Genomic DNA, 115,343 nt, shown 5'->3' with positions numbered 1-115,343 from the left:
GTGACCTTCACCATGGCCTTGGGTGTGAGCGCTGCGTTCTCGGCCAGAGTCTGCTTGTCGGCGAGGGTGACACCAGGGAAGGTGGTGGTGGCGTAGCCGAACTTGGCGACGCTGATGTCGTACGTGCCCGGGGCGACCGTCATCCGGTAGGTACCGGCATCGGAGGTGGACGAGGTCTCGGCGCCGATGGTGACCTCGGCTCCGGTCAGCGGCTTTCCGGTCGCGGCGTCGGTGACGGTGCCGGAGACGGTGGCCTGCGGCCCCGAGGCGAAGGCCGCTACGCCGTCGGGCGTGCCGAGCCCGGTGGGGCCGTCGTAGCCGTCGCCGGCGTTGCACAGGTAGGTGCCGCAACTGCCGTTGGAGCCGGTGGTGATGTCGTTGAGAGCGGAGGTCTTGGCGTAGGGGAAGGTCATCGGGTCGGACGCGGACGGCGGGGTGCCGGCGAGCGCGTACACCGAGGCGATGATCGGCGAGGAAGCGCTGGTGCCGCCGAAGACGTGCCAGGCGCCCGCGTTGTAGACGGCGACACCGGTGTTGGGGTCGGCGACCGCGGAGACGTCGGCGACGGAACGCCGGGCGCAGCCGGAGTCGGTCTGCACCGACGGCTTGGCCTGCAGGTCGGAGCAGCCGGAACCCGCGCCGTTCCAGGCCGCCTCCGACCAACCGCGGCCTACGGAGGCGTCCTTGACCAGCGACGTACCGCCCACGGCCGTCACGTGGGGCGAGGACGCGGGGTAGCTGACGCCGTAGCCGTCATCTCCGGTGCTCGCGGTGATGACCACGCCGGGGTGGTCGAAGAACTGCGTGTCCGACTGCGTGTCACTGCCGCTCTCGGACCCGCCGTAGCTGTTGGAGACGAACTTGGCGCCCTGGGCGACGGCCTGGTTGACGGCGGCGCCGAGGTTGTCGATCGAGGCGTCGTCCGCCTCCACCAGGAGGATCTTGCAGTTCGGGCAGACGGCGCTCACCATCTGGACGTCCAGGGCGATCTCGCCGGACCATCCGGAGTCGGCCGTCGGGTAGTCCGTGCCGCCGCGCTGGTCGGTCTTCTTGAAGCAGCCGTTCGCCGTGGTGCAAGGGGCCAGCCCGAACTGGGAACGGTAGGTGGCGAGTTCGGACTCCGCGTCGGGGTTGTCATAGGCGTCGACGATGGCGACGGTCTGGCCGCTGCCCTCGTCGCCGGTGGGCAGCCGGTAGGCGGCGGCGAGGTCCGCGGGGCCGAGGCCGGAGGGCGCGGCGTCGGCGCCTGCCACCTGGGCCTTGGTCTGCCGGACGTCGTCGCGCTCCAGGGCCTGGCAAGCGGCCTCCGTCGACTTCGCCACGGTGGCGCAGACGCGGTGGACGGGATGGGAGGCGATCGAGGGCATGGCGGCGGCCCCGGACCCCGCGGGGGCCGCCTGGGCGGGTATCTGCACGGTGAGTGCGGCGATCACGGCAGCGGCGCCGGCGGCAACCGCGCGGACCCACGTATGTACGGGTCTGAAGGATATTCGTGCCAACGTCTTTTCCTCCGGGAGCTCCAGGGGCGGGCGTACCCGCAGCGGGCGCATGGCGCTGCGATCATGGCAGGACCCTCGTGGGAGCAGGCGCCGTCCGCGTGGCAGCGAGCGGACATCTTCCGGAAGCGGACAGTGGCTGCCTGCGGAGGTGGGCGCGGGCGGGCCGGCGGCAGGTGACTGTGGACCCCGGGTATCGGTTGGTGGTCGGAGCGGCCCGGCCGTCCGCCGGCCGTTGGACACCGGGGCTGCACTGCTGGCCGGCCCGGAGGCCGAAGTCGCCCTGCGGTGGGCGGTCGACGGGGGCGGCTGGGAGCAGGCGGCGCTCAGCGCGGGCCTGCCGGAGGCCTACGGCGAGCGGGTGCGGTGCAAGTTGAAGCGGCTCGGCGCCAGGCACCGTGAGCGCGCCGCGGCCGTCAAGGCGGTGCAGGCCTCGCCGGCGGTCCGGGGGACGGGCCGGTGAGCCTGCTCGCCGCGGTGTGGCCGTGGTGGGCGGTACCGCTGCTGTCGCTGCCCGGCGCGGCCGCCGTCATCGTCCGCTCCGTGTCCCCGCAGAAGTCCGCCGACCGGCTGGCCCGGTGGCGCGAGCGGCGGCTGCATCGCGAGCGCCCGGCCGGCTCCCGCGCCGGGCAGCCGGCGCCGGCGCCGCCCGGGGAGGACCCGGCTCGGCAGGCGCCGTGACGCCGGGCAAGGCGGGCCCTGTGCGGCCAAGGTGGCCCGGGCAAGCCCCGGGGCGCCGCTACCGCGGCATCAGGCCCGCAACGCCCGCCCCTGGAGGCCGTGATGAGCGCACAGCCTGGGGCCGACATCGTCGTGACCGGCCCGCGGGAGCAGACCGGCACCCGGTTCACGGTCACGCCTGAGGTGCGCCACCTGTTCGCTCTGTGGAGGGGGAACGTGGCAGCGGTCCAGCGCGAGCGCACCGCGCGGGCTGCCCGGCAGTCTCCGCCCGGGTACGTCCCCTCGTTGCCCACCTTGCACCGGGCGATCCAGCGGGATCTGGTTCCGGGGGAGCGGGCCGGTCTTGCGGCGGGGGAGCGGGCACGCGCGCAAGCACGATGTGTTCCTGGCGAGGCCGCGGCTGGCGCGACCAGGTGTGGGAGACCGACCACGTGCAGGCGCTGGTCGATGTGGAGGGGACCGCGCACAGGCCGAGGATCACGTGGTTCGCCGATTGCGTGACGAGCGCGATCACCGGGCCGGCGATGACGCCGGGGCGTCCGTCGCGGGAGCCGGTGCTGGCCGCCTTTGTGCTCGGCGGTCCTGCGTGAGGACCTGTACGGGCCGTTCGGCGGTCTGCCGGACAAGGTCATCATGGACCGCGGGAAGGATGTCCTGTCGGCCATGGTGATGGCGGTGTTCGACGTCTTGGACGAGACCGTGGAAGACCTGCCCGCTTACACCCCCCCGCCTGAAGGGCACGGTGGAGGGGCTGAACCGGGCGGCGGGGGCGATTGCAGTGGATGGACGTCTGCTTGCCGGCGCACCGTCATGCGTCCCGGCGCCGGACGCTCCACGCTCCCGCGCCCAGTGCCGCCGCCGTCCGGAGTGCGGTCACGGCGAGTCCGCTCCAGCGCCCCGACGTCCCGTCCCAGGTCCCGTGGAGACCACCTGGCCCGCGCGGTCGGGCAGGAAGCCGGCGACGCCGCCCGGCATGTCGCCGATCACGAAGGACACGATCAGCAGGAACGGCACGAGGATGCTCAGGGTGGTGACTGCGCTGCTCAGCACGGCGCTGAGCCCGGCGGCGAACGGCGCCATGAGGGTCAGGTAGATTCCGCAGCCCGCAGCGCCCCGCACCCCCTGGGCCCGGGTGATCTCTTCACCGGCGGTTCCGAGCACCGGATTCCCCGCCGTCAGGCTCGCGAACCCGGTGAACAGCCCGACCGCCAGGACCGGTGCCGCGTTCGCCGTCGCCTTGGCCGCGAACCACTGCCCACGCCGCGGTACCGCCGCTGGTGCGGTGACCGGGATGGTTCACCGTGGTCGGGAGGCGGCTCACGGGACGAGCGCGGTCCGCGAAGCGACTGGTATTACTGGTGCATGCAGGAAGAAACCGCGCGGTCCGCGATCGACACGTTCATCTCCGCGTTCAACGCCTCGGACGACAACTATGTGACTGCGCTGCTCTCTCAGGCCCTGACCTCGGACGTGGTCTTCTGGGGACCGTTGGGCCGCAGTGAGGGGATCGAGGCGGTCGAGCGGTTCGTGCTGGACATCCGGCGCCACCCCGCGGGGACCGGCACGATGGTGCGCTGTTCGGCGGTGGACATGCCGGGCGAGTGGGCCCGGTACCAGTGGGTCTTCACGACGCCGGATGGAGGCCCCCGCCTGGCGGGAACGGACGTCGTCCATCTGCGGCGGAGCCTCATCGACCAGGTCATCGTCTTCGTGGGGGAGATCGAGCCGACCGCCTCCTGAGTCATTCTCCTCTGTGCGGCTGGTCGTCGAAGGCGAGTCACTGGTGTTCCCGGCCTCCGTGCGGCAGTTGGCCGCGCAGTAGACCGACGGGGGCGGGAACCGGGCGGCACGCGCGGTTCTGGAGCGGGCCCGGCTGACCGAGCGGGAGGCCGAGGCGCTGCGGCTGATGGCGCGCGGGCTGTCCAACGCAGAGATCGCCACCCGCCTCGTCGTCGGCAACGAGACCGTGAAGTCGCACGTGAGCGCCGTCCTGGCAAAGCCGGGCGCGCGGGACCGGACACAGGCAGTGATCGCGGCGTACGAATCGGGGTTCGTGGCACCGGGCTGAGCCGCGGTCGTAAAGCAGCAGGTCCACATCGCCGGCGTCGACGAAGCCGACGATGTCGATGACCTTGGAGGCGGGCAGCGGGCAGCGGGCAGCGGGGTGCGGGACGCGGGGTGCGGGACGCGGGGCTCGGCGAAGGCGAGTAGACGCCGGGCAAGGCCGTCGCCCCGCCGATGACCGCGACCGCCGACGCGGCTACCGGAGGCGGCGGCACGTGGGCGGCGGTCGGCCGCCGGAGCTCGGCGCGATCGAGCGCCAGGCCCTGGCTGGAGCATGACGACAAAAGCTACTTACGCGTCGGGGTGCGCCGGCAGGGCGAGCCAGTCCGACCAGGAGATCTCGCGGCCGAGGAAGCGTGGCTGCTCGAACGGCCATTCGGCGGCGATCCACTGCGGTACCAGCGCGTCGAGGGCCTGCTCGACCTTGCTGCCCACCAGCTCGTCCACCACCCACCAGGAGATCTCGCCGTCCGCGCCGGCCCGCTCCGGCGGGTCGATGTAGACGCAGCCGAGCAGAGCTGTCTCCGCGGCGTCGAGCAGCGCGTAGTTGAAGGACTGGTGTGCGGCGATCTCCTTCTCGTGCCGCAACAGGTCGGCCTGGTCGGCCTCGTAGGTCATGGTGGCCGCGGGCCAGCCCCAGGCCGGGCCGAAGATGGTCCACAACCGCTCGCGCGAACCCATCACCGCCGGATAGTCGAGCGGGGTGTCCGCCTCCCGGATCGGCCGCAGGTGATGACCGCCGCCCGGCAGCGGTACCAGGACGGGGTGGACGAAGTCATCAGGGAGCCAGCTCATAGCGCCCGACCGTAGCAGCGAGCGGCCGTCCCCCAGGCCGCGTGACCGAACGCGCTGAGCGCTGCGAGGGGGGAGAGCCGCGGAAGCGTCGCGCGGTGCGACACCGGCGTGCGGCAGCCCCCCGTGTCCGCTCCTGCGCCGCCGAAGCCGAGCAGATGAGGTGGGCCGACCGAGCCGACACCCATCGCGTTGACTGCGTGGTGTCGGCCGTCGGCTCCGACCAGGCTGCTGCTGCGGTGCTCCGTCCACGCGTCACGTGCCCGCGGCGGCGGCTCCCGTCGCGGCCCCCACGCACAGTTCCTCGCGTGCCCGGGAGGCCGCGCCGATCGCGACCGCGTCGCCGCCCAGCCGGGCCGCGACGAGCCGGATCGGGTGGCCGCTGACGGGTGGCTCAGCGGCCAGGGCGGCGAGCACCGGCGGTTCCAGGAGGGTCCAGGCCCGGCTGACGCCTCCACCGATCACGACGGTGGTGACGTCGACCATGCCCGCCGTGATGAGGATCGCGCGCGCGACCGCAGCCCCGGCCGCCTCGAACACCGCGCGCGCGTCCCGGTCGCCGGCGGTGGCAGCCGCGGCGACCTCGCGCGCGTCGAGGTCCCGTCCCGTACGGTCCGCAAACCGCGCCGCCAGCGAGCGGCCGGAGGCGAGGGTCTCCAGATGGCCGCGGCCCCCGCATGAGCACAGGATGTCGCCGAAGCCGGGGATGTGGCCGATCTCGCCGGCCGCGCCGTGCGGTCCGTTCAGCAGCGCGCCGTCCATCCACAAGGCGCCGCCGACACCGGTGCCGAGGGTCATGCCGAGCGCGTGCGACTCGCCCGTGACGGCCCCCCTGGAGACTTCGCCGCGCAGGAAGGCGTTGACGTCGTTGTCGAGGAAGGCGGGCACGTCGAGTGCCGCCTCGATGGTGTCGGTCACGGCGAAGCCGGCCCAGCCGGTGAACGAGTCGCTGGCGACCAGCACGTGTCCGGTGTGCGTGTCGACGACGCCGGCCGCGCCGACGCCGACCCCGACCAGCCGCGACGGTACGCGATCGAGCAGCAGCCGTAGCCCGTCGAGTACCGTCCCGACCATGGCATGACCGCCCTCGGCAGCGGGCGTGGCGAGTTCGACGCGGTCCAGCACCTCCAGTGTGTCGGTGCACAGGACGACCTGGGTGGTGGTGCCGCCGATGTCCACCCCGGCGAGGACGGTGTCCGTCTGCCGCGGTGGTGCGGGTGTTGCCGTCACGCGTTCACGCCCGATCCGCCGGTGTTCGATTCATTTCCGCCAGTCCCTTTCCCGGTGGAACCGCTCCCGGGTTCGCCCTCGGGAGCGGCCTCCCTGTCCCGGCTGCCCGTGCCTCCGGCTCCCGGAAGTCCGCTCGGGACCGCTTCGGTCTGCCGGTCGGCCCGCCTGCGGCGCTGGACCACCGGGTCGGGGACGGGGACGGCCGCCAGCAGGCGGCGGGTGTAGTCCGTCTCGGGGTGCAGGAGGGTCACGCCGGTCGCGCCCTGCTCCTCGATGCGGCCGGACCGCATCACGACGACGCGCTCGGCGAAGTTCTGGACCACCGCGAGGTCGTGGGAGACGAACAGGCAGGCGAACCCCAGGTCGCCCTGGAGTTCGGTGATCACTCGGAGGACAGCCTCCTGCACGCTCACGTCCAGCGCGCTGGTCGGCTCGTCCGCCACCAGCAGCCGTGGGTCCAGCACGAGCGCCCGGGCGAGACTGACCCGCTGGCGCTGGCCACCGGACAGTTCGCGCGGGGTGCGCCGGGCGAAACCACGCGGCAGCCGGACCCGGTCCAGGATGTCCGCGACGTGGGCCTGGCGCTCCTTGGACGACATGCCGCGACGGTGCACGCGCAGCGGTTCCGCGATGCACTCGCCCACCGTCATGCGGGCGTCCAGTGAGGCCACCGGGTCCTGCAAGACGACACCGACGCCGGACCGCAGGGAGCGGCGGGCCCGCGCGGACACCCGCCGCAGGTCGGAGCCGAAGAGGGTGACCGTGCCGGAGGTGGGGCGCACCAGCCCGAGCGCGACCCGCGCCGCGGTGGACTTGCCCGACCCGGACTCGCCGACCAGCCCGACGGTCTCACCTGGCCGCACGCTCAAGGACACGTCGTCCAAGGCGCGCACCGCGCCGCGGCCGCGGCCGAAAACCACCGTCGCCGCCCGCAGGTCGACCACGGGCTCAGCGGACTCGGTGGGCGCCAAAGACGCGGCAGCCGGCACGGAACGGGCAGGCGCACCCGTCCCTTCGGCCGGCACCGCGCCCTGCCGGGGCCCCTCCCCGGGTTCCGCCACGGTCAGCCGTGGCACCGCCGCCAGCAGCCGCTTGGTGTAGTCGTGACTCGGGCGCAGCAGGACGTCCTCGACCGGCCCGGTCTCCACGATCTCGCCCTGGAGCATGACGGCTACGCGGTCGGCGAAGTCGGCCACCACGCCCATGTTGTGGGTGACCAGCAGCACTCCGGTGCCGGTCTCGGCCGCGAGGCGGCGCAGCAGGTCGAGGATCTCGGCCTGCACGGTGACGTCGAGGGCGGTGGTGGGCTCGTCCGCGATGAGCAGTGTCGGGTCGTTGGCGATCGCCATGGCGATGACCACGCGCTGGCGCTGGCCGCCCGACAGCTCGAAGGGAAACGCGGATGCTCGCCGGGCGGGATCGGGGATACCGACCCGGTGCAGCAGTTCGACGGCGGCCTGCCGTGCCTCGCGGGCGGACAGCGGGCGGTGGTTGCGGATCACCTCGGCGATCTGGTCGCCGATCCGGGTGAGCGGGTCCAGGGCGGTGGCCGGCTCCTGGAAGACCATGGAGACGGTCCGGCCGCGCAGCCGGGCCAGGTCGTTCTCGCCGGCGCCGACGACGTCGGTGGCGCCCAGTCGGGCCCGGCCGGTGGCGCGGGCGTTGTCGGGCAGCAGGCCGATCGAGGCGAGCGCGACGGTGGACTTGCCGGACCCCGACTCGCCGACCAGGGCGAGGGTCTCGCCGGGCCGGACGTGCAGCGACACGCCGCGCACGGCGTGCACGTCTCCGGTCTCGGAGGAGAAGACCACGCCGAGGTCGTCCAGGTCGAGGATGGCGTCCGCCGCGGCTGCGGTGGAGTGTTCGGCGGTGGTCATCGGCGTCCCCTCACGTCGAAAGCGTCACGGAGCCCGTCGCCGATGGCGTTGAACGCGCACACGACGAGGATGACGGCCAGGCCCGGCGGAAGGATCAGCCACCAGCGGCCGGAGTACGTGGCGGTCAGGCCCGCGGAGAGCATGCCGCCCCAGTCGGTCTTCGGCGGCTGGAGGCCGAGCCCGAGGTAGGACACGTATGCCACGAGCAGGATCGCGTCGGCGACCTGGAAGGTGGCCGCCACCACGATCGTGGACACGGAGTTCGGCAGGATGTGCCGCCCGACGGCCCGGGTGTGGGTGCCGCCGATGGCGCGCAGGGTGTGCACGTAGTCGCGGTTCTTCAAGGTGAGGGTCTCGGCGCGGACCAGGCGGGAGGGGACCAGCCAGGAGACCAGGCCGAGGATCACGATCAGCCCGAGGACCCCCGGGGTGGAGATGGCCGAGACCACCAGGAGGATGAACAGCGCGGGGATCGCGATGCCGGCGTCGACGACCCGCATCATGGCGGCGTCGACCCAACCGCCGGCGTACCCGGCGGCCGCGCCCCACAGGGTGCCGATCACGGTGGCCAGGACGCCCGCGGCCAGTCCCACGACGAGGGAGACCTTGCCGCCGTACATGAGCCGGCCGAGTTCGTCGTGGCCGACCGCGTCCGTGCCCAGCAGGTGACCGCCGCTCGGTGCGAGGTTCACCTGGGTGAGCGTGGTGTGGATCTGGTCGGTGGAGTACAGCAGCGGGCCGACGAAGCAGAACAGGAAGAACAGCACGACCACGGCGAGACCGACCACGGCCAGCCGGTTGCGGACGAACCGGCGTACGGCCAGGCGCAGTCCGCCGGCGGCGACCGGGGCGATCGGCTCGGCCGAGGGCCCGTCGCCGGGCAGTCGGCCCGGCTGGAGTACGGCGCTCATGCGCGGCCCTCCTTCACTCGGGGATCGATGATCCGCTGGACGATGTCGGCGAGGAGGGTGCCCACGACGGTGGCGACGGCGATCACCAGCACGCAGCCGAGCAGCACCGGGTAGTCCGACGACTGCGCGGCGGTCCAGAACAGCAGCCCCATGCCGGGGTAGTTGAACAGCTGCTCGACGACGAGGGCACCGCCGAAGAGCACCGGCACGTAGTAGCCGAGCATCGCCACGACCGGGGTGAGGGAGTTGCGGAACACGTGGCGCCGCAGGATCGCGCCTCGCCGCGAGCCGCCGGCTCGGGCGGTCCTGACGTAGTCCTCGGAGAGGTTCTCCAGCGTGGCCGCTCGCATGTACCGGCTGAAGACCGCGACGACGGAGGCGGCGCCGGCCACCACCGGCAGGACCAGTCCGGACGGATCGGCGAAGACCTGCGCGAGGGAGTCGCCCTGCGGGGCCTGCGCGGGGAACCAGGGCAGGATGTGGCTGAAGACCAGCACCAGGATCAGGCCGAGGAAGTACACGGGCGTGGAGTAGGCGACGAAGCTCAGCGTCGTGATGACGTAGTCGACCGGCTTGTTGCGCCGGACGGCCTGCCACATGCCCAGCGGCACCGCCAGCAGGAGCCCGACGAGCGCGGACAGCACCGTGAGGACCAGCGTCTTGGGCAGGCGCTGCACGATGAGCTGGGAGACCGGCTCGTTGAGCGTGTAGGAGGTGCCGAGGTCCCCGTGCAGCAGGCGCCCGAGGTAGGCGCCGTACTGCACGGGCAACGGCTGGTCGAGGTGCTGGGCGTGGTCGAACTGCGCGATCTGCTGGGGGGTGGCCTGCGGGCCGAGGATCCCGCGCGCGGGACCCCCGGGCAGGGCGTGCAGCAGGCAGAACGTCGCCACTGTCACGATGAGGATCACCGCGAGGGCCTGGAGGATGCGTCTGGCCAGGTACAGGTAAGTGTTCATCGACTTCCGAACGGTTGGATCAGTGCCGTCGAGGGACCCGGAGGGGGCTCACTTGCCGGTCCACTGCCACTGGGCGGGGTGGAAGTCGGCCAGCGAGTCCTGGGCGAAGCCGCCGAGGCCGTTCTTGATGACCGAGATCTGGTAGTCGGGCTCGGGCAGCCAGATCACCGGCAGATCCTTGGCCAGGGCCGCGCTGTACTGCTGGACGGCGGTGTTGGACGTCGAGGTGGTCGACTCCGCGATCAGCTTGTCCACCTGCGGGTTGGAGTAACTGCCGAAGTTCGACCCGGCCTTGGTCTGGAAGAGCGAGTCACCGGTCGGGAACGCCGGGAAGTACCAGCTGCCGGCGGTGCCGAAGAAGGACAGCTGCCACTTGCAGGACGCCTGGTCGGAGGTGCACTGCGGGGTCTGGGAGAGCACCGAGTTGACCGGCGCGGTCTTGATCGAGAAGCCGATGCCGGTCTTGGCGAGCGACGACTGGATGGCACTCATCATGTTGTCGGTGACGGTGGACCCGGACTGGGAGAGCACCTGCATGCGGAACTTGGTGCCCTTGGCGACACCCGCGCCGCACTGGGCGACGGAAGTGCCGGGCTGCACGCAGGTCATCGTTCCGCCCTGGTCGGCCCAGCCGTGCGCGGTCAGCAGCGCCTTGGCCTTGGCGGTGGAGAACGGGTACGGGTTGTCCTTCTGCGCGGGCGAGACGAAGTCGGAGGACTGTGCCTGCGGGATCGGACCGTAGCCGGGGACGGCGGTGCCGTTGAAGATGACCTTGGCCAGGCTGTCCTGGTCGATGGACTCCTGCACGGCCTGCCGCGCGTACAGCTGCTTGAAGACCGCCCCCATCGCGGGGTTCTCGAAGTTGTAGGGCATGTACGTGATCGCCCAGCCGGTCCACGGCTTGACGTTGTAGCCCTGGCCGGTGAAGGACGCCTTCTGGTCCAGGTCGGTGGCGTTGATGTAGCCGTAGTCGACCTGCCCGGAGCGCAGTGCGTTCTCCTCGGCGTCCGTGGTGGTGAACGGCAGCAGGTTCACCGTCGGGATGTGGGCCTTCTCGCCGCCGTCGTACTTCTTGTTCGCGGCGAGCACGACCTTGCCCGCGGTGGAAAACGAGTGCACCGTGTACGGCCCGCTGACGGTCTTCCACAGCGGGTCCGAGGCGTACTTGGAGATGTTCTTCGCCGCCGAGTTGAGGAACGTCCACACCTGCTTGGCGCCGGCCGGGGTCTTGTCGGCGTCACTGACCGCGGCGGAGGCGGAGGTGCGGTCCCACACGTGCTGCGGCAGCGGCGTGATCTGGCTCAGCTCGTTCGCGAGCATCCACTGGTCGTTGTAGGACCGGTCGAACGTCAGGGTGAACCGGTGGTCGTCCAGGACCTTCAGGGCGGTCCAGTTGTCTGGCGCCTTTCCGGCGCTGTAGCCGGCCCACTGCGTCTTGTTCGCCTTGATGACGTTGAACCAGAACTGGACGTCACGGGAGGTGATCGGCTTGCCGTCGCTCCAGTGCCGGGCGCCGAGTGTCACGGTGACGCTCTTGCCGTCCGGGGCGAAGTCCGCGGCGCTGGCTATCGACGCCTTCTTGTTCCAGTTGATTGCTCCGGTGGAGCCGTCGTAGGCGACCAGTGGCTCCCACAGGGAAGCGGCGATGGAGACGTTGTTGGTGTTGAGGTGAGCCGGAGTGCCGATCGGCAGGACCCAGTTCGGGGTGAAGTTCGCGGGCAGCGCGTAGTTGATGGAACCGGACGACGCGGACGACGAGCCGTTCGCTCCGTTGCAGCCTGCGAGCAGCGAGCCCACTGCGAGCGCGGCGCCCGCAACGAGCGCCCAGCGGCGGCGTTCCGCCGTGCGGACAAGGAACATGATTCTCCTCAGATGGACGGCCGCTGGGACCGGATATACCGGAAACGTCTGGGACCGGTGGGTGCGGAACAGTCAACGGCCTCTCCGGGCGAAAAAACAAACCCCCGCCGATAACAAGTATGTTTCTGCTGTTTCGAAAAAAGGTCGTCCGGCTCGGCCGAAGACGCCCGCTTTCCCGGTACTTACGGGGGATTCCGACCTCCCCCGGAGATTCTCGATGTGGCGGGCGCCACTTCCTCGCACGGCGATCCGGGCGTACTGTCATCGCCGTCCAGCCCCCATTCCGGAAGTAAGTTTCACCATGCCCGAAGTAAGTCCCCCCCACAGGAACGGGGCCCCAGGCACGCCGTCGCTGGCCGAGCGTGTGCTGGAACTCATCGCCTCCGGGCAGGGGACCTCCCGTGCTGAACTCGCGGAACGCCTGGGTGCTTCGCCGTCGACGATCTCGCTGACCGTCGGTCAGCTGGTCAGCCGCGGACTGGTCGCCGAGCAGGGCACCCGCGCGTCCACCGGCGGCCGGCCGCGCAAGATCCTGCGGATCGGAGCCACCGACGAGTTCGCGGTCGCCGCCGACCTCGGTGGTCTGCACGCCCGCATCGGCGTGGTGCTGCCCGGCGGCGAGCTGACGGACGTCTCGACGGTGCCTTTCACCATCGCCGACGGTCCCGAGGTCGCGTTGCCCGAACTGGCCGGGACCCTGGAGGCGCTGGCCGGGCGGCACGGGCGAGAACGGCTGCGCGGCGTCGGGTTCTCACTGCCCGGCCCGGTGGACGTCGAGTCGGGGGCCGTCACGCTGCCCTCACGGATGCCCGGCTGGAACAGGTTCCCGGTCGCGGACTGGCTGCAGGAGCGGTTCGGCGTGCCGGCCGCGGTGGAGAACGACGCCAACTGCATGGCGGTCGGCGAGCACGCCGTCCAGCCCGTGGAGCGGCGGCAGTCGATCATGGTGAAAATCGGCTCCGCGATCGGTACCGGCATCATCGCCGACGGGAAGCTCTACCGGGGCGCCACCGGCGCGGCGGGCGACATCACCCACGTCCGGATCGACGCGGCCGGGGACACCCCCTGCTCGTGCGGGAACACCGGCTGCCTGGAAACCGTCGCCTCCGGTGCGGCGCTGGTCCGCATCCTGCGCGGGCGCGGGGCGCAGGTGGAGTCCCTGGCGGACGTGGTGCGGCTGGCGTCCGACTCCGACCCGCAGGCCACCCGGGCAGTGCGCCAGGCCGGCAGCTACCTGGGCACCGTCCTCGCCGCGAACGTGAACTTCTTCAATCCCGACGCGGTGTACCTCGGCGGCATCCTGTCCACGCTGGAACCCTTCGTCGCCGCGGTCCGCAGCCGCCTGTACGAGGGCTGCCACCCCCTGGTCACCGAGCACCTGACCATCGCCCGGGCCAGCCTCGGCGCGGACGCCGGGCTGTTCGGCGCCGGCCTGTTCGCACTGCAACGCGCCATGGTGCAGGCGCTGCACGACGCGACCGAGACCCACGCGGGGGCCGCCGTCCTGCAGTCCCTGGGACGTCCGCGCGGCCCGGCCCCCGTCCACGACTGAACGATCACCGCGGGCGCCGTGCGGCCCCGTTCCTCGACATCCTTCCCCCCGACCACCGCTGGAGCAGCCCATGCCGCATCCCCGTACCGCCGTAGCCCGCCCGGTCATCGCCATCGCCGGGATCGGCATCGAGTCCTCGACGTTCTCCCCGGCCCGCACCCAGGCTCCGGCCTTCCATCCGTCGCGCGGGGAGGAGGTGCTGGAGCGCTATCCCTTCCTTGCCCGGCACCAACCGCTGCGAGAGGCGGCCGACTGGCACGGCGCGCTGGTCGGGAAGTCCCTGCCGGGCGGCACCGTCACCGCGGCCGCCTTCACCGAACTGTCCGACGAGCTCATCGCCCGGCTCGCGGACCTGCCGCCGCTGGACGGCCTCTGGTACGACATCCACGGTGCGATGACCGTCGAGGGTGTCGACGACGCGGAGGCGGTGCTGCTGGACCGCATCCGCGCGACGGTCGGGCCGGAGGTCATCGTGTCCACCTCGATGGACCTGCACGGCAACGTCTCCCGCGAACTGGCCCACCGCAGCGACCTGATCACGTGCTACCGGATGGCACCGCACGAGGATCACATGGAGACCAAGGAGCGCGCGGTCCGCAACCTGGTGGACCTGCTGGTGACGGGCGCGCCCAAGCCGTTCAAGGCGTGGGTGCCGGTGCCGGTGCTGCTGGCCGGCGAGCAGACCTCGACGCGGATCGAGCCGGCCAGGAGCGTCTACTCGGCGGTCGGCGAGGTGGAGGCGCTCGACGGCGTCACCGACGCGGCGATCTGGGTCGGCTACGCGTGGGCCGACGAGCCGCGCAACCGCGCGGTCGTTGTGGTCACCGGTCCGTCCCGGGACGCCGTCACCGCGGGCGCGGAGCAACTGGCCCGCGGGTTCTGGGACAGGCGGCGGGAGTTCGGGTTCGTCGCGCCGACCGGAACCCTGGACGAGTGCCTGGACGAGGCGCTGGCCTCGCCGGCGCGCCCGTACTTCGTCAGCGACACCGGCGACAACCCCACGGCGGGCGGGGCCGGAGACGTGACGTGGGGGCTGGCCCGGGTGCTGGCCCGCCCGGAGTTCCGTGACGCCGACGGGCCGACGGTCCTGTACGCTTCCGTGCCCGGCCCCGCGGCGGTGGCGCAGGCACGGCGGGCAGGAGTCGGCGCGACCGTGACGGTGACGGCAGGCGCCGAGGTCGACGACCGGCACGAGGGACCGCTGACGATGACGGGCGTCGTGCACGCGGTACGGGACGGCGACCGGGACGCCGAGACCGAGGTGGTGCTGCGGGTCGGCAGCGTGTTCGTGATCCTCACGGCACTGCGCAAGCCGTACCACCACGAGCACGACTTCACCGACCTGGCGCTCGACCCGCGCGGCGCGGACATCGTCATCGTCAAGATCGGCTACCTCGAACCCGAGCTGTTCGCGATGGCCGCGGACTGGAAGATGGCGCTCACCCCTGGCGGCGTCGACCAGGACCTGGTGCGGCTGGGCCATCACCGCATCCGCCGTCCGATGTTCCCCTTCGACCCGGACATGGCCGCGCCCGACCTCACCGCCCGCCTGATCGCGCCCTCCGACGAGCCGCTGACCGGGGACGACGAGTGAGGCCCGCACGCCGGTTGCTGCTGGAGATCGCCGTCGCCGGCGCTGCCGGTGCCCGGATCGCCTGCGAGGCGGGGGCGGACCGGGTGGAGCTGTGCTCGGCCCTGGAACTGGGCGGAGTGACCCCGTCGGGTGCGCTGGTCGAGGCGGCGTGCGCGGTCGGCCCGCCGGTGCACGTCCTGGTCCGCTGCCGCCCGGGGGACTTCGTGTACGACGCGGAGGAGGTGGCGCTCATGGCAGCCGAGGTGCGCGAGGCGGTGGCGGCGGGCGCCGCGGGGGTGGTGATCGGCGCGTTGACGGCGGGCGGCACGCTGGACGCCGAGGCGATGCGAAGGCTGATGGATGCGGCAGCTGAGGCCGGGAGCGCCATGGGGCGCCCGGTCGAGGTGACGGTGCACCGGGCGATCGACCAGGCGGCCGATCCGGTGGCCACCGCGGTGCGAGCGGCAGCGATGGGAGTGACCCGCATCCTGACATCGGGTGGTGCCGCGACCGCGCCGGCCGGTGCCGGGACGATCGCCGAGATCGCCGCGGCTGTTCCCGGCGTCGAGGTGATGGCCGGTGCGGGCATCCGGCCCGGCGACGTGGCGCGGCTGGCTGAAACCGGCGCCGCGGCGGTGCACTTGTCGGCGAAGCGGGCTGCGCCCGCTCGGCGTGGCGGGACGTGGGTGCCGATGGGTTCGGTGAGCGCCTCGGCCGACGTGGACACCCACTTCGTCACCGACCCGGACGTCGTGGCGGCGGCACGGGCGGCGGTCGACACGGTCAACCGCTGAGCCCCGCCGCCATGACGTCCGGGTCGTGCGCCTCCCCAGACACAGCGCGGCACTTCCCCCTCGCGATCGCCGTATCGTGCGCCGCGGACCGGCAGGCCCGGGGAGGATCGACGAATGCCTGGGGCGTTGCCCGGCGCCGGGTGCACGAGGTGCTGGTGCACACCTACGACGCCCAACTCGCCGCAGGCGCCGTGCAGCCGATGCCGGCGGATGTCGCGATCGACGGCGTGGCGGAGTTCCTCGACACCTGCAACTCCACCCCGGCGGCCTGGCCGCACGCGGCCGCCACCATCCACTACCACGCCACCGAGGGCCGCTCCTGGCTCCTCGCCCTGGACGGAACCGGCGCCTGGCCCGCACCCCTCACTGACGACGCCGCGCCCGCGTCCGCTTCGGCCACGGGCACGGCCGAGCAGCTGCTCCTCTTCGTCTGGGGCCGCCTCACGCTGAGCGACCTGAAGATCGAGGGCGACCAGCACGTGTTCGAGCAGCTGATCGGCTGGGAGCCCGAGGAGTAGCCAGTCAATACCGCGAGTCGTGCCGGGCCGTCCACGGCGAGTGCATTGGCCAGGGCCGAGGGGATCTCCCCGCAGGCGATGGGGTTGACACTCCTCGGCCTGGAGCAGCGCGGCCTGGTGGAGCGCCGCCCCGACCCTGACCGCTGGCGCCGGTCGCTGGTCGCCGGTCGGGGCGCGATCTCCAAGCCGCCCAACGGGGCACCCTCCAGGGGATGTTCAGCTCAAGAGCCAACCGGCTTCAGGCGGGCTCGCCCGGCCCCGACACGGAAGCGCGGCGGAGAGGCCGGGCACTCAGGACACCACCAGGAGGAACCAGTGCCGTACCCGGAACCGCTCACCCCCGAGGAGAAGCTCGCCGACGCGAAGAAGCTGTTGAGCATCCCGCGTATCGTCGTGATCTGCGGCTCCACTCGCTTCATGACCGAGATGAACGAGGCCGATCTGCGGGAGACCAAAGCCGGAAAGATCGTCGTCAAACCGGGCTGTGACTTGAAGTCACCGCACGAACTCTGGTCCGATCCTGTCGACGCCGAGGCGCTGAAGGTTCGACTCGACGCTCTGCACCGGGCGAAGATCCGGCTCGCTGACGAGGTGCTGGTTGTCGGCGACTACATCGGAGACAGCACCCGAGCCGAAATCGCCTACGCCCGCTCGCTGGGCAAGCCCGTGCGGTTCACGCGCCCCGAAGTCGACCCTGACGCCTGACCGCCCGCTGCCACCTCGACAACCAGGGCCGGCAGCCCGCCGCCTGACCGTCTCGCGGTGGCTTCGGCCGCCGCCCACCCCACACCCTCCGCAGGCGTCCCCTTGGACTTGATCACTAGGGCGTGTGTGGAGTTGTGATCTCGTGGGGTCCCGGCCTGGGAGGGCCGGGCTCCTTGGGGTAGAACGGTAGGGTGTCTCGACCTCAACTTTCGGATGCCGAGTGGGAGTTCGTCTCCCCGTTTCTGCCGGTCGGTGAGTACGGTCCGTATCCGGAGAACCTGCGGGCGCACTTCGAGGGCGTCGTGTGGCGGTTTCGGAACGGGGCGAAATGGCGGGAGTTGCCCGAGCGGTTCGGGCACTGGTCCACCGTGTACGGCCGGTTTCGGCAGTGGCGGGATGCCGGGGTGTTCACTGCGGTGTTCCAGGGTGCGATCGCCGAGGCGGCGAGGCGGGGCCTGGTGGACTTGTCGCTGGTCAGCGTGGACTCGACCACGGCGAGGGCCCATCATGATGCCGCCGGGATGATCATGGAGCCCGGGACTCTGGACGCATTGGAGAAGGCCGCCGCTGAAAAAGGGGAGCCAGCGGGGAACAAGACGGGCAGATAGGTCTGGAGCGGGAGGAACGACGGCGCGTGAGGCGTCGCCGCAGAGTCCGGCTCGCCGCCGCTGACCTGGGGCGTTCCCGCGGCGGACTGACCACGAAGACGCACCTGTCCTGCGTTCCGCAGTGCCTGCCCCTCTCGCTCAAGATCACCGCAGGTCAGGCGGGAGACAGTCCGCAGTTCATCCCCGTCCTGGACAAGATCCGCGTCCCCGGCCCGGTCGGCCGACCCCGCACCCGGCCCGGCGCAGTCGCCGGCGACAAGGCGTACTCCTCCCGCAAGAACCGTGCTCACCTGCGCAAACGCGGGATCAAAGCGGTCATCCCCGAGAAGAAGGACCAGGCCGCCCACCGCAAGAAGCGCGGCTCACGTGGCGGACGGCCCGTCACCTACGACAAGGAGCTGTACAAGCTCCGCAACAGCGTCGAACGCACCATCAACAAGATCAAGGACTGGCGCGGCCTCGCCGTCCGCTACGACAAAAAGCCTGGAAGCTACCAGGCCGGACTCGAATTATGCGCCGGCCTGCTCTGGATCCGACACCTCGGATCACAGTCTTGATCACAACTCCATACAGACCCTAGGGGAGGAGTCGCACCGCGTCGGGCAGATCTCGCCTGACGCAGGCCTCCAGGGCTGCGCGGGCGGCTCGGGGCCGGGGGGTAGGCGGGCTGTCGAGTTGCTCGGCGAGATCACTGTCCCAGGTGGCCACCCGGTGCACCGCCGCCTCAAGGGCCTGGGCGTCCTCTTCGAGCAGGGCGGCCGCCAGCGCGAGTACGTCGGCGCGGTCGGTGCCCTGGGCAGCCGGGATATCGGCCAGACGGGGGAGTACGAGGGCCGCGGTCCGCCGGGGGCAAAAGGCGGCGAGGGCGAACGCGTCGTGGATGAGGAATTCCAGGATCGGGGGCGGGGCTTCGTCATCCGGTACATCCGCTTCGCGACGGCTACCGCCTCACGGATCTCCATTCCCGGGTCGCCAAAGTCCAGACCTCGCCACTCCGGCGCGCTCGGCAGCCGCGGTCGCCCATCCGGCATCGGGTCGGGGAGCGCCATGCGGGCGGCGGCGTCCTCGTGTACGAGTCCGCTGCCGGAGAAGGGCGGTATCCCGCTCGGCGAGTAGGAGAGGTGGGTAAACAGGGCCCCGCCCCGGCTCCGGGCCAGTGCTGCGAGCTCGCGCCTCTCGTGCTTGAGGAGGGGCCTCAGCCGCAGCGGATCATCTCCGGGCACCGGGTAGACGGCAAGCGAGGAGACTTCCCACGGGCTCCTGGTGCTTCGCGTACGGACCGCCACGTACCGGCATCCCGCATCCGAGCATCAACCGGAACCGTGGAAACCGGCGCCCACCCGGCACCACAGCCGGGGCTCAGGGCACGCAATCCGCGCCGGGGGGCCGCTACCGCGGCGACCGCGGCATGTAGCACTGCCTCCTCGACCCGGTCGCGCTGCTCGTAGAGCGCACGCACGAGCCTGGCACGGTGCTGCACGCAGTGAAGGGTGCCGCGGGGCGGCGCCGACAGCCACCGCTCGGCCTCGGCCACGGCCACCGCGATCCGGTGCTGGGCGCTGCTCCCGACCGGCGGGCCCGCCCGCCGGGACGTCACCTCCTACGCGGTGTGTCCGGGCCCTGTGGCGACCTGTTGCCGGTGGACCGTTTCACCCGCACCCGCACCCGCCGCGCCTGACCCGCCGGCGGGGGCCGGTCCTCCGGCTTGACTTCGAGCCCGCTCCAAGTCCTAGCGTCGGAGCGTTCGTCAGCCCTCAAGGTACCGCCCGGTCCGCCGGGCAGGAGGAGTATCCGCGCATGATCACCCGAACCACGCTCGGCTCGCCCGGTCTCACCGTCAGCGCGATGGGCCTGGGGTGCATGGGGATGAGCGAGAGCTACGGCGCCGCCGACTGGGACGGCGGCCTGGCCACCATCGACCGGGCCCTGGAGCTGGGCATCACGTTCCTGGACACCGCCGACGCCTACGGCACCGGACACAACGAGGTGCTGGTGGGCCGGGCCATCCACGGCCGCCGGGACCAGGTGCAGCTCGCCACCAAGTTCGGCATCGACCGCAGCGCCGGCGACCGGGCACGCCGCATCCGCGGTGCCCGGGACTATGTGCTGCGCGCCTGCGACGCCTCGCTGCTGCGGCTGGGCGTCGAGGTGATCGACCTGTACTACGCCCACCGCCCGCCCCAGGACGTGGAGATCGAGGAGACCGTCGGGGCGATGGCCGAGCTGGTCGAGGCGGGCAAGGTCCGCCATCTGGGCCTGTCCGAGGTCGACGGCGAGCTGCTGCGCCGGGCGCACGCGGTGCACCCGATCACCGCGGTGCAGAGCGAGTACTCGCTGTGGACCCGCGACGTCGAGGCGGTCACCCCGGTGATGGCCGAGCTGGGGGTCGGGCTGGTGCCGTACTCGCCGCTGGGGCGGGGGTTCCTGACCGGCGCCCTGGACCGCTCCACGCTGGGCGAGAAGGACTTCCGGCGCACCAACCCCCGCTTTGCCGGCGAGGCGGGCGAGGCCAACGAGAAGATCGCGGCGACCGTGGGCGCGGTGGCCGACCGGCTGGGTGCCACCCCGGCCCAGGTGGCGTTGGCCTGGGTGCACGCCCAGGCCGAGCGGCTCGGGGTGGCGGTGGCGACCATTCCGGGCACCCGCAGCCCGGCCCGGCTGGAGCAGAACGCGGCCGCGCTGGAGCTCACCCTGGACGCCGAGGCGCTGGCCGCGCTGGACCCGCTGAGCTACCAGGTGATGGGCGAGCGCTACACCCCCGCGCACACCGCTGAAGTCGCTCGGGGTTAGCCGGTGGGCTCGACGCGCACGACGTCCAGCCCGACGGCGTCGTTGACGTCGCGCCCACCGGTGACCTCGCCGGTCACGACCCGCCGGGGTCGGGCCGGCGGGGTCGGGCCGGCGGTGCCCCGTCCTGCTCGACGGCCAGGATCGCGCCCGGTTGCCGGAGCCCGGGGCGATCTCGCCGTTGTAGCCAGCTGAACGCTGACGCGGGTTGAGACGGCAGGGGACTGTCGGTTGCTGATGACAAGATCAACGGCATGGTTTTTCATACGTACTACTCCGCCGCGGCCTGTGGATGTGAGCGCGGTCTTTCCTGAGCTGGCTTCTCTGGCGCGGCCTGCGTTGCGGCTGCATCCGCGCCCAGGGTCGCCTCCGGTCAGGGACAGCTCGGTCGGCGGGCCGTTGCTGTGGCCGGCTGAGGAGCCATGGCCTCGCTGCGAGGACGCGCATCTGCATGTGGACACGGGATTCCGCCAGTCGCCGACCGAAGTTCGGCTCCAGAGACGCCTGCAATACCGGTGGCGCCCCGATGGCCCCGCTGCCACGCTGACGCCCGAGGAGGAGGCACTCAAAGAGCGCAATGCCGCGTGGCTCGCTGAACGCTCCGACGCCGGACCTCCCGGGCCCGCCGAATGCCCGGTGCCGATGCTGCCGGTGGCTCAGCTCTTCCTGCGTGACATACCGCTGATGCAGCCGCCCGGGCAGGCTGATCTGCTCCAGATTCTCTGGTGCCCGTACGAGCACGAACCGGACAACAAACCCTCGACCGCACTGTTCTGGCGATCGGCCGCAGAGGTCGGCGACATACTTGCCACACCACCGGAACCGTACGAGGCGGACTATCCGGGGTACGTGCCAGAGTCATGCGTGCTGGCACCAGAAAAGATCACTGAGTACCCCAACAGCCTGGACCTGAGCCCTTAGCTGCAGCTCAGGTTGAGGGTGAAGGGCAACGATGGCCGTCACGATGTCGGTGATCCGGGTTGGTGCTGCAGCAGTCTCCGCAGGAGGTGCCAGCCCTTCAGGGTGGCCACGGGCCGCTCACCAAGGAGCCCATGCCGGCTGCTACAACCACGCCTGGCCAACGCCTTCCTCGCCGCCGCCAACCGGCTGGTGGTCGGCCTGTCGGGTCCGGAGCACGTGAAGGCGCCGCGGTTCGACAAGGCGGTGCCCGGCTCATGGCTGGTCGACCTGTCCGGTATCGAGCTGGATCCGCGGCTGCCGAGCCCGTTCACGCCGCACGGTGCGCGTCCGCAGGGCCCGGCCTGGTACGCCACCCCGACCGTCGCGTACGCGGTTGAGCTGATCGGCCAGTTCGACCTGCCGGTGGAGATCCGTCCGATCGAGGCGTATCTGCGGTGGGAGGCGGGTCCGTACCTGGACCCCTGGTACAAGCACCTGGCGGAGGCGTACAAGGCGACGATGGCCGACCTCGGCGTCACCGCCGACCTGACGCCGCAGCAGTTCCTGGACGCGATGGCCGGCCACAAGGCCGGCGACCCGGGCATGGCGATGGTGCTGTCGGCGATCAAGTCGAAGGTCAAGGGCGGTATCGGCATGCTGCGCGAGCGGCCGCAGGGCGCGAAGTACCGGCCCGGCGAGCGGTGGCCGGCCCTGGAGCGCCCGACGTGGCGCCCGGGCATCCGGGCCGCGGTGATCTCGGCGGCCCGGGTCAACATGCACCGCAAGCTGCTCAAGACCGCGCTCGCCACGCACACCGGGCCCGCGCCGACCGGTGCCGTCATGTTCGGCCAGGACGCGCTGCTGCCGATCGCCCTGCTGTCGGACTGCGCGGTCTACCCGGCCGCCGGGCCCTCCCCGCTGGACATCCTGCCGTACGACGCGGCGGGCAAGCCGGCGCCGGGCACGTTCCGGCTCGGGGTCTCGCCGGGCATGGTCAAGCACGAAGGCAGCAGGGAGCTGTTCTGGGCGGTGGAGCTGATGGAGCAGCAGCACAACCCGGCCCGGCACATCAAGGGCGACGGCGCCGAGGACGACGGGGAGTAGGGGAAGTAGACCGTGGGCGAGATCGACGATGCCATCAGGCGCGCGGCCGCGAACACCGCGACCCGGCCGATCCCGAAGACCGCCGGCGCGCAGATGCGGTTCCTGCTCAAGGCGGAGAAGAGCTCCACCCGCGCGGTCGCCGGTCGCCTCGGGGGTCACCCAGCGCACCGTGGAGCGCTATGTGAAGGGGACTTTGCGCCGGCCGCGGCGGGACTTGGCGGCCCGGCTGGAGCGGCTCTTCGACGCCCAGGCCGCCGTTGCCACCGAGCAGCAAATTCAGCGCATCGCGGCGGCTCGACTTCTGAGAGGGCCGGGGACGGGCGTGGCCGAGGAAGCGGCTGTGACCGAGCACTCCAGTTGGCCAGTGAGCACGCGAGTTGGCGACTTGAGCCCTGCGTTCCGCGTAATTCAGCGGCCTGGAGTCGCGGATCTGGGGTGTGACCTGCGCGGACATGGGGGAGGGTGCCTGAGAGGCGTTTCTCCAGGCGTTGGTGTTCGTGCTGTGTTCGTGCTGGGCAGCGGGTTGTGGGTTGGAGGGCGACGGTCTGCTTCGGTGCGGGGATGGTGAGCTTGGCAAGGAGGTGGGGGTGAGGTTTGGTAGGGGTGGTGGTCTGGCGGAACGGGCCGGTGGGGCCGGTGATGGTGCCGGTGGTGGACGGGCCGCAGGTCGATGATCTGCTTCATGTCCCGCCGGCTCCGCTCGACTTCGAGGAGTTGTTTGTGGCCGAGCGCGATCCAGCGGCAGGCGTGGGACCGCACCGCATCTGCCGGAACTTCGACGACCTGTGCGTCACCGATGGCGAGAGAACGCCGCGCAGCACGGGCCGTACGCCGGGAAATGCAAACAGCATCAACAACCGTGCCGCACCGGTACTTTTCTCAACTCGCCGAATCAAATGCTCGGTCGCACCGGCACGGGAGCTGCCGGGACGGTGCGCTCTACTTGCCCGAAGACTCTTGACTTCCTCGTTCGGCTCCGGCAGGTTGCACTCGGCAACGACACATCACCGCGCACAGGAGGATGACATGAACCTGGCAACGGAAGAACAGCCCGCACCTGCTACCGAACCCCTCGACCTCGTCCTGGGGGACCTGGAGACCGTGGTCCCCGAGCACGAGACCGCGGCGGCCAGCACCTGCGCCGTCCGCCTGTACTGCTTCTGACGCCGAGGTGGCGTCCGCACCGGATCGGCCGAACCCGATCGGGCAAATGACCGCTCCCGCGGACACCGCGCCGGCATCCGCCCGGTCTCCCTCTGCGAGCGCGTGGCTCGTTGACGCGGTCGCCCGGGGGGAGGCCGGGCGGGCCCTGCCCCCGGTGGTCCGGGACGGGCCCGAGGGCACGGCCGTCGTCGTTCGCTGGTTGAGCGGGGCGGCGGACGCCCGGCAGGTCGCAGACCTGCTCGCCCGTCCCCGCTTCCGCCCGCTGGCCGAGGCCCTCGCGGCGCTGGCGCGGTGGTGTGCCGAGCCCGCCGGGCAGTCCGATGCGGTGCTCGCGCCCGGCGTGCTCGCGGCGTCGAACACCGGGCTGTTCGGGCCGCTCGTCCTGGAGGGCATGACCGCCTGCGCTCTGCGGACGGCGGACGAGGCGCGGCGGCTGCTGGCCCTGCGGAACGCGCAGTGGCAGGCCGCCCTTACCCTCTTCCTGGCGCGGCTGCACCGTGACATGTCCTGCACCGGATGGCCCGCAGAGCCGCGCTTCCGGGGCGCTGTCACCTCGTTGTGGGCGCACGGCGACGAGACCCACAACGGCGGCCACCGAGTGCTGCGGGTGGGCTTCGCGGGTGGCGGCGCTGTCGCCTACAAACCGCGTCCGGCGTCCGGCGAGGCGCTCTTCCTCGCCGGAGGAGACGCCGACGCATCGCTCTTTGCGCTCCTGAACAGTCTCCCGGCCGCGTCGGGCGAGGTGTGGCTGCCCACCCTGCGCTGCTGGCGCGGCACCGGCGCGGACCGGGCCGCGTACTGCTGGCAGGAATGGGTCGACCCGCCCCCGGACCCCGGGGTGCTGCGCCGGTCGGGCCGCTGGAAGCTGACCGGGACCGTCCTCGACTGCGCCGCGGCGCCCGCTTTCTGGCACCGCGCCGGAGCCCTGGCAGCGGCCGCGGCGGCGTTCGGGATGTCGGACCTGATCGGGGAGAATGTCCTCGTCGGTGCCCTGCCGGCACATCCCGGCCCGGCGCTCTATCCCGTTGACCTGGAGGTCTTCCTCACCGGCCTGACCGGGCTGTACGACACGGGGCTGGTCCACGACCCGGAGGCCGGCGGCACCCACCACGTCGGCCTGGAGCGCACCGCCCGGTGGTGCGCACCCGACGGCCCCGTGCTGCACTGGCGCGAGCGGGTGGACGGCGGCCTCGCCCTGGAACGGCGCTCCCGCCCGCTGGCCCGCACCGCCACCCGCTCGGTGGTGGGGGACACGCGGGGCCGCACCGGCTACGGCCCGTACCTGCCCGCGATGCTGCGCGGGATGTTCGACGCCTGGACACTGATGTGCCGCTCCCGGGAGCGGCTGGCCGGGTTCCTCGCGGAGCGGCTGCCCGACCACTTCGTGCGGGTCGTCGCCCGCGACAGCGCGGAGTACGACCTCCACCGCGACGTGCCCGCCGGCTCGCCGGACTTCGCTGCGGCCGAGCGCGAGCAGATGGCCCGCGGCGACGTGCCCTACTTCTTCCGCTCCGCCGCGGGCGGCGAACTGCTCGTGGTCCGGCCGCCGGACGACGCGCACGGGACCTTCCGGCCCGCGGATGCGGGGCCGTGCGCGCAGCCCTGGTGGCCGCCCGCGCCGGACGTCTGCGCTGGGGTGGGGCTGACGCTCGCCGGGCTGGGCCCGGCGCTGCGTGACGCGGTGCGGTATGTCCACGGCGACGGCCCGCACGACGTCCACGACCGGGCCGCCGGCGTACGGCTGCGGCTGCGCGGCCCACGGCACGGCCAGGTGTGCTTCGACTGGCCGCAGACCGGCCGCCGGATCACCTTCACCTGGGACGCGGCACGGATACGGCTGCGCGTCGACGCGCTCGCAGACCCATGGCCGCCGGGCCCGCCCGAGCCCGCCGAGGAGGTACGGACCTGGCTGCTGGCGCTGGAGCGCGTGGACGCGCCGCTGCGCGAGCGGTGGGCTGCCACCCGCATGCAGGATGCGTCCCTGGGACGCCGTCTCGACCGTCTGACCCGGGCCGGCATGCGCCGCCTGCACGCGGCCGTCGCCGAACGGGGCTGGCCGGACACCGCCGCCGTCGGCCCGCGGGCGGCCGGCGCCGCCGCCCGGCTGCTCCAGCACGCCACCGGGGAGCTGGACTTCCGCAAGCAATGCCTGGAGCTGATGCGTGCCGCGGCCCGAAAGGGCGGTGCGCCGTGGGAGGAAGTGGCGCGCCTGACGGACGCGCTGCGCCTCGCGGAGGGCCTGCCGCAGGTGTACGGCACCAAGTTTGCCGACGTCGGCGGCGTGCTGGAGCCCTGCGCCATCGAGGATGCGGACGGCGTCGACGACCGCCGCGCGGCACTCGGTCTTGAGTCTCTGCACGCGTACACCGAACGGGTCCGGACGCGCTTCGGCATGGGCCCGCAACCGGAAAAAGGGGGGTCATGAACACGTCCACCGACTCCGCGCATCAGGCCGGTGAGTCCGGTGAGTCCGAGGATGGCAGGGAGGGCAGTGAGGCCAGGGCCGCCGGTCCTGCCGGTGACGCCGGTACGCCCCGCACCGCCGAGCCGCCCGGTCACGGCGCGCCCGCCGCTCCCGACTGGGCCGCCTTTGTCGAGCGCTACTGGGAGCGCGAGCCGGTGGTGCTTCCGGCGGGGGTGAGGGCGGAGGCGGCGGGGTGGTTCCGGCTCGCTGTCACGGCGAGCGCGCCCTTTCGTTCCGGGACGCGGCTGGGCGCCGTCCCGGACGTGCGGTTCGACACCACCGAGGGGCTCCTGCGCAGCCCCGGCCCACTGCTCCCGGACGCGCACGACGGCGTCGTGGCCCGCTACCGGGAGCGGGTCCGCGGCGAGTTGGCCGGGTGCGGCTGGCAGCTGACGGTGACGCACCCCCTCGTACTGGACTTCGGTCTGTGGTCCTTGACGCGCGACCTCGTCTCCGGCCTGTGGGACTGTGCGGGCCGGCCGCCGCTGCCGCTGACGGTGGAGCTGACCGTGGGCGACGGGTACCGGCGGCCGGCCCGCTCCGGCTCGCCGGCAGTCCTCACCTGGGTCCTCGACGGCGCGCTCGCGCTACGCCCGGCGGGCACCGGGCCCGGGCGGCGGGTCCTGCGGGCGGAGCCGGGCGAGCTGGTGTACCGGCCGGCGGGAGCGCCGTACACCGAGCACAGCACCGGGGGCTGCCTGGCGGTGAGCCTCGTCCTGCCGGACGTGGAAGCCGCCGCGGCCGCGAGCGTGGAAGGGGTGCTGACGGCCCTGGCCCAGCGGGAGCCGGAGTTCGGCGGGCGCACCCCGTACCTCCACTTCCCTGCGCCTGCCGGCGCCGACGGCCGCGTGCCGGACGCGGAGCTCGTACGCGAGGGCGCCACCGCGCTGCTGCGCGTCCTCGGCGGGCCCGGTCCGGAGCGGGCCCTGCGCCGCCGGTGGGCGGCGTGCCGTTCGGCGGCCGGCCTGGAGCCCGTACCGCCGCCGCGCCCGGCCGTGTACTTCGGCGACGGCTGGCAGGTGCGGCCGACTGCGGAGATCGAGGTCGTACCGGACGGCGAGGGCGGCGCGCTGTGGGCGGTGAACGGGCACGTCCTGCCGATCGCCGGTGCGGCCGGCGACCGTCTCCACGCGGAACTGACGGCACGTCGGGGCGGGACGCTGACGGTCGAGGGCCTGGGCAGCGCGGCCGGGCTGCCGGGCGACAGCGCGGCACTGCGCTCGCTGCTGGGGACACTCCACCGGATGCGGGCGGTCGACCTGACCGAGGGGGGAGGGGCACGATGACCGGGTCCACGCAGACGGGCTACGGCGTGGAGGAGGGCCTCGACTGGGAACGCTTCGCCGCCGAGTCCTGGGACCGGCGGCCGGTGCTGGTGCGGGGCGCCGGGGAGCCGTTCGCCGAGCACGAGGTGTTCGCCGCCGCGGTGGCGGTGAGTACCCGCCGTGGCCCGGACGCGATGCCCGCGTTCACGCAGTTCACCGTGGACCGTGACCAGCTCGCGGAGCCGGCCGGCCTCCTCCCCGAGGCTGCCGACGGCTCGTTCGAAGGGTACGAGCGGCGGATGCGCGAGGCCCTGCACGGCCGGCGCTACGCGCTCGTGGCCCAGCGCTTCCACGAGCTGCACCCACCCCAGTGGGCACGCGAGCGGGATTTTTACGCGGGGCTGTGGGAGCGGGTCGGCCAGCCGGTGCAGGGGGCCATCACGGCGCTCTTCCACGGCAGTTACGAGCACAGCCCGGCGGGCGTCCACCGCGACCGGTACGCGACGTTCATGTTCGTGCTGCGCGGGCGCAAGCGGATGCGCTTGTGGGCGGAGTGTCCGTGGTCGCGGTCCGTGACGACGATGCTCGATTACGGTGCCTATCTCGGTAGCTCGTTCGTGGTGGAGGTGGGGCCGGGTGACCTGCTGTATTGGCCCTCGCGCTTCTACCACGTGGGGGAGAACTGCGGCGATGGTGGCGCTGCGACGAGCGTCAATGTCGGCGTTCCGTGTGAGGGCCGGCTGGCTGCGGCCGAGCTCCCGCAGTTGTGGGGGGAGTCCTCCTGGCCGGTGCCCGGCCCGCGTCCGGCCGTGGAGCAGGACGGTCCTGCGGGCGGGCTGACGTCCGTGCCGGAGAGGCAGCTGGCCCGGGTGCGGGGGGCTGTGGCGCCGGAGCGGCTCGCCGTGCGCATCACCGAGCGATCGCTGAGTCACTGGACGGTCGGTGGCTTTCCGTCCGCGCCGCCGCCCGCCGCGCGGGCCCCCCTACCCGACGGCGCCGCCGCCCGCGCCACCACTCGGGTGCTGTGGGCGCAGGGCGGCGGCCGGTGTCTGGTGGCGGCCAACGGCCACGTCACGGCGACCGACCTCCCGCCGGCGCAGCTGTCCGCACTGGTGACGGCGCTCAACGCGGGCCGCCCGGTGCCCGTGGGCGACCTTCCGGAGCCCGCCCGCGCCCTGTTGTCGGTCCTGGTGTCCTTCCACGCGGTCGAGGTCGACGGCTCCTGCTCGGCGTGGTGCCGGCGGTAGTAGGTGGAGGGGCGACGGGCGGTTCCCGAAGGGCAGGCTCGACTCCCGGTTCGGGTGCCCGTGGAGGGCCCCCGTCGCCTGGGCCGGGTCGGGGCGGGTCGGGCTGGGCTGTCAAGGAAGCGGACGCTGTCCGCAGGGCCTCGTTCGCCTGCTTGAGCTGGGTGTTGTCCACTGGGCGATGACTTCAAGGTCATGGCTTGCGGACTCACCGGCATGAGTACTCCCACCTGGGCGTGAGCTGCAGGCGGTGACCGTGTGGACATCGAATCTCTGCTTGACGTGCTCGGTATCCAGGAAGACGCGGCCTGGGTCCTGACCGACGGCCTGCGCATTCAGAGTGCTGAGCTCCAAGGCCGATTGCAGCACGCTGAAGCCGGTCTGGGATGCCTTGCTGTCACCTGGAAGATCGTCGTCGTTCGCGCCGAGGGGTTCCTGGCCCTTCCGGTCTCAGGTGACCTGCTCGAACACCTGGGCTGTCCCCGATTTCTGGCTGTTTTCCATGAGGTGGCCGGCCTTTTGTGGGCCTGCGGCGTTTGCGGGGTCCTTGGCCATGAAGCGTTGCTCGGGAACGTCGGAGGCGTCGTTTCGAGCTGGAATGTTTCGTCGAGTGCGGTGTCGTCATCGAGATCGCTGTGTTGTGGGCCTGGCAGGCTTACGCGAGTGCGGTGAACAGGTCGGGGATCAGTACCGCGTTGGGGTGGCTCAACGGGATCGTGAGGAGGGGGTTGTCGGTACCGGCGCGGTGAATGACGACCATGCCGTTGGATATTTGCACCTGGCTGAGCGCACTCCAGGGGACCAGTGCGATGCGCGGTTTGGTGCATGCGATGCCCTCGCGGCTGACGTGGACGCTGCCGCCCGTTTGGACCGTCTGGCCTTGTCGCACCCGGGTGATCAGTTCGTCCAGCAGCCGCGGTAGCAGGAGTTGCTCGGCCCACTCCATCAGGTGCAGCCACTGGGGCGGCTGCTGCGCCTGGCGGCCGTACGTCAAGAACGGTACCCGGATGTGGGGTCCGCCGGAGTACGGGTAGCGGCCTACTTGGAAGTGCCACTCGTTGCGGTAGGTGGTGGGGTACATGAAGCGCTTCTCGGCGATCCGGTTCGCCGAGAAGCAGACGTACTCCACCTCGTGGAGTCTGATCGACTTTCTGCCGAAGCTGATGGCCATCGCGTCGGCGAACAGGTGTGACGAGCCGATCTTGGTGTCGAGGACGGGGACTGCGGGAGCCGGCGGAGGCGGGGCGGGGGTCCAGGGGCGTTCGGGGCGTGGCCCTTGGGGCTGGGGTGGTTCGGGGCGCCGGGTGTCGATCTTGCGTGCCGGCGCAGGGGGTGGCGGGGTAGTCGTCCGGGTGGCGGGCGCCGGCGCTGCGGTGCGTGCCGTAGCGGGTGCGGAGGCGGGCGGGGTGCCTCCCGCGACATACGCCGCGAGCCAGGACGGGGCGTGGGGGCGGGGGTATGCGGCAAGGTCGTCACGGTAGTTCGCAGGGCTCAGTAGTTCCTCGTGGGGGAGGGTCCGGTCACCGTAGTCGTACTCCGTTGCGATCTGGGCGTTCATGCCGGTGGTGTGGGTGAGCGCGAGTTGCAGCCGGAGCCAGGGGCCGGCCGGCATGCTCGCGGCGAGATGCCGCTGGCGGCGGACGAGCAGTGCCAGCGTCTCGGGTACCGGGACGTCGAAGGACCGTTCCCCCGTCCAGAACCGCAGGTGCGCGACCTCGGCGGAGACGGTGAAGGAGAAGACGGCGCGGAACCGGTCCCATGCCGGGAGACCAGGCGGACCCAACAGAGCCAGCTGCTGGGCCAGCGGTCCGAGCAGGCCCTGGGACCGTGCCGCGATCACCTCGGCGTCGAACGTGCCGAGCGGGCGCCGGACGTACGCCTCCTGTGCGGTGAACAACTCCTCGGCCTGGCGCGGGGGAACGGAACTCGATATCTCCTTGACCCGCCCGGTGTCGCCGACCAGGAACACCGAACGCCCCACCGGCATGTCCAGGAACGCCGTCGGATCACTGTCGTCGACGTCCACCGCGGCGTACACGCTCCAGCCACCGGTGAAGCGGTCCGCGGCCAGGTCCTGGGTGGGGTAGTCGAGGTGGCGCGCCCTGATCCGTTCGACGACCAGCGACACCGCGCGCGCCGCCATCCGCGGGCCCTGCGCGGCTGCGTCGTCCGAGCCCCCGAGGTGCACGGTGACCTCGAACCAGCGGCCCAACTCGCCAGCCGTCGCGGCGTCGACGTCGGCCGCGACCACCGTCCATGGCCCGTCCGCGGTCCTCCCGTAGAGGGTGACGGCGCCCCGCTCGTCGGTCACCGACACGTACCCCGACTGGTACCCGTCACCGAATGCGGCAACGTCCCTGAGGGGAGGCGTCTGAAACGTCACGCGTTCCTTGCCGCCCGCGCCCGCGGCGTCCGTCGTGGCCATCACGTAACGAGCCATCGCCTTGCTCCCGTCCTCACCCACCCGGGCCGCTCCCGCGCCCCCTCCACCTCAGGTGAAGAACCCTGCCACAGCAGCGCGGCGACGCACATACCCGTAGTGGCGGGGTCTGGGTCTGTGTCGCGGACGTGGAACTCGGTCGGATCTCTTCGGCGGGCTCCGGCGGTGAGCCGGCCGTCGAGGGTGATGTCGAAGGTTTGAAGCGCGGCGTTCGGGCGCCTGGCCCGGCGGGTGCGTCCAGTGCCGGTGGAGTCCAGGCTCATGACAGCTGCTGGGCCTGGGCGGCGGCGTTGCCGGGGTCGCTGTCGCAGACCGCGACACGCTTGGCGAAGTGGGAGTCGGCCGGCCCCGGCAGGTGGTCTTCCACGGCCTGGCGGCCGAGCCCGATGGCGGTTGCTCAGCGACGGCGTCCGGGCGGCTTCGGGGGCGGCCGGCCGGGCCGGGTATGCGGATCTTGTCCAGCACGTTCGGGAACTGAGGGCTGTCCCCGGCCTGTCCGGGGGTGAGGACGAACGACAGCGGCCGGCGGCGTCGACCGCGGCGTGGATCTTGCTGCTCGGTCCGCCTCTGGACCGGCTGAGCCCGGCGGCATCAGCCCTGGCTCTGCGGCGCCGTCGCGCTGCCGCCCGTTGTGAGTCCGGCGCGTTCGTGCCACCGGTGTCCGTGTCGGCTATCGGCGGATCACCCGCAGCACCGGCGCCGGCGGTTGCTGCGGAAGCAGAGGCCCCTTTTCCTCGGTCAGTGCCTGTTCCAGGGCGTCCAGGGTTTTCCCGGCCACTGTCAGACCTGCCGATTCGTGGTGTGGCCGCACGATCGTGGAGTCCACGCTGACCAACTCCAGGCCGGCCTGACCCCGCGTGGCCGCCTCGGCGATCGACGCGTCCGTCACGTCCTGGAACGCCCCGGCCTTGGCCCGGTTGCCGAACCGGGAGCAGAGCGTGGACCAGGGCCCGTACCGGTCGGGGACGTCACGCCGGCCACAGCCGGTGCGCAACCGCCACAGCGCCCCGTTGAACTGGTCCCGCACCCGCCGCGGCAACGGGCCGGTGGCCGCTGCCGGCAACAGCGGCTCGATCAAAGCCCGTTCGGGATCTCCGTCACGTCAAATCGCGCCACGCCCGAGTTGTACCGGCCGCCGCCATCGGGCCACCGGGCCACTGGGCCATCGGGCCAATGGGCCACCGGGCCTCACGAGGATCCGAACCTCGAACAGACCCTGGGAGCGCAGGGCCGTCAAGGAAGTGGTGTCAGAGCGGTCTCTGGCGAGTGAAGCCATGTGGCGGCGCTCCGGAGTCCTGTCGCTCGGGTCCGGGTCGGCGGGCCCTGCGGCGTCCCCGCCGACCGGAAGTTCGCCCGAAGTATCCGCATCTATGGCAGGTACCGGACAAGATTTGCTCAAATCTACGTGTCCGAAAGGGAGATGCTCTGAAGTCTGTGTTCAGGTTTGTTCGATCAATCGTTCTGTTCCCCGTTCGGGAGGCGTCAAGGTGGCACTGTTCACCCGCAAGAGACGATGGTTCACGATCTGTGTCCTCGCCGTATCCGGCACACTGATCGCCGTACCGGCGAGCGCGGTGCCCGGTGGCGAGCAACACCCCTTCGGCATACGTGCGACCGCCCAACTCGCCCAGGACCGGAAGGCGTCCGTCGGCAGTTTCACCGCAGACGTGGCAGGCGAGGACGGGAGCGACGATGACGGCAACGAGTCGGACGAGATCGCCGAGGGCGCGGACCAGTTCGCCGAGGCCCGTACCGCTCCCGGCGTGGTCTCCCCTGGTGCCTTCGGTGCGGCCTGGGACAGCTTGACCGCCCTGCACGGCACCGGCGGCACGTGGAAGAACATCACCGACCTGCCGTACGACTCCGACGATCCGCGCTACCGCGACATCGACTCGAACTCGAGCGGCGGCTCCGGCCTGGTGACCGGCCGGATGTCCGCCATGGCCGCCGACGACGACGGCTATGTCTACGCCGGGAGCGCGGGCGGCGGCGTCTGGCGCTCGGGTACCGGCGGCGGCCACTGGACGCCCGTCAGCGACCGTCTTCCGACCCAGGCCACCGGCAGCCTCGCCCTGGACGGCAAGGGACGCCTGTGGCTGGGCACCGGCGAGGCGACCACCAACGCCGACGCGTACCTCGGCAGTGGTGTCTACGTCCTGTCCGACCCGCACCACGGCACGTTCTCGCAAGCCGACCGGGTCGGTGGGGACGAGTTGGAGAGCACCACCATCCACGAGCTGCGCTTCGGCGCGGGCACGGTGTGGGCGGCCACGAGCGAAGGCGTGTGGAGTCACTCGACCACACGCCTGTCGGGGCCCTGGAAGCTCCAGTTCGCTCCCAACCCGGCCTACCTGCCCGGCCATTCCAAGGCCGACGACCCGGACGCGCCGTACAAGAACATCACCAACGACGTCGCCGTCGACCCCAAGGACCCCTCCAAGGTCCTCCTCGCGGTTGGCTGGCGCAGCGGTGACGACTACAACGGCTTTTACGCGAAGAAGAACGGCACCTGGCAGAAGGTGACCGCCGGCCTCGGTGGCCTTCCCACCGACGCGGACGACATCGGTGAAGTCACCTTCGCGGCGTCCGCCGACGGGTCGCGCTACTACGCGATCGACCAGTCGCCCGAAGAGCTTGCCGGCAACCCGGACAGTTCGCTGGAGGGTATCTACGTCTCCAAGTCGGGCTCCCCGTTCGGGCCGTGGACCAAGACGGCCGACTACCGTCAGCTCAGCGCGTCCGGCTCGGCCCTGACGGACGACGGCTTCATGCCTGGCGTGCAGGCCTGGTACAACCAGTTCCTCGCTGTCGATCCCTCGAACGCGGATCATGTCTACGCCGGGCTCGAAGAGGTCTTCGAGAGCAAGGACGGCGGTGCCCAGTGGTCCACGGTCGGCCCGTACTGGAACTTCGACTTCCCCTGCTGGAGTATTGACCCCTCCGAGCAGACAGGTACTTGCAGCCAGACGACGCATTCGGACCAGCACGGCGTCGCGATCGGCCGCTACCACGGAAAGCCGTACGTGTACGTCGGCAACGACGGCGGCGCCTACCGCCGTCCTCTCAACGGTTCCCAGGACGCCGCGGGGCACGCCACCGACTGGACCTCGCTGAACGACGGCACCATCGACACCCTCCAGTACTACTCGGTCGGTGTCGGCAAGGACCCCTCGGGCCACGGCGTCGCGGTCACCGGCGGCCTCCAGGACAACGGCCAGTCCGAACTGCGCGCCGGCGACAAGGTCATGGGGTCCAACTTCGGCGGAGACGGCACCACCACGATCACCGACCCCGCAGGCGGCTGCAACATCGCCCAGGCCTATGTCTACTTGCAGATTCAGGTCACCCAGGACTGTGCGATCAACAATGGTTCCTGGGAAACCGACCCGTCCACGGCCACCTCGTTCTCGGTCGCACCGCCGGACAACGCGACCGGTGAGGCCCGGTTCGTCGCCCCCATGACAGCGGACAGCAAGAACAGCTCAACCTGGATCGCCGGCGGCAGGCACGTCTGGGTACAGACCCACGGCTACGCCATCCGCAGCAGCTCCGAGTGGAGCGACGCCTTCGACCTCGGCGAGGGACACACCGCCACCGCGGTCGCCTCCTCGGACGGAAAGGTGTACGCGGCGTGGTGCGGCCCCTGCGACAGCCAGGGCTTCACCCGGGGCATCGCCGTCGGCAATGCGGACGGCACCGGCTGGCACCGGATCGGCCTCCCCGCGAACGGCACCGTACCCAACCGCTACCTCAGCGGCATCGCCATCGACCCGAAGAACGCCGAACACGCCTACCTCACCGTCAGCGGCTTCTCCCGGCAGTGGACCGAAGGCCCCGGCGCGGGCGTCGGCCATGTCTTTGAAACAACGGACGGCGGCACCACGTGGAAGGACATCTCAGGCAACTTCCCTGACGTGCCCGCGGACAATGCAGTCGTACTGCCCAACGGCGGCCTCGCCGTCGCCACAGACCTGGGCGTCGTCTACCACGCCGCGCACACCACCACCTGGGAACGGGTCGGCTCCCTGCCCGCTGTCGCCGTACTCCAGCTGGAGATCGGCCCCGACGGCAAGCTGTACGCCGCCACCCACGGGCGCGGCATCTACACCCTCTCGGTACACCACCTGAAGTAACGCCCCACCGGCCACGTTCATCCGTGAACGACACAAGCCGCCTCACCCGCCCTCCGAGCGGGCCCCGGCAGGGGGGCGTTCGGGCTGCCCTTGTCGGGCCCAGCCGGGGTTCCTCCCTTTTGGAGTCCCGGCCCGACCTTTCACCGCCTACCAGCGCATTCCGGGTGTGTCAATTTAACGGCCCTGTCTCACTTTCGGTGGTGACGGAGGGTGCTGTTATCCGAGGAAGATGCGGTGGCGGAGCAGGGCGAATCCTGCTCGCCCGTGCATCTGGCGCGCGATCCGTTTGGTCTTGGTGTTGACGCCCTCGGTGGGGCCGTTGCTGTACGCGAGCGTGAGCCCGGCGATCGCGGCGTCGAGGTTGCGGTCCAGGCCCCGGGTGAAGGCGTGCAGGTGAGGCAGGTCGGCCGCTCGGATTTGGGCGATCCAGGAGGTGAGCGCGTCGGCATGGTCGGCATGCGGCGCCAAGAGCGGGGCGAAGTCTGCGATCGCCTCTGCCAGTTGGGTCATCTCGGGGCAGGCCGCGGTGGGCTTGGCCAGGAGTTCGTGTTGCTCGGCCTTGAGGTTGTCCGGCCTGGTGAGGAGCATCCGGGCGAGGCGGCGCGGGGAGATGTGGCTGCGCTCGGCGTCCGCACGGCCCTGGTTGATGTACTTGTGCAGGAGGTTGAGGCAGCCGGTGAAGCCGAGGGCTTTGATCTCGTCGAAGAGGTGCTTGACGGGGACGGCGGGGTCCTCGGCCCGGCGTTTGCGCAGGTGGTCGCGGTGGGGGGCGATGAGGCCGGCGCGGTATTTGGGGACGCGGAGCATCCGCTCGGGCCGGTCGGCTCGGGCGTAGCGCTTGAATGGTGTTCAGGGCCAGTTGGAGGCGACGGGCACATTCGAGCAGGCCCACGCCCTGGTCGAGGAGACCGTGGACCTGGTGCCGGCGTTCCAGGGTGGTCTGTGCGCGGGGCCCGTCGTAGATCGGTGCGTCCAGGACGGTGGCCCAGCACGTGCTGTGTGCCTTCATCTCGCTCAGGGCTGCTTCGCACAGGTTGTGCCACAGATGCCGGCGGTCAGCGACCTGCACCGCGTAGGGCAGAGCCCGGCGGATCGCCTGCGCATAGGTGGCCGGGCCGTCACGGCAGACGACCTCGACGTTCGGATGCCCGCGCAGCCACGCTTCGAGGGTGTCGGCGGTGCGGTCGGGCAGCACCTCGATCCGCTCATGGGTCTCGGCGTCGATCACCACAGTGGCGTAGCGGTGCCGCCGGCGCAGGGCGAAGTCGTCGACGCCGATCACACGGGGCGTCCGCCCGGTGGGCAAGGGGATGTTCAACAGGGCGCGCAGGGCCGTATGACGCGAGACGCCCACCGCGAGCACCGTCAGCAGACGTGATCCCGCCCGGCCCGCTAACTCCTTGACCACGGCCTTGACCTGCCTGGTCAGACGGGCCGTGCGCCGTTGGTATCGCTTTAGGACGCCGGGCACCTGCTCGCGGAAGGTGTAGCGGCAGCCGGACGTAGGACACAGCAGACGCCGCACCCGCACGCGGACCACCACCCGCCGGCCGTCGAGCGGCATGTCGGCCACCGTCCGCAGCTGATAGCCGTGCACACGCCCCGATGAGGCCCCACAAACCGGACAGACCGCGTCACCCTGCGGAGTTCGCGCGCGCACCTCGATCCGCTGCCCCTCGTCGACCACATCTTCGACGACCAGCGGGAGTAACCCCGAAAACACCATCTGGACAAGCTCGTTGACATCCCTCACGCCAACAACAACGACCCCCACGACTCTCCGTCACCACCGAAAGTGAGACAGGGCCGTTTATTAGACACTCCCGGTGGGCCTCGATGTCGAAGTCGTCGAGCGCAACCCGACGACCAGCGGGTTCGTGCCGCAGCCGATCCGGTGGCGAGTGGAGCAGGCGAACGGGATCATGATGCTGCACCGCAGACTGGTCCGCGACTACGAACACCGGTGCCGGGAGTTCCCCGCATCGGGCTCTTGACCGCGGGCAGGTCGGAGCACATACCCGCGGCGGTCCAGCGGCGGCATCTCCCTCTCGTTCCGCTGTCTCTCGGCCTCGAACGGTCTCGTACTCGATCGCTCGCCTGGGGTTTCGCCGAACGGGGGCGGCCTTCGTCGTATCCCGTGCTCTCATCAGGATGCACGTGAACAGGACGAAGGCCGCGAGCCGTGAGTCTGCCGACTGATGCTGTCCGGAGGGGGCGTTCGCGGAAGCGGATCGGTCAGCCATCCGGAGAAGGTGGAGGATGCTGACACACCGGCAGCGATACTGTGTGGTCCGCACTTTGCCGAGGTGAATGGCGTGACCACGATCTCGTTCAACTCGGTGCGTTTCCAGTCTTGGGGATCTTGGGGCCATCGTCGGGGCGGCCGTACTCGTCATGTGATGTCAATGCGCCGTTCGCAACGGCGAAGTGGGGATGCCTACGGCGAGCAGCTGCCGTTCGACACCTGCAGGCCTGTGTCGGCGCCGGCGGTCCGGCTGACGATGTCCGGTACGCAATTGGCGTCGTCGAGGTGGTAGGAGTAGGGGATGCTGATGGTGGTGTTGGACTGTGGGTCTGGGCCGGCGGGGTGGTTCTCGCTTCCGGGCGCGGACCAGGTCACGTTGTCGAAGACGTTTCCGCTGACCTGCCAGTAGCCCAAGGCGTCCGTGTAGAAGGTGCCGAGGACGTCCTTGGAGTTCTTGAAGTAGTTGTTGTCCACCTTCGCGCGCCCGCCGACGCGGGAGTTGATGCCGGACTTGTTCAGGCTCACGTAGTAGTTGTTGTACATGTGGGCTGTGCCGCCGCGCAGCAGGGGTGCGCGGGAGTCGATGTTCTCGTACAGGTTGTGGTCGTACGTGATGAAGGTGCTGGTGAGATCGCTGTCGCTGTGTCCGACGAGGCCGCCACGGCCGGAGTTGCGCAGGATGCTGTAGGAGAGGGTCACGTACTGGGTGTTGTCCTTCAGGTCGAAGAGGCTGTCGTAACCTTCCGCCTCCCCACCTGACGCCTCCAGGTTGTCGTGGTCGACCCAGACGTTGTGGACGTTGCGCTCCATGCCGATGGCGTCTCCACCGTTGGATGTGGGTGACCCTGACTTCTTGACGTTCCGAACGGTCACGTTCTGGATGATGATGTTGCTGGCGTCGCGAAGGTGGATGCCCACCTGATCGAAGACCGCCCCACCTCCCACCCCGATGATCGTGACGTTGCTGATCTCCTTGAGTTCGATCACGCCGTCGGTCGTGGTGCAGCTGCTTCCCGACACCTTCGTCGTGTTGGCGGGAGTGATGGTTCCTTCGACGTCGATGACGATCGGGGTGCTGCTGGTGGCCCGGCCGCACAGGGCCGCGTGGACGGCGGTCCCGGTGGTGGCCAGCACCGCCTTCCCGCCCGCGCCTCCGGTGGTCCCGCCGTTCTGGGTGGCGTAGCCCGTGGCACCAGCCGTGGCCGCTGACGCCTGGGGCGCCGACAAGGCAGCACCGGTCGTGACCGCGAGAGCCATTGTGGCCAATGCCGCAGAGAGTTGCCGTGCGACTGATCGTCCCATTCTCGTTTCCTGTCCGTCCTCGTATGCAGTGGGGGAGCTCCAGTGGTGGCAGCCGCGAGGCCGCTGTGCTGTCCCGACCGGCCGGCCCGGTGGGGCGAACCGGCCGGCCGGGACAGCGCCCTAAGGCGTCAGAGAGTCACCGCCTTGCCGCCCAAGGTCACCTGCAGACTGCCGTCCGCCGCGAAGGACCAGCCGAGCGAGCCGGAGTACGACGAGCACCGCGATCCGTTCGTCCCGGTCCAGAACTGATCGGAGCTGTCGGTGCTGCCGACCGTCTTGTCGTTCGACCCACCGCTGGCGAACCGGCAGGAGGTGTCGTTGCGGAAGACGGAGGTGCCCGCGTCGAAGGAGTAGTTCCGCTCGACGTTGTCGATGCTGACGTCGTTCTGCACCTGGATCGTGCCGGGGTTGCTGTTGTAGGTGAACCCGTCCTTGCCGTTGTGGTAGGCCAGGTCATGACGCGCGATGTTGTTGACGGCGATCTTGTCTCCGCCGAGCTTGAAGCCGTTGCGGTCACCGTTGGACGCTTGGGTGCCGTCGGTCAGGGTGCCCTGGTTGTAGGACAGGGAGTACTCGATGGTCACCGGACCGATGGCTCCCGTGTCGGACTTGGTGTAGAGGTCCCAGCCGTCGTCGATGTTGTTGTGGGAGACGTCGTACCGGAAGACGTTGCCGGTGCCGACGGTGAGTTTCGCGGCGAACCCGTCGGCGTTCTCACCAGTGGAGTCGCGGTTGTCGTGTGACTCCGAGCTGATGACGAGGTTGTTCGCCGGCCACTGGGCTTTGGGGGTGGTCGAGGAAGCCCGGGAGATCTGCAGACCGGTGTCGCGGTTGAAGGCCGTCACCGTGCGCTCGATGACGTTGTTGCTGCCTCCGACGAAGATGCCGTTGTCGCCGGCGTGCTGAACGGTGAGGCCGTACAGGTGCCAGTAGTTGCCGTCGAGTTGCAGTCCGCGGTTGGTGGAGCTCTCGCTCTGGGCGGAGAAGTCCAGCACCGGAGTTTGGCCGGGGTAGGCGGAGATCTCCTTGCTGGCGCTGGACGTGCCGTCGTTGCCGGTCGCGATAGTGACGGTCTGCGCGAGGTTGTAGGTCCCGCCGAGCATGTAGATGGTACCGCCGGCAGTGATCTTGGTGATCGCCGAGGTGAGCGTGGTCGGCGAGGACTGGGTGCCCGGCGCGCCGGCACTGCCGCTGGGCGAGACGTACAGGGCGTTGCTGTTCAGGGCCGGCGCTGCAGCCTGCGAGACAGCCGGGTGGAACGCGAGAAGACCGGCCGAGCAGGCTATCGTCGCCGCCACACCGGCAAGGACCTTGCGTCGCGTCCCGCGTGACGCAGCTGTGGAGTTCCGCGTGTGCTTCATGAATGTTTTCCTTCGTGGGGGGGATTCGGTTGCAGCAAGCGCTTACTCGACGAATGTCGTGAAGGGGAGTCGAGGTGCTGCAATATTCAGCACCATAGGACGCGCTCGCCACATGGGCAAGGCTTCGCGCAAGAATTCAGAACCGGAAAGCGGCCCTGAAAAATGGCAGGAGTCAGCGCCATCTCACCACTGCAACTGGGCGCCGAATCGAGTCGGCACATTGTCTCGACCAAGCGGGATCGCCACGCGACCCCCGAGGATAGTGGTTTCCTTATGGCACGGAATACCCTGCCGCTGTCAGCCCTTGTGCTTGACGTAGTCCGCTTGGGCGGAGTTGAGTTTGTCCGCGAGCGTGTCGGCGAACGACTTTGCGGTTACCTTGCCGAGGAAAAGCTTCTGGAACTCCGGCTCGCTTTCGGCTTTGCTGATGCTGTTCCAGTCCGGTAGGTAGTACGGGAGCTGCACCACCTTGGTGTGTGGGCTGTTGAGCGAGTCCATCGCTGCCTTCGTCGACTTGGCGTCCTGGATCCACTGCGCCGCCGCTGCATCGGTGTTCGCGGGGATGGCACCGGCTGACTGGTTCCAGAGGCTGTTCATCGGCGCCGAGTCGGCGAATTCGATAAATTTCCAGGCCGCGGCCTTGTGCTTGCTGGAGGTGAAGATGCCGAGGCCGTCGACAGGTTCGGAGACGATAGTGGGTGCTCCTCCGTCCTGCGGAGCGGGCAGAGGGACACCTTCGATCTTGTCCTTGCCGAACGCCTTGACGTGGTCGTTGTAGGAGCCGAGGTTGTGCTGCAGCATTCCGACGTCACCCTGGTCGAACTCGGACACCATGTTCACGAAGTCGTTGTTGAGATCGGCCGCGGGGGTGGCCTTCTTGTACAGCGCCGCGTACTTTTCCAGTGCGGCGATGTTCCTGGGGTCGTTGACGGTGGTCTTGCCGTCCTCCCAGAACGAGCCGATCCCGGACTGGGCATACATCATCTCCAGGGCCTGGGCGATCGAGCCCTTGCCGCCGCGGATGGTGAACCCGAACTTGTCGTGCGCTGGGTCGGTCAGCCGCGCTGCCGCCCGGTAGAACGCCGCCCAGGTGGTGGGGGGTTGGAGGCCCGCGGCCGCGAAGAGGTCCTTGCGGTACCACAGTGTCCCCTCGTTGGCCGAGGTCGGCACGGAGTACATCTGCTGGTCATGACCGCCGGCCGCCTGCACGCTGGAGACCATGCCCTTCACCAGCTTGCCTTTGAGCGGGCCGGCGTCGATGCGGTCCTTCAGGGGCGCCAGGACGCCCTGGGCCACGAGATCGGCCAGGTAGGCCGTGCCCACGCCGCCCACATCAGGCAGACCGCCGCCTGCGGCCGCGGTGTCGTACTTCTTCTGCACGTCGGTGATCGGGATACCCACGTACTCGACCTTGATCTGCGGGTACTTCTTCTCGAAGGCGGCGATGATCTGCTTCCAGACGGCGGTTCGCACCCCGCCGTTGTTGTCCCAGAAGACGATCTTCCCCTTACCGTTGCCCTCCGCACCGGGCGATCCACCCGAACTGCCGCAAGCGGCGGCGGTGAGGGAGAGGGCGGCGGCAATGGCGATGGTGCCGATCAGCCGTGGTGCCCGGATCGATATGCGCAGTGGTGGCCTGTCAGGTCGTGATGCGTTTGGCTGTGGCATGGCGGCTCTTTCGGTTGTCGGAATTGCTTCCGGTGTGTGTCCTTGCGGCGGAATGGGGGTGTCCAGGGGTGCGGCGGGGGCTGCCGGTCGGCCGCGCGGGTGAGGGCGGCCGCCTCCTCGCGACGGAGCCGGCCGTCGGCGATCGCGGTCGCGACTCGCCGTACGACGGACCCGCCGGGCGGGAGCACCAGCGCATGCCAGGCGAGCGCCTGTCCCACGCCGGGGTACGCGCGGCCTCGTACGAACCAGGGGTCGGGCCCGGTGAACACCAGCGTCCAGCCGTCGCCTGCCATGGCGAGCCAGTCCGCTCGCTTCCCGTGCACCTGTTCCTCGCCCTGCGCGTCGGCAGTGAACAAGAGGGGCTCGGTGCAGGCTCGCGGAGCGCGCCAGAAGAAGCCGCCGTATCCCGCGCCGGGGCGGCCGTTGGCGGCCGGGCTCGCGATCGGCAGCGGCCGGTCGGTGGTGTTGGTGAGGGTGAAGGCGATGTCCAGTCGCCAGGCGGTCGGTGACAGGTACCCGATGCTCACCATGCGCTGCTCGGTGAGGAGCCGGCGCCCGCCGGCGGTCCGGCCGAGGTCCTCGCCGAAGACGGTCGCCTCCTGCCGGCTCCAGCGTTCGTGACGTTGGGTTCCGTGGTTGTCCAGCCGGGTCGGGCCTTGGCCGCGGACGAACGTGCGGCCGCCCCAGAAGTTGTACCCGCCGACGTCGGGGACGGCGAAGCCCGCACCGAGGTGGTGGCGGTGGTCGGGCGGTGACAGTTTGGTGACAGGGGTGCCGCCGAGCGTGATCAGGGGGTGGTAGTACGGTCGCGGGGACAGCTCTGTGGGCAGGTCGGGCCGGTGGACGTATCTCCCCACGGTGTGCGGGCCGCAGCGCAGTTCGACGGAGGTCATCGGGGGTGCGCCTCACTCGGCGGCGCCGCCGCCGTCCAGGGCGCGCCGAGTGCGGAGAACGACTTCAGCGACCGGGCCGCCGCATCGACCATGGCGTCCACGCCTTCGATCACCCGGCGCCGGGAGTGCTCACCCGGCGCCTGTTGCCAGAGGGCGGCAGGGATGGCCGCCGGGTCCGGGGCGGTGCGCACCGCCTCGACGACCTTCATGAAGGCGCCCGCGGTAGCGGGCGGGACCAGCAGGTCCGTACCGTCGGCGAGGTGGGCCAGCAGGTTCTCCAGCAGGTCGGTGCGGCCGAAGACCCGTTCGTCGGGGGCCTGCCCGGCGCGCTCCACCAGCACCTGGTCGCGCCGGTACCAGAAGGTGATCCGGCCGCGGGTGCCGTGTACGACGACGTACGGCTCGGCCGCCGCCCGCGCGCACAGCGTCGCCGCCACGGTGACCCTGGTGCGGCGCACCGTGCGGATCCTGACGCACGCAGTGTCGTCGGACTCGATGGCGTGGGCCCGGAACAGCTCGGTCTCGATGTCCGCGACGTCTTCGGCGCGGTCGCTGCCGTCCAGCCGCAACGCGGTCGCCACGGCGTGCGCGAGCGGATTGGTGAGGACGCCGTCCACCACGTCGATGCCGTGCAGCGCCCGCCGGCCCGACCAGTCGGCGCGCCTGAAGTAGTGTTCCTCGCGCACCCAGTTGCCCGCCGCTCCGATACCCCGCACCTCTCCGATGGCGCCGTCGGCCATGAGCCGGCGGATCCTTGGCACGGCATGGGAGCCGAGTGACTGGAAGCCGATCTGGCAGGCCGTCCCGGTGCTGTCGAGACCTCGGACCAGCCGCTCGAACTCCCCGTAGGAGGGTGCCGGCGGTTTCTCCAGCAGCACGTGGGCGCCGTGGTCGGCGGCGGCCAGCGCCAGGTCGGCGTGCGTGTGGATGGGGGTGCAGATGATCGCGACGCGGGCGCCGGTCCGGTCGATGAGCGCTCCGAGGTCGCTTCCCTGCAGCGGTGTGCCGAGTCCGTCCGAGGCGCTGCGATGCAGCGGTCTCAGGTCGCAGACCGCTGTCAGTACCACGGTGCCGGACACGGTGAGCCGGCGCAGGTTGTCCAGATGTCGATGTCCGTGGCCATGCGCTCCGGCCAGGACGACGGGGATCGGTGCCATGCCTCTCACCCCTTGACCGCGCCGGCGCTGAAGCCTGTGATCAGCCATTTCTGGATGAAGGCGAAAACGATCACCACGGGCACGGCGGCGATGACGCCGCCCGCGGCCAGGGCGCCGAGGTCCACGCTGTCGGCGCCGATCAGGGTGTTCAGTCCGACGGGGATCGTCTGCTTCTCCTGCGAGCTGAGGAACATCAGGGCGAACAGGAAGTGGTTCCAGCTGTGCACGAAGGCGAACGAGCCGACGGCGACCAGGCCGGGCCGCAGCGTCGGCAGTACCACCGCGCGGAACGCCCGCAGGCGCGTGCAGCCGTCCACCCAGGCCGCCTCTTCCAGCGAGACGGGGACGCTGCGGATGAAGCCGCTGATCAGGATGATGGACAGCGGAAGCTGGAAGACGGTCTCCGAAATGATCACGCTCCACAGGGAGTTGATCATCCGGAGGTTCTTGAAGATCTCGAAGAGGGGGACCAGCATCAATGCGCCGGGGATGAACTGCGAGCACAGCAGCGCAAGCATGAAGGCGTTCCGACCGCGGAAGCGGAACCGCGCGAGCGCGTATCCGCCGCTGAGCGCGACGACCGTGGTGGTGATCAGGGTCGCGATGCCGACCAGCACGCTGTTCTGGAAGTAGACGCCGAAGGACCGGCCGTTCCAGACTTTGCCGAAGTGCTCGGTGGTGACCGGCCACGGCAGCAGTGACGTCGAGCTGGCGGGACGGAACGCGAAGAGCAGCATCCAGTAGAAGGGGACCAGCGTGAACAGCAGGTACAGGCCGAGCGGCAGGTAGATCTGCCAGCGCGGCACCCGGTCGGCTCCGTGTCCCGCCGAGTTTCCCGCCAGCCGCGTACGGGCGGGTACCGCCTGTGAGGAAACCGGGCGTGGGTGCACGATGGTCATGAGCGTCCCTCCCCGAACTTGCTCAGGCGCAGGTAGAGGACGGAGAAGAAGAGCAGGATCACGAAGGCGATGGTGGTCAGTGCCGACGCGTATCCGAAGTCGTGCCCGTCGAGGCCGGTGTTGGCCACGTACAGCGGCAGCGTGGTGGTCTGGCCGGCAGGCCCGCCACCGGTCAGCGTGTAGAGCAGGTCGACGTTGTTGAACTCCCAGACCGCGCGCAGCAGCGTGGACAGGACGATGGCATCCCTCAGGTGCGGAAGCGTGATGTGGAACAGGCGGCGGAGGCGGCTCGCGCCGTCCACTGAGGCCGCTTCGTAGAGTTCTCCCGGAATGGACTGGAGGTCGGCGAGGAGGAGGATCGCGAAGAAGGGGACGCCGCGCCACAGTTCGGCCAGGGCTGCGGCCCAGAACACGGTGTGCGGATCGGACAGCACCGAAGTGCCGTAGGAGCCGAGGCCTGCGTCGGCGAGATAACGGCTGACCCCGGTGGAGGGATTGTAGAGCAGCATCCAGATGGTGGTGGTCAGCACACCGGACACCGCCCAGGGGGAGAAGACCAGGGCGCGCGCCAGTCCGCGTCCGACGAAGGTCTGGTTGACCAGCAGCGCCAGTATCAGTCCGAAGGCGAGTTGCAGGACGACTTGGACTCCGACCCACTTGAGGCTGAAGCCGAGGCTCTGCCAGAACTGTGGGTCGTCCGTGAAGATCCGCCGGAAGTTGTCCAGCCCGGCGAATCCGTTCCGCCAGGGCTTGGTGACGTTGTAGTTCTGCAGGCTGTAGTAGAGGACGCTGAGCATCGGGTAGGCGATGAAACCGAGCATCAACGCGGCGGCCGGGGCTATCAGCAGATAGGGCAGGCGCCGGTCGCGCCGTCGGAACTCCTTCATCACGGAGAGAGCCACGGCTCTGGGCTCCTTCACATGTCCGGGAAGTCGGGGAAGGCGCAGGTCATTGACGGGTGGGAGGTTCCGGTCGTGGTGACGGTGACACCGGGTCCTTCAGGGTTCAGATCGGTGCGGTCCAGCGTGATGTTCGCGTACTTGGCGGTGACGGCGGTGGCGTCGAGGTCGACGTTGCGCAGGGTGATACCCGAGGGGTAGGCGGAGCTGTAGCCCTCGAGGTCGGAGGAGGCGTCGGGGGCCGAGTGCACGGCCTTGGCTCCGTCGACGGTGACGGACCTGAACCAGGGGATCGTGGTGCCGGTGGGGGCGGCGTAGTTGGGGGTGATGACGAGCAGGTTCTGCACGCCGGTCATGCAGGTGTCGAGGTAGGTGGTGCGGGTGACTGTGCCGCCGGCGCCTGGGTAGCTCTTGATGCGGATACCGTTGTTGAAGCTGCTGACGTTGCCCCAGATGTCTTTGCTGTCCAGGGTGTTGTGCTCGATCAGCATCGCGTCGAGGCCGTAGGTGGTGCCGCTGCCGATGGACAGGCCGTGGCTGCCGTAGCAGTGCAGGTGGCTGACGGTGACGGCGGACTCGGCGTTGTTGTTGGTGGTCATGGCCACGCAGTCGTCGCCGTTCATGATCGAGGAGCGGGTCACGGTGACTTCCGTACTGGAGTCGACGTTGACGCCGTCGGTGTTGAGGGTGTCGGCCGGGGTGGCGATCTTGATGGCCCACACCGTGGCGCCGATGCTGCGGCTGATGAACAGGTGCTGCTTGGCGGCGTACTTCAGGGTGAGGTGGTAGAAGGTCACATCGTCGGCGTTGTCCGACTGGATGAGCCGCGGGTTGACCTGTTTGAGGCCCTCGGCCTTGGCGGTGTCGGCCTGCTGGTACCAGGTGGTGCCGGTGCCCAGGATGGTCTGGTCGCCGCGTCCGTCGACGGTCCCCTGCTCCCCGTGGCGCAGCACGCCTTCGACTCCGGCGTCCCGGCCGGTCACATGGATGAAGGGGCCGCATCCGTTGCCGCTGTCGCCGATGGAGCCGCAGGTGGCTTTGCCTGCCTGCTGGTAGGCGCCGGCGTCGCGGCTGGCGTAGAGGACGGCGCCGGCGTCGACGACGAGGTATTCCCCGGCGTGCACGGTCAGCGGCAGGGACAGGAAGGCGGTGTGCGTGCGGTCGCCGGTGGTCAGCAGGACGCTGCGGCCGGTTCCGGCACAGGCGTCCAGCGCGTCCTGGATGAGGGTGGTGTCGGGCGGTGTCGACTCGTCGGCGTCACTGAAGGTGCGCGTGCCGCCGGGCAGTGCGGCCGTGACGGTCCGGCAGACGGCAGGCAGCCGCGGCTCGTGGACGCTGCGGCGGTCGCCCATGGCGGGCAGGGCCGAGGAGGTGGTGGCCACCGGATTCCAGCCGTCGGTTCCGGCCAGGTAGGCGGCGGCCGTGTAGCGGGCCGCGGTGCCCGGGTCCAGGACCGGGCGGGGGCCGGAGCCGGTGTCGGTAGCTCCGGGGCCTGTGTTGCCGTACTCGCCGTAGCGGCCCGGTGACCAGGTGGCGCCCGAGATGCCGAGCCACGGGCCGGCGGCGTTGACCGCCTGCGGCAGCACGGTGTCGCGGATGAGGACCTGCGGGTCGGAGTCGCTGTTCGGCTTCCAGGCTCGGCCCAGGTACAGAGCGTTGTTGGCCAAGGTGGTGTTGACGGTGGAGCCGGTGATCAGGATGCCGTACTTCTGTGCGGCGGGCGTGGCGGGCGCCGTCAGGTACGCCGAGGAGTAGATGCCGTCGTTCAGCGCGTTGACGGTGGAACGGTCCACCACCAGGCTTCCGTTGCCGAAGATGAAGTCGACGTCACCGTTGACCTCCGAGTCGTAGACATACTGGCGCAGGTGCGTAGTGGCGTTGGACCCCCAGGTCAGCAGCGTGTCCTGGTGGCCGTAGAAGACATCGTGCAGGTACTGCTGCCGATCGCCCTCCATGGCGAGGGCCACGGCCTGGGTGCCGGTGACGCCGGGGTGGGCGGTCTTGTCGAAGGTGTTGGCGAAGGTGAGGTACTCGGCGGTGAAGTCGGCCGCTTTGACGTGAATGGTGGCCGAGCCCTCGGTGCCGTAGGGATTGCCGGTGGCCGGATCGGTCTCGTCGTGGTAGTCGGCGGCGGTGATGACCACGTCACGGGCTTTGCCGCTGGCGCCCGCCAGGGTCAGGTGGCGTTTGGTCTCGGGTACGGTGACCCGCTCGGCGTACCGGCCGGGGGCGATGGAGATGACGTACCGGGTCTCCGAGTTGTCGGGCACGGCGTTCACCGCCGCCTGGACGGTGGCGTACTGGCCGCCGCTCTTGGCGACGGTGATGACGACCTGAGCGGCCGGGCCTGTGGGGGTCCTGCCTGTGGCAGCGGCCTGGCCCAGGGGGCCGCAGAGCAGCAGTGCGGGAACGGCGAGCAGCCCAGCTATGAGGCGGTGCGGCTTCATGGTTCCTCGGATTCGACGGATTCGGGTGGGGGCCGGCACTTTGCTCCTTCCGGGCGCAGCCAGAGCCGCACATCGTGGATGGAGTCTCATATACGACATCTAGGCTGTGCGGCGGGACTGAGGAGGCGTCAGATGGATGCAGTCAAGCCGAGTGAGCGGACCGAGCCGTGAAACTACGGACGTGTGCGCGACACGTCAAGGACTCTGTCGTCATATCTTCTGGTTGCTCCGACCTCTTGACGGTTCCGCCCAGGCCCTCGACGATGGAACGTCATATATGAAAGCGCTGAGGCCATGGGCCTTACCCAGCGCGCCCGATCGCACCACAGGAGTCCGCACCGTGGCAGAGATCCTTGCGCCGCATGACAGTTCACGACCAGGAACGCTGCCGCCCTCGCGTACGGAGGTCGTCCTGGAGTCCCTCAAGCACGCGATCCTGACCGGTGAACTCAAGCCGGGTCAGGCCCTGGTGGAGACGGAACTGGCCGAGCGGATCGGGGTTTCCAAGACCCCGGTGCGCGAGGCCCTCAAGGTGCTGGCCGGCTCCGGCCTGGTGGTCATGCTCCCTTACAAGGGGGGTGCGGTCCGGATGGTGGATGAGGCCCTGGCGCGTGCCGTGTACGACATGCGGCTGCTGCTGGAGCCGGTGGCCGCGGGCCGTGCCACGCTGTCACGGCTCGCTCTGGATGCCGCCGGCGCCGCGCTGGATGCCGCCGACCATGCCCGGGACGCCGCCGACAGGTCGCTGGCCAACCGGGCCTTCCACCGCGCCCTGTACGCGGGTTGCGGCAACCCGCTGCTGGTGAAGGCCCTGGACGACCTGCGGGACCAGACGGCGCTGGTCTCCAGCGTGGCCTGGGCCCGGCAGCCGTCGTGGGAGCAGGAGGCCCGCGAGCACCGCGAGATCCTGGCGGCAGCCGCTGCGGGGGACGCCACCCTCGTACGGGCCCGGATGCGCAGCCACATCAGCGCCTTCGTGGCGCGCAACTTCCCTGAGAACGAAGCGGAGTAGGCCACCTATGACTGTGGAAACGCAGGAGAGCCCGACCTCCCTGGACGAGTTGCGCGGCAGGCTGTCGACGGTGGTGGCCATCCCGGTCACGCCCTTCCACCAGGACGGCAGTGTGGACTGGGACACCCACGTCGCGCTGATCCACCGCCTCATGGACAACGCCGTCGAGGTCGTGACGCCCAATGGCAACACCGGCGAATTCTACTCCCTCACCGCGGCCGAGACCCGACGTGCCGTGGAGTCGACGGTGGCCGCCGTCGCCGGCCGCGCCGAGGTGATGGCCGGGGTCGGCCTCGACGTGGCCAGCGCGGTCGCCGCGGCCCGCCATGCCAGGGCGGCAGGCGCCGGCTCGGTGATGGTGCACCAGCCCGTCCACCCCTACCGCTCCGCAGAGGGCTGGATCAACTACCACAGCGCCATCGCCGACGCCGTCCCCGAACTGGGCGTCGTCCTGTACGTCCGCGACCCGCGCGTCTCCGGGGCGCAGCTGCGCGCGCTGGCCGACCGGAGCCCGAACGTCGTCGCCGTCAAGTACGCCGTGCCGGACCCGGTGCGCTTCGCGTCCGTGGCCCGGGACGCAGGACTGCACCGCTTCGCCTGGATCGCCGGACTTGCCGAGCTGTCCAGCCCGGGCTACTGGGCGGTGGGCGCGACCGGCTTCACCTCGGGTCTGGTGAACGTGGCGCCGCGGCTGTCGGGCGCGCTGCTGGAGGCATTGCGCGACGGCGACTTCGCCAAGGCGATGTCCGTGTGGGAGGAGATCCGGCTCTTCGAGGAGCTTCGGGCGGCCGACGCGTCGGCGGACAACGTCAGCGTCGTCAAGGAGGCGCTGGCCCAACTGGAGCTGTGCGGACCGGCCGTCCGGCCACCGTCCCGGGTACTGCCCGATGACGTGCGGGTCCGGATCGCAGAACTGATATCGGCCTGGCGGCAGGGCGGTTGGCTGTGAGGGGCCGACGGAGGACAGCCGGACCGGAGCCGGATATAACGCCCGCACCTTCGCCGGGCACACGGGTGGGCGTCCCGGACGAGGGGCGCGACGGCAGCACGCACGAGCCGGTGCTGCGCAGCGCCGCGTGGTTCGGCGAGGGCGCGACCGGCGGCGAGCTGCGCGCCTTCAGCCACCGCTCCCGGATGCGCCAGCTCGGCTATCTGCCCGAGGAGCACCTGGGCAAGCCGGTCATCGCGATCCTGAACCCCTGGTCGGACATCAACCCCTGCCACATGCACCTGCGGGAGCGGGCCGAGCAGGTCAAGCGCGGGGTGTGGCAGGCGGGCGGCTTCCCGCTGGAGTTCCCGGTCTCCACCATGTCGGAGACCTTCCAGAAGCCGACCCCGATGCTCTACCGCAACCTGCTGGCCATGGAGACCGAGGAACTGCTGCGGTCCTATCCGGTGGACGGCGCGGTGCTGATGGGCGCCTGCGACAAGACGATTCCGGCCCTGGTGATGGGTGCTACGAGCGCCGGGCTCCCGGTGCTGGTCGTTCCGTCCGGGCCGATGCTGCGCGGCCACCACCGGGGCCGGACGCTCGGCAGCGGCACCGACCTGTGGTCGTACTGGGACGAGCACCGGGCGGGCCGGATCGGCACGTGCGAGATGGCCGAGGTCGAAGGCGGCCTGGCCCGCTCGCCGGGCCACTGCATGACCATGGGCACCGCCTCCACCATGACGGCCGCCGCCGAGGCGCTCGGCCTCGCGCTGCCGGGCTCCTCCGCCATCCCGGCCGTGGACAGCGCCCACCACCGGATGGCCGCCGCCGCCGGGGCCCGCGCAGTGGCGCTGGTGCACGAGGGACTGACGCCGGCGAAGGTGCTGACCCGGGCGGCCTTCGAGGACGCCGCCGCCACGGTGCTGGCCCTGGGCGGCTCCACCAACGCGTTGATCCACCTGATCGCGATGGCCGGCCGGGCCGGGGTCGCCCTCTCGCTGGAGGACTTCGACACCATCGGCGCCCGGGTGCCGGTACTGGCGGACATACGACCGGTCGGGGCCTACCTGATGGAGGACTTCTACTACGCCGGCGGCCTCCCGGCGCTGCTGGCCCAGTTGGCGCGGGTCCCGGGCGCTCTGCACCCGGACCGGGCCACCGTCACCGGGCAGCCGTTCTCGTCGTACTACGCGGGCGCCGAGATCCACCGGCCGGAGGTGATCCGCACCCGCGAGGATCCGGTGGCGCCCGAGGGCGGGGTGGCCGTGCTGCGCGGCAACCTCGCGCCCGGCCGGGCGGTGATCAAGCACCTGGCGGCCGACCCGAAACTGCTCACGCACACCGGCCCGGCCGTGGTGTTCGACTCCTACCCGGAGCTCAAGAGCCGTATCGACGACCCGGAGCTTGGCATCACCGAGGACACCGTGCTCGTGCTGCGCGGAGCCGGACCGCTCGGCGGACCCGGCATGCCCGAGTACGGCATGCTGCCGATCCCCTCTTATCTGCTGGAACGCGGGGTCGAGGACCTGGTGCGGATCTCCGACGCCCGGATGAGCGGCACCAGTTACGGCACCTGCGTGCTGCACGTCGCCCCCGAGTCGCACGCGGGCGGGCCGCTCGCCCTGGTGCGCACCGGGGACCTGATCACCCTGGACGTGCCGAACCGGCTGCTGACCCTTGAGGTGGACGACGCGGAACTCCAGCGGCGCCGCGCCGCCTGGCAGCCGCCGGCACCGCACTTCGAGCGCGGCTACGGGGCCCTGTACGCCGAGCACATCACCCAGGCGGACGCCGGGTGCGACTTCGACTTCCTGGCCCGGCCGGGTCACGACCCGGCGCCCGACCCGCACTGAACCACCCGGCACCGTTCGGCATCCCCGCTCGGACCACCTTGTATCGGCTTCACCCGGAGGGTCTTCGCGCCCCCGGTCCCCGCACCTCAGCCGCTCGTGACCTGTACTCGACGAAGGGCCGCAATCGTCATGTCCGAGTTCGACAGAAATCTGTCCCGCCGCCTGCTGATCGGCGGCATCGCCGCCGCCTCGGCCGCTCCCGTGCTGGCCGCGTGCAGCTCCCCGAGCGCCGGCACCCCCGGCAAGACCGCCGAGCCCAGCAGCCTGGCCACCAAGCCGTCCAAGCCGGTCACGCTGAACATCCTCGACGTCGCCGGCAACCTGGCGCTCACCAAGCCGATCATCGACGCCTTCAAGGCCAAGAACCCCGACGTCGTCTCGCACGTCACCACCACCACCGGCACCGCACCCGAACTCGCGCCGAAGGTGCAGGCCCAGCAGCAGGCCGGCAACGTGCAGATCCAGCTGGTGCTGACCGGTACCGACGGCCTGGCAGCCGGCATCCAGAAGGGCCTGTGGTACGACCTCAAGCCGTACTACGACCGTTTCTTCCCCGCCCTGATGACCAACTACGGGGGGCCCGCTGCGTCCATGGCGACCCTCGCCCAGGACCAGGGCATCGAGCTGGTCACCACACCGGGCGGCCCGCTGCTGGAGTACGACCCGGCCAAGGTGCCCTCCGTTCCCACCACCACGGATGCCCTGCTGGAGTGGGCCAAGGCGAACAAGGGCAGGTTCCAGTACGCGCAGCCGCGCAACTCCGGTCCCGGCCGCACCTTCCTGATGGGCCTGCCCTACCTGCTGGGCGACTCCGACCCCAGCGACCCCACCAACGGCTGGTCCAAGACCTGGGCGTACCTGACGGAGCTGAACAAGTACACCGCCCCCTACCCGCCCAAGACCTCCACGGTCATGACCAACCTGGCCCAGGGCACGGTGCACGTGATCGCCAGCACCATGGGCTGGTACATCAACCCGAGGGCCCTGGGCACCGTGCCGGCCGGCATCAAGGCAGCCAAGTTCGACAACCTGACCTGGGTCACCGACGCCCAGTACGGGGTCATCCCCAAGGGCGTCTCGGACGACGAACTGATCGCCGCGATGCGGCTGTTGGCCTTCGCTCTCACCCCGGAGCAGCAGGCCGTCACCTTCGACCAGGGCTACTTCTACCCGGGTCCCGCGGTCAAGAACGTGGCCCTCAGCCAGGCCCCGGCCGCCTCCCGCACGGTCGTCCAGAAGTACGGCGACACCGAGTTCGACGGCTGGATCACGAAGTTCCCGGCCAAGAACTCGCTGCCCGCCACCGCCCAGGTCACCGCGTTCGACCTGTGGGACAAGAAGATCGGCTCGACCAAGTGAGCACGGTGACACCCGACATGACCCCACAACAGACCTCCCCGCCCGCCGGGGCGGCACGCAACCGCTCCGGGTCCCAGCTCGGCGAGCTGCGGCTGCGCGGTGTCAGCCGCGCCTACGGCGGCCACCTCGCCCTGCATCCGCTCGACCTGACCATCCGCGGCGGCGAGTTCGTCGCCCTGCTCGGCCCCTCCGGATGCGGCAAGACCACGGCGCTGAACTGCCTGGCCGGCCTGCTCCCGCTGACCGCGGGGGAGATCGTGCTGGACGGGAAGCGGGTGGACACCCTGCCGCCGGAGAAGCGCGGCTTCGGCATGGTGTTCCAGAACTACGCCCTCTTCCCCCACCTGACCGTGCGCGCCAACGTCGCCTTCGGGCTGAAGATGCGCGGCGTCGGCAAGCAGGAGACGCAGGCGCGGGTGGCGGAGGTGCTGCGCCTGGTGCGGCTGACCGAGCACGCCCACAAGCATCCCGGCCAGCTCTCCGGCGGCCAGCAGCAGCGGGTTGCGATCGCCCGCGCGATCGTGATGGAGCCGCCGCTGGTGCTGATGGACGAGCCGCTGTCCAACCTGGATGCGGCTCTGCGGCTGCAGATGCGCAGCGAGATCCGCCGTATCCACCAGGAGTTCGGGCTCACCACACTCTACGTCACGCACGACCAGGAGGAGGCCCTGTCGCTCGCCGACCGGCTGGTGGTGCTGCGCGAGGGCCGGGTCAGCCAGATCGGCACTCCCGCCGAGTTGTACGAACACCCCGCGGACCCGCACGTCGCCGCGTTCATGGGCTACCGCAACCTGCTGCCGCTGCAGGTCACTTCCGCGGACGCGGCCGGCGCGGGCGCCGTCGCCGAGGGGCGGGGCCTGCGGCTGCGGGGCACGCCGGTTGGCGCGCGGCCGCCGCAGGCGGGCCAGGACGTCGTCGTGGCGGTCCGCCCCGAGGACCTCCGGCTCGCGGGGGAGGACGAGCAGCCGCTCAGCGGGGCGGTGGCCGAGATCGTCGAGTACCACGGCCGGGTGCTGCACGTGGAGGCGGTCACCCCGGGCGGCGACCGGCTGTATCTCAACGCCCACCGGCAGGTCCGGCCGGGCGATCCGCTGTCCGTCGTGGTCGATCCGGACCGTGCGCTGATCTTCCCCGGGCCGGGCGAGCAGGTCGGCGCGGCGGATGCGGTCGGCGCGGCGGATGCGCGGGATGCCCCGGATGCGGTCGGCGCGGCGGGCGCGGCGGCCTCGACCGGGGGAGCCGAGGACCGGCCGGGCGAGCCCGGTACGGAGCCCGTCGAACGATCCGCCGGGGAGGGCGCGTCATGACCGCCACGGCCCCTCCGGTCGCCGACTCCTCCGACTCCACGGTGACCAGGCCCGCCCTGCGGCACCGCCTCGCCGAGCGGGGGGTGGACCGGACACTGCTCCTGGTGATACCCGGCGCACTCGCCGTCATCGCGCTGTTCTGCTACCCGTTCCTGTACGGGCTCCAGCTGTCCTTCCAGCCCGCGCACGGCGGGGCGCTGGGCGCGTACCGCCACTTCTTCTCGGACTCCTTCGCCCGCAAGTCCATCTGGGCCACCTTCTCACTCGCGATCCCGGCCGCACTGATCAACGTCGGCGCATCGGTGCCCATCGCGTACCGGATGCGCCGCGACTTCCGCGGCAAGCGTCTGCTGCTTGCGCTGCTGGTCGTCCCGATCACGCTGGGCACGGTGCTCACCGCCGAGGGCATCCTGGAGTTCTACGGTCCCTCCGGCTGGTTCAACCGCACCCTGCACCTGCTGGGGCTGGCGGACTCGCCGGTCAAGCTGACCATGAACTACACCGGGGTGCTGCTGTCCCTGGTCATCAGCGGCTTCCCCTTCGCCTACCTGCTCACCCACTCCTACCTCTCCGGCATCCACCCGAGCCTGGAGAAGGCCGCGTCCACCCTGGGCGCCGGCTGGTGGCAGCGCTTCCGCCACGTGACCTTGCCCCTGCTGCTGCCCGGCCTCATGACCACCTTCTGCCTCACCTTCGTGATGGCCTTCGCCGTCTTCCCCTCCGCGATGATGGTGGGCGACCCCGACGGCAGGACCCACGTCATCTCCATCGAGGCGTACGAAGCCGCCCTGCAGCGCTTCGACTACGCGCAGGGCTGCGCGGACGCGATGATCATGACGGTGCTGATGTTCGCCGTCCTCGGCGCGGTCACCGTCGCGCGCTCCCGGCTCTACACCGGATCGACCGGAGGCAAGGGATGACCACCGTACTCAGCTCCCCACCCGCGGCCGGACGGGCGCCACGTCCGCCCGGGCGGCGCCGGCTCGTGCTGCGCCCGGGCACCTGGCTGACCTGGGCGGTCCTGACGTTCTTCTTCCTCAACCTGCTCGGGGTGATCGCCACGGTGCTGGTGAACTCCTTCGGCCGGGCCTGGTTCAACCACTGGCTGCCCAGCGGCTGGACCGGCCACTGGTACGGCGACGCGTGGAAGGAGTTCAGCCTCGGCCAGGTGCTCGGCACCACGCTGGAGGTCACCCTCGTCGTCGTGCTGGTCTCGCTCGTGCTCGGGGTGCCCGCCGCCTACGCGCTGGCCCGCCGGTCCTTCCCCGGCAAGAGGCTCCTCACCGCCCTGTTCGTGCTGCCCATCCTGGTGCCGCCGATCGCCTATGGCATCCCGCTGGCCACCGTGCTGTACAAGTTCCACCTGGCCGGGTCGGTGACCGGTGTGGTGCTCGCCAACCTGGTACCGTCCATCCCCTTCGTGGTCTTCACGATGACGCCGTTCATCGAACAGATCGATCCGAAGATCGAGCACGCGGCCCGCATGTGCGGCGCCTCCACCTGGACCGTGCTGACCCGGATACTCTCGCCGCTGCTGCTGCCCGGCATGCTCGCGGCCGGAATCCTGGTGCTGGTGCGCACCTTCGGCATGTTCGAGCTGACCTTCCTCACCTCCGGGCCGACCAGCCAGACCCTGATCGTGGCGCTCTTCTCGGCCGTGAACTCCGCCGGTATCCGGGCCACCCAGTCCGTGGACGCCATGGCCGTCGTCTACACCGCCTCGATGGCCGTCCTGCTGCTGATCGCCCTGCGCTTCGTCAACCCCACCCAACTCGTCGCCCGCTCCCACGACTGACAGGCAGGCACACTATGAGCGATCCCGAGCGCCCCGACAGCCGTACACGCCGGAGCGGTGGCCCGATTGCGGCCGCAACGCCGACCGTGCTGCTGACCGGGGCGGCTGGCGGCGTCGGCACGTTCTTACGCACCCGCCTCCCCCGGCTCAGCTGGCGACTGCGCTGCTTCGACCTGGCGCTGCCCGCGCAGGACGGCGGCCTGGAGTGGGTGGCAGGCGACATCACGCGACCCGAGGACCTATCGGTGGCGATGGACGGCGTGGACGCGGTCGTTCATCTGGCGGGCATCCCCGGCGAGGCGGCCTTCGAGCGCCTGCTGCACACCAACATCGACGGCACCTACCAGGTCTTCGAGGCGGCCCGGCAGGCGCGGGTTCGCCGGCTGGTCTACGCCAGCAGCAACCACGCCATCGGCCGCCACCGGGCCGGCACGGTGCTCAGCGGTGCGGCCACGGCGCGGCCGGACTCGCTGTACGGGGTGAGCAAGGCATTCGGCGAAGCCCTGGGATCATACTACGCGGACCGGTTCGGAATGGCCGTCGCTTGCGTGCGCATAGGCAGTTGCTTCGAGCGCCCGACCCGGCTGCGTCACCTGGCCACCTGGCTCAGCCCAGGCGACGCCGTCCGGCTCGTCCACGCGCTGCTCACCGCGCCGGGCCTCACCTTTGCCACGGTGAACGGTATCTCTGCCAACACCCGCGCGTGGTGGGAACTGGACGGCGCCAAAGAGCTGGGCTACGCGCCGCAGGACGACGCCGAGCGCTACGCGCCCGAACTGCTGGCCGAGTTCGGCGGCCCGCTCGCCGCCGACGACCCTGACGCGGTGTTCGCCGGTGGCACTGTGCGGGCGCCCGAAGACTGAGAGGCCGCCCAAAGGCGGACCGCTGGACCATCGCAGGAGTGAGCAATGAAGTATGTCGATCTCGATGCCCGAGTCGGCGAACTGACCGGGGTCCTCGATCCTGGCCCCTACCTTGAGCTTCTGCCTGCGCTGAGCACCAGTCTGCCCCCGGGCGCCAGGGCGTTCGCCACCGACCCGAGCCACTACGACTTCGCCGGGCGGCGCTGCGTCAAGGACCTGACGCCCCACCAGGCGACCTTTCTCCACGAGGGGCCAGCTCTCGACCTTCGCCTCCGTCACAACTGTTGGAAGCACGAGGAGGATCTGGTCATTCGTTATGCGGGGGTGACAACCGTCCAGATCAGCACTCCGAACGAGCCCTCGACCTGGAACAACCTCGGCACGCTGATCCTGGACGAGATCCTTCCGCACGACCAGGGCTGCACTCACGAGATGGCCTTCAGGCCCGGGTCGGTCATCGTCACGTGCAACGACATCTCCGCTACCTGGGTCGCAGCGCACTGCTCCAAATCCCATGGAGGCTGAACGAGCTCAGTGCCTCACCCACAAGTCTTGACTATTGCTCAGCCGAGACGCCATGGACCGCATGGACCTGGCCCTGCAGGCCCTGCCCACCGACGACCCGAACTCGTGATACCGGCCGGCGACACCTCGCAGCGCAGTCCGTCAGGCCGCCCACGCGACTAGTACTCCAGCCGTAGATCGTGATCTTGCTGGTTGGATGCCGGGTTTCGGTCGAACTGGCGTCCGTCTCGACTGGTCCGCTCTGATGCGCTTGTCGTCTCAGCTGGGCTGGTCATCGGAGGGTGGTGGTGCGCTCTCCGTGCTGTAGAAGCGGCCCTGTTCACAGAGGGCGTCGATCTCGGTGTTGTCCTCTTCGCTTAGTTGCGCATCCAGAGCAGCACTGATGACGTGTCGGGCGCGGGCCAACCGTCGGGCGACATCCCAGTCGGCGATGAATGTCCCGACGGTCTGGTCGTCGGCGGTTCCGGACGCCTGGCGGGATCCGAGTCGGTCGAGGGATACCACGAACTCGTTCAGGTCCTGCAGGACCGCGACGGCCTCGTCGAGGGGGATGCGGATCTCCCGGGAGGACATGTCCATCGGCCGAATCGACTCCAGAGTTGGTGCTCCAGCCCAGATAGTCCTGCTGGTCGGAGCTGGTCCGGGAACGGGTGCGACCACCGGTGATCATCGGTGTGTGAAGACAGAAGATCAGACCGTGGCCGCAGGTCACAGCATAGATCCTGACCGCTGGCACGACATGTTCGAGGTCCTGATGGGCCGTATCGCGCGGCGGTTCGCCCGTGTGGAACCGCGGCGCCGGGCGAGGGCACTGGTCCTCGGGTTGCTGTCGGACCTGCCACGCAAGAACTGCTGGACGCTCGCCGAGCACGCGGGGGACCCATCTCCGGACGGCCTGCAGCATCTGTTGTCGAGGGCCAGGTGGGACGCCGACACGGTCCGCGACGACATCCGTGGCTTCATCGTCGAGCAGTTGCACCACCGCGACGCGGTGCTGGTCGTCGACGAGACCGGCGACGTGAAGAAGGGCGCCTCCACGGTGGGCGTGCAGCGCCAGTACACCGGTACTGCCGGACGCATCGAGAACAGCCAGGTCGCGGTCTATCTTGCCTACTCGACCCCGAGGGGGCACGCGGCGATCGACCGGGAGCTGTATGTCCCGCGTTCCTGGGTCGAGGACACCGCCCGTTGCCGGGCCGCCGGGATACCCGACACCGTCGGCTTCGCCACGAAACCGGCGCTCGCCGCCCGCATGATCGGCCGTGCGCTGGACGCCGGCGTCCCCGCTTCCTGGGTGGCCGGTGACGAAGTCTACGGAGGCAACCCGCTTCTGCGGACCGCACTGGAGGGTCGCGAGGTCGGTTACGTCCTCGCCATCGCATGTGACCACCAGATCGTCACCCACGCGGGCAAGTTCCGTGCCGACACCCTGGTCAAGCAACTGCCGAAACGGGCATGGCAGAAGCTTTCCGCCGGCGCCGGAGCCAAGGGACACCGCTTCTACGACTGGGCCCTGGCCGACATCGCCGACGAGCGGCCTGGCCACCGCTTCCTCCTCGTCCGCCGCAACCGGCGCACCGGTGAACTCGCCTTCTAGCGCTGCTACTCGGCGGATCGGGTGCCGCTGTCCACCCTCGTGAAGGTGGCGGGGCGCAGGTGGACGATCGAGGAGACTTTCCAGTCCGGAAAGGGACTGGCCGGACTGGACGAACACCAGGTCAGGCGCTGGACGTCCTGGTATCGCTGGGTCACACTCGCGATGCTCGCCCACGCCTTCCTGGCTGCGGCCACCGCCGACGAACGTACTCAAGAACAGGCTCCGGACGGCCTGCTCCCGCTGACCTGCAACGAGATCCAGCACCTGTTCACCACCCTCGTCGCCCAGACCAGCCACACAGACACGCACCGACTCCACTGGTCCGACTGGCGACGCCGCCATCAAGCCCGATCCCAGGCCAGCCACTACCGACGACAAGCCACTCTGACGTGAAGATCACGATCTACGGCTGGAGTACTAAGCGTTGTCCCGTAAATGATCTACGGTGCGCTTGCTGACCTGCCTACTCCTACGTCACCCGGCCAGGGTGAGGTTGTGAAGGCGGGCGATGCCGAGGATGGCGTGGTGGACGCCGTCGCCTTTGAGGCGGCAGTCGCGGAGGATCTTCCAGGTCTTCATGCGGGCGAAGGCGTGTTCGACGCGGGCGCGGACTTTGCGGTGGGAGGTGTTGTGTTCCTCTTTCCAGGCGGGAAGTTCGCTCTGGCCGGCTTTTCGTCGGTGCGGGATGATCAGGCCGGTCCCCTGGTAGCCGCCGTCGGCGATGACCGTGGCGCGGCCCACCGCGGCCCTGGCGCCGGACTCCTCCCATGCTTTGCAGTCGTTGCGGTTGCCGGGCAACGGCGGGCCGACTGCCACGACAAGCCGGGTGTCGGCGTCGATGACCACCTGGTGATTGGTGGAGTAGCGGTAGTTCTTGGACTGCGCGGCGACGCTGTGGTCGCGGGTGGGGACCAGCGTGCCGTCCACGATCAGCACAGTGTCCTTGCGGAACCGCTTGCGGGGCTCAAGCGCGAGCGCCGGTCCGAGGTGGTCGACGATCCGGTCCGCGGCGGACTTCGACACCCCGAACAGCGGGGCGAGTTGGCGCAGGGTGAGGTTGGTGCGCCAGTACGCGGCGACCAGCAGGACCCGGTCCTCCAGCGGCAGGCTCCAGGGCCGGCCCTTGCGCACCGGGTCTGCACCCTCCCGCCGCAGTGCAGTGATCAGCTTGCTGAACTGCCGCGGGCTCAACCCACTGAACGGGGCTATCCAGGAGGGCTCCGACGCCGGGATCACACCAGACACAGCATGATCATCTCACCGGTGGCCAGCAGTTACGGGACAACGCTTAGCTAGCTTCCGAAGTGTTCGCAGAGTTATGGATGCGCGTGGCCTCCAGGTGGGGCAGGGCGGCATGGGCCAGCAGGGCGGGGCCGAGGACGTTGGTCAGGACCATGGGCGACCACTGTGTCGGGTCGCCGGCCCCGATGGAGTCCCCGGACATGAATCCGGCGTTGGCCACCGCCGCGTCAAGGGCACCGAAACGCTCCACGGTGCGGGTCACGACGGACTCGGTGGCCTGCCGGTCCGCCGCGTCCGCGACAAGACCCAGCAGCAGGTCGGAGTGACCGGCCTCGTCGAGGAAAGCCTTCAGTTTGCTCTCGTTGCGGCCGGTGACCGCCACACGGTGGCCGCGGTCGAGGAGCAACCGCGCGGTGTGGGCGCCGATACCGCTGGTCGCGCCGTACGAGGCAGATGTCCAGGGCGGGGGAGCCGGCGCCGTACGTCGCGGCAGTTGACCACCAGGCGGCGGACCCGCTCCATCACGGCGTCGAGACCGCCGCCCTCGTGCGGGAAGCCGGTGCTGACGAGCGCGTCGCCCAGGGCGCCGGTGTCCGCGGCGCGCAGGGGCCGCCCGTCGCAGCGCGCCCCGCCGCCCCGGACCGCGGTGAACGTCCGGCGCAGGAACGGCGCGTGCACCGTGCCCGCGCGCACCACCCCGTCGATCGCGAACGCGACGGACACCGACACGTACGAATAGCCGTGCACGTAGTTGGCGGAGCCGTCCATCGGGTCGACGACCCATACCGGGCCGTCGAACGGGTCGTCCCGCCAGCCGTCCCAGGTCTCCTCGCTGACGACCCGGTGGGTGGGGAAGCGGTCGGTGACGATGCGTCTGATCAGCTCGTCCGCCCGCAGGTCGGCGTCCGTGACGAGTTCGTGGCCCCCCTTGGGGCGGCCCTGGGCCGCCCGCGTGCCGCGCAGCCGCAGCAGCAGCCCGCCGGCCTCGCGCGCGGCGTGCTCCGCGACCTCGGCGGCCGCCGCCACCTCAGCCGCCTCGGCCTCCGCCGGCGGAAGCCCCGCCGACCCCGATGCCCCCGTGAACACTCATTCTCGCCCCGTCCGCCCCTCGCTGTCGTCCCTGCCGTGCCGTCGGCTCCGTACGGCGAGGACGCCGTGGAGCATGCCGTGTTGATCGTGTGCGCGCGGGTGACAGCCGAACTGCCTCTCTCTACACGGCAGTTGAGGGGCTGTCGAGCCGGTGGCCCGGGGGTGGCCCTGCAGCGGCCCGGCTCGCGTCTGCGACGATGTGCCGATGAGCGAGGACACGGGGGCCGCGCGGACGCGGCAGACGCGGGTCGTGTGGATGGCGGTGGCGGCCGTGGTCGCCTTGGCGGTGGCGTTCGGCGGCGGGGCGACGTGGGCGAGGGGCCGGCCGCCCTTCATAGCGGCGGCGCCCTCGTGCTGGGGCGTCGACCTGTCGGCGCTCTTCCCGCACCGCGCCACCTCCACGCAGGACATCACGCCGTACGGCGGCACCACACCCGAGTGCCGGATCATGGTGGGCGTCGACCGGGGCCGGAAGGTCGACGACAGCTCGGACGTCTTCTACGCCGACCTCGACGTGCTCGACACCGACAGCTCCGACGGCGGATGGTCGAACGACGGCCTGACCGGCGACCTCTCCCCGCTCGGACCGGGGCTCACGGGCATGGCGGACGACCGGGACGCCTGGGTGGAACTGCCCCGCGCCTGCTTCGCCGAGGGCGTCTACGACGACAGCGCGCCGGACGTGGTGCGGCTGTCCTACCGCCCCAGGGCCTCGATCCTGCCGGTGGACGACGACGGCGCGAACGGCGACGGCGACCTGCGGATGGCGAAGGCAGCCGTCGCACTCGCCAACCGCGCCGCCTCCTCACTCCACTGCGAGGGAACGCTGCCGAAGCCGACGCTGCCGGCCGCCGAGCACCACGCGTCCGGGATGTCGTCCCCGGACCGGTGCGGCCTTCCGGCGTCCGCGCTGCCCGCGAAGACCAACCCGCGCGGCGCGTACCGGGCCAACGGCCGCTCGGTCAGCGTGTGCACCCTGAACAGCGACGTGGGCAGAGTGGACCTGATCACCCTCTCCGCCGACCGAGGGCTGTCCCGTACCTTCTCCGGCGTGGCCAAGACCTACGGACCGGGCCGCCTGCTCGCCCCGCGCGACGCCGGATACGCCGGCCGGAACCTGGCGACGGTCGAGCTGACCTGCGGCAAGCAAGACGTGGCGTTCGTGGCCCGCGACCAGGACGACGGCAGCTACGACGCGGCCCGCGTCCTCGCCGCGTACGTCGCGGTCCAGTCCCCGAGGTTCGGCTGCGGCAAGAACCCGGTGCGGGTCTCAGGCTGACCGCGGCCCGAAGCACGGCCCAGGGTGAACCGGCCGCGAGCCACCATCCGCACCGACCTCCACGCCCCACCGGCTCTGCATCGGGCCGGCCTGCACACCGCCCGGCCGAACAGCCGGACCCCCAAGCCGGCGCGGACGACCGGTGCGCCGCCGCCCCTGCCCGCCCCGAGCGACGGCGGTCGTCCACGCCGGCTCCGGGGCCCGGACGGCGATGTACGCGCGGCCGTCGCGCACGTCGCCCGCCCGCACGCCCAACGGGCGGCCCCTACGCCGCGTCCTCCCGCAGCGGCGTGCCGTCGGGCGGGGGTTACGACCCCGGCTACGACGTCGTCGACGTGGCCCCGCGGCGCCGCTACTGATTACCCGTTACACGAGAGCGCGCCCCTGTTATTCTTCACAAGTCGTACACATCTGACGGTACGACAATGTCTTTTGGGGGGACACGCGTGAGAAGGCATGCCCGTTTTCGGCGGGTCGCATCCGTACTGCTCGCACTGGCTCTGGGCGGGGGCGCGCTGTCCGTCGCACTGTCACCGGCCGCGCAGGCCGCCGAGCCGTCGGACGTCTCGATCCGGCTGCCCACCATCTCGTACTCACACATGCTGGTGGACCAGGCCCGGCACCGCGTCCTGATCACCACCGGCCAGTACTCCTCGCCCCGCACCGACGCGCTGCTGGTGTACGACTTCGACGGCAACCTGCTGAAGACAGTGACCATGAGCAAGCTTGACCGCCCGAGCGGCATGGCGCTGTCGGAGGACGGCGGGCTCCTCTACGTGGGGTCCACCGACTACGTCCTCGCGCTGAACGCCGACACCTACGCCTCGGGGTCGCTCCTCGGCGACGCTCATCAGGGCGTGTGCGGGCGGGAGATCGCCACGGCCGACGGCAAGGCGTTCTACACCAACCTGGCCGCGAACGTCGGCACGGACTGCACCCGGGCGACCTACCTGGACTACCGGACATTCGGACTCAACGGGACGAGCACCCTGACCTCGGGGCAGAACTTCCGCTTCGCCGTCCCCCAGCCCGGCGCCCCCGGACTGCTCCTCTACACGTCGACGTACGGCACCACCGAGTCGTACGCGAACCTCTACGACATGAGCAAGGCGAAGTACGTCTCGGGCCGTTCCTGGCCCGGCACCGTCGCCGCACCCGCGCTGGCCGCGCAGGACGACGCGCTCAACGCCGACGGCTCGCTGGTCGGACTCGCCTACGGCGCCGCGGGGTTCCGGCTGCTGAAGGCCTCGGACATGTCCGACGCCGACCCGGGCTGGAGCGCGCCTCCGGCCGACGCCTCGGCGACCGCCGTGGCCTTCAGCCCGGACAGCTCGCTGGTGGCCCGCGGTCTCGCGGCGCCCGGCGACGAGGCCGACCTGCTGGTGCAGGACGCCGACCCGGCGCACGGTGACGCGCCGCGCAGCTTCGTCTTCCAGGACGGAGCCGACGGCGGAGACCGGATCGCGTCGCGCGGCCTCGCCTGGTCCGCGGACGCCTCGAAGCTGTTCGCGGTCACCAGCGACGCGGCCGGTGACGCGTACTGGCTGCACATCGTCAGCAACGCCGGTTCCCGCTACCACGCGTCCTTCCAGGGTCCGCTGACCGTGGGGCCGGAGTCCCCCTACGCCGGGCAGAAGGTCGAGCTGAGCGGCACGATCGTGCTCAACGGTCCGGCGTCCGGGGCGCCTGCGCGCCTGACGGCGGTCCGCACGGACGCGAGCGGCAGCCACCAACTCGACCCGGTCACGTCCGCGGCCGACGGTTCGTTCACCATCGAGGACACTCCGTCGCAGGCCGGGACCGCCACCTACACCGTGTCCTACGCGGGCGACGCCGAACACGACCCGGCGGCCGACGCCACGAAGACGGTCACCGTCGCCAAGGCGCCGACCACGGTGGCGCTGACCGCGCCGACGGCCGCGGGGGCCGGCAGCAGCGTGCACATCGCGGGCACGCTCACCACGAGCGGCACCGCGCTGCCCCAGGGCACGGTCGTGCGGGTGCAGCGTCGCACGAAGGGCGGCGCGGCCTCGCTCCCGACGCTCAGAGTGGCCGCTGACGGCACCTTCGCGTTCGACGACGCGCCCGGCCCCGGTGACACCCTCTACACGGTCGACTTCAACGGCGATGCCGACCACGCCACGTCCGGGGACTGGCTGGTGGTCCCCGCGACGGGTTGACGGCTCGGCCGGCCTGACAGGTCGGTGGGTCGGCCGGCCGGCGGGGCAACCCGCCGGTCGGCCGAAGTCTCCGCGGCGCACCGATGAGTCCTGCCGTCCGACGCAGTCTGTGCTCTGTCGGACGCAAGGCGACCGGTGGGTCGTCTTGAGAGCGAGTCCCGATCATGTCCGTGGGCATTTTCGCCGGCATCGCGGTGCGCGACTACGCACGCGCGTTGGGCTGGTACCAGCGGTTGTTCGGCGCGGAGCCGGCCCCCTTCCCCAACGACGTCGAAGCGGTGTGGCGGCTGGCGGACGAGCGGTACGTGTACATCGTCGAGGAGGCCGAGCGGGCGAGCGGTGCGGTGAGCATGGTCTGGGTGGACGAACCCCGCTCCGAGATCGCGCGCATCGCCGGCCGGGGCCTTGAGCCGGTGGAGGTCGAGGAGCACGGCGGCGTCTGCAAGTGGGTGTTCCGCGACGACGACGGCAACGAGACGGGCATCGGCGGCGAGATCCCGTCCTGAACCACCGGCCCTCGCGGGCCCAGGGCCGGTTTCCGGGACGGTCCGTGACGCGAGCGCGCGCACGGTCCCTCGAACGGGCCGGGCGGTACGGCGGCGCCGGGAAGTGCCTCGACGTCAACGGCGGCAACACCGCCAACGGCACCGCGGCCCAGATCTGGTCCTGCAACAACACCGCCGCGCAGAACTGGACCGCGGCCTCCGACGGCACGCTGCGCGCGGTCGGCAAGTGCCTGGACGTGACCGGCGCCGGTACCGCGAACGGCACCAAGGTCGAGATCTGGGACTGCACCGGCGGCGGCAACCAGCAGTGGCAGCCGTACAACGGCGGCTACCGCAACCCCGCCTCCGGCCGCTGCCTCGACGACCCCGCCTCCTCGACCACCGACGTCACCCAGTTGGCGATCTGGGACGGCAACGGCGGCGCGAACCAGAAGTGGGCCAGGGCCTGACGCCGCACCCCCGCGGACCATCGTGACATCGTGACCGGGCCCATGACTCCTCCCGGCGAAGGAGCCACGGGCCACCCGCACGGTGCGCGGCGCGTCTCACCGGACGTGAGGCCTTTCCGGCACGCCGCGAGCGGTCGCCACCGCCCTCCCGTGCCGGCCGAACCGGAGCATCAGCGCCTGCTGCCGAAGGAGTTGGGCGCCTGTGCGGTCCGGCTTCTCCCTCTCAGCGCAGTTGCTCGGCCAGTCCGACGATGATGCCCTCCGGGCCGCGGAGGTAGCACAGCAGATAGCTGTCCTCGAACCGGGCGATCTCGCCGAGGAGTTCGGCGCCGTGAGGGCGCAGGCGGGCAACGGTGGCCTCGATGTCGTCGACGGCGAACATCACGCGGTGCGTACCCAGGATGTTGTGCGGCCGGTCGCGCGGCCCGGCGCTGATCACCGCGGGGCTGCGGTACTTCGCCAGTTCGAGCCGGCTGTGACCGTCCGGGGTCCGCACCATCGCGATGTCGCAGCGGACACCGTCGAGTCCGGTGCACTGGTCGGCGAAGAGGCCCTCGACCTCCGCCCTCCCCTCCAGCTCCATACCGAGCTCCACGAAGAACGCGACCGCGGCGTCCAGGTCCTCGACGACGATGCCGACGTTGTCCATCCGCTGAACCGCCATCGCGGGTTCCTCCTTCTTCACGTGCGGCCCGTGGTGGCCGCTGATGTCCCTGGTCCCTGGGACGGAGCCGGTGGCACGTTCTCGACATCCGGGACCGCCGAACCGCGGGACATCCGGATCGCGCCTCGCGCCGTTCCCTCGCCCCCCGGCACCGACGGCGTCGCGACCTCCGTCGACAGCAAACGTCCGCTGCCTTCCACCGCCCCTCCGCGACCACACCCCGCGCACGAGGAATTCCCCGCTCCACGCGACAGGGGACGCACTCTGGCACGTGCGGATGGCTCAGCCGGCTCCGGGCTCACAGGTCCAAGACGATCCCCTCGGTCGGCCTGGAGCAGCAGATGAGGACGTCGCCCTCGGCCGGAGGCTCCACGGGGTCGGGCGAGTAGTCCACCGCGCCTGCCATCAGGGCGAGTTCGCAGGTGTGGCAGACGCCGGTGCGGCAGGACCACTTGACCGGCACGTCGCAGGCTTCGGCCAGTTCCAGCAACGAGTCCCGCGCGTCGCTCCAGGGGACGGCGAGGCCGCTGCGGGCGAAGGTGACCTCGGGGCCGGTGCCGGCCGGGCCGGGCGGCTGGTGCGGGGCGACCGCGTCCGCGGCCTTGATCCCGGGGGTGACGGAGGGGTCCGCGCCGAAGAGCTCGGTGTGCACGCGGGATTCGTCCAGACCGCCCTCCACCAGGGCGGCGCCGAGGCCGCGCATGAAGCCGGCCGGCCCGCAGAGGTACGCGTCCGCATCGGCCGGCAGGTCGAGACCGCCGACGGTCTCCGCCGAGAGTCGGCTCGCCCGCGCGTAGTCCACGCCCGGCCGGTCGGCGCTGGTGGGGCGGCTGTAGTAGACGGCCGACCGTGCGTTCGGGAGCGCCGCGACCAGCTCGCGGCTCTCCCGCGCGAAGGCGTGCTCGGCGCCGTCGCGGGCTCCGTGCAGCCACCACACCCGGCGGGTGGACCGTTCGCGGGCGAGGGCGTGCAGCATGGCCAGCAGGGGGGTCGCGCCGACACCGGCCGACAGCAGCACCACCGGGTTGTCCCCGTCGGCCAGGCAGAAGGTGCCGCGCGGCGCGGCTGCCTCCACATGGTCGCCGACCCGCACGTGCGCGCGCAGCGCGTTGCCGGCGGCGCCGTGCGGTTCGACCTTCACGCTGATCCGGTACGTGCCGGTGCCCGGCTCGCCGGACAGCGAGTAGCTGCGGATCAGGGGCGGTCCGCCGCTGTCGGGCCGGACCTTGACGGTGAGGAACTGGCCCGGCGCCGCGGCCGGGAGCGCGGAGCCGTCTGCGGCGGCCAGGTACAGGGAGAACACATGGCGGCTCTCGGGCTGGACGCGGGTGACGGTCAGCGGGCGGAAGCCCGGCCACGCGGGCGGCGGCGCGGTGGCCGCGGCGTTCAGGCCCGCGCTGCCGCCCCCGCCGCCGCCCCCGCCGTCGGACTGGTCCAGCAGGGCCGTCATGGAGCTGCGCCAGCCGGGGCTGAGCGCGGGGATGCGCAGGGCGCGTTCGACCTGCTCGCGGGTGTGTCCCGGCAGGTAGAGCACCCGGTCGATCTCCTCGACGGTCATCGCCTCCGGGCCGGTGGAGACCTTGACGATCTCCTGGCCCGCCTCGACCTCGCCCTCCTCGACGACGCGCAGGTAGAAGCCGGGGCGGTGGTGCGCCACCAGCAGGGCCGCCATCCGCGGCTCGTCCATCCGCAGGCCCACCCGGTAGCAGGTCACCCTGGGCTGGGTGACCTCGAACAGGGCGCCGCCGACGCGGTAGCGGTCCCCGATGCAGACCTCGTCGTCGGGCAGGCCTTCCACGGTGAAGTTTTCGCCGAACCCGCCGGGGGCGAGGTCGTCGCGGCCCAGTTCCTTCGCCCAGAAGCGGTACGAGTCGAGCTGGTACACCAGGACGGCCCGCTGCTCGCCGCCGTGCCCGCCCAGATCCCCCTGGCCGTCACCGTCGATGTTCAGCCGCCGCACCATCCGCGGCCCGGTCACGGTCTGCTTGTAGACGCCGGTGTGCACGGTCCTGCCGTGCCACGGGACGTCTTTCGGCATCCCGACGTTCACCGCTGTCAACGTGGCCACCGCGCCACCTCCCAGGTCGCGTGACGCCGCGCGACGGATGGCGCCGACCGCCACGCCTTCCACGCTAGACCGGCGTTTCGGCGGCGGCAAAACGGCGGGGAGAGCACTGGGCTGGGCCCGCCCGGCTGACCTGCGCAGGAGCCGTGCTCCCGGGCATCGAGCGGGGCGGGTTTGCGCCCGGCGCACGCGAGGTCCCCCGATTCGGGGGTTCTGGTAGACATGGCCGGTGGACAGAGACGAGTTGTTGGCAGCACTGGGCAACGACCCGCAGGCCGCACTCGCGCTCGGATGCCGGATCGTCGCGACAGCCGGCGTCGACGAACGCCGGCACGCGGACATCCCGTTCGAGATCGCACGAAACGGCGACCGCGCGACCGTGTGGCACGCGGCCGAGGCCTACGCGCGGGAGTCCGACGGCGGGGCCGCGCGCTGGATGGCAGAAGGGGCGGCCTCCCTCAGCGACCCGGATGGCATCGTCGTGGACCATCTGACGCTGCCGATCCTCATCATGGAATACGACGAGGACCGCTGGATCGCTCATGGCCAGGACTGGCGTATCGCTGTGCGCTGCGACGATCCGGCCCGCGCGATCGGCGCTCTGAACGCGGCGAAACCGCGCCTCTACCTCGTCGCGAACGACGGCAGCGTGCAGCAGGACGGCGCAGCCGGACTCACCGGCCCTCCCGGACCCGAATACACGCCGAACTACGTGGCCGTCGACGAGGACGCGCCCCTGATCCGGTTGGACTGCAAGGACGGCGTCTTCCCCCTCATGGCCCGCACCGCCCTCGAAATCGTCATCGAGGAGCTCCGCGCGGTCGGTATCACTCGAGCCGAGCTCACGACGCCGAGGAACCGGGAACCGACGCCCTGACGTCGCGCGGGAGCCTCGCTCGGGCGATGGCGGGCCTTCTCAGGACGAGCGGGGGCCGACGCTTTTCAGGGAAGCGCCAGGGGAGTCGACGGCTGCGCGCTGCTACGGTCGGGCGCTATGAGCTGGCTCCCCGATGACTTCGTCCACCCCGTCCTGGTACCGCTGCCGGGCGGCGGTCATCACCTGCGGCCGATCCGGGAGGCGGACACCCCGCTCGACTATCCGGCGGTGATGGGTTCGCGCGAGCGGTTGTGGACCATCTTCGGCCCGGCCTGGGGCTGGCCCGCGGCCACCATGACCTACGAGGCCGACCAGGCCGACCTGTTGCGGCACGAGAAGGAGATCGCCGCACACCAGTCCTTCAACTACGCGCTGCTCGACGCCGCGGAGACAGCTCTGCTCGGCTGCGTCTACATCGACCCGCCGGCGCGGGCCGGCGCGGACGGCGAGATCTCCTGGTGGGTGGTGGACGAGCTGGTGGGCAGCAAGGTCGAGCAGGCCCTCGACGCGCTGGTACCGCAGTGGATCGCCGCCGAATGGCCGTTCGAGCAGCCACGCTTCCTCGGCCGCGAGATCTCCTGGTCGGACTGGCTCGCCCTACGTGCCGCCCGCCGAGTACGAACAGGGCTACTGGCGACGCCAGGAACCAGTCCCACAGTCTGCCGGAAACAAGATCACCGGACTCTACGAAACTCGGGGCAGTTCATGGCTGGACATGCGCCGCGGACAGCTGGGAAACGCCTCACAGCTGCTTCGTCGGCTCGGCGACACATGGTCGACGAGAGACCTGCCCGTTAGCCGGTCCGCCAGGGGGCAGGGTGGTGGCGTGGCAGTCGTTACCGATTTGGCGTGATCGTTGCGGCCGGTGGCGTTCGGGCCGATGGTGCCGCTCCGCGGCTCGCGCGAGGGTGGTGGCATGCCCGAAGAGAAGAATCGAGCGGTTCCGCGGAGCGCGGACGGCAGCGCCGGGGATGCCGACTACGGCGTCATCGGTGTCGACTACGCCCGATACCGGCGCCCTGAGCCAGCCTTCGCCGCGGCGATCGCAGCTGCCTTGGGCGACGCTAGGACGCTGGTGAACATCGGCGCCGGCGCCGGCTCCTATGAGCCCACGGACCTCGACGTCACCGCGGTCGAGCCCAGCGCCGCGATGCGCGCGCAGCGCCCTGTCGGCTCCGCTGCGGTCCTCGCCGCGGCTGCCGAGCAGATGCCGTTCCCGGACGCCGCCTTTGAAGCCGCCCTGGCCTCCTTCACCGTCCACCAGTGGCGGGACCTGCGTGCGGGCCTGCGGGAGGCGCGGCGCGTGGCGACGGGGCCGGTCGTCATCCTCACCTGTGATCCGGCGGCGTTACGGTTCTCGTGGCTGAATGAGTACGCGCCCGAGGCCATCGCCGCGGAGGCGGCGCGGTACCCGGAGATCGCCGACATCCGCTCGGGCCTCGGCGGGGCCGTCACGGTCACGGCGTTGCCGATCCCGCTCGCGTGCACCGACGGCTTCTCTGAGGCGTATTACGGTCGGCCCGAAGCGCTCCTCGACGCGGGCGGCCGCCTGGCGAACTCGGCTTGGAGCTTCGTGGATCGGACCGTCGGCGAACGGTTCGAGCGGACCCTCGGCGCCGATCTCGACAGCGGTGCGTGGGATGCCCGACACGGTCACCTGCGCACCCAGCCGTCCTTCGGTGGATCGCTGCGCCTGGTCGTGGGCCGCCCGTGACGGCCGCCTCGGTGCTCAGATCGACGGCCGGCCGGTCGTTGTGGCCTACTGCTGCCTGGTTCTGGGCGTTGCAGTTCGCGGTATTGAACCCGCTGCTTGCGGTCCTGCTGGTTGCTCTCTATGACGCCACTCCGACACAGCTCGGGTTGACGCTCGGCGCGTACAACATCGGCGGGTTCATCGCGTCGCTGGTGATCCCGGCCACCGCCGACAGATCGGGCGACTATCTCCGCCCTTTGCTGATATGCGGGATCTGCGGTGTCGCGATGATCATCGCCCTCGCCGTGACGACGGCGCTGCCGGTCGCGTTGCTTGCCCTCGTGCTCCTCGGGGGTCCCCCGGGCGTTGGCTCCACGCTCCTGTTCGCTCAGCTGCGCCATGACGGGGCCTCGCCGTCACGGGTGATCCGGACCCGCGCGATCGTGTCGTTCGCGTGGGTAGTCGGCCCGCCACTCGCCACCGCGTGCACCGGAGCGTTCGGAAACGGCTCCGCGCTGTGGCTGCTCGCCGGCATCGGGGTGGTCAACGTCGCAACCGCCCTGCTGCTCCTCCGCGGCCTGCACCGCGGCGCGAGCGAAGCGGGGCCGCAGGTTCCCCATCCTCCGATGCTTGCTCAACTGCGCGGCTGGGGACGCTGGGGAACCGTCTCCGCGTTTCTCGTGCTCCAAGTGACCAACATCGCGACCGTGACGGTCACCACCCTGTTCGTCACGGTCCAGATGCACGCGCCGGTATTGTGGGCCGGCTTCATTCTCGGGGCGGCAGCTCTCATGGAGATCCCCGCGCTCCTGATCATCGGCCGACTCCACACGCGCATGGCCGCAAGAACTCTGATCCTCATCTCCTGCGTCGTGGGCGTCGCCTACTATGCTCTCGCGGCTGCCGCCCAGAACCCCTGGCAGCTCCTGATCCTGCAGCCGCTGAACGCATGGTTCTTCGCCACAGTTGCAGGCGTCGGACTGACGGTCTTCCAGGACGTCTTCCCGAGCCCGGGGCTGGCGTCCGGGCTGTTCACCAACACCCGTCGCATCGGCGCGGTTCTCTCCGGCCTGCTCATCGCCGCCCTCGCGGTCTTCCCCGACACCTACCGGGCCGTCTACACGGCCGCCGCGATCCTCGTCGCCGTCGTCCTCGTCGGCTACGCGGTAGCGGCTTACCCTCGTCGCGCGAACGTGACGGGCGCCGATGCGCAGTAGCTTCTCGAAGATGACCACCTAAGGGACCACCGCGTCAGTGTTCTCGTCCTCGATGGTGCGGATGCGGTCGCCGGTCAGCTCGCTCATGCCGGGCAAGGTCGCGGGCTTCCTCCGCACCGCCGACTTGGAGCTGGCCGAGCGGGCCGCGCTCGACCAAGGGGGGACCGTACGGCGCCGCCGAACAGGGCGATGGCGCCCCAGCACCGGCGGTCCACCACAAAGCTCGCCCGCGGTTCGTGGCGCGGAGATCGTGCGCGGCCCGGCTCGGCCGCGGCGACGACATCTGGAACTTCCTGACGCTGATGGCCGCGAACAACGTCTTCCATACCAGCCTGGTCCCCTCGCACTACGACGACCTGAACGTCTTCAACGTCGATGCCAGCGGCGGTATCCCCGCGGTGCTGCACAACGCGCTGGTGTTCTCCGCGGCCGGCCGGATCGACCTGCTGCCGGCGCTGCCCGGCGCGCTGCCGACCGGCGTGATCAGCGGCATCCTCGCCCGCGGCCGGATCACCGTGACCCGGCTGGCCTGGGACTACCCGGCCGGCACCGTCACCGCCCGGCTCGACTCGGCGGTGCGGCAGTCCGTGGAGCTGTCGGTGCCGCCCGGGGTGAAGGACGTGACGCTCACCGTGGACGGCCACGCCCGGCCGATCGGCCCGCTCGGCGCCGGGGTCCGCGGAGGTCTGCGGGTCACGCTGCCCAGGGGCGCCACGGACATCGGTGTCACCTTCACCCCTGTCACGGCCGCGCCCTCCGCGCACCTGCTCTCCTACGGCGCCGCGGCCACCGCCTCCTCCACCCGCACCACCGACGGAGACGTGGGCCCGGAGAAGACCGTCGACAGCGACAGCACCACCCGCTGGACCAGCGACTACGCCGACGGCCAGTGGCTGCAACTCGACCTGGGCGCCGTCCACGACCTCACCGAGGTCAAGCTCAACTGGGAGAACGCCACCGCCAAGGACTTCACGATCGACGTCTCCGCCGACGGCCACACCTGGACCACGGTCGCCGGCGTCACCGGCAACTCCGCAGCCGGCTGGATGGACTTCCCCGGGCTCACCATCTCCGGCCGCTACGTCCGGCTCGACCTGACCACCCGCGCCACGTCGTACGGCTTCTCGCTGTGGGACGTGGAGGTCTACGGGACCTGACCCGCGGATCTCGCGCGTTCGCCCGGGCCCCCGGCCGCCGCCTACGCGTCGACGGACCGGCGCAGTTCCTCGACCGCGGCCCGGGCGGCGGCGCCGATGACGGCGTCGGCGCGCGGCAACCTGTTGTCGGCGCGCGCGGCCCGGGTGAACACCACCGCGACGTACGTTCCGCCGTCGGCGAGTTCGACGACGCCGGCCTCGTGCCGCATCGCGCCGAACGACCCCGTCTTCCCCGACACCGTGACGTCGTCATAGGGGAATCCGGAGGCGAGGCGGTGCCGCCACGCCTGCCGGCCCATCACCTCGCGCATGAAGGAGCACTGTTCGGCCGAGGCCGCGCGGCCGGTCCAGATTGCCCGCAGCAGCCGCGCCATGTCCGCCGGGGTGCTCGACGCCTTGGACACCGGGCTGTAGACGTCCTCGGGGAGAGTCGCGTCGTTGTCGAACAGGCGCGTCATCGCGTCGTCCAGCGACGGTGCCCGCGCCTCCGCGACCAGCCGCGCCCAGTCCCGCGCGGTGCCGCCGCGGACATGGGTGGCGGCCATCGACAGATCGCGGCAGACCTCCTCGACGGCGTCGGCCCCGACCCGGTGCAGCACTGCGTTCCCCGCGGTGTTGTCCGAGATGGTCATCATGAGGACGACCAGGTCGCGCAGCGACACCGACAGCGGATCGCGCAGCAGCGAGATGCCGGTCGGACCGGGTACGCGGTCGGACGGCTCCAGCGTCAGCCGCTCCCGCGGGTCGAGCGTGCCGGCGTCCGCCAGCCGGCAGAACGTCGCCATGACCGGCAGCTTGTACAGGGAGCCCACCGGGACGGGTTCGTCGGCGTCGATGGTCACGCCCTGCGACGGACGGTCCAGCTCCGACACGTGCAGCCAGCCGCGGACGCCGGCGTCCGCGAACATGCCCCGGATCCGGCGCTCCACGGCGCTCGCACCGCCCGCCCGGCTCATGCCGCCGCCTCCCGAACGAGGGTCTGCGTCAGCAGGTGCGCGATCTCCGCGACCTCCTCGGCGGCCGGGCCCCGGGCGTCCCAGACCACCCGCAGCCGTAGCGGCAGCGCCGGATCGGGGGCCTCCCGCGGTTCGACGCCGGCGGCCGCGAGGGTGCGGTCGGCGGTGAACAGCACGGCCTGCCCGGCCGCCACCAGGGCCAGCCCCGCGCGTTCGTCGGGCACCACCACGGTTTCCACCCGCCGTCCGCGGCCGGCCAGGGTGTCCACGAACAGGTCGTGGGCCGCGGGGGCGTCCTGCCGGGGACGTACGGCGACCGGGAGGCGGCCGGCGGCCGGTGCGGAGAGCCCCGCGGGGCAGAGCATCCAGGTCCGGAAGAGCCCGATCCGGCCCGCGGCCAGTCCGTCCAGCACCGCCGGGTGCAAGGTCACGGCCAGGTCGAGCCGGCCGGAGGAGATCTGGGCGAGCAGCGCCGTGGTCGAGGCGGTGACGACGCTGATCCGCGCCTTCCCCCCGGCCCGGACCGGGGCGGCGCCCAGGTCGGCCACCAGCGAGGTCGGCACCTCGGGCGCGAGGCCGAGCCTGATCCGGGGGGATCCGGCCTGCTCCCGAGCGGTGGCCGACCGCAGGTGCGCCATCGCGGCGAGCGCCGTCCGGGCATGGGGAAGCAGCAGCGCCCCCTCCTCCGTCAGCGCCACCCCGCGGTCGCGGTCGAACAGCCGCACTCCGAGCAGCGCCTCCAGCCGGCGCAGTCCCTGGGACAGGGGCGGCTGAGTGATGCCGACACGCTGAGCGGCAGCGCCGAAGTGCTCCTCCTCCGCCAGCGCGACGAAGATCTCCAGATGCCGTTCCGTGAGCATGTACCCCCCTGACATCGTGCGATACCACGTGCGAATCGGATGACAAGCAAGAGCATATTCGACATTCCGGCGTTCGTCCGCTTTCACTGGCCGCAGTGGCGCCAACGGGAGGAGCAGAGGATGAACGCGCGGACAAACGGCCAGCGGCACCGGCGCAGGAAGGCGGCAGCCGCCGTCGTGGTGGCCGCCGCCGCGGTGCTGGCGGTGGCGGGATACGGAGCGTACGCCGTCGTGGACTCCGGCCACGGGGACGGTGGCGCCGACGCCAGGACGCCGGTCTCCCTCGCCCGGGACTTCCTGACCTCCTGGTCCGCGGGCCGGTTCGGCGACGCGGCCGGTGACACCGACAGCGCACCGGCCTCCGAGCAGGCGCTCAAGGGCTACCACGACGGCCTGGGCGTACGGTCGTTGACGTTCAGCCACGTGCTGTCGGCCGCCGGCACCGACCCGGCCCGGGCGGAGGACACCGTGGTCGGCTACCACGCCGCACTCACCCTGGCCGGCGGCAAGGGCACCTGGTCCTACGACGGATCGCTCAGCGTGCACCGGACGGGGCGCCAACTGGCGGTGCACTGGCAGAACTCCGTGCTCTACCCGGGCCTGGGCGACGGTCAGGAACTGGCCGTCGGCGCCGTCCCGCCGAGCGGAGCCGTGGTCACCGCCGCCGACGGCACCGTACTGACCGCGTCGGCGCAGCCGTCGCTCGCCGCGGTGATCCAGGACCTCACCGGCAGCCGCGCCCAGGCCGTCCGCGGTTCGTCCGGCACCGGGATAGAGATCCGGTCGGGCGGCGGTGCCGCGCCCCGCGTCCTGAAGGTCCTCACCCCGCCGAAGCAGGTCCGGGTGCGGACCACCATCGACGCGCGCCTCCAGGACGCCGCCGAACGCGCCGTGCGGGACGGCCACAACCACGGGAAGCCCACCGCGCTGGTCGCCATCGACCCCGCCACCGGCCAGATCGCGGCGATCGCCGATACCTCCGGCACCACCGCGCTGTCCGGCGCGCTGGCACCCGGCTCCACCATGAAGTTGATCACCGCCTCGGCGCTGCTGGACAAGGGCGGCCTGACCCCGTCGAGTCCGGCGACGTGCACGCCCACGGTGATGGTCAACGGGCAGAGTTTCCACAACGTGGACAACGAGTCCGCGACGGGCTCGACGATGACCCAGGACTTCGCCATGTCCTGCAACACCGCCTTCATCCGCATAGCCGACAACCACCTCGGCATGACGGACCTGAAGGACGAGGCGGACGACGTCTTCGGCCTCGACGGCGACTGGAAGATCGGTGTGGGCACCGTGGACGCGTCCATCCCCGATCCTGCGGGTAGCCGCAACGAACGTGCCGGCGACAGCATCGGTCAGGGCCGTATCATCGCCAATCCGCTGGCCATGGCCTCCGTCACGGCGACCATCGCCCAGGGCGCCTTCCACCAGCCGATCCTGCTGCCCGGACTGCCCCAGAAGGCCGCCGCGCGACCGATCTCCCCGTCCACCGCCGCGGCGGTCCGGGCCATGATGCGCACCACCGCGCGGACCGGGACCGCGGCCCCGCGGATGTCCGGCATCACCGGCGGCGCCAAGACCGGCACGGCGGAGGTGGGGAACAGCACCAACGGCTGGTTCGTCGCCTACGACCGCCACCTCGCCGTCGCCGCCGTCGTCCAGGGCGGCACGTCCGGCGTGGACTCGGCCGGCTGGGCCGTGCACGACCTGCTGACCGCCGACTGACCCGCCGCCCGCCGCCCGCCGCCCGCCGCCCGCCGCCCGCCGCCCGCCGCCCGCCGAGCGGCGAGCGGCGGCGCCACGGCTGCCATCCGGGGCCGACCGCGCCTCGGCGGCCGGCGTTCCGGACGGCGAAGTTGCGGGGAAGTGGGACGGTGCGCAGCATGGTGAGCAGTGGATCGCCGCTCCCTCTTCCCCCTTTCCTCCTGTGGTCGGTCCGGTCGGCCCGGTCGGCCCGGTCGGCCCGGAGGGAACATCGGCACTTCCGAGCAGAGGACGACCGAAATGGGCACCAGGGAAACCCACCAAGCCGTACCGCCCTGGCCCCAGTTGCGCGTCGAGGACTGGGTCGACACCCGAGAGACGCTCCACATGTGGGTCCAGATCGTCGGCAAGATCCGGCTGGCGCACGCACCCCTTCTCAACCACTGGTGGCAGGTGACCCTCTACCCCAGCCCGCGGGGACTGACCACCTCCGCCATTCCCTGCGGCGCCGAATTCCTCGACATCGAGTTCGACTTCGTCGACCATCTCCTGCGCCTGCGCAGCAGCGACGGGGGTTCGCGCACGATTCGCCTGGAGTCCATGCCGGTGGCGGAATTCGCCGCGCGCGTCGGCCAGGCCCTGCAGGAACTGGATCTGCCCACCACCATCCAGGACCATCCGAACGAGGTCGAGCCGGCGATTCCGTTTTCGGAGGACTACCGGCACCACACCTACGACCCGCATGCGGCGCATCTGTTCTGGCGCCAGCTCCTGCAGGCCGATCGCGTGCTGGGCGCCTTTCGCGCCCGCTTCGCCGGCAAGGTCAGCCCGGTGCACTTCTTCTGGGGGGCGATGGACTTGGCATGCACCCGTTTCTCCGGACGCCGCGCCCCCAGGCACCCGGGAGGAGCCCCGAACTGCGGGGACTGGGTCATGGTGGAGGGCTACTCGCGCGAGCTGAGCAGCTGTGGATTCTGGCCCGGCGGCGGCGAGGAGGGCGCCTTCTACTCCTATGCCTACCCCGAACCGGCCGGCTACGCCGAAAGCCCGGTCACGCCGCCGGAGGCCTTCTACAGTCGCCAGAACGGGCAGTTCCTGCTGCCGTACGAAGCCGTACGCACGGCCGACGATCCGGACCGGGTGCTCACCGGCTTCCTGCAGAGCACCTACGTGGCTGCCGCGGAAGGGGCCGGATGGGACAGGGCGGCGCTGGAGGTCGATCCGGAGCGCTGGGCCCCGGTGAGTGGTTGACGGGACAAGCTCCCGCGGCCGCGCCACCGGACGGCCGGTCACACGGCGCGCATGCCCGGCGAACGACGGATGCCATCCTCAAAGGAGGGACACAGCCGTATGCCTCAGGAAAGTTTCCCCGCCCCCGAATCCGGGATGCTGGTGAGCTACTTCCTCACCGTTGCGGACGTGCCTCGCTCACGGGAGTTCTACAGCGAGGTCCTGGGAGGGGAGGTGGTGCTGGCCGAGAATCCGTGCACCGTCCGGCTCGCGAACAGCTGGATCATCATGAACCCGGGCGGCGGCCCCACCCCGGACAAGCCCGGCATCACCCTGCACCCGCCGGATGACCCGAGTGCCGCGACATGCTTCCTCAACATCCGCGTCGCCGACATTCAGTCCGTCTACGAGGAGTGGAGCGCGAAGGGCGCGGAGTTCGTCACCGAGCCGATCGACCGCACAGCGGAGATCCGCTGTTACCTCCGCGACCCTGACGGCTACCTGATCGAGTTGGGACAGGCCACCGGAATGCTCCACGGCGTCTACGCCGACCCGCCCCCCTCACCCGGAGCGGGACGCGACTGAGCAGCGGACAGCGGCCCCGGGTCGTGCCGCCACGACTGAGCCGGCGGTTCGTGAAGTGATGGTTCAGGGCGCGCTGTCGAGTGCGGGGGAGGCGCAGTGATCAGTGGGGGCGTGGCCGACACCAGGTGCCGGGCGAGGCCGGAGCGCGCGGGAGCCGGCTCGGACGACGGCTGCCACTCCCGCCTGAGCAGCCCGTAGACCCACGAGTCAGAGACATCGCCGTTGACGACGCAGTCCTCCCGCAACGTCCCTTCCCGCAGGAAGCCGAGCTTCTCCAGCACGCGGGCGGATGCCACGTTGCGCGTATCGGCCTCCGCTTGGACGCGATTCAGGTCCAGCGTGTCGAATGCCCACCCCAGCAAAGCGCGCGCGGCCTCGGTCGCGTAGCCGTGGCCCCACGCTGCATCGTCGAAGCAGTAGCCCAGCGACGCGCTGCGGTACTCCGGATTCCACCCTCGCAGGCTGCACCAGCCGATGAACGCCCCGTCGGAGACACGATCGACGGCCAGCCGCGCCCCGGTGCCCTCCTGCGCCATCTGCTCGCACGCCGTGATGAACTGCGCGGCACGCACGCGTTCGCTCCACGGTGGCGCGTCCCAGTAGCGCAGCACGTAGGCGCTGCTCTGCAGCGCGAAGAGGTCGTTCGCGTCCGTGTCTTCGAAGGCACGCAGCCGAAGGCGAGCGGTGTGCAACGAGGGGGTGGGCAGCGACTTACTCATGTTCCGTCCCGTGATCGGTGGCCGGACCATCAGACATCCGATGCCGGTCACCCGCAACGGGTTTCTCGGCGATCCGGCAGAACGACCGTCCTCGGCGATCCGGCGGCGTCGCCGCACCGTGGACCAGGTCGCGGCGGTACCGGAATCCCCGACCATGGCCGGGTGTGACGCCCGGGAACCGCGGTCGTGGTCGAACCCGGTACGGTTGCTCCGCATGACCGACATCGAGACCGAGGTCACCGCGCATCTCATCCGCGACCTGCTGCGGGACCAGCATCCTGACCTGGCCGAGCTGTCCCTGCGCGAGGTCGACGGCGGCTGGGGCAACCAGATGTGGCGCCTTGGGGACGAGTTGGCCGTGCGGATCCAGCGGATGAACACCGAACCCGACGAGCAGCTCAAGGAGCGCCGGTGGCTGCCGCTGCTCGCTCCGCGCCTGCCGCTGCCCATCCCCGTCCCGGTGCGCAGTGGTGCGCCCTCCGAGCGTTTCCCCAAGATCTGGACGGTCATGACGTGGGTGCCGGGTCTGCCACTGGACCGTGGGTCGATCACCCGCGGCGAGCACGCGGCCGACACCCTGGCGGCGTTCCTCCGGGCGCTGCACGTCGAAGCGCCCGCCGACGCACCGGTGGGTGCGGGCGTCGGCGCGCACCCCGCAGACTGCGCGGACGGCTTCCACCAGTTCCTCGACTCCGTCGACGCTGACGCGATCGGCTTCGACGCGGCCGACGTCCGGGCCGTCTGGGACGACGCCGTCGCGGCCCCCGCGTGGCAAGGCCCGCCGGTGTGGGTGCACGGCGACCTGCATCCCGCGAACGTCGTCGTCGCGGACGGGACGCTGGTGGGCGTCGTCGACTTCGGCGCCGTGTGCGTCGGCGACCCGGCATGGGACCTGGCAGCCTCCTGGGTGCTGCTGCCGGCGGGCGCGGCCGCACGCTTCTTCCAGGCGTACGCGGAGGTCGACGAGGCGACGGTCCGGCGCGCCCGCGGGCTGGCCGCGCTGAAGAGCCTCTTCCTGATGCTGATGGGCCAGAACGGGGACCGCGGTCTGCCCGGCGGCAAGCCGGCGTGGGGTCCGGCGGGACGGGCAGCGCTCGACCGGCTCCTGAGCGAGCGTCAGACCCGATTCGGTCCTCGACGAACCTGAGCCGCACCAGGGGCCCTGCCGCCATGTGCCCCCACGGAGGAGATCACCCGACGGGGCACCCCTTCGACCGCACCCTAGCGCTCGAAGAACTTCCAGTGCCCCTCGGAGTCGACCTCAATGGCGCCGTCCACCACCTTGATGGCCGTGTCGTCGTCGACCGCGTACCCCGGCACCGGCAGGCGCGCGGCCCACTTCTCGGCGTCGGCCATGGTGTTCTCCGGGCACATGACGTTGTCCAGATGCGGGAAGACCGAGAAACCGACCATGCCCAGCGCGCTGTCGCCGCCGGCGGCCGGCTTCCAGCCCACGAACTCCTCGCCGACGTGCGGGGCCATCACCATGCTGCCGGCGCTCAGTCCCACGTAGACCGTCTCGCTCAGCGACGAGAACAGATCGGCCAGGCCGGACTCACGCATCCAGTGGTGCAGATACAGCACGTCGCCGCCGCACACCAGCAGGGCATCGGTCTCCCGGACCAGGGGGACCCAGCTCTCCTCGTCGATACTGGGCAGCGCGGTCAGCTCCAGCATGCCCACGGACTTCCATCCCAGCTCGACCATGGGCGTGGACGTCTGCCCTGCGATCTGCCGCCACGTCATGACCGCGGTCCCGGGCAGCATGCCGTACATCGCGGTGGGGATGCACAGGGCGGTGGACTCGGCGAGGGGTTTGCCCAGCATGTCGACGAGGGCGTCACGGATGCTGTGGTTGCTGACGCCGCCGGAGGTGAGGAGAAGCTTCATCGCGCCTTCCTTGTCCATCGAGTGCCGGAACCGGCCACGGCGAGCCGTGGAAACCTTCAACTGCCGCAGGGTTCTTCGGCGGACGAGTCAACCACGGCGCACTGACTCCCACGCGTGCGCGAGCAAGCCGGCGGGGTCCTGGGTTGTCGAGAACGGGCCCGTCGCCGTCCGGTACTTCGAGAACGCACCCGACACCGGCGGCGGAAGGAGGGCCGACCGGCTCCAGCGCCACCGTGCGATCGAGCCGCAGGCCAGGCCAGGCGCTGCGCGGCCGCCGGAAGCCGGAAGCCGCGAGCCGGAAGCCGGGTTCGGCGACGGGCAGGCCCCGTTCGAGGAACCGCGCGCCAACGCGGCCCGGCCGGCTCCGGACACCGCCGGCCGGGCCGGTTCCCGGCCACGCCCGCCGCCCGAAGGCTCAGCCCCGCTGCGCGAAGACGACGTCCCGCGCCGTGTCGAGTGCGGTCGCCACCGCCCCCAGCACTACCGCGTCCTCGCCGAGCGCGCTGGCCACGACGCGGGGGCGCAGCGGGGTGAGCCGGCGGAGGGTGTCGTGCACCGTGGTGAGCAGGAGGTCTGCGCTGTGGCCGACGCCGCCGCCGAGGACCACGAGGTCGGGGTCGAGGACCGCGGCGACGGCGGCCACGGTGTGGGCGAGGCGCTCGCCCTCCTGGCGGACCGCGGCCACCGCGGCGGGGGCGCCCGAACGCGCGGCGTCGAACACCGACTTGGCGGTCAGCGTGCCGGTCATGCCGAGCGCGCGGGCAGCGCGTACGACGGCGTCGGCCGAGACGGTGTCCTCCAGGGTGCCGGGCTCGCGTCCGGGCCAGGGCAGGAAGCCGATCTCGCCGGCGGCGCCGTTCGCCCCGGTGAAGGGGGAGCCGTCGGCCACGATCCCCATGCCGAGGCCGGTGCCGATCATCACGTAGACGAACAGCCGGCTGCCCGCGCCGACACCGAAGGAGTACTCGCCGAGGGCGGCGAGGTTCGCGTCGTTGTGGACGGCCAGCGGCACGCCGAGTTCCTCCCGCATCCGGTCGAAGAGCCCGGCGCGGCCCCAGCCGGGCAGGTGGAGGGCGTACCGAACCCGTCGGGCGGCCGCGTCGTAGACCCCGGGGGTGCCGACGACGGCGTGGGCCAGCTTGGCCGCGGGCACCGCCGATTCGGCGACGACCCGGTGCGCGGTGGCGACCACCAGATCGGCCATCGCGGCCGAGGTGCGGGCCCGGTTGCGTACGTCACCGCGGGCGACCACCGTGCCGTCGAGGTCGGCGAGCACCACCCGCAGCCAGGCCCGGCCGATGTCGATGCCGAGGGCGTAACCGGCCGAGGGGTCGGGGGAGTACAGCACCGCGGCCCTGCCCCGGTCGGGGATGTGGTGGCCGGCCTCGCGGACGAGTCCCGCGGCCTCCAGGGCGGCCAGCGCGCTGGAGACGGTCGGCTTGGACAAGCCGGTGGCGCGGGCGAGTTGGGCACGCGAGGCGGGGGCGGCGCGCAACCGCTCCAGCAGCAGGCGTTCGTTGGAGCTGCGCAGCCGCTGCTGGTTCCAGGGCCGCTCGGCGCCGTCGTCGCTGCTGGTCATAGAGGGCATTCTCGCCCATCGCCCGGGTAGACGGCCGAACGGCCGGTCGGCGCCACCTCTTGACGCTATTAGTAAAGGAACTTAACTTGAACGCTTCGGCACCCGCGCCACGCCTGTGATCCCACCAGCTCAGGAGCCCCCCATGTCCGGCAGCCCACCGTCCGGCAGCCCAGCGTCCGCCGATGGCTTCGTCCGCCGCATCGGCCCGTTCCAGGCCACCGCGATCAACATGAGTCAGATGTGCGGCATCGGGCCGTTCGTCACGATCCCTCTGATGGTGGGTGCCTTCGGCGGCCCGCAGGCGGTGATCGGCTTCGTGGCCGGCGCGCTGCTGGCGCTGGCCGACGGCCTGGTGTGGGCGGAGTTGGGCGCCTCGATGCCGGGCTCCGGCGGCAGCTACGTCTACCTGCGGCAGGCGTTCCAGTACCGCAGCGGCAAGTTGATGCCGTTCCTGTTCGTGTGGACCGCGATGCTGTTCATCCCGCTGATCATGTCCACCGGAGTGGTCGGCTTCGTGCAGTACCTCGGCTACCTCGCGCCGCACATGGGCCGGACCACCGGCGACCTGATCGGGCTCGCGGTGATCGCCGTGGTGATCGGGCTGCTGTGGCGGGGGATCGAGCACATCGCCAAGATCACCGCGGTGATGTGGGCGGTGATGATCGTGTCGGTGCTGCTGGTGATCATCGCCGCGGCCACCCACTTCTCGGGACACCTGGCCTTCACCTACCCCGCGCACGCCTTCGCGCTGACCACCGGCCGCTTCTGGACCGGCTTCGCCGGCGGCCTGACCATCGGCATCTACGACTACCTCGGCTACAACACCACCGCCTACATGGGCGCCGAGATCAAGAACCCGGGCCGGGTGCTGCCGCGCTCCATCATCTTCTCGATCCTCGGCATCATGGCGATCTACCTGATGCTCCAGATCGGCACCCTCGGCGTGGTGGACTGGCACCGGATGACCGACCCGCACGACATCGCGTCCACCTCGGTCGCCTCGGCGGTGCTGGAAAAGACCTGGGGCAAGGGCGCCGCGGACACCGTCACGGTGCTCATCCTGATCACCGCGTTCGCCTCGGTCTTCACCGGGCTGCTGGGCGGTTCCCGGGTGCCCTGTGACGCGGCGCGCGAGCGGGTCTTCTTCCGGCCCTACGGCCGGCTGCACGAGCGGCACCGCTTCCCGGTGTGGGGGCTGGCCACCATGGGTGTGGTCACCGCGGGCGGCTTCCTGATCGGCCGGCACACCGACCTCCAGACGCTGATCCAGCTGCTCACGACGGTGATGGTGATCGTCCAGGCGCTGGCGCAGATCCTCGCCCTCGGTGTCCTGCGCCGCCGCCGGCCGGGCCTGCGCCGCCCGTACCTGATGTGGCTCTACCCGGTGCCGGCGATCGTGGCGCTGGTCGGCTGGCTGGTCGTCTACGGCTACGCGGACAAGAACTCGCCCGGGCGGCATCCCATCGAGTGGTCGCTGGCCTGGGTGGTGCTGGGCGTGGTCGCCTTCGCGCTGTGGTCGCGCTACGAGAAGGTCTGGCCGTTCGGACCCAAGGAGATCTCGGAGGAGTACCTGACGGGCGTCGACCCGGACACCGATCCCGAGGAGGACACGGGCACCGTCCCGGTGGGCGCCTGACGCACGAACGGGCCCGCCGGCACGAGCCGTGCCGGCGGGCGGGCGGTGTCGGGAACAGGCCCGCTCAGCGCTCGATCTCGCGCTCCCGGACCAGCCAGACGGCCATCACCGCGCCGGCGAAGCAGACCAGCGAGCCGAGGTAGACCACATCGTTGAAGCCGTCGAGGAACCCCTCGCGGGCCGCTTTGGCGACCGACTGCCGGAACTGCGGCGGGATGGTGGCGAGCACCTGGTCCAGGTTCCCCGACGAGGCGGCCTCGACCAGTTCGTGCGGATGGCTGCCGCTCGCCGCGGGTGTCCCCGCGGCCGCCTTGCGGACCTCCGCGGCGCCCCGGCCCACGAAGATCGCTCCCCAGACGGCGACGCCCACCGCGATCCCGACCTGCCGGAACGTGTCGTTGATGCCCGCCGCCATCCCGCTCTGCTGTTTGGGCACCACGCTCACCGCCACGTCCGCGATCACCGGGTTGATCAGTCCCACCCCCGCGCCCGCGATCAGGAAACCGGGCAGCAGCGTGGTCCACCCGTCGCCGGGTGCGATGCCGCCCATGAGGTACAGGCCGAGTCCGACCGCCGCCAGGCCGGTGCCGAGCAGCACCCGGGCCGGCACCCGCGAGAGCAGCAGTCCGGCGATCGGCGCGAAGAGGAAGCTCACCACGGTGACCGGCAGGTAGCGCAGGCCGGTGCCGAAGGGCGTGAGCCCGAGATAGTTCTGCATGTACAGCGTGAGGTAGAGGAACAGCGCGAACAGGGAGCTGGACACCCCGAACGCCGCCAACTGCACACCGGTGAAGGCGCGTCGCCGGAAGAGCGCCATCGGGAGCATCGGCTCGGGGACCCGGAACTCGATCCAGACGAACGCCACCATGAGCGCCGCGGACGCCGACAGCAACGACAGGATCAGCGTGCTCGTCCAGCCCTCGTCGTTCCCCCGCACCAAGGCCAGCACCAGCAGGAACAGGGAGCCGCTGAATGCCGCCACGCCAGGCCAGTCGACCTGCGTCGCGTGGGGATCGCGGCTCTCCCGCAGCCGCGCGAAGGTCACCATCAGCGTCAGCGCGCCGATCGGCACGTTCAGGTAGAAGATCGACTCCCAGCCCAGCGAGTCCGTCAGCGCCCCGCCGATCAGCGGTCCCACCGCGACCGCCACGCCGATCGTCGAGCCGTACAACCCCATCGCCACTCCCCGTTCCCGGCCCGCGGCGAACTCCTGGGCCACCAGCGCCAGCGAGACCGCGAACATCGCGGCGCCGCCGACGCCCTGGACCGCCCGTGCCAAGTTCAGGAAGGTCGGATCCGGCGAGAGGGCGCACAGCAGCGAGGCCACGGAGAAGATCGCCAGCCCCCAGGCGAACACCTTGCGCCGGCCCAGCCGGTCGGCCAGCGAGCCGGCGGTCAGCACCAGCGCGGCGAGGGTCAGCGCATACGCGTCCAGTACCCACTGCAGGTCCGTGAAGCTGGCGTTCAGGTCCTTCCGGATCGACGGCAGCGCCACGTTCACCACCGTGATGTCGAGCAGGAGCATGAACGTCGCGACCGACACCGCGATCAGAGTCCACCACTTGCGCTCCACGCCCATTCGCTCCTTATGTCGCGTGCATCACGATTTGCCCTCCCACGTTAGCCGTCCCGCGCCGGGGCGGATGGATGTGCAGAGGCAAGGCGCCGAGCGGGCCGGGCCGTACGAAAGTTGTCCGGTTGTTCGCGGGCGATCTTCCCCTGGGCGTACGGAGCCGGCCGCGTCTGTGCTGCCGGACGGCGCCGGCTGGATCTTCGCCGATACCCGGCCCGTACCGCCGCGACGCTCGCTCACTGCTCGCGGGCCTGCGCGCGACGGAGAGATCCGCCGCGCGCAGGCCCGCGCGATGACGACGCGTCAGCGCCCGTCCACCGGGGTCACCGGGCTGCCGCGTTGTCGACCTCGATCCCGTCGAAGGTCGCGTAGGAGCCGGAGAGTTTGGTGACGACCACGGTGTGGACCCCGGCGGACAGCGTGCCGCTGGAGTAGACGGGGACGTCGGTGTGGCGCGCGCCGTCCGCGGGGACCGTGTCGACCACGGTGGCCGGGCCGCCGTCGATCGAGACGCTGATGTCGCCCTGGTCGGTGTACTCCTCGCCGAAGACGACCACTCCGGTGCCGATGAAGGTGGAGGCGAGGCTGCTTCCGTCCGTCGTGGCGTAGTGGAGGTCGTCGTCGAGGTCGCCGTAGCCCCGGCCGTTCGAGTAGTCCCAGCCGGAGTAGGCGATCGACGGGTCGGTGTCGTTGACGCGGGCCGCGGCCGACGGGGTGCCGACGTAGACCAGGACGGCCGACGACGCCTTGGAGGCGACGCCGTCGCGGCTGGTCTGGACGGCGGTCAGCGTGTGCGGTCCGTCCGCCGCGCCGCTCAGCGCGCAGCTCCAGGTCCCGTCGGACCCGGCCGTGGCGGTGCAGCCGCCACCGCTGGTGTCGCTGACGGCCACGCTGTCGCCGGCCACGCCCGTCCCGGCCACCGTGATGGACGCGCCAAGCCCGGTGCTGCCGCCGGCCGGAGTGGTGATCGCGGGCCTGGGCACGTAGGGACCCACGGTGACGTCGGTGCCGTCCGCCCCGGCGGGCACGGTGGCGAGGAGGAAGCCGGCGGAGACGAACCGCACGTCACTGGCAAGCCGGCCGCCGAAGTACACCGGAGTGGTGGGCGAGAACCCCGCGCCCGCGACGAGGACCTCGTCCGTGCCGGAACCGGCGGCGACCGGCGCGGGCGCGGAGACGTAGCTGGTGTGCAGCGGGACACCGCCGGCCAGGGACCGGTGCGCTGCGGTGACGCCGGCCTTCGCCAGGACGGCCTCGGGGAGGTCGCCCGGCCCGGGCGAGGCGGGGATCGCGGTGTTGCCGCTGACGTGGGAGTCGACCGGACCGTTGCAGAGGTAGTTGCCCGCCGGGTCGGCGAACCAGTTGCCGGTGACCCAGAAGTGGCCGGTGGACGAGCAGCCGCCCTGCGCGCCGATCGCGGCCAGCGGGTGGAACTCGACGTTGCCGCTGAAGCCGATCCACTCCGAACCGGCGTCGTCGTAGAAGGCCTCGTAGCGCGAGCCGTCGTTGTAGACGACGTTGCCGGTGACGTGCAGGCCGTTGGCGAGGGTCGTGACCGGGTCGAGCGTGCCGTCCGCCGCGTTCACGTACTGGGTCTGGTGCCCCTCCATGTAGATCGCGCCGCCGTCGTCAAGGACCTGCATCACGTCGAAGATCAGGTTGTCGCTGATGGTGTTGTCGGCGTTGACGTTGGTGGAGTTCTGCGGGTGGTCGGCCTCGTCGACGTGGCCCTGGATGACCCCGGCGGTGATGCCGGTGTAGGGCAGGTCGTACACCTCGTTGTGGGTGATCGAGGTGTGCCGGCTGAACAGCAGCGTGATGCCGCAGGCCGAGCGGTAGTCGGTGCCGACGTCGTGGATCACGTTGTCGGAGACCGTGGTGTGGTCCAGGATCTCGTTGTCGCCGACGGTGTCACCCCGCACCAGGCCGGGATCCGGGGTGCAGTTCGCCTCGATCACCGCGGCCGGCGTCCGGGTCGGGGTCGGGTCGTAGGTGCAGCCGAGGGAGACCGCGGTGGACGCGATCGCGGTGAACTCGTTGCCGTCGACGACGTTGTGGGTGCCGCCGTACATGAAGCTCAGGCCGGCCCCGCCGAGGTCCACGAACCGGTTGGCGGTCAGGGTCACCCGACTCGCCCCGCTGAAGGAGACGTTGGCCAGCGGCTGGGTGAGCGCTCCCCACGGGCAGCTGCCGGCCGGGTCGGAGAAGGTGCACAGGCCCTGGTTGGTCTCGCCGGTACGGTGCAGGTTGCTCTGCACGTCGGCGAAGCCCGTCGGCAGCGAGGGGGCGTTCCAGGTGGCGTAGGAGAAGCGCAGGCCCGAGAAGGTGAGGTCGTGCAGCGGGTGCGCGAGGCTGCCCGCGCCCTGCACCAGCCGTTCCAGCCGCGGGAGTTCGACGTCGAGGCTGCTCATCTTCTGGCCGGCGGCCGGGGTGTAGTACAGCGTGTCGGCGGAACCGCCGGTGTCACCCGAGTCGAGGTACCACTGGCCGGGCGCCAGCAGGCCAGGGGCGTTCTGGATGGTGGCGGGCATCTGCGAGGTGGACATCGAGGGCAGGCCGCCGGTGCCCTGGCTGAAGGACGCGATGTCGGTGACGTTCCGCCAGCACGGCTGGTCCATGGTCAGGGTGGTCCCGGACATCCCGGCGACACCGCACCGCGAGTCCGTCCACGCCCCGTTGCCCGCGGGGTAGTCGAACTCGACCCGTGCGAGCTGCGCCGGGGTCAGGGCGGCGAACCAGGCCCGTGCGGTGGGGTCCTTCGCCAGGACGTACCCGGTGGCCGAGCCGGACCAGTCACCGGTGAAGTGCAGGGCGGCGGGGGTGGCCTGGGTGACGGGTGCCTCCTTGCCGCCGACGTAGAGCTGGCGGGTGGCGCTGTCGCGGGGGACACGCGCCGACCACACGCCGGTGCTCCCCTTCTGCTGCCAGCCGGTCACCCGCGTCGCGCCGGAGATTACCGGATGGGCGCCGGGCGCGGCCTCCCACACCACGGGATGGCCCGGCGTGCCCGAGTCCTGCGCTCCGAACTGCCACGTCCGGGCCAACCGGTAGGTGCCGTCGGTGAGTTCGACCCGGACCCCGGACGGGCTCCCGCCCCCCTCCAGCTTCCGCACCTGGCCCTGTGCCGTGTCCAGCGAGCAGGGAGTGTGCGCGGCGCAGGCGGAGCCGTGACCGTCGGGCGCGGCCCACAGCACAGCCGGCCCGCTGTCCGTCCCGACCGTGGCCTGCGCGGGGCTCGCCGCCGCGGTCCCCGCTCCCGCTCCCCACGCCCCCGCGCCCACCAGCAGGAGGGCCACCGCCGATCCGAGGAATCTTCCTGCCGACGCTGTCCAGTCCATGAGCGCTCCGGGAACCGTCGCCCCTGGGGTTCACCCGCAGGGAATCGATACATCCGATGACTGCCGCAGCCTGGCAGCTGCACTTGGGGGCGTCAACAGGATGGACGCAATATTTCTGCGGGAGGAGCGAGTTGGCTGAGCGGATGGGTCCGATGTCTGCGCGGGAGGAGGCGGCGCCCGGGTCCGCGGGGAGACGCTGGTCCTGCGCGTCAGGAGTTCCGCTCATCACGGAAGAGCGGGTGCGGGGCGCGAACTGCCGTCCTGTGGACCGACATCGGGATCACGTCGGGGGGCGGATGAGGCCGGGGATTTCCGCGGTGGCGGCCCGGCGGATCGGGCGGGTCCCTCGTCGGTCATGCCTCGCCTTTGTGCAGGTCAGCGCAGGTCACCGGCCCGCAGTCACGGTCCCGTCGGTGTCATCCGGCGGCGGGAGAGTGCTGGGCCAGAACACGTTCCGCGCGTTTGACGTGTGCCGCGTCCACCAGCCGACCGTCGAGGCCGGTTGCGGGTCCTCGCCGGCGCGGAAGTGCGCCGTCGTCATGTCTGGTCCCTACGGGCGGGATGGGATGCCGCCTGGGGCTTCGGCGGCTGTGACTGCTGTGTGCTCGTCAGCGGGCTCTCCCTACGTTTCCGCGGCGGTGAAGGAAAGCAGGACCTTGCTGGAGCGTTCGGTTGCCGCAGCCTCGTGGAAGGCATGTTCGGCTTGGTCCAGGGGGAAGACGGCCGTGACGATGGGAGCGAACCGCTCGACGTTGCGGCTCATGGTCTCCAGGGCGGCCGGCATCTCGTGGTAGAAGCGGCTGGACCCCATGAGCGTCAGCTCGCGGGGAACGGCCAGGTGCAGTGGAACGCTGACCCCGCTGACCGGCAGGTGCCCGACGTTGACCATCACCCCGCCTCGGCGCAGCGCACGCAGCGCTGTCGCCAACCCATGAGGGGAGCCGGAAGACTCGATAGCGATGTCGGCCGTGGGGATGGTGTCCCCTGCGGCTGCATTGCCTCCCGCGACCTCTCCGTCGCGCGCAGCGACGGGCTTTGCGTCGGCGGCCTTCACGGTGCGGCCCCTTACGGAGACTTCGGCACGGACCACGTGCGTGGCCCCGGCCCGCAGAGCCACCGTCAGCGGACGGTCGTGAATGTCGGTCGTAGTGATCGTTGCGGCGCCGGAGGCGGCGGCCAGTGCGACGGCGAGCAGTCCGATGGGACCTGCGCCGATCACCAACACGTCGGCGCCCTCGACGGCGCGGCCCAGCGCTCGCACCCGGCGGAGGCCGTGCAGGGCGACGGAGGCGGGTTCGGCGAGGGCAGCGGTGCGCATGTCGAGCGCGTCGGGGATGGGAACGAGCCGGCGGGCGGGCAGTACCAGAAGTTCTGCGAATCCGCCGTCCGTATGCGGCGTGCGGGCCGCGCTGCCCAGGTAGCGCAGGTCCGCGCACAGGTGCTCGTCACCGCGCCGACAGTAAGTGCACGCGCCACACACTTGGGCGGGGTGTACCGCGACGCGGCTGCCGCGGGCCGGTCCCGTGCCGTCCGCGGCAGGCTCGGCGACGATCCCGACGACTTCGTGCCCGAGCACCATGGGAGCGCGCAGCACGGACTCGCCGACCTGTCCGTGCTGCCAGTAGTGCAGGTCGGATCCGCAGATGCCGCCATAGACGACGGCGACGACGGCGTCGCTCGGACGCGGCGCCGCAAAAGGCCGGACGCCGACCGTCAGCGGCAGCGGTCCCGTGGCGGTCGGAGGTGAGACGAGCAGTGCCCTGGCACCCATTCAGATCACCGCTGTCATGCCGCCGTCGACGTAGATCACTTGGCCGTTGACGAAGTCCGAAGCGGACGAGGCCAGCCAGACCGCCGGGCCGACCACGTCCTCGACGCGCCCCCAGCGCCGGGCCGGGGTGCGGGCGGCGATCCAGCGGGTGAACTCGGGGTCGGTGACCAGCGACGCGTTCAGTTCGGTGTCCAGATAGCCCGGTGCCAGCCCGTTGACCTGCACTCCCGAAGGAGCCCACTCGGCGCACATCGCCCGGGTCAGTCCGACCAGGCCGCTCTTGGCCGCCGCGTAAGGCGCGGTCGTGGTGCGCACCAGGTGGCTCTGTACCGAGCAGATGTTGATGATCTTGCCGCTGCCACGCGACAGCATTCGCCGCGCGACCGCTCGGCCGACGGTGAAGGCACCGGTGAGATGGACGTCGAGCACTCGCCGCCAGTCCTCGGCCGGCATCTCGATCAGCGGTCCGCGGATCTGGATACCGGCGTTGTTCACAACGATGTCAGGGCAGCCGCACTCGTCGGCGATCTCCTTGCACGCGGCTTCGGCGGCAGCGCTGTCGGTCACGTCGAAGACGCTGTACTGCACGTCGGCAGGAGGTCGATGCGGGTCGCGGGAGACGAGCTCGTCGCGCAGTGCCTGCGCGCTCGCCTTCAGCCGTACAGCGTCCCGCCCGTTGAGTACGACGCGCGCACCGGCCATGGCGTAGCCGCGGGCTATGGCGAGTCCGATGCCGCGGCCTGAGCCGGTGACCAGGGCCAGCCTGCCGGTCAGTTCGAAGGCCGGAAGTCCGGCGGTGGTCATCGCATGGGGCACGTCAAAGCTCCAGTGAGGATGCGGAAGCGGCCGGCGGAGCCGAAGTTGCCGGCTGCGAACCGAGGGCGGGCAGTGATCTTTGCGCCGGCGGTGCGCCATCCAGGACCTCGACGCCCGTCGCGCGTACCAGCGCGACCGACGCAGCCGCGGCAGCCTCGGGATCGCGCGCCGCAATGGCCAGGACGACCCGTTCGTGGCGTTCCAGCGAGTCCGCGGTGTCGTCGGTGAACAGCTGGCGGCGATCGGAGTATCGGGCGTGCAGCGTCGCCAGCAGGGTCTGCACAAGCTGGCTGAACACCGCGTTGGCCGCGCCCTCCAGCATCGTGCGGTGGAAGGCAGTGTCCGCCTCGACGAACGCGGCGCGGCTGCGGCGCTCGTAGGCCTCGCGCATCCGGGCCAGGGCGCCGTGCAGTCCCTCCACGAGCACCTGATCGCCCTGCCCGGCGGTGATCCTCGCCGCAGCGGGCTCCACCGCCTCGCGCAGTGCCATCAGCTCCCCGAGCTGGGCGTCCGCGTCAGGGCCGTCCGCACGCCAGTCGATGACCTGCGGGTCGAGCAGTGCCCAACCCGCCTGCGGCTGGATGGTGGTGCCCGCCTTGTGGCGCGGCCGGATCATGCCGAGGATCTCCAGCGCCCGCAGCGCCTCGCGGACCACTGAGCGGGAGACTTCGAACTCGGCGCCGATCTGCTCGGGTGAGATCACGCTGCCCACCGGCAAGTCGCCCCGGGCGATCCGCCGGCCGAGCGCGTCCATCAACTGTGCGTGCAGGCCGTTGGCCCGCGCTCCCGGTGATCCGAAGCTCTTCAACTGCCCCTCCTTGAGGCTCGTTTCGGCTGCCTGTGCCCTCGACGAAGGACGACGACGCTACTCCGTGCGTGCAGGAGGCTTGACCAGCGCTCGCTAATAGTCTGATTATACCGACTACATGGCAACTGGCGGGAGAGTCATGCAGATCACTGCAGTCGAGACGTTTCCGGTGGCGCCCCGATGGCTCTTCGTGAAGATCTCGACGGACGCAGGGTTCGACGGGTGGGGCGAGGCAACCTTGGAGGGCGACGCCGAGGCCGTCGGCGCCGCCCTGACCGCCCTCAGGCCGCAACTCCCGGGCGCCGATCCGCTGTACATCGAGAACCACTGGCAACGGCTCACCAAGGGCGGGTTCTACCGCGGAGGCCCTGTCCTCGCCTCGGCGGTCTCCGGCCTGGACCAGGCGCTGCGGGACATTGCGGGCAGGGCGTACGGCGTGCCCGTGCACGAACTGCTCGGTGGCCCGGTCCGCGACTCGGTGCGGGTCTACGGGTGGATCGGCGGCGACTGCCCCGCCGATCTCGGCACGGCGGCCCGCGCACCACGCGAAGCCGGCCTGAGCGCGGTGAAGATGAACGCCGGTGCGCGGCTGACGGCGCTGCCCAGCCGCTCCGACAGCGCTCAGGTGGTGGAGCGCGCGCGGCAGGTACGCGAAGCCCTCGGTGACGACCGGGACTTCGCCATCGACTTCGACGGCCGGGTCGCGGCGCCCGCCGCCGCCCGGCTGATCCGGCAGTTGGAGGACCGGCATCCGCTGTTCGTCGAGGAGCCCGTCGCCCCCGAGCACGAGCACGCCAACCTGCGGAGGCTGACGGAGCCGACGAGCACGACGATCGCCACCGGCGAACGGCTCTGCTCGCATGCGGAATTCCTGCCGGTGCTCGAAGCAGGGGTACGGGTGGCGCAGCCCGACATCGCGCACGCAGGAGGCATCTCCGAAGTGCGGCGTACCGCCGTCCTTGCCGAGACGTTCGGCGCCGTGCCGGCCCCGCATTGCACCCGTGCGCGCACCGGCCAGAGCCGATCGAGGCCCACCCCGACCGGGCATCCCCACCATCCGCCAAGCAGCACCGGAGGACTTCCCGCAGTGAGCAACCCCCAACGCGCCGCCGGCAACTCAGTGAGCAACCCCCAACGCGCCGCCGGCAACTCAAAGGACGTTCATGCCGTGACCAACGAACCTCCCGTGCCCCCAGGCTCCGAGCCCGCGATCGTGCGGATCGTGCTGGCCGGCTGCGGAGCGATCGGCTGGGAGGTGGCGAAGCGGGTGTACACGCAGCCGACCGACGGCCGCTACCGCCTCGTGGCAGCCGTCGACCCGCACGCCGACCGGGCCGACGCCGTCGGCACCCTGCTGGGCGTACCGGCCTTCGCCTCCCTCGCCGAAGTACTGGCCGCCGGAGTCGAGTTCGACGCCGTCGACCAGCGCCTGCCGCATCACCTGCATGTCGACGCCGCTTTGGAGGCATTGGCGGCCGGACGGCACGTATTGGTGGAGAAGCCCCTTGCTACATCGGTGGCCGACGCGGCGCGCATGGTCACTGCCGGCGAGAGCAGCGGGCTGGTGACGGCCGTCGCGGAGAACTACCCGCACCTGGCGGCAGTCAAGGCCGCCCGCCGCGCCATCGCGGCCGGGGAGGCCGGGGTGATTCGGGCGCTGCGCACCACCCGCGCCTACACGCTGGGCGGTGTCTGGGTCCGAGACGGCTGGAGGGCCGGCACCGGGCCGTCCTCCGGAATCATGCTGGACCAGGGCACCCACCACATGTCCCTGCTGCGCCAGCTCGGCGGAGAGATCACGGCGGTCGCCGCCCAGCACAGCACCGTGCCTGAGGATGCCGACGACGGTGCGGTGGAAACCGTCCTGCTCACTGCCCGGTTCGCCTCCGGGCTCGCCGGACACTCCGTCTACTCATGGGGCGCCGCCGCACTGGTCGAGGAGGCCGAAGCCACCGTCTTCGGCTCGAAGGCCCGCATCGACGTGCGTGTCAGCTACGAAGCCGACCTCGGCCACGCCCGAAGCTTCGGCGAAGGGTCCCCGCAGGGTGCTGCCATCAGCCCGCCGGAGAACTACTACGACAGCCACCGGCTCATGGTCGACGACTGGGTGGCAGCGATCATCGAGCAGCGTCGTCCGCTGGTGACCTTCACCGATGCCGCTGCCGACCTCGCGGCCGTCATCGCCGCGGCGACCTCCCTGCACCACGGCGGGGACTTCGTCGAAGTCGCCGAGATCGCCGAGGGCTGAGCCATGCGCACCATCGTCAGCCGGGTGGCCGGCGACCACCGTGCCGAACACGCCGAAGGGCCGTGCTGGGACCCGCGTCTGCAGAAGCTGCTGTGGGTCGACCAGTACGCCGGTCTGGTGCACCAGGCCATTTTCGACACCGACGCCGGCCGCCTGGGGGTCGAGCACAGCTTCCCGGTCGGCGCTCCCGTCGGGGCGGTGGTGCCCTCGATCGGACCGGCGGGTGGCTGGTTGCTGGCCGCCGGTTGCGGATTCGCCCATCTGTCCTGCGACGGCACGGTGACGTGGCTGGGGCAGCCTGAGGCCCATGCGGATCAGCGCATGCGGATGAACGACGGCAAAGCCGATCCGCGCGGAGCCCTGTGGGCGGGAAGCATGGCGTTCGGCAAGCAGCCCGGCGTCGGCTCGCTGTATCGGCTGGACCCCGACGGCAGCATCACCGTGGCCCGCACGCACACCACCATCTCCAACGGCCTGGCCTTCTCTCCGGACGGGGACCGGCTGTACTTCATCGACACGCCCACTCAGCGCGTCGACCGCTTTCACGTGGCCGCCGACGGTCGTCTGACCGGTCAGGCCACGGCTGTCACCATCGCCCCCTCCCTCGGCCATCCCGACGGTATGTGCATTGACGCCGAGGGCTGCCTGTGGGTGGCGCTGTGGGGCGGCTCCGCAGTCCATCGCTACACACCGGCCGGCACATTGCTGGCCATTGTCGAAGTCGACGCCCCGCAGGTCTCCAGCTGCACCTTCGGCGGCCCCGACCTGGACACCCTGTTCATCACCACCTCCGCCGAAGACATGAGCGGCGCCCAGCGGGCCCGGCACGAGCACTCCGGCAAGGTCTTCTGCGCCGAGGTGGGAGTGAAGGGACTGCCCGCCGACGCCTACGCCCCCACGCCGTAAACGGCCCACGGCGCGGCCGCCGGTCAACTCCCTCGAACACCTCCCCCCCCACACGAATGCGAGCCGATGATGTCTCCTTCGAACCTTTCACGCAGGCAGGCCCTCGCCGCTGCCGGCGCCACACTGCTGGCCAGCGGCATCACGCTGGCGACATCTCCCTCGGCCCAAGCCGAGACGGGCTACAGCCCTACCGTGTACTACAAGATCAAGAACGTCGCGTCCGGTCGGCTGCTGTCCGTGCTCGGTGGTGGCGTCAGCAACGGCGACAACGCAATCCTTTACGACGACGTGGATGCGACGGACCAGTTCTGGTACCTCCAGGACTCGGAGCAGGGCTACACGAAGTTCATCAACGTGCGCAGCGGCCGCGCACTGTCGTTGGACCAAGGGGCGACGGCGAATGGCACTGTGGTCCACCTGTGGCAGTACCTGACCGGCCACCCCGATCAGGACTGGCTGGTAGCGCCAGGCACCACGACGGACAGCGTGTCGATCACGAACAGGAAGCGGGCCGGCGCCGCGCTCTCAACGGTGACCGCCGGCACGGCGAACAACACCCTCGTGCAGGTCTGGGACAACGTCGGCGCCTCGGACCAGGCATGGCAGATCATCCCGGTGCAGACGTTCGACCCGAGCGTGCTCCACCAGATCATCAACAAGAACAGCGGCTCTTCGCTGTCCGTACTGGGCGCGGGTACCACGGACAACTCCCCGGCCATCGTCTTCACGGACATCACCGCACCGGACCAGTACTGGAAGATCCAGGACATCGGCGGCGGCTACCACCACCTGGTGAACAACAAGAGCGGCAGGATCCTGTCCTTGACAGGAGGCGGTACAGGCAACGGCACGATCGCCATGATCTACGACGACGTCAGTGCCTCCGACCAGGCGTGGACGATCACCGCCCAGCCGAACGGCTACTACAAGCTCGTCAACCAGCGCCGCACCACAGGGGTGCTCTCCGTTGTGGGCGCGGGAACCGCGAACAGCACACAGGCCCAGATCTGGGACGACGTCAGCGCGAACGACCAGTACTGGACGATCGTCCCGGTGAGTAACTCGATCAGCGTGAATGCGGTCAACAACCAGGCCGTGAATTCGACGCAGATGACCGGCGTCGGGATGGAGGACGTCAACCACGAGATCTACGGCGGCCTCTACAGCCAGATGGTGTTCGGGGAAAGCTTCGCAGAACCGCAGAGCGACACCGGGATCAGCGGTATGTGGCGCCAGGCGGTCTCGGGTCAGGCAAGCGGATCGTTCGTACTGGACAAGACCAATCCATTCAAGGGTTCGCAAAGCCAGCAGATCACCTTCACGGGCGGCGCCGGCTCGATAGGCGTCAACAACATGGGCCTGAACCGATGGGGAACGAACTGGCAAGCAGGCAAATCCTACGACGGTTACGCCTACATGCGAAGCACCCGCCCGGTCACCGTACAGGTGGCCGCAGAAAGCAGTACCGGCACCGTCTACGGACAGCAGTCGCTGACCGTGAACGGCACGGGGTGGACCAAGTACGCGTTCACCTTCACCCCGAACACGACGGACACCTCCGGCCGGTTCACGATCAAGCTGACCCGCCCAGGAACCGTGAACATCGGGTACGTGTACCTCGAGCCAGGCACCTGGGGACGGTTTGCCGGTTTGCCGGTCCGGCTCGACATCGTGAACGCGATGCAGACGCAGCACAACACCGTCCTGCGCTACGGCGGATCCAGCACGGACCCAGGCGTCTTCGGTCCCGGAACATGGGCCAACTACAAGTGGAAGAACATGGTCGGTCCGCGAGAGAACCGACCCGACTACACCGGATGGTGGTACACGTACGAAACGAACGGCTGGGGCATCCCCGACTTCCTCAACCTCGCCGAAGCCATGGGCATCAACGCGATCCCCAGCTTCAACTCGTACGAGACGCCCCAGGACATGGCCGACTTCGTCGACTACCTCGAAGGCTCCACCAGCACCATCTGGGGTGCCAAGCGCGCAGCCGACGGGCACCCGGCCCCCTACACGTTCCGGCAGATCGAATTCGGCAACGAGGAACTCGTCGACGCCGACTACGCCACCCGCTTCAACAATGCCGCGAACGCGATCTGGGCCAAGGACGCGTCGATCATCGTGACGGTCGCCGACGTGGGGTACGGCAACGTCATCACGGATCCTGACCACGTGACCGGCGCGGCCAGCGGCCTCGGCTCCCTGTCGGCCTACCGCTCGATCCTCAGCAACGCGGCCGCCAACAACGCACAGATCGCCATCGACCTGCACATCAGCGACGACGCTCCCGAGCCGGTACAGCAGTCGATTGATGCACTGAAGAGCTTCGACCACTGGATCCACCAGTACAACCAGGATGCCGTTTACCACATCAACGTTTTCGAACTCAACGCCGGGCAGCACAACATGGAACGCGCCCTGGCGAACGCAAAAGCGATCTCGCTACTGCAGCAGTACGGTTCCCGGGTCACCGTGGTCTCATCGGCGAACGCTCTGCAGCCGGATGGACAGAACGACAACGGCTGGGACCAGGGCCTGGTGTTCTTCGACAACCACCGTAGCTGGCTCCAGCCGCCCGGGTACGTCACCAAGATGTTCTCTGACAGCAACCTTGGAACGGTCGTGCACGTCGAGACGAACCGGAACCTGTCAACGTGATCAAGGCAGGTAGTTCGATCTATTGCTGGGCCGGGATCGTTTGATCGTGGTGTCGGAGGTCGGCCGGTTTGTTGATCCAGGCAGCCTCGGGAAGTTTTGGGGGCTCGGGTGGTCTGCGGACGAACCGCTCGGGGTGTTGTTGATAGGCGCTCGCGAGGACGTCGGCGCGCATCTCGCGGAGCTGGTCGGCGAGACCGAAGTGCACGTCGTAGGGAGCGTGCATCGCTATCCCCGAGTGTCGGTGGGTGAGGTTGTACCAGTCGAAGAAGCCGGTGCACCAGGTGCGGGCGTCCTCGATGCAGCCGAACCGGTCAGGGAAATCGTGCCGATATTTTAGGGTTTTGTACTGACTTTCCGAGTACGGGTTGTCATTCGACGTCTTCGGTCTCGAGTGAGACTTGGTGACACCCATATTGCTGAGCATCTGCGCGACGTTGTGGGCGATCATCGGCGATCCCCGGTCGGAGTGGATCGTCAACTTCCCCCGTTCAACGGGGTACTTGGAGATAGTGGAGGACAGAAACTGCTCGGCGAGCTCCTTGTTCTCGGATGCGGCGATCATCCAGCCGACGGTGTAGCGGCTGTAGATATCAATGATCGTGTAGAGGCAGAAATAGCTGCCCGGATACGGGCCCTTCAGCTTGGTGATGTCCCACGACCACACCCGGTTCGGCGCGGTCGCGATCAACTCGGGCTTCTTGCGCGGCGGATGGACGGCCTGGCGCCGACGCTCACGGACCTCGCCGTGCCGGCGCAGGATCCGGTACATCGTCGCCTCCGCACACAGGTAGGTGCCCCGGTCCAGCAACACCGCGTAGATCTCGGCCGGTGCCATGTCGACGAACTCCCCCGACCGCAACACCGCCAACACCTCCGCTTCCTCGGCCTCGCTCAGGGCCCGCGGATCGCGCTTACGCTCCCGGGTCGGCTTCACCGGCGGCGGGGACGTGCGGTGGTGGCGATACCAGGTCGCCCGGCTCATGCCGAGCGCGGCGCACGCCTTCACCCGGCCGACCAGGTGGGACAGCTTGTCCAGGGCAGCCGCGCGGGCCGCCTCGAAGGCCGACCCGCCCAGGTCGCCGGCCACCTCAGCGGCCGCCGCTTCCACCGGGGTCACGTGTTCTCGCCGTTGTTCGTCGTGGCGCTGTCCGTGGCGAACTGGTCGAGCAGCGCGGAGAGTTTTGACTGCACCTCGATGACGGTGCGGGCCTTGCCCAACTCGGCTTGCAGCTTGGCATTTTCGGTCTCGAGCCGGGCGATCTCCTTGTCCCGCGGATCGGCCTTCGGCCGACCCGCCGGCGCGGCCAACGCCTCCTTTGCACCCTTGTCCCGCTGCTGGCGCCAGGTTGTGATCAGTGACGAGTACAGGCCCTCGCGCCGCAGCAAGGCACCCTTGGCCTGCTTGTCGAGCCCCTCATACTCGGCCAAGATCTTTGCCTTGTACGCCGCCGAGTACCGGCGATGACCCGCCGAGCGGGGTGTCACCTGCGGATCCGAGGTCCCGTGGTCGTTGGTACTGGCCACCAAGCACTTCTCCTTCTCCACCCTCGGCTCAATGAATCATCCAGTATGCCTGACTCGACCTACGTTGCCAGAGAGGGCAGCGCCCGAGATCCCCGCGGGGTGCGCAGCCGTCGCCGGTGGGCGGCCAGCAGTCGTGAAAGGTGGTCCACGACGTGGCGCGGGACGTCGAGCGTGGCAACATAGGTGACCAACGTGAAGCCTCTGGCGGTTCGGACGAGTTCTTGTGGTGAGACCTGTCCTACCAGGGGCTTTACGTCTGCCCACGACCAGGATGGGTTCGTCCGATCCGCCCAAGGGCGAGCGGTTCACAACGTTTCGCGAAGATCATTTCGCTGAGAAAACCTCAGTCGCGGCCCCTGTCGCGGGGTTTGCCCACTGACGGTGCCGCGGTGAGGCCATTGCCGCGATGCCGCGAGGGCCTTGACTTCGAACCCGCTCTGGAACCTCTTGAGGCGTCTCAGCGCCTCCCCTCGCGTCCGCCGGCTCCAGCATGCGTACACAAAATCGAGTGAATGAAAATCTGAAGTATGTTGACGACGCTAACAGGTTATCGTCATCCTTGTTGCAGTAACGGCGTCTGCCGCCTGCATACGCGGGGCCTTCATCTGCCGCGCCCACCTCAAGGAGCACTTGCGATGACCGAGGAACCTCAGCCCGCCCAGGACTCCTTGCCAGACCTGCTGCTGAGCCGCCTTCCCGACTCGGGCCTCACGCCCGCCGCGCAGGAACTGCTCCGTGAACTGCTGCCCGATACCCAGCCCAGGGGCACCGGGCGCGCCGGGCCGGTGTACCTACGGTCCGTCACGGCCACCGGTTGGCGGGGTATCGGGCCTGCCACGACCCTCGAGCTGCGCCCCGAACCCGGCCTCACCGTCATCGCCGGCCGGAACGGATCGGGCAAGTCGAGCTTCGCGGAAGCCGCCGAGATGGCGCTGACGGGGGACAACTTCCGCTGGCAGGGACGTACGCAGGTCTGGAGGCAGGGGTGGCGCAACCTGCACCATGGCGTGGAGCCGCAAGTGTCGGTCGACCTCGCCTTCGGTGACCGCGGCGCCCCCGCAACGGTCCGCCGTGCCTGGCACGGTGAGCAACTGGCCGACTCTGTCACCGTCGTGGAGACGGCTGCTGCGTCCGCTGAGCTGAACGACGTCATCAATCCGGAGGAGCTGTCGCTCTACCGACCGTTCCTTCCGTACAGCGAACTCGGCGCGCTGATCAACGGCCCACTCAGCGCACTGCACGACGCGCTCTCCGAGATCCTCGGCTTGGAATTCCTCAGCGACACCGACGCCAACGCCCGAGAGCTCGCCAAGTCCTTGAGCGGCACCGTCAAGGCGACGGCCGACCTCACGGCGACCGTGCTCCGGGAGCTTGCGGAGCTGAACGACCCCCGCGCCGCCGAGGTGGTGGCGGCGCTTGCCGGACGCCGTCCCGACCTCGACCGCGTACGGGCGCTGCTGAAGGGGCACACCGTCGCCGACGATAGCGCGCTGGCCCGGCTGCGGCGCCTCGCTGCTCTGGAGGCCCCCGACCGCCAGGCAGTGACGGCAGCTGTCAAGCGCCTTCGCATAGCGGCGGCCGAGGCGGAGGACGCGCGTCACAGCTCCGCTGAAGACGCCCGCAGACTGATCGGGCTCCTGGAAGAGGCTCTGTTGCACCGCCGCCGGCACCCGGAGAACGCCGACTGCCCCGTGTGCGGCACGCAGGGACGCCTCGATCAGAAGTGGGCGGAGAGCGCCAGGGCGCAGGTGGAGCGGCTCGAGCACGAGTCAGCCGAAGCGCTGTCCGCACGCGGGGAGCTGGCCGCCGCGCTACGTGACATCCACGATCTCATCCACCGCGTGCCCGCCTGGGTCCAGGCCGACGAGCCGGCGATCGCCGCAATCTGGCGTGACTGGGCCGCTTGCCGCACGATTCAGGACCCCCGCGAGCTGGCGGACCGTGCCGAGCGGGCCGAGGCCGTGCTCGGTGACGCCTGCCTCCAAACGCGCGAGGACGCCGCGCTGCGCCTGGCCGAGCAGGACGGCCGCTGGCAGTCCATGGCTGGGCGGGTCGCCGAGTGGCTGCGGCACGCGGAGGCCTCCTACGCCGCGGATGACCGGAGCAAACTGGTCAAGGCCGCCCGCGCCTGGCTCAGGAAAGTCACCGACGAGCTGCGTGACGCCCGTCTGAAGCCCTTCGCCGACCAGTCGCAGACCGTGTGGAAGCTGCTGTGCGAGCGCAGCAGTGTCACCCTTGGCTCCATCAGCCTGGCCGGGGCCTCGAATCAGCGCAGGGTTGTCCTCGACGTCGCGGTCGACGCCATCGACGCGCCCGCGTTCAGCGTCATGAGCCAGGGCGAGTTGCACTCGCTCGCGCTGTCCCTCTTCATGCCGCGGGCGACGCACCCGTCCAGCCCGTTCAACTTCCTGGTCATCGACGACCCGGTGCAGTCCATGGACCCGGAGAAGGTGGAGGGGTTGGCGAAGGTCCTGGACCTCTACGCGCGCCACCGTCAGGTCGTGGTCTTCACCCACGACACGCGCCTGGAGGAGGCCATTCGCCGGCTCGGTATCACGGCGACGATCAAGCGGGTCTCCCGGCAGACCGACTCGGTTGTGCACCTCGTGCCGGTCAGCGACCCGGTCAGCCAGGCGCTGGACGAGGCGCGAGCTATCGCCTTGGACGTCAACCTGCCGCAGGACGTGGCAGACCGGGTGCTCCCGGCGATGTGTCGCGTGGCGCTGGAAGCGGCGTTCCTGGAGGCCGCCCGCAAGTCTCTCCGAGCGGCCGGTGTCGGCCGGCATGCAGCGCAGGAGAAGATCGCGAAGGCGGGGCCCCTGACCGCGCTCGCCGCGATCGCCCTGTCGATGGAGCGTGGCGCGGTGCTCGACGCCCTTGCCGCCGAACACGGGCCTTGGGCGAAGGTGCTGATCAGGCAGTGCAACGAGGCATCGCATCAGGCGGCCGTGCACGTCGGCGACCGCAAGGAGCTGGTCCGGCGCGCCGAGCGGCTCGCGAAGGCGGTGCAGGCACGATGAGCCTTCCCACCAGCGGCCTCCTCGCCGCCGCCGACGAACTGCTCAATCCGCCGCCGGATGTCGTTCACACCCTGGCACCAGGCTTGCGGGCCCGTGCCGCCGCCGTCCTGCTCCGGCTGGCACTGGACGAGACCCTGGACGGCTTCTGGAGTGGAATCACCACGAACATGTCCCGCAACGGCCGGACCAGGATGCTCAGCCTGCAGTGGTACGTCAGACCGTCCGTCGCCCGGCAGTGGTACACGGTCTGGTCGTCCCTCAGCGCCGCCTGCCATCACCACACGTACGAACTGCCGCCCACACCCGCGGAGGTGCGGGGCTGGCACCAGGACGTGACCGAGCTGCTGAACGTTCTGCCGTCCGCCAGGCTGTGAACCTCATTGCCGCAGATAGTGTCGGCACCTGCCGGCGACGAGAAGCCCGTAGACACCAGGCCGAGGAGCACGAGTGAGTGACGAGCACGGCGGGCTTCCCGAGCCCTTGGAGTACCCGGAGTTCCTGCTGCGCCTTCCCAGCGGAGGTCCCCTGGCCAGGGGGCGCCTCCTGGCGGAGAAAGGCACCAACGGCAGCCAGAAGTTCGTCGTCCTCGCGCATTCGCCGGCCCGGCCCGGCGTGGTGCCCTCGTTTCCCCTGCGCATGCCGTCCTCTCACCGGCTGCGGCAGCAGCTGATCGAGGAGGGCGCGATCCGGGAGTCGGCGACCTGGCAGGGCTGGCTGGAGACTGTCCGGGACATCGAGTGCAACTCGCCGTCGGCAGCAGCCGAGATTTTGGTCGGGCGCAGCGCCAACGGATGGGTGGAGTGGAAGACCGCCGACGGGCACCCACTCGCCGACTTCCTCAATCACATGGGGTGGGGGCCCAGCCGAGCCTGGCTGGTGCGCGGGTCCAATGTCTCCGGCCTCGACCTGGTCCAGCGGTTGTGGCTTGCCGAACAGCGGGTCACGCTCGCCGCCTCCCGGCTTCGGCAGGGCGTCGAGCAGGGGGTGAGCAAGGACCGGCTCCGCTCCCTGATCGAGGAGGATTACTCCTCGGCGGCCACCTATAACCAGAAACTCGAACTGGTCGAGGCCGTGCACGCCTTCCTGTCCCGGATGAAGCCCGGTGACACGGTGTGCACCATCTCCGGCGGGCGGCTGTACGTCGGAGAGGTCACTGGCTCCGCCGAGCAGATCGGGTCTGACGGCGGGCGGTCCAATCTGCGCCGGCCGGTCGAGTGGCAGGCCCAGGGATTCGCCTACGACGTGCTTCCCGAGGAGCTGCAGCAGAAACTCTCCGTCCAGCACGACGTGGTGGACCTGACCGTCGTCAAGCCCCTGCTCGACGGCCTCGGCCTGTCCGACGCCGAACTGGCCGCTGAGGCCGAGGCCGCAGCCGACGAGGGCGCCGTGAGTGCCGAGATCGCTGCCATCACCGAACGCCGCCGCGAGCTCGAACTACCCGAGCCGGACGAAGCCCTGGCGGCCGAGCTCCTGGTGCACGACGCGGCGTGGCTGCGCGAGCTGCGTGATCTGCTCTGGGACGAGCGGCAGCTCGTGCTGTACGGGCCGCCGGGCACCGGCAAGACCTATCTCGCGCTCGAACTCGCCCAGTTCCTCGGCGGCGGGCCCGAGCAGGTCAAGCTGGTGCAGTTCCACCCCTCGTACGCCTACGAGGACTTCTTCGAGGGGTTCCGCCCGAAGGAGGACCCGGACACCCGAGAGGTCGCCTTCCGGCTGACCGCAGGTCCGCTGCGGGAGTTGGCCGACCTCGCCTCCCGCGAGGGCAACCGGCACATCCCGCACTTCCTCATCATCGACGAGATCAACAGGGCCAACCTGGCGAAAGTCTTCGGCGAGCTGTACTTCCTGCTGGAGTACCGCAACAAGTCGGTGCGGCTGACGTACTCGGGTGACGACTTCGCACTGCCGCCGAACCTGTTCGTCATCGGCACGATGAACACCGCCGACCGGTCCATCGCACTGGTGGACGCCGCGATGAGGCGCCGATTCGCGTTCGTCGAGCTGTCCCCGCGCACCGAGCCGACCAGCGGACTGCTGAGGCGGTGGCTGGATGCCCAGGAACGGGACAGCGAGCCGGCGGACCTGCTGGACGCGCTCAACTCCCGCATCGAGGATGCGGACTTCCGTATAGGCCCCTCATACCTGATGAAGAAGGGCGTCTACCGGGAAGGCGGTCTCGAGCGCACCTGGCGCACGAAGATCCTGCCGCTGCTGGAAGAGCACCACTACGGGGAGGGCGTGGACATCGAGAAGCGGTACGGGCTCGCAGCGCTCAGGGAATCCCTTTCGTGACGACCCCGGCCGTCATCGAGCTGGTCGAGCACGCCCCGGCCGTCAGCCGTCCGCTCCCGGACCCGGTCGGCCGGGCGCTCGCCGCCACACGCATCATCGACGCCGCCCCTGATCCGTACGCACCAGGGAAGTGGGTGCTCCGGGCGGGCAGCAAGGTCGGTGCCGTGACCCTGGACGTGCCGGGGGGCGGCCCCGTCACCCTGCGGATCATTCCCAAGGTGCCCATCGCCCGACTGTTCTTCCTGCTCGGCTACAGTCGCGACCCGCGAGGCTGGCGCGACGGACAGGTGGAGGTCGCCGAGCACCGCGACCTGCAGCCTGCCCTGGCATACGCGGTGGAGAGGCAGGTGGACCGGGCGCTGCGGCAAGGGCCCCTGCAGGGATACCGGGCTGTGGAGGACACCTCCATCGTCGTACGGGGCCGGATCCGTGAGGCTGAGCAGATCCGGCGCCGCTTCGGCGCGAGGCTGCCGGTCGAGATCGCGTATGACGAGTTCACCACCGATATCGCGGAGAATCGCATCCTGGGTGCCGCTGTCGACCGGCTGCTGCGGCTGCCCGGGGTGCCCCGCGACGTACGCCGCCGTCTGCTGCACCAGCGAGTCCGCCTCGCCGGCATCACCCCGCTGGTGCGCGGTCAGGCGCTCCCCACCTGGCGTCCCACGCGCCTCAATTCCCGCTACCACCACGCCCTCCACCTCGCTCGCGTCGTGCTGGAGGATTCCTCGGCCGAGCACGCCGCGGGCGGGCTGCGTATCGACGGGTTCTTGTTCAACATGAACAAGCTCTTCGAGGACTTCGTGACGGTCGCCCTGCGCGAGGCGTATCGGGGTACGGACCGCAGCTGCCGCCTCCAGGACTCGCACCACTTGGACGAGGCGTTCGCGATCCGGTTGAAGCCCGACTTCGTGCTGTACGGGCCGGAGCGCATCCCGCAGGCCGTGGTCGACGCCAAGTACAAGGCCGAGAAGCCCGACGGCTACCCCGACGCCGACCTCTATCAGATGCTCGCCTACTGCACCGCCCTCGGCTTGCCGGAGGGCCACCTCGTCTACGCGAAGGGCAATGCCCCGCACACCGCACACCGGGTCCGGCACGCGGGTATCGTCATCCACCAGCACGCGCTGGACCTGGACCAAGCTCCGGCGGAACTGCTGGGTGAAGTCCGCTCCCTCGCCTACCGCATAGCAGCTGACCTGCGCATATGATCGCTCATGGGATATCCGTCAGGGGGTAGGGGCTCATGCCGCAGCTGGCGTTCGCGAATAGCTTCTGGGAGAGCTACGACGTACTGGACAAGCCCGTCAAGGCCGGTGTCCGCAAGGCGATGGCCAAGTTCCAAAAGCTCACTGTCGCCGAACTCCACGCGGACAAAGGCTTGCACCTGGAGTCCGTGGACAAGGCCCGTGACCCGCGGATGCGGACGATCCGGATCAACGACTTCTGGCGCGGAGTCGTGCTCGCTCCCGATGACGGCAGTGACGTCTTCCTGCTGATCAATGTGGTGCCGCACGATGACGCGTACACCTGGGCGGCCAAGCGGCTCTACACCGTGAACACGGCAACGCGCGCCCTGGAGGTCCGCAACGTCGTCGCCATCGAGCAGCTGACCCCGGCCCTGGAGAAGGCCGCGGCCGCCGCGCCGGCGCTGCTGCTGGCGAAGTACTCCGACACGGTGCTGAAGGAACTCGGCATCGACGACCAGGTGCTGAGGGCGGTGCGGACCGTCGTCGACAAGCCGCAGCTGGAGGCGTTCGGAACCCTGCTGCCGGAGGACCAGTTCGAGGTCCTGCAGTACTTGGCCGAAGGGTTCAGCCCGGAAGAGGTGTACCGGGATGTCGTCGCCGAGCGGCGGCCCGCCGACGCCACACCTGAGCCCGTGCAGGACCTGGCGTCTGCCATCACCAACACCGCCAGCCGTATCACCCTGGTCACCGGCCCCGACGAGCTGACCGACATCCTGGACAAGCCCTTCGCCGCCTGGCGAGTCTTCCTGCACCCCTCGCAGCGCCGCGTCGCCTACCGGGTCTCGTACGGCGGACCGGTACAGGTCACCGGCGGCCCCGGAACGGGCAAGACGGTCGTGGCCCTGCACCGCGTCAAGCACCTGCTGTCCCGCTCGCCCGCCGGCCGCGTCCTGCTCACCACCTACACCAACGCCCTCGCGGCCGCACTGCGAGAGAACCTTGCGCTGCTCCTCGACGGCGACGAGGAGCAGCTCGCCCGCGTGGACGTGACGACCGTGAACGCGTACGCGCACCGGACCGTCACCGAGCTCGGCGGCCGGGCGCCCTCTCCGATCGGTGACCGGGAGGAGCGCCAGATATGGCAACAGGTCCGCAAACGCCTGGACCTCCCATGGACCGAGCAGTTCCTGGCGCAGGAATACCGGCACGTGGTGCTCGCCCACGACCTGCGCACCCTCGACGACTACCTGGCCGCCGCCCGGCCTGGACGCGGCACACCCCTGTCGGCGACGCGAAGGAAGCTGCTGTGGCCGGCCGTCGAGATGTTCACAACCAAGCTGAGGGCGCGCGGCTCGCTCACGCATCTCCAGGTGTGTGCCGAGGCCGCCAGGCTGCTCGTCGCAGCCAAGGCGCAATACGACCACGTGGTGGTCGACGAGGCCCAGGACCTCCACCCAGCGCAGTGGCGGGTCCTGCGGGCGGCCGTCGCGCCCGGCCCGGACGACCTGTTCATCACGGGCGATCCGCACCAGCGCATCTACGACTCGCGGGTGTCGCTGGGCTCGCTCGGGATCTCCGTCAAAGGCCGCACCAGCCGGCTGCGCATCAACTACCGCAGCACCGAGGAGATCCTCGCCTGGTCCACCGGCATCCTCGGCCCCGTCCCCGTCGAGGACCTGGGGGGAGAGGGGAACGACAGCCTGGCCGGCTACCGGTCCCTGCTGCACGGCCGCAAGCCGCACATCGGCGGCTACGGCTCCGAGCAGGCGGAGGTCGCTGCCCTCGTGGAGCGGGTCCAGGACTGGATCGCCCAGGGGATCCGTCCAGCCGAGATCGGTGTCTGCACGCGCTTCAACGTGCTGCTCGACAGGTGCCACGACAAGCTGGTCGGCGCCGGGGTGCCCGTCGTGCGCGTCAAGGACAACCTGGGGCCGGATACGGATGGCGTGCGGCTGGCCACCATGCACGCCATGAAGGGCCTTGAGTTCCGGGCCGGGGCCGTCCTCGGGGTGACCGCGACCGTCGTGCCGTTCGCCCGCGAGATCACTCCGGTCGAGGTGGACGGGCTGCAGCATGAGACGGACCTGCTGCGCGAGCGGTGTCTGCTATTCGTCGCGTGCACCCGCGCCCGGGAGGCGCTGGCTGTCTCGTGGAGCGGGACGGCGAGCGGGTTCCTGCCCGTGCACGGGTGAGCGGGGGAGTCACGCACCCTCGAGGGCCGGGTCTAGGGCACCGTTCGTGAGGCCTTCGTGGGCGAGGGCGGTGGCCTGTCCGCTGAGCTTGGCGAGCTGCCGGGTACGCTCCTCGAACTCCTGCAGCGCGCGGAACGCAGCGCCGTAGCGACGCTGATCCTCAATGCCCATCTGAGGAATGCGGGAACCACGGGCGTCGACGCGGAAGGCGCCGCTGGTGCTGGTGGAGCGGCGCTTGTTGGCGGGGCTGAGGAGGAAGCCGTGAAGGTAGTCGGTGTCGAGTTGGTCGCTAGCTGAGGCAGGATCGCCGTCGGTGTACTCGACGAGCCCGGCTCGGGCGAGATCGGCGACGCTGACGGACGCGTTGTCGAGGGTGCCGGGGCCGCTGCCGGGTGCGAGGTGGGGTAGCAGGGCGTCCAGGGCGTGGAGTTGGTCCTGCAGCTGGCTGCGGAGGTTCGCGTATTCGGTCAGGTAGTCGCGGTGGGTTCCACGGACGTGGGTGCCGGGGGTGAGGTCGACCGTGTCGTTCAGAAGGTCGATGAGAGGGACGTCGACAGTCTGGTCGGGTTCGGGGTCGAGAGGGCCGTCCGGGGAGTTCGCGGTGAGATCCACCATCCGGACGGCCTGTGCGCCGTCCGGGTTGGGGCGCAGGAGGAACCAGAGGTGCACGGGGAGGGAGTGGGCTGTGGCCGTGCCGGGCGGGAGGGCGACGACCTGGGTGAGGATGCCACGGCGGACGAGTTCCGCGCGGATACGGCGGCCGGCCTTGCGGTAGGCGACGGACGCGGGCATCACCATGATGGTCCTGCCCCCGGGAGCTGTGTGGGCGTAGGCGTGCTGGAGCCAGGCGAGTTCGCCCTCGGCGCGTGACGGAGTACCGAGTTCCCAGCGGGCGTCGAGGAGGAGGTCTTCACGGCCCCAGTCGGGGGAGGCGACCGGCGGGTCGCAGACGACGAGGTCCGCTTGGAGGTCGGGCCACTGGTCGTCGCGCAGCGAGTCGCCGGCCCGGATGTCGCTGGGGACACGGCCGGTGAGGGTGGCGCGGATCTGGGCGAACTCGGCCATCGCCGGGTCGACTTCCTGGCCGTGGCGGGTGGGGCCGGATGCTGGGCCGAGGGACAGGAGAAGGCTGCCGATCCCGCAAGCCGGGTCCACGATGCTCGCGCTGTTCGGTACGGTGCCAGCGAAGTGCCGCACAGCCTGGACGATCCGGGGGGAGGTGACCTGATCGGAGCCGGCCCGGCGGGTGGAGTCCAAGAAGCGCTCGGCGAGAGCAGCGATCAGCTCGGTTTTCGATGTGTTCTCGGCGACCTCCACCGTCTGCCGGCTGATCTCGGGCGCGAGACCTGGCGGTGGGGTGCCGTCCGACAGGAGCCTGGCGACCGCGGCGAGCCCCCGGATGAGGTCGTCCCCGTACGCGCCGCGCAGCGACTGCCAGAGTCTGACTTCGTCGGATACGTCCTGTCCCTTGCGCTGCTTGGCGAGCCAGGCACGCACCTCGGTAAGGCGGAAGAGAGGACTGGTCGTCCCGCCCCCGGCAGGCGCAGGAAAGTCGTCGTAGCGGCGCCGCCAGTTGGAGACCGCGGCACGGGTCACTCCGGCCAGCCGGGCGATCTCGGCACCGGTGATCAGCGGATCAGAGGTGGAACGAGCGTCGTCCTTCATGCCGTCACCGTACACGGCGAAATGACAGTCCTCAATGAGGATCTTGTGTTGGCGACGTACACATGCAGCGCATTGTGCGCGATCCGCGTGTACTGCTCTGCCTACGTTGCTGTTGCTCGCCTGTGGCTGCCGCGGTCGGCTTCGATTGCCGCGACCAGGGCGAGGTTGAGTTTCGCGGCGGCCTGGTACTGGCAGGGATGACGGGGTGGGTGACGTCGATGCTGGGCCTGACCTGCGGCCAGGCCCAGGCCCCGTCCCTCTTCGGCGGTTACCAAGTCGCACACCTCCAGCAGAGTCGGTACTGGTCGCTGGGGGAGAGGGCGTCGGGATCATTCTGGTGGGCCGTTATGTCCGCGTGGGCGTCGGTGAAGGACGCGGCGGCTGGTCGCCGGCTGTGGGCTGGCGCTGGAGGGCGATCCAGCGCCTCGGGATCCCTCACAGGGATCAGATGCCCGTAGGGGGACGTGCAGGCCCCTACGCCGCTGTGGTAACGCACGTGGCCGGGAGTCACGTCGTTGGCCAGCTTCCGCCGATCCAGTACAGGGCGGTGTCCAAGTCACGGCATGTCCAGCCCTCCGCCTGATGGCCGCCCTGTTCGAGGAGCTGCTCCAGGAGGCTCATGTAGCGGCCGTACCGTCCAGGCGTAGCGGTGAGGGTCAGGTCCAAAGAGTCCAGAGCTTGCTGCACCCGGCGGTCGTAGACTGCCATCCGTGCCGGTGCCGCTGCTGTCAGGACCGCCGATGCCAATGCATCGCCTTTGTGAAACCCCGGCAGATCAACCAGGGCAGCTCGTCCCGCCCCAGCTGCCTGACCACGGGAGGTTTCAGTGCCACGTACCGCCCGAACCGCTTCGGCAGTGGCCATTCGGACCGCCACGTCGGGCAGCGACATAAGATCCGTAACCCACCGTGTCCGAGCCGACAGCCGCTTCCACACCATCAGCGCGGCGATGTCGGCCTTGCCGAGACAGCCCGCCACCTCCACGCGGCCTGCGACCTCCCAGAACACCTCGTCGTAGTGCGGTGAGACCTCGGACCTGTAGGACGCCCGTGCTGCGGCAAGCACGTCCCACACGCGACTGGCACTCATCGCCGAGTCCACCTTGTCTGTCAGCTCCATCTCATGCCGATCGCGGTCAGTTCCTCGACCCGTTCGGATGCGAGATTGCTCTTGCGTGTCCGGGAGTTGGCGATGAACACGCCGAGTGCGTGTTCGGTACCGCCGATGTTCTCGATGTGCGATCGGGGTACGTTCAGGTGTCCTTCGCGTTGCGCGTATTGGCGTGCGGCTGTGAGGTTGTCGGCCCACATCTCGGCTCGGCTGCGCCGGGGCACAGGTGTCCGAACAGCAGCCGGCTCCGGTTCGTCGAGCGGGCCGAGGCCGAGGATCTCGGTGAGCAGCCATTGCTGCGGAGGAGTCAGCGTGTCCCACTCGGCGCGCTGGATGCGGGCCCAGCGGCCGATGTCTTCGCCCTGGACGATGAGCAGGCCGTCCTCCTCGGGCAGGAACCCGTCACCTGCGAGGTGGGCGCGGGCGAGGTGGAAGCAGCGTTGCCAGGCGATTGGCCACACGGGGCACCATGCCGGGTCGATATCGTCCAGCTTTCGACGCCGTTCTGCACTCAGGGCACCTGCTACCGCACCATCCACCCGTTCCTCCTTTTGGGAGGGGGCGGGGCGCCGGGCGGCGGCGCGCTGGTTCTTGAGCCAGATGCCGAGCGGGTAGCCCTGCCAGGTGGCTTCGGTGGGGGGCAGAAGGTGCCCGTGCTCGGCGGCCCACCCGCACGCCGCGGCCAGTCCTTCGTCGAAGGCCACCGCGTGGTGGGACCAGATCATCGAGAACTCGTCGAGCTGCCGCACTCTTTCCTCGGCGAGGTCCCCGCGCTGGTGCGCGTGCCGCTGCCGGCCGATCCATGCCCCGAGAGGGAATCCATCGGGCGCCGTGTGCCCGATGGGAACGCTCAGGTGCCCATGGTCTTCGTAGTAGGCAAGTGCGGCCTGCAGCCCGCGGCGCCAGTATTCGCCTTCAGGCTTGAGGACCCGCGCGGAGATGAACGCCGCCAGTCTCACCGGATCCCGCGGTGTGGAGAAGGCCAGCAGCCCTTGAGCCGGCCCGCTGACCCCTCCTTCACCGTCCGCCGCCATCGCGGTTCCACCGGCGGACGGACGACCGGGAGCCTGAGGGACAGCGAGCTGCTCAACGGCCTCGGTGTCGTGCGCGCGCAGCGCGGTCAACACCTTGGCCAGGTCGGCATAGGCCCTGGAGACAAGCATCTCGTCCGGTTCCTCACCCGGCCCGAGGAACACCGGCACGACCAGGGACGCTGTCTTGCCCTCCCCAGGCCGCATCCGCAGCGCCCGCCCCACGGCCTGAACGACATCGGGCGTCGACCCCCGGACATCGGCGAAGACGACAGCATCGCAGTTCTTGGTATCGACGCCCTCGCCGAGCACACGCGCCGACGACAGCACACAGCACTCCATCACCGTCTCGTCCACAATCCCCGTCGAGAACTCCTCAAGCACCTGGCGCCGGTGCACCGTCTTATGCTCCCCGCACAACCAGTCGGCCCACACCAGCCCCGGCTCCGCATATACCTCCTGATCGCTCTCCCACAGCGCCTTCGCAACCCGACCCAGCCCGCTTGCGAAAGCCTCCGCTTCGCTGGTGCGATGGTGAAAGGTCAAGATCCTGCGCAGCCGGTGTTCCGCTCCGGTCTTCAGTACAGCCGTCTGCAGCGCCGCCAGCCGCACTCCGCGCACCGCATCCGTCCGGGCTTGCTCACCGACCAGCTGCGCGGCTTGGACCTGGGGGTCGGCGATGTCCACACAGACCACTTGGTACTGCGCGATCAGGCCCCGCTCGATCGCCTGCGACATCGTCAGCCGGTACACCACCGGCCCGAACACCGCCTCATCGTCCATCGACGCCACCAACCGAGCAGGACCACGCCCCCCACCATCCGCAGCCTCTTCCGCCGACACCTCCCACAACCGCGGAGTCGCCGTCATATACAGACGTCGCACCGCTGGCACCCGGCTATTGTCATGAACAGCCGCCCACGGCTTACCCAGCGCACCCGACGTCCGATGTGCCTCATCCACCACCACCAGATCCCACCGGCCGACCCCGGTCGTATGCGCCCGCTCCACAACCCCGAGCCCCACCGCCGCATACGTGGCGAACACCGTGCACCGATCCGCATCCCTGAGCCACCCGGCCAACTGGGCCGCATCAGTCGAGCACGGAACCCCCAGCCCGGCGCCCTCCCGCTGCGAGCACACGCCGAACATCCGCCCGCCACGGCCGCCCGCCCGCCACATGTCCAGCATCTGCCCCAGCAGATCAAGAGTGGGCACCAACACCAGCACCCGCCGGGCGCGCAACCGCCGTGCCACCTCGACCGCGATAAGGCTCTTGCCCGTTCCCGTGGCAGCGATGACCTGAGCGCGCAGCCCGCCCTCCGAGAGCACAGGACTCGCCGACTGAGCCAGTGCGCGCACTACCGCGTCCACCGCCTCGACCTGATGAGGACGAGGCCGCTGCCTAGCCATACGATCCGCCCTGCCTCTCTTCGCCCCTCGGGGGCAGTAGGCCCTCAGAGAGAAATCTATCCCGCACCATTATGATGCAGGCTTCTCATCTTCGAACGACCTTGGCCCTCCGGGAACACTCTCATCACGGTTGCAGAAGCCGCCCGGGACCCGCACCGGAACCAGGGCATACTCACACTCAAGAGGCCGACCATGGGATACTGCACGACTTCCCCCGGGCTGTGTCCAACAACGAGTGAGCCACCGTCAGAATGGGGGGGGGCAGGAGAGTCCTGCTGGCCCCCAGGCTCTTCCACCCCCAGCTTCGTCAGCCGCGAACGAATCGCACTCGGCTGACGCGAAAACCGTCGAGCAAGAGCCTCGACACCATGCCCCGAGGAATGAAGCTCGACGAGCAGCTGCTCATCCTCCTGCGTCCAGCGCTGGTACGCATTGCCGTGACGCTTCCTGACCTCGTCCACTGAGTACGCACGAGTGGCTGCCGAAGGAGCACTCGATGCCAGTTCCACCGCGCGCACCGCACTCCAAGGGAAGGTGGCCACCTCAACCCCGCGCAGCCAGAAGGTAACTGTGCCCTCGTCAAACGTCAGAACATCCGCTTCCACCGTCAGGACCTTGCGCATGACGTCCGGGTCCTTCGGGTCGAGCACGAAGTCATGCAGCTGTAAACGAACCTGAGGCTGAGACACATCAGTCACAACGACCACCATGCCCCACCAGACACCCGGCCAAGCGCCTACTAGCCAGCTCGGCCGCAACGCGGCCGATAGGCAGGGGAGCGAAGCGGACCTGCCAGGGCTCCGCAACGCGGAGCCCACCGCCGGCTTGCCGGCGGCACTTCGGGGGCCGCAACGCGGCCCCGTTTGTGGGCTGTTGGAGCGAAGCGGAGACAGCCCGGCGCGGCTTGCCGCGCCCCGATCCGCAACGCGGATCGGTGTGCCCCGCAACGCGGGGCACTCACTCCCAGCGCG

Annotated in this window: 81 protein-coding genes and 18 pseudogenes (1 of these 99 running past the window's edge); 56 read left to right on the top strand and 43 right to left on the bottom strand. The window is 70.4% G+C overall.

What is annotated here, in order from left to right; genetic code table 11:
- Positions 1–1,433: the 5' end (the start) of a carboxypeptidase regulatory-like domain-containing protein gene (locus OG370_RS00490; RefSeq protein ID WP_328459370.1), read on the bottom strand. The gene continues 2,671 nt to the left of window position 1, outside the view; the window shows 1,433 of its 4,104 coding nt (coding positions 1–1,433); the start codon lies at positions 1,431–1,433; its stop codon lies off the left edge, out of view.
- A gap of 298 nt (positions 1,434–1,731) precedes the next feature.
- Here OG370_RS00490 and OG370_RS00485 point away from each other — a divergent pair, with 298 nt between their 5' ends.
- The 3 genes from OG370_RS00485 (at position 1,732) to OG370_RS00475 (ending at position 2,767) form a co-directional block, all read left to right on the top strand.
- Positions 1,732–1,959 (top strand): hypothetical protein, encoded by a 228-nt coding sequence (locus OG370_RS00485; RefSeq protein ID WP_328459368.1) that lies wholly within the window; start codon positions 1,732–1,734, stop codon positions 1,957–1,959.
- Positions 1,956–2,177, top strand: coding sequence for a hypothetical protein (locus tag OG370_RS00480; protein ID WP_328459366.1), 222 nt, complete (start codon positions 1,956–1,958; stop codon positions 2,175–2,177). The genes OG370_RS00485 and OG370_RS00480 overlap by 4 nt, the downstream gene beginning before the upstream one ends.
- 431 nt (positions 2,178–2,608) lie before the next feature.
- The gene (locus tag OG370_RS00475) at positions 2,609–2,767 is read left to right on the top strand and encodes a hypothetical protein (protein WP_328459365.1); all 159 of its coding nucleotides are present in this window, start codon (positions 2,609–2,611) and stop codon (positions 2,765–2,767) included.
- A gap of 218 nt (positions 2,768–2,985) precedes the next feature.
- On the opposite strand, the pseudogene OG370_RS00470 reads toward OG370_RS00475, so the two are convergent.
- Positions 2,986–3,452: pseudogene (locus tag OG370_RS00470) on the bottom strand (ABC transporter permease); the annotation flags it as partial.
- A gap of 87 nt (positions 3,453–3,539) precedes the next feature.
- On the opposite strand from OG370_RS00470, the gene OG370_RS00465 reads away from it, so the two are divergent.
- Together OG370_RS00465 and OG370_RS00460 are read left to right on the top strand one after the other, a co-directional pair.
- On the top strand, positions 3,540–3,917 hold the full coding sequence (locus tag OG370_RS00465) for a nuclear transport factor 2 family protein (protein ID WP_328459363.1): 378 nt from the start codon (positions 3,540–3,542) through the stop codon (positions 3,915–3,917).
- A gap of 7 nt (positions 3,918–3,924) precedes the next feature.
- Positions 3,925–4,245, top strand: a pseudogene (locus OG370_RS00460) (response regulator transcription factor); the annotation flags it as partial.
- Positions 4,246–4,532: 287 nt separating this feature from the next.
- On the opposite strand, the gene OG370_RS00455 reads toward OG370_RS00460, so the two are convergent.
- The 6 genes and pseudogenes from OG370_RS00455 to OG370_RS00430 form a co-directional block, all read right to left on the bottom strand.
- Positions 4,533–5,036, bottom strand: a complete 504-nt coding sequence (locus tag OG370_RS00455) for an N-acetyltransferase (protein ID WP_328459361.1) — start codon at positions 5,034–5,036, stop codon at positions 4,533–4,535.
- Positions 5,037–5,288: 252 nt separating this feature from the next.
- The gene (locus tag OG370_RS00450) at positions 5,289–6,263 is read right to left on the bottom strand and encodes an ROK family protein (RefSeq protein WP_328459359.1); all 975 of its coding nucleotides are present in this window, start codon (positions 6,261–6,263) and stop codon (positions 5,289–5,291) included.
- Positions 6,264–6,397: 134 nt separating this feature from the next.
- A pseudogene (locus tag OG370_RS00445) lies at positions 6,398–8,140 on the bottom strand (dipeptide ABC transporter ATP-binding protein); the annotation flags it as partial.
- On the bottom strand, positions 8,137–9,051 hold the full coding sequence (locus OG370_RS00440; RefSeq protein ID WP_328459354.1) for an ABC transporter permease: 915 nt from the start codon (positions 9,049–9,051) through the stop codon (positions 8,137–8,139). The gene OG370_RS00440 and the pseudogene OG370_RS00445, both read right to left, overlap by 4 nt.
- On the bottom strand, positions 9,048–10,007 hold the full coding sequence (locus OG370_RS00435) for an ABC transporter permease (RefSeq protein ID WP_328459352.1): 960 nt from the start codon (positions 10,005–10,007) through the stop codon (positions 9,048–9,050). Before OG370_RS00435 ends, OG370_RS00440 begins: the two co-directional genes overlap by 4 nt.
- A 48-nt stretch (positions 10,008–10,055) precedes the next feature.
- On the bottom strand, positions 10,056–11,867 hold the full coding sequence (locus tag OG370_RS00430; protein ID WP_328459350.1) for a peptide ABC transporter substrate-binding protein: 1,812 nt from the start codon (positions 11,865–11,867) through the stop codon (positions 10,056–10,058).
- 301 nt (positions 11,868–12,168) lie between these two features.
- Here OG370_RS00430 and OG370_RS00425 point away from each other — a divergent pair, with 301 nt between their 5' ends.
- From OG370_RS00425 to tpg, 12 genes and pseudogenes are all read left to right on the top strand, one after another.
- Positions 12,169–13,419: an ROK family transcriptional regulator gene (locus OG370_RS00425; RefSeq protein WP_328459348.1), complete on the top strand. Its 1,251-nt coding sequence runs from the start codon at positions 12,169–12,171 to the stop codon at positions 13,417–13,419.
- Positions 13,420–13,489: 70 nt separating this feature from the next.
- The gene (locus tag OG370_RS00420; RefSeq protein WP_328459346.1) at positions 13,490–15,013 is read left to right on the top strand and encodes a M81 family metallopeptidase; all 1,524 of its coding nucleotides are present in this window, start codon (positions 13,490–13,492) and stop codon (positions 15,011–15,013) included.
- Complete coding sequence (locus tag OG370_RS00415; protein ID WP_328459344.1) at positions 15,010–15,786, top strand: copper homeostasis protein CutC; 777 nt, start codon at positions 15,010–15,012, stop codon at positions 15,784–15,786. Before OG370_RS00420 ends, OG370_RS00415 begins: the two co-directional genes overlap by 4 nt.
- A gap of 149 nt (positions 15,787–15,935) precedes the next feature.
- The gene (locus OG370_RS00410) at positions 15,936–16,304 is read left to right on the top strand and encodes a hypothetical protein (RefSeq protein WP_328459342.1); all 369 of its coding nucleotides are present in this window, start codon (positions 15,936–15,938) and stop codon (positions 16,302–16,304) included.
- 27 nt (positions 16,305–16,331) lie between these two features.
- A pseudogene (locus tag OG370_RS00405) lies at positions 16,332–16,433 on the top strand (MarR family transcriptional regulator); the annotation flags it as partial.
- Between the two features lie 186 nt (positions 16,434–16,619).
- Entirely contained in the window at positions 16,620–17,009 is a 390-nt protein-coding gene (locus tag OG370_RS00400; protein WP_328459340.1) for a hypothetical protein, read from the top strand.
- A gap of 191 nt (positions 17,010–17,200) precedes the next feature.
- Positions 17,201–18,174 (top strand): annotated as a pseudogene (locus OG370_RS00395) (IS5 family transposase).
- Between the two features lie 154 nt (positions 18,175–18,328).
- Positions 18,329–18,733: a hypothetical protein gene (locus tag OG370_RS00390; RefSeq protein ID WP_328459338.1), complete on the top strand. Its 405-nt coding sequence runs from the start codon at positions 18,329–18,331 to the stop codon at positions 18,731–18,733.
- A 681-nt stretch (positions 18,734–19,414) separates the two neighbouring features.
- Positions 19,415–20,407, top strand: a complete 993-nt coding sequence (locus OG370_RS00385) for an aldo/keto reductase (RefSeq protein ID WP_328459336.1) — start codon at positions 19,415–19,417, stop codon at positions 20,405–20,407.
- Positions 20,408–20,857: 450 nt separating this feature from the next.
- On the top strand, positions 20,858–21,325 hold the full coding sequence (locus tag OG370_RS00380; protein WP_328459334.1) for a hypothetical protein: 468 nt from the start codon (positions 20,858–20,860) through the stop codon (positions 21,323–21,325).
- A gap of 162 nt (positions 21,326–21,487) precedes the next feature.
- Positions 21,488–22,408: pseudogene (locus tag OG370_RS00375) on the top strand (telomere-associated protein Tap); the annotation flags it as partial.
- A gap of 12 nt (positions 22,409–22,420) precedes the next feature.
- Positions 22,421–22,643 (top strand): annotated as a pseudogene (tpg, locus tag OG370_RS00370) (telomere-protecting terminal protein Tpg); the annotation flags it as partial.
- Positions 22,644–22,926: 283 nt separating this feature from the next.
- Here the strand turns inward: tpg and OG370_RS41375 are convergent.
- A pseudogene (locus tag OG370_RS41375) lies at positions 22,927–23,143 on the bottom strand (IS1634 family transposase); the annotation flags it as partial.
- Between the two features lie 291 nt (positions 23,144–23,434).
- On the opposite strand from OG370_RS41375, the gene OG370_RS00365 reads away from it, so the two are divergent.
- The 5 genes from OG370_RS00365 (at position 23,435) to OG370_RS00345 (ending at position 29,217) form a co-directional block, all read left to right on the top strand.
- Entirely contained in the window at positions 23,435–23,572 is a 138-nt protein-coding gene (locus OG370_RS00365) for a hypothetical protein (protein ID WP_328459332.1), read from the top strand.
- Between the two features lie 46 nt (positions 23,573–23,618).
- Positions 23,619–25,997, top strand: coding sequence for a DUF4135 domain-containing protein (locus OG370_RS00360; RefSeq protein ID WP_328459330.1), 2,379 nt, complete (start codon positions 23,619–23,621; stop codon positions 25,995–25,997).
- Positions 25,994–27,322 carry a hypothetical protein gene (locus tag OG370_RS00355; RefSeq protein ID WP_328459328.1) on the top strand — a complete coding sequence of 443 codons (1,329 nt, stop codon included), beginning with the start codon at positions 25,994–25,996 and terminating at the stop codon, positions 27,320–27,322. Before OG370_RS00360 ends, OG370_RS00355 begins: the two co-directional genes overlap by 4 nt.
- A complete protein-coding gene (locus tag OG370_RS00350) occupies positions 27,319–28,548 on the top strand; it encodes a JmjC domain-containing protein (protein WP_328459326.1) in 1,230 nt (409 codons plus the stop codon). The genes OG370_RS00355 and OG370_RS00350 overlap by 4 nt, the downstream gene beginning before the upstream one ends.
- Positions 28,549–28,803: 255 nt before the next feature.
- Complete coding sequence (locus OG370_RS00345) at positions 28,804–29,217, top strand: hypothetical protein (protein ID WP_328459324.1); 414 nt, start codon at positions 28,804–28,806, stop codon at positions 29,215–29,217.
- Here the strand turns inward: OG370_RS00345 and OG370_RS00340 are convergent.
- From OG370_RS00340 to OG370_RS00330, 3 genes and pseudogenes are all read right to left on the bottom strand, one after another.
- A complete protein-coding gene (locus tag OG370_RS00340) occupies positions 29,201–30,985 on the bottom strand; it encodes a hypothetical protein (RefSeq protein WP_328459322.1) in 1,785 nt (594 codons plus the stop codon). The genes OG370_RS00345 and OG370_RS00340 overlap by 17 nt on opposite strands.
- Before the next feature lie 399 nt (positions 30,986–31,384).
- Positions 31,385–31,608: pseudogene (locus OG370_RS41370) on the bottom strand (IS5/IS1182 family transposase); the annotation flags it as partial.
- A 47-nt stretch (positions 31,609–31,655) separates the two neighbouring features.
- Positions 31,656–32,066, bottom strand: a pseudogene (locus OG370_RS00330) (transposase); the annotation flags it as partial.
- Positions 32,067–32,472: 406 nt separating this feature from the next.
- On the opposite strand from OG370_RS00330, the gene OG370_RS00325 reads away from it, so the two are divergent.
- Positions 32,473–35,118 carry a WD40/YVTN/BNR-like repeat-containing protein gene (locus OG370_RS00325; protein WP_328459320.1) on the top strand — a complete coding sequence of 882 codons (2,646 nt, stop codon included), beginning with the start codon at positions 32,473–32,475 and terminating at the stop codon, positions 35,116–35,118.
- Between the two features lie 216 nt (positions 35,119–35,334).
- Here the strand turns inward: OG370_RS00325 and OG370_RS00320 are convergent.
- Positions 35,335–36,844 (bottom strand): annotated as a pseudogene (locus OG370_RS00320) (ISL3 family transposase).
- Between the two features lie 100 nt (positions 36,845–36,944).
- On the opposite strand from OG370_RS00320, the pseudogene OG370_RS00315 reads away from it, so the two are divergent.
- Positions 36,945–37,082, top strand: a pseudogene (locus OG370_RS00315) (IS5/IS1182 family transposase); the annotation flags it as partial.
- Positions 37,083–37,558: 476 nt separating this feature from the next.
- Here OG370_RS00315 and OG370_RS00310 read toward each other — a convergent pair.
- The 8 genes and pseudogenes from OG370_RS00310 to OG370_RS00275 form a co-directional block, all read right to left on the bottom strand.
- Positions 37,559–38,665, bottom strand: a pseudogene (locus OG370_RS00310) (pectate lyase family protein); the annotation flags it as partial.
- 128 nt (positions 38,666–38,793) lie between these two features.
- On the bottom strand, positions 38,794–40,026 hold the full coding sequence (locus OG370_RS00305; RefSeq protein ID WP_443060596.1) for a right-handed parallel beta-helix repeat-containing protein: 1,233 nt from the start codon (positions 40,024–40,026) through the stop codon (positions 38,794–38,796).
- Between the two features lie 297 nt (positions 40,027–40,323).
- Positions 40,324–41,694, bottom strand: coding sequence for an ABC transporter substrate-binding protein (locus OG370_RS00300; protein ID WP_328459318.1), 1,371 nt, complete (start codon positions 41,692–41,694; stop codon positions 40,324–40,326).
- Positions 41,695–41,777: 83 nt separating this feature from the next.
- A pseudogene (locus OG370_RS00295) lies at positions 41,778–42,587 on the bottom strand (PmoA family protein); the annotation flags it as partial.
- Positions 42,584–43,744 carry a Gfo/Idh/MocA family protein gene (locus OG370_RS00290; RefSeq protein ID WP_328459316.1) on the bottom strand — a complete coding sequence of 387 codons (1,161 nt, stop codon included), beginning with the start codon at positions 43,742–43,744 and terminating at the stop codon, positions 42,584–42,586. The gene OG370_RS00290 and the pseudogene OG370_RS00295, both read right to left, overlap by 4 nt.
- A 5-nt stretch (positions 43,745–43,749) precedes the next feature.
- Complete coding sequence (locus OG370_RS00285; protein WP_443060595.1) at positions 43,750–44,643, bottom strand: carbohydrate ABC transporter permease; 894 nt, start codon at positions 44,641–44,643, stop codon at positions 43,750–43,752.
- Positions 44,640–45,530, bottom strand: coding sequence for a carbohydrate ABC transporter permease (locus OG370_RS00280; protein ID WP_328473689.1), 891 nt, complete (start codon positions 45,528–45,530; stop codon positions 44,640–44,642). Before OG370_RS00280 ends, OG370_RS00285 begins: the two co-directional genes overlap by 4 nt.
- Before the next feature lie 29 nt (positions 45,531–45,559).
- Entirely contained in the window at positions 45,560–47,989 is a 2,430-nt protein-coding gene (locus tag OG370_RS00275; protein WP_328459314.1) for a pectinesterase family protein, read from the bottom strand.
- Between the two features lie 349 nt (positions 47,990–48,338).
- Between OG370_RS00275 and OG370_RS00270 the strand changes: the two genes are divergently transcribed.
- The 9 genes from OG370_RS00270 (at position 48,339) to OG370_RS00230 (ending at position 57,634) form a co-directional block, all read left to right on the top strand.
- Positions 48,339–49,001 (top strand): GntR family transcriptional regulator, encoded by a 663-nt coding sequence (locus OG370_RS00270; RefSeq protein WP_328473687.1) that lies wholly within the window; start codon positions 48,339–48,341, stop codon positions 48,999–49,001.
- A gap of 7 nt (positions 49,002–49,008) precedes the next feature.
- Positions 49,009–49,950: a dihydrodipicolinate synthase family protein gene (locus OG370_RS00265; RefSeq protein WP_328459312.1), complete on the top strand. Its 942-nt coding sequence runs from the start codon at positions 49,009–49,011 to the stop codon at positions 49,948–49,950.
- Positions 49,951–50,015: 65 nt separating this feature from the next.
- The gene (gene araD / locus OG370_RS00260; protein WP_328459310.1) at positions 50,016–51,785 is read left to right on the top strand and encodes an L-arabinonate dehydratase; all 1,770 of its coding nucleotides are present in this window, start codon (positions 50,016–50,018) and stop codon (positions 51,783–51,785) included.
- A gap of 129 nt (positions 51,786–51,914) precedes the next feature.
- On the top strand, positions 51,915–53,144 hold the full coding sequence (locus OG370_RS00255) for an extracellular solute-binding protein (RefSeq protein ID WP_328459308.1): 1,230 nt from the start codon (positions 51,915–51,917) through the stop codon (positions 53,142–53,144).
- A 17-nt stretch (positions 53,145–53,161) separates the two neighbouring features.
- Positions 53,162–54,451 (top strand): ABC transporter ATP-binding protein, encoded by a 1,290-nt coding sequence (locus OG370_RS00250; protein WP_328459306.1) that lies wholly within the window; start codon positions 53,162–53,164, stop codon positions 54,449–54,451.
- A complete protein-coding gene (locus OG370_RS00245) occupies positions 54,448–55,371 on the top strand; it encodes an ABC transporter permease (protein ID WP_328459304.1) in 924 nt (307 codons plus the stop codon). The genes OG370_RS00250 and OG370_RS00245 overlap by 4 nt, the downstream gene beginning before the upstream one ends.
- Positions 55,368–56,246, top strand: a complete 879-nt coding sequence (locus tag OG370_RS00240) for an ABC transporter permease (RefSeq protein WP_328459302.1) — start codon at positions 55,368–55,370, stop codon at positions 56,244–56,246. Before OG370_RS00245 ends, OG370_RS00240 begins: the two co-directional genes overlap by 4 nt.
- 14 nt (positions 56,247–56,260) lie before the next feature.
- Positions 56,261–57,109, top strand: coding sequence for an NAD-dependent epimerase/dehydratase family protein (locus OG370_RS00235; RefSeq protein WP_328459300.1), 849 nt, complete (start codon positions 56,261–56,263; stop codon positions 57,107–57,109).
- Between the two features lie 45 nt (positions 57,110–57,154).
- The gene (locus tag OG370_RS00230) at positions 57,155–57,634 is read left to right on the top strand and encodes a hypothetical protein (RefSeq protein WP_328459299.1); all 480 of its coding nucleotides are present in this window, start codon (positions 57,155–57,157) and stop codon (positions 57,632–57,634) included.
- Between the two features lie 258 nt (positions 57,635–57,892).
- On the opposite strand, the gene OG370_RS00225 is transcribed toward OG370_RS00230, so the two are convergent.
- Positions 57,893–58,213: a hypothetical protein gene (locus OG370_RS00225; RefSeq protein WP_328459297.1), complete on the bottom strand. Its 321-nt coding sequence runs from the start codon at positions 58,211–58,213 to the stop codon at positions 57,893–57,895.
- A gap of 175 nt (positions 58,214–58,388) precedes the next feature.
- Between OG370_RS00225 and OG370_RS00220 the strand changes: the two are divergent.
- A pseudogene (locus tag OG370_RS00220) lies at positions 58,389–59,624 on the top strand (IS701 family transposase).
- A gap of 81 nt (positions 59,625–59,705) precedes the next feature.
- Here OG370_RS00220 and OG370_RS00215 read toward each other — a convergent pair.
- From OG370_RS00215 to OG370_RS00205, 3 genes are read right to left on the bottom strand one after another with little or no spacing between them, the layout of a single operon-like run.
- On the bottom strand, positions 59,706–60,476 hold the full coding sequence (locus OG370_RS00215) for a transposase (RefSeq protein WP_328459295.1): 771 nt from the start codon (positions 60,474–60,476) through the stop codon (positions 59,706–59,708).
- 43 nt (positions 60,477–60,519) lie between these two features.
- Positions 60,520–60,855 carry an SDR family oxidoreductase gene (locus OG370_RS00210; protein ID WP_328459293.1) on the bottom strand — a complete coding sequence of 112 codons (336 nt, stop codon included), beginning with the start codon at positions 60,853–60,855 and terminating at the stop codon, positions 60,520–60,522.
- Positions 60,822–61,499, bottom strand: a complete 678-nt coding sequence (locus tag OG370_RS00205; RefSeq protein WP_328459291.1) for an inositol monophosphatase family protein — start codon at positions 61,497–61,499, stop codon at positions 60,822–60,824. Before OG370_RS00205 ends, OG370_RS00210 begins: the two co-directional genes overlap by 34 nt.
- A 268-nt stretch (positions 61,500–61,767) precedes the next feature.
- Between OG370_RS00205 and OG370_RS00200 the strand changes: the two genes are divergently transcribed.
- The 4 genes and pseudogenes from OG370_RS00200 to OG370_RS00185 form a co-directional block, all read left to right on the top strand.
- Positions 61,768–62,841, top strand: a complete 1,074-nt coding sequence (locus tag OG370_RS00200; protein ID WP_328459289.1) for a hypothetical protein — start codon at positions 61,768–61,770, stop codon at positions 62,839–62,841.
- Between the two features lie 446 nt (positions 62,842–63,287).
- Positions 63,288–65,021 carry an Ig-like domain-containing protein gene (locus tag OG370_RS00195; protein WP_328459287.1) on the top strand — a complete coding sequence of 578 codons (1,734 nt, stop codon included), beginning with the start codon at positions 63,288–63,290 and terminating at the stop codon, positions 65,019–65,021.
- 164 nt (positions 65,022–65,185) lie between these two features.
- The gene (locus OG370_RS00190; RefSeq protein WP_328459285.1) at positions 65,186–65,527 is read left to right on the top strand and encodes a VOC family protein; all 342 of its coding nucleotides are present in this window, start codon (positions 65,186–65,188) and stop codon (positions 65,525–65,527) included.
- Positions 65,528–65,616: 89 nt separating this feature from the next.
- Positions 65,617–65,976: pseudogene (locus tag OG370_RS00185) on the top strand (ricin-type beta-trefoil lectin domain protein); the annotation flags it as partial.
- A 223-nt stretch (positions 65,977–66,199) separates the two neighbouring features.
- Here OG370_RS00185 and OG370_RS00180 read toward each other — a convergent pair.
- Both OG370_RS00180 and OG370_RS00175 read right to left on the bottom strand, forming a co-directional pair.
- Complete coding sequence (locus OG370_RS00180; protein WP_328459283.1) at positions 66,200–66,640, bottom strand: VOC family protein; 441 nt, start codon at positions 66,638–66,640, stop codon at positions 66,200–66,202.
- A 298-nt stretch (positions 66,641–66,938) separates the two neighbouring features.
- A complete protein-coding gene (locus OG370_RS00175; protein WP_328459281.1) occupies positions 66,939–68,708 on the bottom strand; it encodes an MOSC and FAD-binding oxidoreductase domain-containing protein in 1,770 nt (589 codons plus the stop codon).
- Positions 68,709–68,934: 226 nt separating this feature from the next.
- Between OG370_RS00175 and OG370_RS00170 the strand changes: the two genes are divergently transcribed.
- The 5 genes and pseudogenes from OG370_RS00170 (at position 68,935) to OG370_RS00150 (ending at position 73,649) form a co-directional block, all read left to right on the top strand.
- Positions 68,935–69,582, top strand: coding sequence for a hypothetical protein (locus tag OG370_RS00170; protein WP_328459279.1), 648 nt, complete (start codon positions 68,935–68,937; stop codon positions 69,580–69,582).
- Between the two features lie 117 nt (positions 69,583–69,699).
- Positions 69,700–70,182, top strand: a pseudogene (locus OG370_RS00165) (N-acetyltransferase); the annotation flags it as partial.
- A gap of 316 nt (positions 70,183–70,498) precedes the next feature.
- Positions 70,499–71,296 (top strand): class I SAM-dependent methyltransferase, encoded by a 798-nt coding sequence (locus OG370_RS00160; protein ID WP_328459277.1) that lies wholly within the window; start codon positions 70,499–70,501, stop codon positions 71,294–71,296.
- Complete coding sequence (locus tag OG370_RS00155) at positions 71,293–72,492, top strand: MFS transporter (protein WP_328459275.1); 1,200 nt, start codon at positions 71,293–71,295, stop codon at positions 72,490–72,492. Before OG370_RS00160 ends, OG370_RS00155 begins: the two co-directional genes overlap by 4 nt.
- 236 nt (positions 72,493–72,728) lie before the next feature.
- Complete coding sequence (locus tag OG370_RS00150) at positions 72,729–73,649, top strand: discoidin domain-containing protein (protein WP_328459273.1); 921 nt, start codon at positions 72,729–72,731, stop codon at positions 73,647–73,649.
- A 41-nt stretch (positions 73,650–73,690) separates the two neighbouring features.
- Here OG370_RS00150 and OG370_RS00145 read toward each other — a convergent pair whose 3' ends face one another.
- Positions 73,691–74,605, bottom strand: coding sequence for a serine hydrolase (locus OG370_RS00145; RefSeq protein ID WP_328459271.1), 915 nt, complete (start codon positions 74,603–74,605; stop codon positions 73,691–73,693).
- Positions 74,602–75,465 (bottom strand): LysR family transcriptional regulator, encoded by an 864-nt coding sequence (locus OG370_RS00140; RefSeq protein WP_328459270.1) that lies wholly within the window; start codon positions 75,463–75,465, stop codon positions 74,602–74,604. Before OG370_RS00140 ends, OG370_RS00145 begins: the two co-directional genes overlap by 4 nt.
- A gap of 120 nt (positions 75,466–75,585) precedes the next feature.
- On the opposite strand from OG370_RS00140, the gene OG370_RS00135 reads away from it, so the two are divergent.
- The 3 genes from OG370_RS00135 to OG370_RS00125 all read left to right on the top strand — a co-directional run bounded on the left by OG370_RS00135 (position 75,586) and on the right by OG370_RS00125 (position 78,990).
- Entirely contained in the window at positions 75,586–77,196 is a 1,611-nt protein-coding gene (locus tag OG370_RS00135) for a penicillin-binding transpeptidase domain-containing protein (RefSeq protein ID WP_328459268.1), read from the top strand.
- A gap of 279 nt (positions 77,197–77,475) precedes the next feature.
- A complete protein-coding gene (locus tag OG370_RS00130; RefSeq protein ID WP_328459267.1) occupies positions 77,476–78,426 on the top strand; it encodes a DUF5996 family protein in 951 nt (316 codons plus the stop codon).
- Between the two features lie 99 nt (positions 78,427–78,525).
- Positions 78,526–78,990 (top strand): VOC family protein, encoded by a 465-nt coding sequence (locus OG370_RS00125; protein WP_328459266.1) that lies wholly within the window; start codon positions 78,526–78,528, stop codon positions 78,988–78,990.
- Positions 78,991–79,136: 146 nt separating this feature from the next.
- On the opposite strand, the pseudogene OG370_RS00120 reads toward OG370_RS00125, so the two are convergent.
- A pseudogene (locus OG370_RS00120) lies at positions 79,137–79,709 on the bottom strand (GNAT family N-acetyltransferase); the annotation flags it as partial.
- Between the two features lie 214 nt (positions 79,710–79,923).
- Between OG370_RS00120 and OG370_RS00115 the strand changes: the two are divergent.
- Positions 79,924–80,856 (top strand): aminoglycoside phosphotransferase family protein, encoded by a 933-nt coding sequence (locus tag OG370_RS00115; protein WP_328459265.1) that lies wholly within the window; start codon positions 79,924–79,926, stop codon positions 80,854–80,856.
- Between the two features lie 74 nt (positions 80,857–80,930).
- Here OG370_RS00115 and OG370_RS00110 read toward each other — a convergent pair whose 3' ends face one another.
- Together OG370_RS00110 and OG370_RS00105 are read right to left on the bottom strand one after the other, a co-directional pair.
- Positions 80,931–81,599, bottom strand: a complete 669-nt coding sequence (locus OG370_RS00110; RefSeq protein WP_328459264.1) for a Type 1 glutamine amidotransferase-like domain-containing protein — start codon at positions 81,597–81,599, stop codon at positions 80,931–80,933.
- Between the two features lie 415 nt (positions 81,600–82,014).
- Positions 82,015–83,178 carry an ROK family protein gene (locus OG370_RS00105; protein WP_328459263.1) on the bottom strand — a complete coding sequence of 388 codons (1,164 nt, stop codon included), beginning with the start codon at positions 83,176–83,178 and terminating at the stop codon, positions 82,015–82,017.
- Positions 83,179–83,320: 142 nt separating this feature from the next.
- Between OG370_RS00105 and OG370_RS00100 the strand changes: the two genes are divergently transcribed.
- Positions 83,321–84,814: an APC family permease gene (locus tag OG370_RS00100; protein ID WP_328459262.1), complete on the top strand. Its 1,494-nt coding sequence runs from the start codon at positions 83,321–83,323 to the stop codon at positions 84,812–84,814.
- A 64-nt stretch (positions 84,815–84,878) separates the two neighbouring features.
- On the opposite strand, the gene OG370_RS00095 is transcribed toward OG370_RS00100, so the two are convergent.
- From OG370_RS00095 to OG370_RS00075, 5 genes are all read right to left on the bottom strand, one after another.
- The gene (locus tag OG370_RS00095) at positions 84,879–86,387 is read right to left on the bottom strand and encodes an MFS transporter (RefSeq protein WP_328459261.1); all 1,509 of its coding nucleotides are present in this window, start codon (positions 86,385–86,387) and stop codon (positions 84,879–84,881) included.
- Positions 86,388–86,710: 323 nt separating this feature from the next.
- Positions 86,711–89,725: a hypothetical protein gene (locus tag OG370_RS00090; RefSeq protein ID WP_328459260.1), complete on the bottom strand. Its 3,015-nt coding sequence runs from the start codon at positions 89,723–89,725 to the stop codon at positions 86,711–86,713.
- A 622-nt stretch (positions 89,726–90,347) separates the two neighbouring features.
- Positions 90,348–91,496, bottom strand: a complete 1,149-nt coding sequence (locus tag OG370_RS00085) for an alcohol dehydrogenase catalytic domain-containing protein (protein ID WP_328459259.1) — start codon at positions 91,494–91,496, stop codon at positions 90,348–90,350.
- Complete coding sequence (locus OG370_RS00080) at positions 91,497–92,300, bottom strand: SDR family oxidoreductase (protein ID WP_328473685.1); 804 nt, start codon at positions 92,298–92,300, stop codon at positions 91,497–91,499.
- Positions 92,301–92,313: 13 nt separating this feature from the next.
- Complete coding sequence (locus OG370_RS00075; protein WP_328459258.1) at positions 92,314–93,120, bottom strand: FadR/GntR family transcriptional regulator; 807 nt, start codon at positions 93,118–93,120, stop codon at positions 92,314–92,316.
- Positions 93,121–93,259: 139 nt separating this feature from the next.
- On the opposite strand from OG370_RS00075, the gene dgoD reads away from it, so the two are divergent.
- The 3 genes from dgoD to OG370_RS00060 all read left to right on the top strand — a co-directional run bounded on the left by dgoD (position 93,260) and on the right by OG370_RS00060 (position 98,938).
- Positions 93,260–95,368, top strand: a complete 2,109-nt coding sequence (dgoD, locus tag OG370_RS00070; RefSeq protein ID WP_328459257.1) for a galactonate dehydratase — start codon at positions 93,260–93,262, stop codon at positions 95,366–95,368.
- Between the two features lie 24 nt (positions 95,369–95,392).
- Positions 95,393–96,274 (top strand): SMP-30/gluconolactonase/LRE family protein, encoded by an 882-nt coding sequence (locus OG370_RS00065; protein ID WP_328459256.1) that lies wholly within the window; start codon positions 95,393–95,395, stop codon positions 96,272–96,274.
- 192 nt (positions 96,275–96,466) lie between these two features.
- On the top strand, positions 96,467–98,938 hold the full coding sequence (locus OG370_RS00060) for an RICIN domain-containing protein (RefSeq protein ID WP_328459255.1): 2,472 nt from the start codon (positions 96,467–96,469) through the stop codon (positions 98,936–98,938).
- 19 nt (positions 98,939–98,957) lie between these two features.
- Here the strand turns inward: OG370_RS00060 and OG370_RS00055 are convergent, their stop codons facing one another.
- Positions 98,958–100,046: an IS3 family transposase gene (locus OG370_RS00055; protein ID WP_328459254.1), complete on the bottom strand. Its 1,089-nt coding sequence runs from the start codon at positions 100,044–100,046 to the stop codon at positions 98,958–98,960.
- Between the two features lie 5 nt (positions 100,047–100,051).
- The gene (locus tag OG370_RS00050) at positions 100,052–100,462 is read right to left on the bottom strand and encodes a transposase (RefSeq protein ID WP_328459253.1); all 411 of its coding nucleotides are present in this window, start codon (positions 100,460–100,462) and stop codon (positions 100,052–100,054) included.
- A gap of 635 nt (positions 100,463–101,097) precedes the next feature.
- Between OG370_RS00050 and OG370_RS00045 the strand changes: the two genes are divergently transcribed.
- From OG370_RS00045 to OG370_RS00025, 5 genes are all read left to right on the top strand, one after another.
- Positions 101,098–103,482 carry an AAA family ATPase gene (locus OG370_RS00045; protein WP_328459252.1) on the top strand — a complete coding sequence of 795 codons (2,385 nt, stop codon included), beginning with the start codon at positions 101,098–101,100 and terminating at the stop codon, positions 103,480–103,482.
- Positions 103,479–103,856, top strand: coding sequence for a hypothetical protein (locus tag OG370_RS00040; protein ID WP_328459251.1), 378 nt, complete (start codon positions 103,479–103,481; stop codon positions 103,854–103,856). Before OG370_RS00045 ends, OG370_RS00040 begins: the two co-directional genes overlap by 4 nt.
- Before the next feature lie 73 nt (positions 103,857–103,929).
- Positions 103,930–105,774: a DUF4357 domain-containing protein gene (locus OG370_RS00035; protein ID WP_328459250.1), complete on the top strand. Its 1,845-nt coding sequence runs from the start codon at positions 103,930–103,932 to the stop codon at positions 105,772–105,774.
- Positions 105,771–106,982 carry an McrC family protein gene (locus OG370_RS00030; protein ID WP_328459249.1) on the top strand — a complete coding sequence of 404 codons (1,212 nt, stop codon included), beginning with the start codon at positions 105,771–105,773 and terminating at the stop codon, positions 106,980–106,982. Before OG370_RS00035 ends, OG370_RS00030 begins: the two co-directional genes overlap by 4 nt.
- A gap of 35 nt (positions 106,983–107,017) precedes the next feature.
- Positions 107,018–109,153 carry a UvrD-helicase domain-containing protein gene (locus tag OG370_RS00025; RefSeq protein WP_328459248.1) on the top strand — a complete coding sequence of 712 codons (2,136 nt, stop codon included), beginning with the start codon at positions 107,018–107,020 and terminating at the stop codon, positions 109,151–109,153.
- 9 nt (positions 109,154–109,162) lie between these two features.
- Here OG370_RS00025 and OG370_RS00020 read toward each other — a convergent pair whose 3' ends face one another.
- From OG370_RS00020 to OG370_RS00005, 4 genes are all read right to left on the bottom strand, one after another.
- Positions 109,163–110,818, bottom strand: a complete 1,656-nt coding sequence (locus tag OG370_RS00020; protein WP_328459247.1) for an N-6 DNA methylase — start codon at positions 110,816–110,818, stop codon at positions 109,163–109,165.
- A 507-nt stretch (positions 110,819–111,325) separates the two neighbouring features.
- Positions 111,326–111,937, bottom strand: a complete 612-nt coding sequence (locus OG370_RS00015; protein ID WP_328459246.1) for a hypothetical protein — start codon at positions 111,935–111,937, stop codon at positions 111,326–111,328.
- The gene (locus OG370_RS00010; RefSeq protein ID WP_328459245.1) at positions 111,928–114,372 is read right to left on the bottom strand and encodes a DEAD/DEAH box helicase; all 2,445 of its coding nucleotides are present in this window, start codon (positions 114,370–114,372) and stop codon (positions 111,928–111,930) included. The genes OG370_RS00015 and OG370_RS00010 overlap by 10 nt, the downstream gene beginning before the upstream one ends.
- Before the next feature lie 56 nt (positions 114,373–114,428).
- Positions 114,429–115,070: a hypothetical protein gene (locus tag OG370_RS00005; protein ID WP_328459244.1), complete on the bottom strand. Its 642-nt coding sequence runs from the start codon at positions 115,068–115,070 to the stop codon at positions 114,429–114,431.
- Positions 115,071–115,343 lie beyond the last annotated feature (273 nt).

Source organism: Streptomyces sp. NBC_00448, assembly GCF_036014115.1.
Classification (GTDB): Bacteria; Actinomycetota; Actinomycetes; order Streptomycetales; family Streptomycetaceae; genus Actinacidiphila.
Note: the sequence above shows the minus strand (reverse complement) of the source record. Positions and strands in the feature narration are given on the sequence as shown.

Coding starts and splice junctions, on each gene's coding strand:
- OG370_RS00465 (WP_328459363.1), top strand. CDS start 3,540: ATGCAGGAAGAAACCGCGCGGTCCGCGATCGACACGTTCATCTCCGCG.
- OG370_RS00455 (WP_328459361.1), bottom strand. CDS start 5,036: ATGAGCTGGCTCCCTGATGACTTCGTCCACCCCGTCCTGGTACCGCTG.
- OG370_RS00440 (WP_328459354.1), bottom strand. CDS start 9,051: ATGAGCGCCGTACTCCAGCCGGGCCGACTGCCCGGCGACGGGCCCTCG.
- OG370_RS00435 (WP_328459352.1), bottom strand. CDS start 10,007: ATGAACACTTACCTGTACCTGGCCAGACGCATCCTCCAGGCCCTCGCG.
- OG370_RS00430 (WP_328459350.1), bottom strand. CDS start 11,867: ATGTTCCTTGTCCGCACGGCGGAACGCCGCCGCTGGGCGCTCGTTGCG.
- OG370_RS00425 (WP_328459348.1), top strand. CDS start 12,169: ATGCCCGAAGTAAGTCCCCCCCACAGGAACGGGGCCCCAGGCACGCCG.
- OG370_RS00420 (WP_328459346.1), top strand. CDS start 13,490: ATGCCGCATCCCCGTACCGCCGTAGCCCGCCCGGTCATCGCCATCGCC.
- OG370_RS00385 (WP_328459336.1), top strand. CDS start 19,415: ATGATCACCCGAACCACGCTCGGCTCGCCCGGTCTCACCGTCAGCGCG.
- OG370_RS00365 (WP_328459332.1), top strand. CDS start 23,435: ATGAACCTGGCAACGGAAGAACAGCCCGCACCTGCTACCGAACCCCTC.
- OG370_RS00360 (WP_328459330.1), top strand. CDS start 23,619: ATGACCGCTCCCGCGGACACCGCGCCGGCATCCGCCCGGTCTCCCTCT.
- OG370_RS00355 (WP_328459328.1), top strand. CDS start 25,994: ATGAACACGTCCACCGACTCCGCGCATCAGGCCGGTGAGTCCGGTGAG.
- OG370_RS00350 (WP_328459326.1), top strand. CDS start 27,319: ATGACCGGGTCCACGCAGACGGGCTACGGCGTGGAGGAGGGCCTCGAC.
- OG370_RS00340 (WP_328459322.1), bottom strand. CDS start 30,985: ATGGCTCGTTACGTGATGGCCACGACGGACGCCGCGGGCGCGGGCGGC.
- OG370_RS00305 (WP_443060596.1), bottom strand. CDS start 40,026: ATGAAGCACACGCGGAACTCCACAGCTGCGTCACGCGGGACGCGACGC.
- OG370_RS00300 (WP_328459318.1), bottom strand. CDS start 41,694: ATGCCACAGCCAAACGCATCACGACCTGACAGGCCACCACTGCGCATA.
- OG370_RS00290 (WP_328459316.1), bottom strand. CDS start 43,744: ATGGCACCGATCCCCGTCGTCCTGGCCGGAGCGCATGGCCACGGACAT.
- OG370_RS00285 (WP_443060595.1), bottom strand. CDS start 44,643: ATGACCATCGTGCACCCACGCCCGGTTTCCTCACAGGCGGTACCCGCC.
- OG370_RS00280 (WP_328473689.1), bottom strand. CDS start 45,530: ATGAAGGAGTTCCGACGGCGCGACCGGCGCCTGCCCTATCTGCTGATA.
- OG370_RS00275 (WP_328459314.1), bottom strand. CDS start 47,989: ATGAAGCCGCACCGCCTCATAGCTGGGCTGCTCGCCGTTCCCGCACTG.
- OG370_RS00265 (WP_328459312.1), top strand. CDS start 49,009: ATGACTGTGGAAACGCAGGAGAGCCCGACCTCCCTGGACGAGTTGCGC.
- OG370_RS00255 (WP_328459308.1), top strand. CDS start 51,915: ATGTCCGAGTTCGACAGAAATCTGTCCCGCCGCCTGCTGATCGGCGGC.
- OG370_RS00250 (WP_328459306.1), top strand. CDS start 53,162: ATGACCCCACAACAGACCTCCCCGCCCGCCGGGGCGGCACGCAACCGC.
- OG370_RS00245 (WP_328459304.1), top strand. CDS start 54,448: ATGACCGCCACGGCCCCTCCGGTCGCCGACTCCTCCGACTCCACGGTG.
- OG370_RS00240 (WP_328459302.1), top strand. CDS start 55,368: ATGACCACCGTACTCAGCTCCCCACCCGCGGCCGGACGGGCGCCACGT.
- OG370_RS00235 (WP_328459300.1), top strand. CDS start 56,261: ATGAGCGATCCCGAGCGCCCCGACAGCCGTACACGCCGGAGCGGTGGC.
- OG370_RS00230 (WP_328459299.1), top strand. CDS start 57,155: ATGAAGTATGTCGATCTCGATGCCCGAGTCGGCGAACTGACCGGGGTC.
- OG370_RS00225 (WP_328459297.1), bottom strand. CDS start 58,213: ATGGACATGTCCTCCCGGGAGATCCGCATCCCCCTCGACGAGGCCGTC.
- OG370_RS00200 (WP_328459289.1), top strand. CDS start 61,768: ATGAGCGAGGACACGGGGGCCGCGCGGACGCGGCAGACGCGGGTCGTG.
- OG370_RS00190 (WP_328459285.1), top strand. CDS start 65,186: ATGTCCGTGGGCATTTTCGCCGGCATCGCGGTGCGCGACTACGCACGC.
- OG370_RS00180 (WP_328459283.1), bottom strand. CDS start 66,640: ATGGCGGTTCAGCGGATGGACAACGTCGGCATCGTCGTCGAGGACCTG.
- OG370_RS00160 (WP_328459277.1), top strand. CDS start 70,499: ATGCCCGAAGAGAAGAATCGAGCGGTTCCGCGGAGCGCGGACGGCAGC.
- OG370_RS00145 (WP_328459271.1), bottom strand. CDS start 74,605: ATGAGCCGGGCGGGCGGTGCGAGCGCCGTGGAGCGCCGGATCCGGGGC.
- OG370_RS00140 (WP_328459270.1), bottom strand. CDS start 75,465: ATGCTCACGGAACGGCATCTGGAGATCTTCGTCGCGCTGGCGGAGGAG.
- OG370_RS00135 (WP_328459268.1), top strand. CDS start 75,586: ATGAACGCGCGGACAAACGGCCAGCGGCACCGGCGCAGGAAGGCGGCA.
- OG370_RS00130 (WP_328459267.1), top strand. CDS start 77,476: ATGGGCACCAGGGAAACCCACCAAGCCGTACCGCCCTGGCCCCAGTTG.
- OG370_RS00125 (WP_328459266.1), top strand. CDS start 78,526: ATGCCTCAGGAAAGTTTCCCCGCCCCCGAATCCGGGATGCTGGTGAGC.
- OG370_RS00115 (WP_328459265.1), top strand. CDS start 79,924: ATGACCGACATCGAGACCGAGGTCACCGCGCATCTCATCCGCGACCTG.
- OG370_RS00110 (WP_328459264.1), bottom strand. CDS start 81,599: ATGAAGCTTCTCCTCACCTCCGGCGGCGTCAGCAACCACAGCATCCGT.
- OG370_RS00105 (WP_328459263.1), bottom strand. CDS start 83,178: ATGACCAGCAGCGACGACGGCGCCGAGCGGCCCTGGAACCAGCAGCGG.
- OG370_RS00100 (WP_328459262.1), top strand. CDS start 83,321: ATGTCCGGCAGCCCACCGTCCGGCAGCCCAGCGTCCGCCGATGGCTTC.
- OG370_RS00090 (WP_328459260.1), bottom strand. CDS start 89,725: ATGGACTGGACAGCGTCGGCAGGAAGATTCCTCGGATCGGCGGTGGCC.
- OG370_RS00085 (WP_328459259.1), bottom strand. CDS start 91,496: ATGGGTGCCAGGGCACTGCTCGTCTCACCTCCGACCGCCACGGGACCG.
- OG370_RS00080 (WP_328473685.1), bottom strand. CDS start 92,300: ATGACCACCGCCGGACTTCCGGCCTTCGAACTGACCGGCAGGCTGGCC.
- dgoD (WP_328459257.1), top strand. CDS start 93,260: ATGCAGATCACTGCAGTCGAGACGTTTCCGGTGGCGCCCCGATGGCTC.
- OG370_RS00045 (WP_328459252.1), top strand. CDS start 101,098: ATGACCGAGGAACCTCAGCCCGCCCAGGACTCCTTGCCAGACCTGCTG.
- OG370_RS00040 (WP_328459251.1), top strand. CDS start 103,479: ATGAGCCTTCCCACCAGCGGCCTCCTCGCCGCCGCCGACGAACTGCTC.
- OG370_RS00025 (WP_328459248.1), top strand. CDS start 107,018: ATGCCGCAGCTGGCGTTCGCGAATAGCTTCTGGGAGAGCTACGACGTA.
- OG370_RS00020 (WP_328459247.1), bottom strand. CDS start 110,818: ATGAAGGACGACGCTCGTTCCACCTCTGATCCGCTGATCACCGGTGCC.
- OG370_RS00015 (WP_328459246.1), bottom strand. CDS start 111,937: ATGGAGCTGACAGACAAGGTGGACTCGGCGATGAGTGCCAGTCGCGTG.
- OG370_RS00010 (WP_328459245.1), bottom strand. CDS start 114,372: ATGGCTAGGCAGCGGCCTCGTCCTCATCAGGTCGAGGCGGTGGACGCG.